At 71.6% G+C, this 113,674-nt stretch carries 106 protein-coding genes, 1 tRNA gene, 1 other RNA gene, 1 pseudogene and 1 riboswitch (1 of these 110 cut by a window edge); of the genes and pseudogenes, 70 read left to right on the plus strand and 39 right to left on the minus strand.

The window, feature by feature from the left end; genetic code table 11:
• Window positions 1–692 (plus strand): hypothetical protein (locus OU416_RS33025; protein ID WP_270930992.1); only part of this gene is annotated, 692 nt, incomplete at its 5' end.
• Between the two features lie 65 nt (window positions 693–757).
• On the opposite strand, the gene OU416_RS33030 is transcribed toward OU416_RS33025, so the two are convergent.
• A complete protein-coding gene (locus tag OU416_RS33030; protein WP_270930993.1) occupies window positions 758–1,996 on the minus strand; it encodes a hypothetical protein in 1,239 nt (412 codons plus the stop codon).
• Window positions 1,997–2,414: 418 nt separating this feature from the next.
• Here OU416_RS33030 and OU416_RS33035 point away from each other — a divergent pair, with 418 nt between their 5' ends.
• Entirely contained in the window at window positions 2,415–2,891 is a 477-nt protein-coding gene (locus OU416_RS33035; protein WP_372907236.1) for a DUF3145 domain-containing protein, read from the plus strand.
• Window positions 2,892–2,949: 58 nt separating this feature from the next.
• Complete coding sequence (locus tag OU416_RS33040) at window positions 2,950–3,531, plus strand: hypothetical protein (RefSeq protein WP_270930995.1); 582 nt, start codon at window positions 2,950–2,952, stop codon at window positions 3,529–3,531.
• 18 nt (window positions 3,532–3,549) lie between these two features.
• Here OU416_RS33040 and OU416_RS33045 read toward each other — a convergent pair.
• Window positions 3,550–4,470, minus strand: a pseudogene (locus OU416_RS33045) (AraC family transcriptional regulator); the annotation flags it as partial.
• A 151-nt stretch (window positions 4,471–4,621) separates the two neighbouring features.
• On the opposite strand from OU416_RS33045, the gene OU416_RS33050 reads away from it, so the two are divergent.
• Window positions 4,622–5,455 carry an NAD(P)H-binding protein gene (locus OU416_RS33050; RefSeq protein ID WP_270930997.1) on the plus strand — a complete coding sequence of 278 codons (834 nt, stop codon included), beginning with the start codon at window positions 4,622–4,624 and terminating at the stop codon, window positions 5,453–5,455.
• Window positions 5,456–5,631: 176 nt separating this feature from the next.
• Here OU416_RS33050 and OU416_RS33055 read toward each other — a convergent pair whose 3' ends face one another.
• The 5 genes from OU416_RS33055 to OU416_RS33075 all read right to left on the minus strand — a co-directional run bounded on the left by OU416_RS33055 (window position 5,632) and on the right by OU416_RS33075 (window position 10,470).
• On the minus strand, window positions 5,632–6,876 hold the full coding sequence (locus OU416_RS33055) for a beta-ketoacyl-[acyl-carrier-protein] synthase family protein (RefSeq protein ID WP_270930998.1): 1,245 nt from the start codon (window positions 6,874–6,876) through the stop codon (window positions 5,632–5,634).
• Window positions 6,873–7,112: an acyl carrier protein gene (locus OU416_RS33060; protein WP_093151868.1), complete on the minus strand. Its 240-nt coding sequence runs from the start codon at window positions 7,110–7,112 to the stop codon at window positions 6,873–6,875. Before OU416_RS33060 ends, OU416_RS33055 begins: the two co-directional genes overlap by 4 nt.
• 61 nt (window positions 7,113–7,173) lie before the next feature.
• Window positions 7,174–8,154 (minus strand): beta-ketoacyl-ACP synthase III, encoded by a 981-nt coding sequence (locus OU416_RS33065; RefSeq protein ID WP_270930999.1) that lies wholly within the window; start codon window positions 8,152–8,154, stop codon window positions 7,174–7,176.
• Window positions 8,151–9,071, minus strand: a complete 921-nt coding sequence (locus tag OU416_RS33070; RefSeq protein ID WP_270931000.1) for an ACP S-malonyltransferase — start codon at window positions 9,069–9,071, stop codon at window positions 8,151–8,153. The genes OU416_RS33065 and OU416_RS33070 overlap by 4 nt, the downstream gene beginning before the upstream one ends.
• 184 nt (window positions 9,072–9,255) lie before the next feature.
• Window positions 9,256–10,470 (minus strand): PucR family transcriptional regulator, encoded by a 1,215-nt coding sequence (locus tag OU416_RS33075; RefSeq protein ID WP_270931001.1) that lies wholly within the window; start codon window positions 10,468–10,470, stop codon window positions 9,256–9,258.
• Between the two features lie 219 nt (window positions 10,471–10,689).
• Here OU416_RS33075 and OU416_RS33080 point away from each other — a divergent pair, with 219 nt between their 5' ends.
• Together OU416_RS33080 and OU416_RS33085 are read left to right on the plus strand one after the other, a co-directional pair.
• The gene (locus OU416_RS33080; protein WP_270931002.1) at window positions 10,690–11,421 is read left to right on the plus strand and encodes a mechanosensitive ion channel family protein; all 732 of its coding nucleotides are present in this window, start codon (window positions 10,690–10,692) and stop codon (window positions 11,419–11,421) included.
• A 177-nt stretch (window positions 11,422–11,598) separates the two neighbouring features.
• Window positions 11,599–12,498 carry a peptidoglycan recognition protein family protein gene (locus OU416_RS33085; RefSeq protein WP_270931003.1) on the plus strand — a complete coding sequence of 300 codons (900 nt, stop codon included), beginning with the start codon at window positions 11,599–11,601 and terminating at the stop codon, window positions 12,496–12,498.
• Window positions 12,499–12,576: 78 nt separating this feature from the next.
• On the opposite strand, the gene OU416_RS33090 is transcribed toward OU416_RS33085, so the two are convergent.
• Both OU416_RS33090 and OU416_RS33095 read right to left on the minus strand, forming a co-directional pair.
• Window positions 12,577–12,813: a DUF3263 domain-containing protein gene (locus tag OU416_RS33090; protein WP_270931004.1), complete on the minus strand. Its 237-nt coding sequence runs from the start codon at window positions 12,811–12,813 to the stop codon at window positions 12,577–12,579.
• Window positions 12,814–12,924: 111 nt separating this feature from the next.
• Window positions 12,925–14,127 carry an MFS transporter gene (locus OU416_RS33095; RefSeq protein WP_270931005.1) on the minus strand — a complete coding sequence of 401 codons (1,203 nt, stop codon included), beginning with the start codon at window positions 14,125–14,127 and terminating at the stop codon, window positions 12,925–12,927.
• Between the two features lie 163 nt (window positions 14,128–14,290).
• Window positions 14,291–14,423: riboswitch (FMN riboswitch) on the plus strand.
• Between the two features lie 92 nt (window positions 14,424–14,515).
• On the opposite strand from OU416_RS33095, the gene OU416_RS33100 reads away from it, so the two are divergent.
• Complete coding sequence (locus tag OU416_RS33100) at window positions 14,516–15,163, plus strand: nicotinamide mononucleotide transporter family protein (RefSeq protein WP_270931006.1); 648 nt, start codon at window positions 14,516–14,518, stop codon at window positions 15,161–15,163.
• Between the two features lie 30 nt (window positions 15,164–15,193).
• Here the strand turns inward: OU416_RS33100 and OU416_RS33105 are convergent, their stop codons facing one another.
• Window positions 15,194–16,555, minus strand: coding sequence for an erythromycin esterase family protein (locus OU416_RS33105; protein ID WP_270931007.1), 1,362 nt, complete (start codon window positions 16,553–16,555; stop codon window positions 15,194–15,196).
• A 240-nt stretch (window positions 16,556–16,795) separates the two neighbouring features.
• Here OU416_RS33105 and OU416_RS33110 point away from each other — a divergent pair, with 240 nt between their 5' ends.
• Both OU416_RS33110 and OU416_RS33115 read left to right on the plus strand, forming a co-directional pair.
• Entirely contained in the window at window positions 16,796–18,073 is a 1,278-nt protein-coding gene (locus OU416_RS33110) for a M14 family metallopeptidase (protein WP_270931008.1), read from the plus strand.
• Between the two features lie 139 nt (window positions 18,074–18,212).
• Window positions 18,213–19,778 (plus strand): alkaline phosphatase D family protein, encoded by a 1,566-nt coding sequence (locus tag OU416_RS33115; RefSeq protein WP_270931009.1) that lies wholly within the window; start codon window positions 18,213–18,215, stop codon window positions 19,776–19,778.
• 139 nt (window positions 19,779–19,917) lie between these two features.
• Here OU416_RS33115 and aceE read toward each other — a convergent pair whose 3' ends face one another.
• Window positions 19,918–22,686, minus strand: a complete 2,769-nt coding sequence (gene aceE / locus OU416_RS33120; RefSeq protein WP_270931010.1) for a pyruvate dehydrogenase (acetyl-transferring), homodimeric type — start codon at window positions 22,684–22,686, stop codon at window positions 19,918–19,920.
• A gap of 294 nt (window positions 22,687–22,980) precedes the next feature.
• Between aceE and OU416_RS33125 the strand changes: the two genes are divergently transcribed.
• The 3 genes from OU416_RS33125 to OU416_RS33135 all read left to right on the plus strand — a co-directional run bounded on the left by OU416_RS33125 (window position 22,981) and on the right by OU416_RS33135 (window position 24,168).
• Window positions 22,981–23,415 (plus strand): DUF3052 domain-containing protein, encoded by a 435-nt coding sequence (locus tag OU416_RS33125; RefSeq protein WP_270931011.1) that lies wholly within the window; start codon window positions 22,981–22,983, stop codon window positions 23,413–23,415.
• 111 nt (window positions 23,416–23,526) lie between these two features.
• Window positions 23,527–23,991, plus strand: a complete 465-nt coding sequence (locus OU416_RS33130) for a peroxiredoxin (protein ID WP_270931012.1) — start codon at window positions 23,527–23,529, stop codon at window positions 23,989–23,991.
• A gap of 105 nt (window positions 23,992–24,096) precedes the next feature.
• A tRNA-Val gene (locus tag OU416_RS33135) sits at window positions 24,097–24,168 on the plus strand.
• Window positions 24,169–24,179: 11 nt separating this feature from the next.
• On the opposite strand, the gene OU416_RS33140 is transcribed toward OU416_RS33135, so the two are convergent.
• On the minus strand, window positions 24,180–24,899 hold the full coding sequence (locus OU416_RS33140; RefSeq protein WP_270931013.1) for a hypothetical protein: 720 nt from the start codon (window positions 24,897–24,899) through the stop codon (window positions 24,180–24,182).
• Window positions 24,900–24,987: 88 nt separating this feature from the next.
• On the opposite strand from OU416_RS33140, the gene OU416_RS33145 reads away from it, so the two are divergent.
• From OU416_RS33145 to vanX, 3 genes are read left to right on the plus strand one after another with little or no spacing between them, the layout of a single operon-like run.
• Window positions 24,988–25,998 (plus strand): D-isomer specific 2-hydroxyacid dehydrogenase family protein, encoded by a 1,011-nt coding sequence (locus OU416_RS33145; RefSeq protein ID WP_270931014.1) that lies wholly within the window; start codon window positions 24,988–24,990, stop codon window positions 25,996–25,998.
• Window positions 25,991–27,028, plus strand: a complete 1,038-nt coding sequence (gene vanA / locus OU416_RS33150; RefSeq protein WP_270931015.1) for a D-alanine--(R)-lactate ligase — start codon at window positions 25,991–25,993, stop codon at window positions 27,026–27,028. Before OU416_RS33145 ends, vanA begins: the two co-directional genes overlap by 8 nt.
• Window positions 27,025–27,633 (plus strand): D-Ala-D-Ala dipeptidase VanX, encoded by a 609-nt coding sequence (vanX, locus tag OU416_RS33155; protein WP_270931016.1) that lies wholly within the window; start codon window positions 27,025–27,027, stop codon window positions 27,631–27,633. Before vanA ends, vanX begins: the two co-directional genes overlap by 4 nt.
• Before the next feature lie 26 nt (window positions 27,634–27,659).
• On the opposite strand, the gene OU416_RS33160 is transcribed toward vanX, so the two are convergent.
• From OU416_RS33160 to OU416_RS33170, 3 genes are all read right to left on the minus strand, one after another.
• Window positions 27,660–28,796, minus strand: a complete 1,137-nt coding sequence (locus OU416_RS33160; RefSeq protein WP_270931017.1) for a sensor histidine kinase — start codon at window positions 28,794–28,796, stop codon at window positions 27,660–27,662.
• Complete coding sequence (locus tag OU416_RS33165; RefSeq protein WP_270931018.1) at window positions 28,789–29,475, minus strand: response regulator transcription factor; 687 nt, start codon at window positions 29,473–29,475, stop codon at window positions 28,789–28,791. Before OU416_RS33165 ends, OU416_RS33160 begins: the two co-directional genes overlap by 8 nt.
• A gap of 81 nt (window positions 29,476–29,556) precedes the next feature.
• Window positions 29,557–30,252, minus strand: coding sequence for a TetR/AcrR family transcriptional regulator C-terminal domain-containing protein (locus OU416_RS33170; protein WP_270931019.1), 696 nt, complete (start codon window positions 30,250–30,252; stop codon window positions 29,557–29,559).
• 49 nt (window positions 30,253–30,301) lie between these two features.
• Here OU416_RS33170 and OU416_RS33175 point away from each other — a divergent pair, with 49 nt between their 5' ends.
• Window positions 30,302–31,792, plus strand: a complete 1,491-nt coding sequence (locus tag OU416_RS33175; protein WP_270931020.1) for an MFS transporter — start codon at window positions 30,302–30,304, stop codon at window positions 31,790–31,792.
• 42 nt (window positions 31,793–31,834) lie between these two features.
• On the opposite strand, the gene OU416_RS33180 is transcribed toward OU416_RS33175, so the two are convergent.
• Window positions 31,835–32,482 carry a response regulator transcription factor gene (locus tag OU416_RS33180; protein ID WP_270931021.1) on the minus strand — a complete coding sequence of 216 codons (648 nt, stop codon included), beginning with the start codon at window positions 32,480–32,482 and terminating at the stop codon, window positions 31,835–31,837.
• Between the two features lie 8 nt (window positions 32,483–32,490).
• Entirely contained in the window at window positions 32,491–33,651 is a 1,161-nt protein-coding gene (locus OU416_RS33185) for a sensor histidine kinase (protein ID WP_270931022.1), read from the minus strand.
• Window positions 33,652–33,801: 150 nt separating this feature from the next.
• Here OU416_RS33185 and OU416_RS33190 point away from each other — a divergent pair, with 150 nt between their 5' ends.
• From OU416_RS33190 to OU416_RS33210, 5 genes are all read left to right on the plus strand, one after another.
• Window positions 33,802–34,149 carry a hypothetical protein gene (locus OU416_RS33190; protein WP_270931023.1) on the plus strand — a complete coding sequence of 116 codons (348 nt, stop codon included), beginning with the start codon at window positions 33,802–33,804 and terminating at the stop codon, window positions 34,147–34,149.
• Window positions 34,150–34,195: 46 nt separating this feature from the next.
• Window positions 34,196–35,713: an SDR family oxidoreductase gene (locus OU416_RS33195; protein WP_270931024.1), complete on the plus strand. Its 1,518-nt coding sequence runs from the start codon at window positions 34,196–34,198 to the stop codon at window positions 35,711–35,713.
• A gap of 7 nt (window positions 35,714–35,720) precedes the next feature.
• Window positions 35,721–36,044 carry a hypothetical protein gene (locus OU416_RS33200; protein ID WP_270931025.1) on the plus strand — a complete coding sequence of 108 codons (324 nt, stop codon included), beginning with the start codon at window positions 35,721–35,723 and terminating at the stop codon, window positions 36,042–36,044.
• A gap of 80 nt (window positions 36,045–36,124) precedes the next feature.
• Window positions 36,125–36,856, plus strand: a complete 732-nt coding sequence (locus tag OU416_RS33205; protein WP_270931026.1) for a Clp protease N-terminal domain-containing protein — start codon at window positions 36,125–36,127, stop codon at window positions 36,854–36,856.
• 65 nt (window positions 36,857–36,921) lie between these two features.
• A complete protein-coding gene (locus OU416_RS33210) occupies window positions 36,922–37,374 on the plus strand; it encodes a GreA/GreB family elongation factor (RefSeq protein ID WP_270931027.1) in 453 nt (150 codons plus the stop codon).
• Between the two features lie 114 nt (window positions 37,375–37,488).
• Here the strand turns inward: OU416_RS33210 and OU416_RS33215 are convergent, their stop codons facing one another.
• Both OU416_RS33215 and OU416_RS33220 read right to left on the minus strand, forming a co-directional pair.
• Window positions 37,489–37,959, minus strand: coding sequence for a YcxB family protein (locus OU416_RS33215; protein ID WP_270931028.1), 471 nt, complete (start codon window positions 37,957–37,959; stop codon window positions 37,489–37,491).
• Window positions 37,960–38,136: 177 nt separating this feature from the next.
• A complete protein-coding gene (locus tag OU416_RS33220; RefSeq protein ID WP_270931029.1) occupies window positions 38,137–41,562 on the minus strand; it encodes an indolepyruvate ferredoxin oxidoreductase family protein in 3,426 nt (1,141 codons plus the stop codon).
• A gap of 155 nt (window positions 41,563–41,717) precedes the next feature.
• Between OU416_RS33220 and OU416_RS33225 the strand changes: the two genes are divergently transcribed.
• The 5 genes from OU416_RS33225 to OU416_RS33245 all read left to right on the plus strand — a co-directional run bounded on the left by OU416_RS33225 (window position 41,718) and on the right by OU416_RS33245 (window position 45,140).
• Window positions 41,718–42,167 carry an Lrp/AsnC family transcriptional regulator gene (locus tag OU416_RS33225; protein ID WP_270931030.1) on the plus strand — a complete coding sequence of 150 codons (450 nt, stop codon included), beginning with the start codon at window positions 41,718–41,720 and terminating at the stop codon, window positions 42,165–42,167.
• 52 nt (window positions 42,168–42,219) lie between these two features.
• Window positions 42,220–42,549 (plus strand): hypothetical protein, encoded by a 330-nt coding sequence (locus OU416_RS33230; protein ID WP_270931031.1) that lies wholly within the window; start codon window positions 42,220–42,222, stop codon window positions 42,547–42,549.
• Window positions 42,550–42,582: 33 nt separating this feature from the next.
• On the plus strand, window positions 42,583–43,407 hold the full coding sequence (locus OU416_RS33235) for an arylamine N-acetyltransferase family protein (RefSeq protein ID WP_270931032.1): 825 nt from the start codon (window positions 42,583–42,585) through the stop codon (window positions 43,405–43,407).
• Between the two features lie 59 nt (window positions 43,408–43,466).
• Window positions 43,467–44,036 carry an NADPH-dependent FMN reductase gene (locus OU416_RS33240; protein WP_270931033.1) on the plus strand — a complete coding sequence of 190 codons (570 nt, stop codon included), beginning with the start codon at window positions 43,467–43,469 and terminating at the stop codon, window positions 44,034–44,036.
• 147 nt (window positions 44,037–44,183) lie between these two features.
• Window positions 44,184–45,140 carry a DUF3048 domain-containing protein gene (locus tag OU416_RS33245; protein WP_270931034.1) on the plus strand — a complete coding sequence of 319 codons (957 nt, stop codon included), beginning with the start codon at window positions 44,184–44,186 and terminating at the stop codon, window positions 45,138–45,140.
• A 49-nt stretch (window positions 45,141–45,189) separates the two neighbouring features.
• Here OU416_RS33245 and OU416_RS33250 read toward each other — a convergent pair whose 3' ends face one another.
• The gene (locus OU416_RS33250) at window positions 45,190–46,104 is read right to left on the minus strand and encodes an endonuclease/exonuclease/phosphatase family protein (RefSeq protein WP_270931035.1); all 915 of its coding nucleotides are present in this window, start codon (window positions 46,102–46,104) and stop codon (window positions 45,190–45,192) included.
• A gap of 158 nt (window positions 46,105–46,262) precedes the next feature.
• Here OU416_RS33250 and mshB point away from each other — a divergent pair, with 158 nt between their 5' ends.
• Complete coding sequence (gene mshB, locus OU416_RS33255) at window positions 46,263–47,087, plus strand: N-acetyl-1-D-myo-inositol-2-amino-2-deoxy-alpha-D-glucopyranoside deacetylase (protein WP_270931115.1); 825 nt, start codon at window positions 46,263–46,265, stop codon at window positions 47,085–47,087.
• 98 nt (window positions 47,088–47,185) lie between these two features.
• Window positions 47,186–47,743 (plus strand): AAA family ATPase, encoded by a 558-nt coding sequence (locus tag OU416_RS33260; RefSeq protein WP_270931036.1) that lies wholly within the window; start codon window positions 47,186–47,188, stop codon window positions 47,741–47,743.
• On the opposite strand, the gene OU416_RS33265 is transcribed toward OU416_RS33260, so the two are convergent.
• Window positions 47,734–48,435, minus strand: a complete 702-nt coding sequence (locus tag OU416_RS33265) for a maleylpyruvate isomerase family mycothiol-dependent enzyme (RefSeq protein WP_270931037.1) — start codon at window positions 48,433–48,435, stop codon at window positions 47,734–47,736. The two genes, OU416_RS33260 and OU416_RS33265, sit on opposite strands and share 10 nt — an antisense overlap.
• 244 nt (window positions 48,436–48,679) lie before the next feature.
• A complete protein-coding gene (locus tag OU416_RS33270; RefSeq protein WP_270931038.1) occupies window positions 48,680–49,378 on the minus strand; it encodes a GntR family transcriptional regulator in 699 nt (232 codons plus the stop codon).
• Window positions 49,379–49,654: 276 nt separating this feature from the next.
• On the opposite strand from OU416_RS33270, the gene OU416_RS33275 reads away from it, so the two are divergent.
• From OU416_RS33275 to OU416_RS33295, 5 genes are all read left to right on the plus strand, one after another.
• On the plus strand, window positions 49,655–50,875 hold the full coding sequence (locus OU416_RS33275) for an NRAMP family divalent metal transporter (RefSeq protein ID WP_270931039.1): 1,221 nt from the start codon (window positions 49,655–49,657) through the stop codon (window positions 50,873–50,875).
• Window positions 50,876–50,882: 7 nt separating this feature from the next.
• A complete protein-coding gene (locus OU416_RS33280; protein ID WP_270931040.1) occupies window positions 50,883–51,644 on the plus strand; it encodes a LamB/YcsF family protein in 762 nt (253 codons plus the stop codon).
• Complete coding sequence (locus OU416_RS33285) at window positions 51,644–52,255, plus strand: 5-oxoprolinase subunit B family protein (protein ID WP_270931041.1); 612 nt, start codon at window positions 51,644–51,646, stop codon at window positions 52,253–52,255. The genes OU416_RS33280 and OU416_RS33285 overlap by 1 nt, the downstream gene beginning before the upstream one ends.
• A complete protein-coding gene (locus OU416_RS33290; RefSeq protein ID WP_270931042.1) occupies window positions 52,252–53,106 on the plus strand; it encodes a 5-oxoprolinase subunit C family protein in 855 nt (284 codons plus the stop codon). Before OU416_RS33285 ends, OU416_RS33290 begins: the two co-directional genes overlap by 4 nt.
• 235 nt (window positions 53,107–53,341) lie before the next feature.
• Window positions 53,342–54,124: a putative hydro-lyase gene (locus tag OU416_RS33295; RefSeq protein ID WP_270931043.1), complete on the plus strand. Its 783-nt coding sequence runs from the start codon at window positions 53,342–53,344 to the stop codon at window positions 54,122–54,124.
• Between the two features lie 3 nt (window positions 54,125–54,127).
• Here OU416_RS33295 and OU416_RS33300 read toward each other — a convergent pair whose 3' ends face one another.
• Window positions 54,128–54,742: a MerR family transcriptional regulator gene (locus OU416_RS33300; RefSeq protein ID WP_270931044.1), complete on the minus strand. Its 615-nt coding sequence runs from the start codon at window positions 54,740–54,742 to the stop codon at window positions 54,128–54,130.
• Between the two features lie 108 nt (window positions 54,743–54,850).
• Here OU416_RS33300 and OU416_RS33305 point away from each other — a divergent pair, with 108 nt between their 5' ends.
• The 4 genes from OU416_RS33305 (at window position 54,851) to OU416_RS33320 (ending at window position 58,793) form a co-directional block, all read left to right on the plus strand.
• Window positions 54,851–55,306 (plus strand): DoxX family protein, encoded by a 456-nt coding sequence (locus OU416_RS33305; RefSeq protein ID WP_270931116.1) that lies wholly within the window; start codon window positions 54,851–54,853, stop codon window positions 55,304–55,306.
• Between the two features lie 152 nt (window positions 55,307–55,458).
• Entirely contained in the window at window positions 55,459–57,048 is a 1,590-nt protein-coding gene (locus OU416_RS33310) for an alpha/beta hydrolase (protein WP_372907233.1), read from the plus strand.
• Window positions 57,049–57,369: 321 nt separating this feature from the next.
• Complete coding sequence (locus OU416_RS33315; protein ID WP_270931046.1) at window positions 57,370–57,837, plus strand: hypothetical protein; 468 nt, start codon at window positions 57,370–57,372, stop codon at window positions 57,835–57,837.
• A 404-nt stretch (window positions 57,838–58,241) separates the two neighbouring features.
• Window positions 58,242–58,793: a TMEM165/GDT1 family protein gene (locus OU416_RS33320; RefSeq protein WP_270931047.1), complete on the plus strand. Its 552-nt coding sequence runs from the start codon at window positions 58,242–58,244 to the stop codon at window positions 58,791–58,793.
• Window positions 58,794–58,933: 140 nt separating this feature from the next.
• Here OU416_RS33320 and OU416_RS33325 read toward each other — a convergent pair whose 3' ends face one another.
• A complete protein-coding gene (locus OU416_RS33325; protein WP_270931048.1) occupies window positions 58,934–59,323 on the minus strand; it encodes a hypothetical protein in 390 nt (129 codons plus the stop codon).
• Window positions 59,324–59,582: 259 nt separating this feature from the next.
• On the opposite strand from OU416_RS33325, the gene OU416_RS33330 reads away from it, so the two are divergent.
• Window positions 59,583–60,329 carry an IclR family transcriptional regulator gene (locus OU416_RS33330; RefSeq protein ID WP_270931049.1) on the plus strand — a complete coding sequence of 249 codons (747 nt, stop codon included), beginning with the start codon at window positions 59,583–59,585 and terminating at the stop codon, window positions 60,327–60,329.
• 97 nt (window positions 60,330–60,426) lie between these two features.
• Window positions 60,427–61,482, plus strand: coding sequence for a saccharopine dehydrogenase family protein (locus OU416_RS33335; RefSeq protein WP_270931050.1), 1,056 nt, complete (start codon window positions 60,427–60,429; stop codon window positions 61,480–61,482).
• Window positions 61,483–61,687: 205 nt separating this feature from the next.
• Here OU416_RS33335 and OU416_RS33340 read toward each other — a convergent pair whose 3' ends face one another.
• The gene (locus tag OU416_RS33340; RefSeq protein ID WP_270931051.1) at window positions 61,688–62,239 is read right to left on the minus strand and encodes a VOC family protein; all 552 of its coding nucleotides are present in this window, start codon (window positions 62,237–62,239) and stop codon (window positions 61,688–61,690) included.
• 94 nt (window positions 62,240–62,333) lie between these two features.
• Here OU416_RS33340 and OU416_RS33345 point away from each other — a divergent pair, with 94 nt between their 5' ends.
• Window positions 62,334–62,822 carry a GNAT family N-acetyltransferase gene (locus tag OU416_RS33345; protein ID WP_270931052.1) on the plus strand — a complete coding sequence of 163 codons (489 nt, stop codon included), beginning with the start codon at window positions 62,334–62,336 and terminating at the stop codon, window positions 62,820–62,822.
• Here the strand turns inward: OU416_RS33345 and OU416_RS33350 are convergent.
• The 4 genes from OU416_RS33350 to OU416_RS33365 form a co-directional block, all read right to left on the minus strand.
• Window positions 62,803–64,089: a TIGR02679 family protein gene (locus OU416_RS33350; protein ID WP_270931053.1), complete on the minus strand. Its 1,287-nt coding sequence runs from the start codon at window positions 64,087–64,089 to the stop codon at window positions 62,803–62,805. The genes OU416_RS33345 and OU416_RS33350 overlap by 20 nt on opposite strands.
• Before the next feature lie 495 nt (window positions 64,090–64,584).
• Complete coding sequence (locus OU416_RS33355; protein WP_270931054.1) at window positions 64,585–68,682, minus strand: TIGR02680 family protein; 4,098 nt, start codon at window positions 68,680–68,682, stop codon at window positions 64,585–64,587.
• Window positions 68,679–69,884, minus strand: a complete 1,206-nt coding sequence (locus tag OU416_RS33360; protein WP_270931055.1) for a TIGR02678 family protein — start codon at window positions 69,882–69,884, stop codon at window positions 68,679–68,681. Before OU416_RS33360 ends, OU416_RS33355 begins: the two co-directional genes overlap by 4 nt.
• Entirely contained in the window at window positions 69,881–71,515 is a 1,635-nt protein-coding gene (locus tag OU416_RS33365) for a TIGR02677 family protein (RefSeq protein WP_270931056.1), read from the minus strand. Before OU416_RS33365 ends, OU416_RS33360 begins: the two co-directional genes overlap by 4 nt.
• Window positions 71,516–71,658: 143 nt before the next feature.
• Here OU416_RS33365 and OU416_RS33370 point away from each other — a divergent pair, with 143 nt between their 5' ends.
• A complete protein-coding gene (locus tag OU416_RS33370; RefSeq protein WP_270931057.1) occupies window positions 71,659–72,603 on the plus strand; it encodes a cobalamin biosynthesis protein in 945 nt (314 codons plus the stop codon).
• A 62-nt stretch (window positions 72,604–72,665) separates the two neighbouring features.
• Here OU416_RS33370 and OU416_RS33375 read toward each other — a convergent pair whose 3' ends face one another.
• The 4 genes from OU416_RS33375 to OU416_RS33390 form a co-directional block, all read right to left on the minus strand.
• Window positions 72,666–73,559 (minus strand): SURF1 family cytochrome oxidase biogenesis protein, encoded by an 894-nt coding sequence (locus OU416_RS33375; protein WP_270931058.1) that lies wholly within the window; start codon window positions 73,557–73,559, stop codon window positions 72,666–72,668.
• A 114-nt stretch (window positions 73,560–73,673) separates the two neighbouring features.
• Window positions 73,674–74,156, minus strand: a complete 483-nt coding sequence (locus OU416_RS33380) for a hypothetical protein (RefSeq protein ID WP_270931059.1) — start codon at window positions 74,154–74,156, stop codon at window positions 73,674–73,676.
• 122 nt (window positions 74,157–74,278) lie between these two features.
• Window positions 74,279–75,148, minus strand: coding sequence for a fructosamine kinase family protein (locus OU416_RS33385; protein ID WP_270931060.1), 870 nt, complete (start codon window positions 75,146–75,148; stop codon window positions 74,279–74,281).
• The gene (locus OU416_RS33390; protein WP_270931061.1) at window positions 75,145–75,603 is read right to left on the minus strand and encodes a low molecular weight protein-tyrosine-phosphatase; all 459 of its coding nucleotides are present in this window, start codon (window positions 75,601–75,603) and stop codon (window positions 75,145–75,147) included. Before OU416_RS33390 ends, OU416_RS33385 begins: the two co-directional genes overlap by 4 nt.
• A 301-nt stretch (window positions 75,604–75,904) precedes the next feature.
• On the opposite strand from OU416_RS33390, the gene OU416_RS33395 reads away from it, so the two are divergent.
• Window positions 75,905–76,462, plus strand: a complete 558-nt coding sequence (locus OU416_RS33395) for a DUF4232 domain-containing protein (protein WP_270931062.1) — start codon at window positions 75,905–75,907, stop codon at window positions 76,460–76,462.
• Window positions 76,463–76,541: 79 nt separating this feature from the next.
• Here the strand turns inward: OU416_RS33395 and OU416_RS33400 are convergent, their stop codons facing one another.
• Window positions 76,542–77,954 (minus strand): serine hydrolase domain-containing protein, encoded by a 1,413-nt coding sequence (locus OU416_RS33400; protein ID WP_270931063.1) that lies wholly within the window; start codon window positions 77,952–77,954, stop codon window positions 76,542–76,544.
• A gap of 110 nt (window positions 77,955–78,064) precedes the next feature.
• On the opposite strand from OU416_RS33400, the gene OU416_RS33405 reads away from it, so the two are divergent.
• From OU416_RS33405 to OU416_RS33430, 6 genes are all read left to right on the plus strand, one after another.
• Window positions 78,065–79,147, plus strand: a complete 1,083-nt coding sequence (locus OU416_RS33405; protein ID WP_270931064.1) for a sensor histidine kinase — start codon at window positions 78,065–78,067, stop codon at window positions 79,145–79,147.
• Window positions 79,140–79,805 (plus strand): response regulator, encoded by a 666-nt coding sequence (locus tag OU416_RS33410; RefSeq protein ID WP_270931065.1) that lies wholly within the window; start codon window positions 79,140–79,142, stop codon window positions 79,803–79,805. The genes OU416_RS33405 and OU416_RS33410 overlap by 8 nt, the downstream gene beginning before the upstream one ends.
• 183 nt (window positions 79,806–79,988) lie before the next feature.
• Window positions 79,989–81,038, plus strand: coding sequence for an Rv2231c family pyridoxal phosphate-dependent protein CobC (gene cobC / locus OU416_RS33415; protein WP_270931066.1), 1,050 nt, complete (start codon window positions 79,989–79,991; stop codon window positions 81,036–81,038).
• The gene (locus OU416_RS33420) at window positions 81,019–81,900 is read left to right on the plus strand and encodes a Nif3-like dinuclear metal center hexameric protein (protein ID WP_270931067.1); all 882 of its coding nucleotides are present in this window, start codon (window positions 81,019–81,021) and stop codon (window positions 81,898–81,900) included. The genes cobC and OU416_RS33420 overlap by 20 nt, the downstream gene beginning before the upstream one ends.
• Window positions 81,897–82,628, plus strand: a complete 732-nt coding sequence (locus OU416_RS33425; RefSeq protein WP_270931068.1) for a zinc ribbon domain-containing protein — start codon at window positions 81,897–81,899, stop codon at window positions 82,626–82,628. Before OU416_RS33420 ends, OU416_RS33425 begins: the two co-directional genes overlap by 4 nt.
• On the plus strand, window positions 82,625–83,719 hold the full coding sequence (locus OU416_RS33430; protein ID WP_270931069.1) for a bifunctional RNase H/acid phosphatase: 1,095 nt from the start codon (window positions 82,625–82,627) through the stop codon (window positions 83,717–83,719). Before OU416_RS33425 ends, OU416_RS33430 begins: the two co-directional genes overlap by 4 nt.
• 227 nt (window positions 83,720–83,946) lie before the next feature.
• Here the strand turns inward: OU416_RS33430 and OU416_RS33435 are convergent, their stop codons facing one another.
• Both OU416_RS33435 and OU416_RS33440 read right to left on the minus strand, forming a co-directional pair.
• A complete protein-coding gene (locus OU416_RS33435; RefSeq protein ID WP_270931070.1) occupies window positions 83,947–86,442 on the minus strand; it encodes an FtsX-like permease family protein in 2,496 nt (831 codons plus the stop codon).
• Window positions 86,412–87,158 (minus strand): ABC transporter ATP-binding protein, encoded by a 747-nt coding sequence (locus OU416_RS33440; RefSeq protein ID WP_372907234.1) that lies wholly within the window; start codon window positions 87,156–87,158, stop codon window positions 86,412–86,414. Before OU416_RS33440 ends, OU416_RS33435 begins: the two co-directional genes overlap by 31 nt.
• Window positions 87,159–87,230: 72 nt before the next feature.
• Between OU416_RS33440 and OU416_RS33445 the strand changes: the two genes are divergently transcribed.
• The 20 genes from OU416_RS33445 to OU416_RS33540 all read left to right on the plus strand — a co-directional run bounded on the left by OU416_RS33445 (window position 87,231) and on the right by OU416_RS33540 (window position 109,338).
• The gene (locus OU416_RS33445; protein ID WP_270931072.1) at window positions 87,231–87,881 is read left to right on the plus strand and encodes a TetR/AcrR family transcriptional regulator; all 651 of its coding nucleotides are present in this window, start codon (window positions 87,231–87,233) and stop codon (window positions 87,879–87,881) included.
• 164 nt (window positions 87,882–88,045) lie between these two features.
• Window positions 88,046–89,266: an ROK family transcriptional regulator gene (locus tag OU416_RS33450; RefSeq protein ID WP_270931073.1), complete on the plus strand. Its 1,221-nt coding sequence runs from the start codon at window positions 88,046–88,048 to the stop codon at window positions 89,264–89,266.
• A 46-nt stretch (window positions 89,267–89,312) separates the two neighbouring features.
• A complete protein-coding gene (locus OU416_RS33455) occupies window positions 89,313–90,647 on the plus strand; it encodes an extracellular solute-binding protein (protein ID WP_270931074.1) in 1,335 nt (444 codons plus the stop codon).
• Window positions 90,647–91,627 carry a carbohydrate ABC transporter permease gene (locus tag OU416_RS33460; RefSeq protein WP_270931075.1) on the plus strand — a complete coding sequence of 327 codons (981 nt, stop codon included), beginning with the start codon at window positions 90,647–90,649 and terminating at the stop codon, window positions 91,625–91,627. Before OU416_RS33455 ends, OU416_RS33460 begins: the two co-directional genes overlap by 1 nt.
• 81 nt (window positions 91,628–91,708) lie before the next feature.
• Entirely contained in the window at window positions 91,709–92,566 is an 858-nt protein-coding gene (locus tag OU416_RS33465) for a carbohydrate ABC transporter permease (RefSeq protein ID WP_270931076.1), read from the plus strand.
• A 2-nt stretch (window positions 92,567–92,568) separates the two neighbouring features.
• The gene (locus tag OU416_RS33470; protein ID WP_270931117.1) at window positions 92,569–93,825 is read left to right on the plus strand and encodes a 6-phospho-beta-glucosidase; all 1,257 of its coding nucleotides are present in this window, start codon (window positions 92,569–92,571) and stop codon (window positions 93,823–93,825) included.
• Window positions 93,822–94,793 (plus strand): N-acetylglucosamine kinase, encoded by a 972-nt coding sequence (locus tag OU416_RS33475; RefSeq protein WP_270931077.1) that lies wholly within the window; start codon window positions 93,822–93,824, stop codon window positions 94,791–94,793. Before OU416_RS33470 ends, OU416_RS33475 begins: the two co-directional genes overlap by 4 nt.
• 58 nt (window positions 94,794–94,851) lie before the next feature.
• Window positions 94,852–95,243: RNase P RNA component class A (gene rnpB, locus OU416_RS33480), an RNA gene on the plus strand.
• Window positions 95,244–95,639: 396 nt separating this feature from the next.
• Entirely contained in the window at window positions 95,640–97,847 is a 2,208-nt protein-coding gene (locus OU416_RS33485; RefSeq protein ID WP_270931078.1) for an ArnT family glycosyltransferase, read from the plus strand.
• Between the two features lie 562 nt (window positions 97,848–98,409).
• A complete protein-coding gene (locus tag OU416_RS33490) occupies window positions 98,410–98,706 on the plus strand; it encodes a hypothetical protein (protein ID WP_093151701.1) in 297 nt (98 codons plus the stop codon).
• 3 nt (window positions 98,707–98,709) lie between these two features.
• Window positions 98,710–99,267, plus strand: a complete 558-nt coding sequence (locus OU416_RS33495) for a hypothetical protein (RefSeq protein WP_270931079.1) — start codon at window positions 98,710–98,712, stop codon at window positions 99,265–99,267.
• Complete coding sequence (locus tag OU416_RS33500) at window positions 99,242–102,124, plus strand: ATP-binding protein (protein WP_270931080.1); 2,883 nt, start codon at window positions 99,242–99,244, stop codon at window positions 102,122–102,124. The genes OU416_RS33495 and OU416_RS33500 overlap by 26 nt, the downstream gene beginning before the upstream one ends.
• Entirely contained in the window at window positions 102,121–104,022 is a 1,902-nt protein-coding gene (locus tag OU416_RS33505; RefSeq protein ID WP_270931081.1) for a hypothetical protein, read from the plus strand. Before OU416_RS33500 ends, OU416_RS33505 begins: the two co-directional genes overlap by 4 nt.
• Before the next feature lie 63 nt (window positions 104,023–104,085).
• Window positions 104,086–104,661, plus strand: a complete 576-nt coding sequence (locus tag OU416_RS33510; RefSeq protein ID WP_270931082.1) for a hypothetical protein — start codon at window positions 104,086–104,088, stop codon at window positions 104,659–104,661.
• Between the two features lies 1 nt (window position 104,662).
• A complete protein-coding gene (locus tag OU416_RS33515; protein ID WP_270931083.1) occupies window positions 104,663–105,676 on the plus strand; it encodes a C40 family peptidase in 1,014 nt (337 codons plus the stop codon).
• A gap of 130 nt (window positions 105,677–105,806) precedes the next feature.
• Window positions 105,807–106,268 carry a hypothetical protein gene (locus OU416_RS33520; RefSeq protein WP_270931084.1) on the plus strand — a complete coding sequence of 154 codons (462 nt, stop codon included), beginning with the start codon at window positions 105,807–105,809 and terminating at the stop codon, window positions 106,266–106,268.
• Between the two features lie 117 nt (window positions 106,269–106,385).
• Window positions 106,386–106,574 carry a hypothetical protein gene (locus OU416_RS33525; RefSeq protein WP_093352006.1) on the plus strand — a complete coding sequence of 63 codons (189 nt, stop codon included), beginning with the start codon at window positions 106,386–106,388 and terminating at the stop codon, window positions 106,572–106,574.
• Between the two features lie 5 nt (window positions 106,575–106,579).
• Complete coding sequence (locus tag OU416_RS33530; protein ID WP_270931085.1) at window positions 106,580–108,013, plus strand: RNB domain-containing ribonuclease; 1,434 nt, start codon at window positions 106,580–106,582, stop codon at window positions 108,011–108,013.
• A gap of 79 nt (window positions 108,014–108,092) precedes the next feature.
• Window positions 108,093–108,758: an NADPH-dependent F420 reductase gene (gene npdG, locus OU416_RS33535; protein WP_270931086.1), complete on the plus strand. Its 666-nt coding sequence runs from the start codon at window positions 108,093–108,095 to the stop codon at window positions 108,756–108,758.
• A 193-nt stretch (window positions 108,759–108,951) separates the two neighbouring features.
• Window positions 108,952–109,338, plus strand: coding sequence for a DUF4326 domain-containing protein (locus OU416_RS33540; RefSeq protein ID WP_270931087.1), 387 nt, complete (start codon window positions 108,952–108,954; stop codon window positions 109,336–109,338).
• 58 nt (window positions 109,339–109,396) lie between these two features.
• Here the strand turns inward: OU416_RS33540 and OU416_RS33545 are convergent, their stop codons facing one another.
• Window positions 109,397–110,143 (minus strand): SDR family NAD(P)-dependent oxidoreductase, encoded by a 747-nt coding sequence (locus OU416_RS33545; RefSeq protein ID WP_270931088.1) that lies wholly within the window; start codon window positions 110,141–110,143, stop codon window positions 109,397–109,399.
• A gap of 204 nt (window positions 110,144–110,347) precedes the next feature.
• Between OU416_RS33545 and OU416_RS33550 the strand changes: the two genes are divergently transcribed.
• A complete protein-coding gene (locus OU416_RS33550) occupies window positions 110,348–111,325 on the plus strand; it encodes a glutathione S-transferase family protein (RefSeq protein ID WP_270931089.1) in 978 nt (325 codons plus the stop codon).
• On the opposite strand, the gene OU416_RS33555 is transcribed toward OU416_RS33550, so the two are convergent.
• Together OU416_RS33555 and panB are read right to left on the minus strand one after the other, a co-directional pair.
• A complete protein-coding gene (locus OU416_RS33555; protein ID WP_270931090.1) occupies window positions 111,322–112,203 on the minus strand; it encodes an NmrA family NAD(P)-binding protein in 882 nt (293 codons plus the stop codon). The two genes, OU416_RS33550 and OU416_RS33555, sit on opposite strands and share 4 nt — an antisense overlap.
• 87 nt (window positions 112,204–112,290) lie before the next feature.
• Complete coding sequence (gene panB / locus OU416_RS33560; protein WP_270931091.1) at window positions 112,291–113,145, minus strand: 3-methyl-2-oxobutanoate hydroxymethyltransferase; 855 nt, start codon at window positions 113,143–113,145, stop codon at window positions 112,291–112,293.
• 189 nt (window positions 113,146–113,334) lie between these two features.
• Here panB and OU416_RS33565 point away from each other — a divergent pair, with 189 nt between their 5' ends.
• Window positions 113,335–113,674, plus strand: partial view of an ester cyclase gene (locus OU416_RS33565; protein ID WP_270931092.1) — the 5' portion only. The gene runs 89 nt beyond the window's last position; only the first 340 of its 429 coding nucleotides appear in the window; it begins with the start codon at window positions 113,335–113,337; the stop codon falls past the right edge of the window.

Here is a 113,674-nt window from a genome sequence, read left to right on the forward strand (position 1 = left end):
CATCGGATCCGCCGCCGACATCGACGACAGGGGTGGACGTGCAAGCGCGACAACGAGAACTGGCGCGGTTGTACCGGGCAGCGCTGGACCGCCCCCGCTGGCAGCAGGTGCTGGCCTTCGCGGTGTCGCTGTGGGCGCTGGGCTGGATCCTCGGGCAGTTCCTGCTGCCGCGGAACAGGCCGAGCGCGCTGGACGTCCTCGGCCACTTCGCGACGCGGCTCGGCCTGACCACCGGCGAGTGGTCCGAACGCGTCTCGGAGGTGTGGCAGAGCGGTGGCGGCGGGCTGGCGGTGCTCGGCGGCCTGCTGTGGGCGGCGACCACCGAGCGCGGTCAGCTCCCCGCGCTGCTCGGCTGGATCGCGGTGATGATCGGCGCGGAGCGCCTCGGCTACCAACCCGCGATGCTGCTGGCCGTGACGACGATGGTGAGCTTCGTGGTCGTGCTGTGGCTGGCGGCGCTGACCAGCAGCCGGTTCGTCGACCGGCGAGCGGTCCTGCTGCCGCGCGACGTGCTGCGCGCCGGGGTGACGGCGGCCGCGCTGTCCGCGGTGGTGCCGCTGTTCGCCCCGGGATTCTTCCTGAACCGCCTGGGCAGGCCGTACATCACCAAACCGCCGCGCCGCGTCTTCCCCGCCGCGAACATCCCCGAGCAGGCAACCCCGGAACCGACCCGGGAACCAGAGCACCCCTGATCCGCCGCACCCGGGGTGGCGTCAATTTCGTACGAAATTGACGCCCCGCAAGGTGACGGTGCTGGTCAGGAGCGGGGGGCCAGGCGCAGGCCGCGTTCGGCCAGCGCGCGCAGCCCCACGTCGTCCGGGGTGGACGCGCGGTGCCGCCAGACGGTCTGGACGATCCGGACCTCGTTCCCGCTCTGCTGCACGACCTGGGCCGCGTCGTCGAAGCCGTCCGGTCCGCCCGGCCAGCCCCGGCCCTCGGCCACCAGGTCGGTGATCCCGCCGGTGCCCGCCGCGTCCGCCAGCTCCCGGAGTTCCCGGGCGGCCGGCTCGTCCGGCAGCTCGACGATCGCGATCGACACCGCGGCGGGCCTGCCGGACACCTGGGCCTCGAACACCGCGCGCGTCAAGTTCCGGCAGGGCCGCCGCTCGAACCAGCGCTGGACGTCGCCGAAGGAGTGCGGATCGCAGGTCTGCGCGCGGTCGGTCACCCGCTGCGCGAACTCCACGCCGTCGACCCGCTGGATCGGCGGCGCGGCAGGCGGGTCGGCGGCCGGGCTGTCCGCGGACAGCCAGGTGATCAGCGCGCCGCACAGCAGCACCAGCACCGCGGCGGCCGCGATCAGCCCGGTGCGGCGGGAGAACCGGCGGGCGGCCGAAGGCTCGGTGAACTTCGGGATCAGCATGGTGTCGGCCGTGGCCAGGTCGGTGACGGCCGATTCCGGGAAGCCCTCCTCGACCAGGTCCGCGGTGCTGAGCCGGCAGTCCTCGTCGAGCACCCGCAGCAGCTGCTGCGCGGGTTCGGCCGGGCAGGACCGCTCGTAGGTGGCCAGCTCGCGGGCGGCGGCGAGTATCGCGGTGGTGTTCGGCGAGACGACCCGGACCCCGCGGTGCAGGTCGGTCGTGGGCTGGGTGACCTGCCCGGCGTAGGGCCCGACGACCACGACGGCGGCGACCGGCAGCGGCTCCAGCCCGCGGGACTGCAGGCTGCGCGCCAGCGCCGCAGCGGACTCCAGGCCCTCCAGCCCCGGGTTGACCGCGCCCTCGGAGCGCACCATCGGCCAGCCGTCCACCGTCCACGGCGTCCGCAGCGGGGCTTCCACCTTCAGCGCCGGTTCCGGCAGGTCCACGCCGAGCACCACGACGACACCGCGCGGCAGCACGATCACCGCGTCCAGCGGGCGGGGAGCGCCCGGCGGGCGGCAGCCGAACACGGCGACACCGCCCAGCACCGACGGCCCGGGTCCCCACGCGGAGATGGCCGCCCGGATGTCGGCGCCGACCTCGGCCGGATCCGCACCGAGCCGCACCAGTCGCATGAGGACCTCCCGTTCCCGCAACCCGGTGAGCGCGCACCTGTTCGAGCCCTGACGTTAGTCGGGTCGTCCGGGGGTTGTGGCGGAGATCCAATATTCGTCCGATCGAGTGGTATCCGCCACTCGCTCGACGCGGTTGCGGTGCTGCTGTCGAGTGATGCCGGAACTCGCGACAACCCTCGGGATCTGCGATTTCGCCTGATCGGAGCAGTGGCCGCCGGTCGGCGGTCCGCAACCCGGGGCGTCGCGGGCCGGTGGCGAGAAGCGGAGTTCTGGTGGCGGAGCGCGCGACGGGCGATGCAGAATGGCGCCGCATCTGGTGATCGTCGTGCTCGCGAGGTCGTAGGGGAAGACGTCCCTCGTCGAACAGCGGAGGTCAGCAGTGAGCACCCGTGGCAGCGACCGTGGCCACACCGCTGGTGTGGTCTACGTCCACTCGTCGCCGTCTGCGGTCTGCCCGCACGTCGAGTGGGCGATTTCTGGCGCACTCGGCATCCGGACGGAACTCCGCTGGACGGCCCAACCGGCAGCCCCAGGGCAACTCCGCGCGGAGTGCAACTGGACAGGCGAGCCGGGTACCGGCGCACGCTTGGTCACCGCGCTCCGCGCGTGGCCGATGCTGCGCTTCGAAGTCACCGAGGACCCCAGTCCCGGGGAGGACGGGCAGCGTTTCTGCCACGCTCCCGGCCTGGGCCTGTGGCGTGCCTGCACCAGCGCCAACGGCGACATCGTCGTCAGCGAGGACCAGCTGCGCACCCTCGCGGCCAACGCCAGGGGACCGGAGGCGTTCGCGCACCGGGTGGACCAGCTGCTGGGCGCGGCGTGGGACGACGCCCTCGAACCGTTCCGCCGCGCCGGGGACGGCGCTCCGGTCACCTGGCTGCACCGCGTCGGCTGAGCCGCGGGCTGGCGGGAACCGGCCGTGGTGCTGATCGGGATGTGCGAAGCTTGGTGCCGTGCGTTCCTGGGTGAAGTGGGGTCTGCCGGTATCGGTCGTCGTGCTGCTGGCCGGTGCCGGAGGCGGCGCGGTGCTCGCCGACGGCCTCTACCGCGGGCCGACGCGGTCCGTCTCGACGACGAAGTTCGAGTCGACGGACGAAGTCGTGGCGATGAACAGCCCCGGCGGCGTGGCCTACACGCAGGGCGCTGCCCAGCACCCCGACCAGCAGTCGGTCATGCTGCTGCTGGACAACCACTTCCGGTCGATCAACGACCGCGACTACGACCTGTGGAAGTCCACAGTGGTCGAGAGCAAGTGGGACGAGCTGCCCGAGGCCAAGTGGCGGGACGCCTACGGGTCCACCACCGACCTCGACATGAAGGTGCACCGGATCGACCCCGGCCCGGACGGCTCGCTGCTGGCGATGCTGACCTTCAGGAGCCACCAGGACGTCGAGGCCGCGCCCCCGGACATGCCGTACCGGTGCCTGGAGTGGAACCTGGTGTACCCGATGGTCGTCATCGACTCGGGCCGGTCACTGCGCCTGGACACCAGCAAGCTGCCGAACAGCGCCCTGCGGGCCGCCTGCCAGGAGTGACTCCGGCTGGTCCTGCCGCCGGTACTCCTGCGGGCTGGAGCCGAAGCGCCGCTTGAAGGCGTTGCTGAGCGCGAACGCGCTGCCGTAGCCGACCTGGCGGGCGACCGAGCCGATCGTCGCGTCGGATTCCCGCAGCAGGTCGGCGGCCAGCGCCAGCCGCCAGGACGTCAGGTACGTCATCGGCGGTTCGCCGACCACGTCGGTGAACCGCCGCGCGAAGCCGGCGCGGGACAGCCCGCACCGCGCGGCCAGCCCGGCGACGGTCCACTGCTCGGCAGGGGTGTCGTGGATCAGCTGGAGCGCCTGGCCCACGACTTCGTCGCACTGCGCGCTGTACCAGGCCGGAGTGCGGTCGGGCGAGCCGGCGAACCAGGCCCGCAGCGCGGCGATGAGCAGCAGGTCGAGCAGCCGGTCCAGCACGGTCTCCTGGCCCGGTGCCTTCTTGCCGATCTCGGCGGCGAGCAGGTCGATCAGCGGCGCGTCGAGCGATTCGTGCCGGACCACCGCGAGCTCCGGCAGTTCGGTGAGCACTCGGTCGCTGACCTCGCCGACCACCTGGTACGTGCCGGTGAGCAGCGTCGTCGTCCCCGCGTGGCCGGTGCCCCAGGTGCGGACGCCGAGGTCGGAGAGCCCGTCGAGCGGCGTGCCGCTCGGGCTGGTGCAGCGCTGGCCCGGGTGGATCACGACCTGCCACGGGGTGCCCGGGTCGTCGGCGACGGTGTAGTGGCCCGGGCCGCGCACCACCGCGACGTCGCCGGGCGCCAGCAGCGCCGGTGCGCCGCCGTCCGGCAGCACCCAGGCCGATCCGCGCACCACGGCGATCAGGGTGAGCGGGGCGCGGTCCTGGATGCGCAGCGACCAGGGCGGTTCCAGGATCGAGCGGAGCAGGAATGCGCCGCGCGCCCGCGGTCCGTCCAGCAACCCGGCCAGAGTGTCCACGGCACGAGCCTATGCCGTGCCGGGCGGGTCGATCTGGGACTTCCGCGGAAATCGCGGGTGATCGAGACCAGGTGTCGATTCTGGACGATCGATTATGGGATGTGGCTTCTCGACTATGGGGAGTCCAGCCGAACTCGGCTTGACTAGTGGCATGTCAGCCAACGAACAGAAGCCAGTGCTCGTCCTCGGCGCTACCGGCCGGACCGGTCGCCGCGTCTTCGAACGCCTCTCGATCGCGGGGCGGCCGGTCCGGGCCGGATCCCGCTCGGCGACCCCGCCGTTCGACTGGACCGAGCCCGCCACCTGGCCGGCGGTGCTGGCGGGCATCGACGCGGTGTACCTGTCCTACCAGCCGGACCTGGCCGTTCCGGGCGCCGCCGAGGTGGTCCGGGAGTTCACCGAGCTCGCGGTGCGCAGCGGAGTCCGGCGGGTGGTGCTGCTGTCCGGCCGCGGCGAGCCGGGAGCGCAGCGGGCCGAGGCGGCGGTCCGGGAGTCCGGTGCCGAGTGGACCGTCGTGCGAGCGGCCTGGTTCCAGCAGAACTTCAGCGAGGACTTCCTGGTGGAAGCGGTGCGCGCGGGAGAGGTCGCGCTGCCGGTCGGCGCGGTGGGCGAGCCGTTCGTCGATGCCGACGACATCGCCGACGTCGCGGTGGCCGCGCTGACCGAGGAGGGGCACGCGGGGCAGGTGTACGAGGTGACCGGACCGCGGCTGCTCACCTTCGCCGAGGCCATCGGCGAGATCGCCGCCGCCACCGGCCGGGACATCGCGTTCGCGTCGATCGGTGCGGAGCGGTACCGGGCGGCGATGGCCGAGCACGGCGTGCCACCGGAGGTGGTGTCGATGGTGGAGCACCTGTTCACCGAGGTCCTCGACGGCCGCAACGCGCACCTGACCGACGGTGTCCGCCGCGCGCTCGGCCGGGAGCCCCGCGACTTCGCCGACTACGCCCGCCGCACCGCCCCGACCGGCGTCTGGAACGCCTGAACGAGGTTCGCCGGCCTGCGGTTTCAAAGGAAACTGCGATCTTGAGCTTCGGAGATTCACAGCTTCGGCTGTGATCGTGGGGAACACGGCGGGCGGGCGGCTGGGGGTGCCCGAGGCGCCGGTGAAAAGTGGAAAGCGGGCTGAGTCGTGCTCAGCCCGCTTTCCGGTGCCTGCGGTCAGGCCTTGGCGAAGGCGAGGGCCACGTTGTGCCCGCCGAAGCCGAAGGCGTTGTTGATCGCGGCGGTCTGCTCCACGTGCCGCGGCTTGTCGGCCACCACGTCGAGCTCGACCTTCGGGTCCAGCTTCTCCAGGTTCCGGGTCGCCGGGATGACGCCGTGCTTCAGGGAGAGGACCGTCACGATGCTCTCCACCGCACCGGCCCCGCCGACCAGGTGGCCGAGCGAGCCCTTCGGCGCGGTCACCACGGCGCCGTCACCGATGGCCTGGCGAACCGAGTTGGCCTCGCCGACGTCACCGACCACGGTCGAGGTCGCGTGCGCGTTGACGTGCCCGATGTCCGACGGCTCCAGGCCGCCGCTGAGCAGCGCCTTGCGCATCGCCCCGATCTGGCCGCGACCGTCCGGGTGGCTGCCGGTGATGTGGTAGGCGTCGGACGTGATGCCCGTGCCGGCCAACCGGGCGTAGATCCGCGCGCCGCGCGCCTTGGCGTGCTCCGCGCTCTCCAGCACGATCACCCCGGCGCCCTCGCCCATCACGAACCCGTCGCGGTCGACGTCGAACGGGCGCGATGCCCGCTCCGGGTCGTCGTTGCGGGTGCTCAAGGTCCGGGCCTGGGCGAAACCGGCGATGGTGATCGGGTGGATGCAGGCCTCCGCACCACCGGCCACCACGACGTCCGCGTGTCCCTGCTGGATCATCTCGAAGCCCTTGGCCAGGCCTTCGGCGCCCGACGCGCAGGCCGACGCGGGGGAGTGCACCCCGGCGCGGGCCCGCAGGTCCAGGCTGACCATCGCGGCCGGGCCGTTGGGCATCAGCATCGGCACGGTCAGCGGCGAGACCTTCCGCAGCCCCTGGGACTCCAGCAGGTCGTCCTGCTGCAGCAGGGTCAGCGGACCGCCGATGCCGGTGCCCAGCGCCACGCCGAGGCGGTCCGGGTCGACCGGCTCGGAGTCGTCGGACGGCAGCTCGTAACCGGCGTCCGCCCACGCTTCGCGGGCGGCGATGACGGCGATCGCCTCGCAGCGGTCCATCCGGCGCAGCTGCACGCGCGGCAGGACGTCGGCCGGTTCCACCGCCAGCGGCGCGCCGATCTTGGCGGGCAGCTCGAAGCGGTCGAGCCAGTCCGCCTCCAGGCGCTTGATGCCGGTGGCGCCGTTCAGCAGTCCGTCCCAGGTGGACGCGACGTCGCCGCCCAGCGGCGTCGTCGCGCCCAGCCCGGTGATGACGACTTCGGTCGTCATGCGTTCTTGGTGATGTAGTCCACCGCATCACCGACGGTCTTGAGGTTGGCCAGCTCGTCGTCCGGGATCTTCACGCCGAACTTGTCCTCGGCCTGCACGGCGATCTCGACCATGGACAGGGAGTCGATGTCGAGGTCGTCGACGAAGGACTTGTCGACGGTCACGTCGGCGGCGTCGACACCGGCGACCTCTTCGACGATCCCGGCCAGACCCTTGGTGATTTCCTCGTTGGACACGGTGTTCCTTCCTGGTTCTTGCTTGCTCACCGCGGGCGTGCGGCCCGCGGCAGTTCTGGGGTCAGGGGCAGACGGCGACCTGGGCGGAGTACGACAGCCCGGCCCCGAAGCCCACGAGCAGCATCACGTCACCGCTGGAGATCTCCCCGGCCGCCCGCATGTGGTCGATGGCCAGCGGGATGGACGCCGACGACGTGTTGCCGGAGTAGACGATGTCACGGGCGACCACGAGGTCGTCGCGCGCACCCTGGTTCTGCAGCTTGCGGGCGATCGCCTCCACGATCCGCAGGTTCGCCTGGTGCGGCACCAGGACGTCCACGTCGGACAGCTTCAGCCCGGCGGCCTCGACCGCGCGGGCCGCGACCGGGGCGATCTGGGTGGTCGCCCACCGGAAGACCGACTGGCCCTCCTGGTAGATGTACTTGCCGTCGCGCAGGTAGATGGTGTCGACCAGGTCGCCCGCGCTGCCCAGCACGGCGGGCCCGAGCTGGGGCTCCTCGGCCGGGCCGACGACCGCAGCACCCGCGCCGTCGGCGAAGATGATGCAGTTCCCGCGGTCCTCCCAGTCCAGCCACTCCTGGAACCGCTCGGAGCCGATGACCAGCACGTTCCGGGCCGAACCGGCGCGCACCGCGTCCGAGGCGACCGACAGCGCGTAGACGAACCCGGCGCAGGCCGCGTTGACGTCGAAGGCGCCCTGGGCCTTGATGCCGATCTGGTCGGAGACCTGGGCCGCGGCGTTCGGGATGCCGCCCGGCATGGTGCAGGTGGCCACGATCACCTGGTCGATGTCGGCGGGCGTCAGACCGGCGTCGGCCACCGCCTTGGAACCGGCCTCGACGGCCATGTTCACCACGGTCTGGTGCTCGTCGCCGAGCCTGCGGTGGATGATCCCGACGCGCTGGCGGATCCACTCGTCGTTGGTGTCGACGATCTTGGCCAGGTCGTCGTTGGTGACGATCCGGTTGCCCTGGGTGCTGCCGAAGCCGAGCAGCCGGGTGCCCGCCGGGGTGGCGTTCTGGGCGATGCGGGGCTTGGTCACTCGTCGCTCCCGAGCAGTTCGGCGACCTTGTCCAGGTCGGCGGGGGTCTTCAGAGCGACGGTCTTGACGCCCTTGACTTCGCGGCGCACCAGGCCGCTGAGGGTGCCCGCGGGCGGGAGTTCCACGACGGCATCGACACCGCGTTCGGCCAGCCCCGCCATGCAGCTGTCCCAGCGGACCGGGCTGGTCACCTGGGAGACCAGGCGGCGCACGATCTCGGCGGCGTCGGTGACCACCGCGCCGTCGGCGTTGGACAGCAGCGGCAGCTCGGCGTCGGTCGCGCTGATCTGCTCGGCGTGCTTGGCCAGGGCCTCCTGCGCGGGCGCCATGAAGCGGGTGTGGAAGGCGCCGGCGACCGGCAGCGGTCGGACGCGAGCACCGGCGGGCGGTTCCTCGGCGAGCTGCTCCAGCGCGATCAGCCGTCCGGCTGCGACGATCTGACCTGCGCCGTTGCGGTTGGCCGGGTCCAGGCCGAGGTGTTCCAGGTGGGCCACCACGTCGGCGGCGTCACCGCCGAGCACGGCGGACATGCCGGTGGGCTCCAGCGCGCACGCCGCGGCCATCTCCCGGCCGCGGACCGCGGCCAGCGCCACCGCGTCGTCGGCGTTCAGCGCACCCGCGACCGCCGCCGCGGCCAGCTCGCCGACGGAGTGCCCGGCGACCGGGGTGCCCGCGGGCACGGTCACGCGGCTGCGCAGCTCCTCGGCGGCGATCAGCGACAGCGCCACCACCAGCGGTTGGGTGACCGCGGTGTCCTTGATCTCCTCGGCGTCGGCGGTGGTGCCGAGGCGGAGCAGGTCAAGGCCGGTCAGCTCGGACCAGGCGCCGAGTCGCTCGGCGACACCGTCCAGTTCGAGCCACGGGTTGAACATCCCCGGGGCCTGCGACCCCTGTCCGGGAGCTAGAAGCGCGATCACCCTTGCTACTGAACACGCCGGGGTGCGATCGGAGTGATGCCGAGACGGACGAAGTCCAGCGTGCAAAGTTGTGGGGTGTCTACAAGCAGCTCTGGAGCCGAGCTGGGCGGAGGCACGAATCGTTGTCGGTCGTGTCCGATCAGTGAACAACGGTAAAGCCCTGGTACCAGGCACGACCGCCGTGTCACCAGAGGCCGCGCGCCTTGGCCAGCCTGCCGACCGCAAGACCCACTCGCAGCACGTGCGCGTCCCGCGCGTTGGACGGTGTGCGGCCCGTGAGTTCCGCCACCCTGCGCAGCCGGTAGCGGACGGTGTTGGGGTGCACGTAGAGCTGGCGCGCGCAGTTCTCCAGCACGCCGCCGACCTCCAGGTAGGTGTCGACGGTCTCCATCAGCGAGCCGCCGGCGTCCACCAGCGGCAGCACGATCCGCTCGACCAGCTGCCGCTCGGCCTCGGGGTCGCCGGCCAGCGCCCGTTCGGGCAGCAGGTCGCTCGCCGGGACCGGGCGGGGCGCGGTCGGCCAGGCCGCCACGGCGCGCAGCGCGGACATCGCGTCCGCCGCCGAGCGGTGCGCCTCGGCCAGGTTCGACACGGTCGGCCCGACGACCACCGGCCCCTCGTCGAAGGCCTCGGCCAGCCGCGTCACCGCCTCGTCGTCGGAGCGCTCCTCGCCGGAGCTGCCGAAGACGACCACCAGCCGGGTGCCCTGGACGCCGAGCAGGACCGGGCAGCCGAGCCGCGCCGCGCGGCTGCGCACCTGGTAGACGATGGTCGGCGGATCGTCGGACGGCGCGTTGCCGACCAGCACGGTCGCCTCCGAGGAGGGCTCCCAGCCCAGCGCCGCGGCGCGGGACAGCAGGGATTCCTCGGCGTCGCCGCGCACGATCCCGTCGACCACCAGCGCTTCCAGCCGCGCGTCCCACGCGCCGCGGGCCTCGGCAGCGGCCGCGTAGGAGGTCGCCGCGGCGAAGGCGATCTCGCGGGTGTAGCGCAGGATCGACTCGGTCAGCATGGTGCGTTCGTGCTGCTCGTCGGCCAGTTCCGGGAGCTGCTGCTCGAAGACGTCGATGGCGACCCGCACCAGTTCGAGGGTCTGCCGCAGGCTGACCCAGCGGGACAGGTCGCGCGGTGCGGCGCGGAAGGCCTCGGCGGTCAGCCGGATCGCCTCGGTCGGGTCCTGCAGCCAGGCCACGAAGTTGGCCACGCCGGTCTGGGTCACCAGCAGCACGCTGGCGCGCTGGTCGGCGGGCATCCGGCGGAACCACGGCAGCCGCTGCTCCATCGCGCTGACGCTGGCCCCGGCCAGCCCGCCCGAACCGCGTTCCAGGCGGCGGAGCGTGGCCGCGGAGATCGGCCGCCGCGCACTGCTGTCCCGCTCACCTGCGCGTTCGGTACTCATGCTGTCAGAATCGCACGCCGCCGATCAGCCCAGTGCGGCCACCGGTCGGCGGTGCGCGCGGGCTCACAGTTCCGCCGATGTTGACTCGGTGTGATTTGTCTTAATCCATTCGAGTAGCTAAATCGCCCGTTCGAGGCGGTCTTTCGGTTTGTCCCTCAGCCGAATAGCAGAAACGATCACCCATCAAACGCCGCCCTTAGGCTTTTCCGAGGTGAAATCGTGGATACCTTGCAAACGGGGTTGGCCCAGGCCTGGGCCAACATCGCCACATTCGTTCCCAAGCTCGTCATGTTCCTGGTCGTCCTGCTGATCGGCTGGCTGATCGCCAAGGCGGTGTCGAAGGCCATCCAGGTGGCCTTCGTGCGGCTCGGCTTCACCCGGCTGCTCAAGCGCGCCGGGCTGGCCGACATGGCGGCCAAGACCCAGGTCGACCTCGGCGGATTGCTGATCAAGGTCGTCTACTACTTCATCCTGCTGATCTTCCTGCAGCTCGCGCTCGGCGCGTTCGGCCCCAACCCGGTCAAGGACCTGATCGACCAGATCGTCCTGTTCCTGCCGCGCGTGCTGGTCGCGATCGTGCTGGTGCTGGTGGCCGCCGCGGTGGGCCGCGTGGTCGGCGACCTGGTGCGCGGCGCGCTCGGCGGCCGCCCGGTGGGCGGTGTGCTCGGCAAGATCACCTTCGGCTTCATCGTGGCCCTCGGCGTGATCGCCGCGCTGAACCAGATGGGCATCGCGCTCACCGTGACCACCCCGATCCTGATCACCGTGCTGGCCACCATCGGCGGCGTGGTCGTGGTGGGCGTCGGCGGCGGCCTGATCGGACCGATGCAGCAGCGCTGGGGCAAGTGGCTGACCGGGGTGGAGAAGCAGTTCAGCGCGCCCAACGGCACCAAGAACGGTGTGGAGCCGGCGGAGCCGGTCACCCCGAACACCGGAACCAGCGGGCTCTAGAAAACCCGGAGAGGCCGCTGAAATTCCGCTGAACGGTTCTCGCGCGGAACGAACCGGGAAAACTCATTCGATGGTCGAGGCTCACCCGTTGGGTGGGTCTCGACCATTTTCACGCACTTGGCCGTGGTCACCCGCATTCGATCGCGACACCATGAGGGAACGGATCAAGCCAGGAGAGTGATCAGGTTGGCATTGCCCCTCGTCTGGCTGGCGGACGCGTTGCGCGCGGTCGGGCTGACGGTGGTCGAAACCGATGGCTGGCGGGAGCGCACCGCCTCCTCGGGACCGCAGCCGGCACCGGTCGGCGTGCTCGAGCACCACACCGCCACGCCCGCGTCCTACGAGAACCCGGCGCCCAGCGTCCAGCTGTGCATCGACGGCCGCCCGGACCTCGCCGGTCCGCTCTGCCACGCGGTGATCGGCTTCGACGGGACGGTGCACATGATCGCCGCGGGTCGCGCGAACCACGCGGGCGAGGCGAAGGAGTCCGGCCCGAACCCGGGAGGCGACGGCAACACCCTCTACGTCGGCTTCGAGTGGGACTACCAGGGCGTGGACCAGGGGCCGAGCCCGGAGCAGTACTCGGCGGCGCTGAAGGCGACCCGTGCGGTGCTCGAGCACCTGGGCCGTCCGGCGGACGCCGCGCGCGGCCACAAGGAGACCAGCGTCACCGGCAAGATCGACCCCGGCCACGTGGACATGGACCGGTTCCGCGCCGATCTCGGGAACAAGGACCAGGAGGACCAGATGAACCCGGAACAGGACGCGATCCTGCGGCGGCTGGAGCACGAGCTGCTCGGCCCGCGCGGCCCGAACGGCGAGATCCAGGGCTGGCACACCGAGGTCGGGCCGCGCACCATCGTCGCGATGCTCGTCGACCTGGTGAACACCGTGATGGGCAAGGAGCAGGCGCCGGAGATCCCGCCGCAGGCCGGTGCGGGCGACCCGGAGGCGATCAAGAAGGCGTTCCAGGCGCTGCCACCGGACCAGGCGGCACCGCTGCTGGCGGAGCTGGTCCGCATCCAGCAGGACCGCCAGCTCACCCCGGAGCAGTACGCCGAGCGTCCTCAGGCGTAGCTGGCAGGAACCCGGAGCCCCGCGCAGTGTCGCGGGGCTCCGGTGCGCCCGGGCCTCGCGGCAGATGCGCTTCCAGCGTCAGGATTCGCGGGGCGCGCGGCGGCGGGTGGCGCGTTCGTCGCGGCGGTCCAGCAGGCGCTTGACCAGTGCAGGCTGCTGCTTCAGGGCCTCGGGTTCGTCCAGCAGGCGGTTCAGCCGCTGGTAGTAGCGGTTCGGGGAGAAGCCGAAGCGCTCCTGGATGACCCGTTCCTTGTTGCCCTGGTACTGCCAGTGCTCGAGCTCGAAGGCGAGGATCGCGTGATCGGTGTCGTTCATCCGGCGTCCCCCTCCTCGACGAGCTGCTGATCGAGTCTACCGGTGGGGGCACGCCTGTTCGATCGGCCGTCCGGAGGGTGTCGGTCACACCGGCGATTTCGCGCGAAACCGTCATCCGGTAGGCGTGGGATCGGGCGATTTCGCGCGAAATCGCCGTCGCCGCACCGCGAACAGGTGCCGGGTCAGCGCTGCCCCGGCGAGCAGCGCCACCAGCCCGGACACGCCTGGCCAGCCGAAGTGCGCGAAAGCTCGCACCCCGAGCCACGACCCGGCGCTGCCGCCGAGGAACGCGCAGGTCATGTAGGCCGTGTTGAGCCTGCTGCGGACCTCCGGGCGCAGCGCGTAGATCCGCACCTGGTTGGCGACCATGCCCGACTGCATCGCGACGTCGAGCAGCAGCGTGCCCAGCACGAGCGCCACCATCCCCGCGGTCCCGCCGGAGGTGCCGCCGAGGAGGACGGCGGCCGCGGCGATCGTGCCGATCAAGCACACCAGGTTGACGGCGTCCGGCCCCCGCCGATCGGCCTGGCGGCCGGCGATCGGGGTGCAGATCATCGTCGCCGCGCCGACCACCGCGAGCGCCCCGACGGCCGGCGCCCCGAGCCGGTAGGCCGGACCGGTGAGCAGCAGCGCCACTCCGGTCCAGACGGCGGTGAAACCGGCGAACACCAACGCCTGGTAGAAGCAGGAGCGGCGCAGCTCGGGCTCGGTGCGCAGCAGCCGCAGCGACTCGCCGAGCAACGCCGGATAGCGCTGCACCGACGGTGGTGCCGTGCGCGGCACCGCGAACGCCAGGACGCCTGCGATGATCAGGACGAGCACGGCGGCCACCAGGTACGGAGCCCGCCAGCCGAGCCAGTCGCCGAGCAGGCCGCCGAACGCGCGGGAGAGCAGCATCCCGCCGATCGATCCGCTCAGCAGCATCCCGATCACCGAGCCGCGCTGCTCCTCGCCGACGAGCCCGGCAGCCAGCGGGCTGACCAGCGGCGCGATCACGGTCGTGGTGCCGATCAAGGCGCTGGCCGCCACGAGCGGCGGGAGCCCGGGGGCTGCCGCCGCGGCCAGCAGACCCAGCCCGGTGGCGATGAGCAGGCCCGCGATCAGCGGCCGGTACGGCACCCGGTCGCCCAGCGGCACCAGCAGGAAGATCCCGACCGCGTAACCGAGCTGCACGGCGGTGGCGACCAGCGCCGCGGCATCGGGTGACACCTGCAGCCCGACCGCGACCAGCGGGCTGATCGCCTGCGGGAAGTAGATGTTCCCCACGCTGATACCGCAGGTCAGCGACAGCAGCAGGACGAGAGGGCGGCTCATCCCGCCCGCACGTGGTTCAGCAGATCCGGGCACCTGTGGAAGATCCGGCGCGCACCGGCGCTCGCGCAACCGGTTTCGCACCGGGCAGTGGTGTGATCCGACCCACGTCTGCTCCCGGGAACAGATCGACAGGCGCACGATGTTGCGCAGAACGAAGGAAGTCGTGCGCTCCGGGGCTCGGTGAAAATCCGAACCGGCGGTGAAAGTCCGCGAACCGGCGCCTCCGCAACGAGGTGTCGGCCGATCCGGTGGAATTCCGGTACCGACGGTGAAAGTCCGGATGAGAGGCAGCGCACGGGTGGTCGGGGCGGAGCTGTAACCACAGTCGGCTGTGCCCTCGCGCTGCCCGCGTACCCCGGTGTGCACGTCACCGGTGGGAGGAGCGGGCGTGCGGACAGTCGCGGAATGGTTGCTCGGCAACGGGATCACCGTGCTGGGCCAGCAGATCTCGTGGGCGGAACTCGTCGGGCAGCTGTGCGCCCTGGCCGTGGTCTTCCTCGCCCAGCGCAGAACCCTGGCGACCTGGCCGGTGCAGGTCTCGGCGACGGTGCTGCTGTTCGCCGTCTACGCCTCGGCGCACCTGGGCGGGCTGGCCGTCCGGCAGGTGATGATCCTGCTGATCTCCGTCTACGGCTGGTGGGCCTGGAGCCGCCGCAGCGATCCCGTCTACGGCGTCGTGGTGCGCAAGGCCACCGGCGTGGAGCGGCTCGCGCTGATCGGCGCGCTGGCCATCGGCACTTCCGCGTTCGCGCTGCTGCTGTCCGCGCTGGACGCCTCGTGGGCGCCGTGGCCGGACGCCTGGATCTTCGTCGGCACCCTGGTCGCGTTCTGGGCGCAGGGCCGCGGTCTGGTCGAGTTCTGGCTGGTGTGGCTGGCCGTGGACGCGGTCGGCGTGCCGCTGCAGATCGCCTCCGGACTCCACTTCAGCGCGGCGATCTACGTGGTGTTCGCGGCGCTGGTGATCCACGGCTGGTGGAGCTGGAACCGCACGGCGCGCGTGCAGCGGGTTCGGGAGGGCTTAGCGGTCAAGGCTTGACTCCTGGTGTTCGGCAGCGCGATCGCGCTGCTACGGCCGTGCCCGGCCGGCTTCCCGGATCTCCTGCAGGTGGACGAGAACGTCGTAGGCGCGGCCGAGCGCGATGTTCTCGAGCGGGACGGGGTACTGGGTGCCGATGTCGCGCGTGGGACGAGCGGTGTTCAGCCAGGTGCGCGCGGCTGCCGGGACGGTGCGGAGGTCGAGGTAGTAGTCCTGGCGGCGGACCCGGTGGAGGGTGTGCTCGTTCGTGCCGGGTTCGGCCGGGCCCGCGGTGAACGTCTTCCAGGCACCGTCGAGGGGTTCGTCGTTCGACAGGAAGGAGCCCTGGTGGAAGGTGAAGCCGATGGGGAGGTAGTCGCCGCCCATCAGGTCGCGCAGGAACGCCCCTTGCGTCTTGAGGTAGATGTCGGGGTTGCCCCCCGTGTACCCGACGTGGCCGTTGTGCCCCGACAGCAGGATCTTGCCGCCGGTGTGCCGCTGCCACCAGGCGGTGTTGTCGGCCATCACCTGGTCGCGGTAGAGGTGCGCGGCGGACAGCTCGGCCTCGTTGGTGAGGTCGGCGAACTCGAAGGCCAGGAACGTGGCCGTCTGGGAGACGGACCGGGCGTTCTGGACGGCGAGCTGGAATTCGGTCGGGTCCGCACCCCGGATGCTGCTGACCAGTTCCAGGGCTTGCAGCGCGTTGGCCGCGAGCAGCTGCCGTTCGCTGCGCGGTCTGCCCAGGTAGGCGAAGACGTCGTCGATCGGTCGCAGACCGGTGTAGAGCTCGTCGAGGCGGGCCAGTGATCGCGGGTGGGTTCGCTGCACGTAGCCGGTGATCCGGCTGAAGAAGTCGTCGCTCAGCGCGGGAGCGCCGATGTCGTCGCCGATGAACCGGAGCGGGCGGCCGGGGTGGCTGCGGTTGTGGTCGCGCATCCAGGCGATGAGGCTCACGAACTCCTCCCGGTGCCAGGGCGTGCCGGTCAGCGCTCGTTTCGCGATCGTGCGGGCGTCGCCCTCGCCGGTCTGGAGGTAGTCGTCGATCAGGAGTCCTGCGGACCAGCTCACCTCCAGGGCGAAGGTGGTGAACCCCTTCGTCTCGACGAGGTGGCGGAAAACCCGCTCCTTCATGGCGAAGAACTCGTGCGAGCCGTGGGTGGCCTCGCCGAGGCCGACCACCTTCGCATCGCCGATCATCGTTTCCAGAGGTCGCAGGTCGGCGGTGTCTGCGCCGGGCTCGGTCGAGCGCAGCGGGTGGGCCGCGTTCTTCAGCAGGGCGACCACGTCCGGCTCCTCCCGCCTCGCGCCTGCCGAGTTCGTGCAGGCGGTCACCGGTACGAGGACTGCTCCCGTCGCGATTCCCATCGCGGCCAGCAGTCCGCGGCGGCCGATGCGCTTCTCATCCCGAAACAAGGTGGCACTCCTCCAGATGACCAGTGGGCGATTCGCACGTTAAGGAGGCGCGATCGCGTAGCCGATGGTGCTGGCAGGCGTCTTGTCGGGGGTGCTGGCCGGATGGTGCTTCCGGCTGCGATGTGCCTTGCGAAGGCTGCCGTCATGCCCCAGCGCGTGCAGGCGCCGCTGTCAAGGCTTGACTCCTGGTGTTCGGCGATGATCTATACGCAGTGATCACAATCGCCGAAAGGGGTCGAAATGGGGCGTCTCGCGCGAAGCGCGGTGGTTCCGCTGGCGATCTGCGCTCTGCTGGCGGCGCCGGTGGCGTCCGCGCAGGAGCGGACCGCTGCACCGACGACGGGTTTCGAGCAGAGCGACGGCAGCCGGTGGACGACACCGGAGGAGGAGGCCGAGTTCCTGCGGGCCGTCGACGAGGCGAGCAGGAACGTCTCGATCGAGCAGATCGGCGCCAGCACGCAGGACCGCCCGCTGCGGCTGGTCCGCGTCGGTGCGCCGTCGGCCCGCACCAGCGTGCTGTTCACCTGCTCGCAGCACGGTGACGAGCCGTCCGGCCGCGAGGCCTGCCTCACCAGCATCCGCGACCTGGGCTTCTCCGAAGACCCGCAGGTGCGCCAGTTCCTGCGCACGACGAGCGTCCTGTTCGTGCCGAACGCCAACCCGGACGGCAACGTCGCCGACACGCGCGAGAACGCCGACGGCGTCGACATCAACCGCGACCACCTCGCGCTGAAGTCGCCGGAAGCGCGGGCCATCGCGCAGGCGCTGCGCGACGAGCAGCCCGACGTCGTGCACGACCTGCACGAGTACGGTGCGAAGCCGCCGTACTACGTGAAGGACTTCCTCGCGCTGTGGCCGCGCCACCTCAACACCGCCGAAGGCGTGCACGGGGAGTCGGAGCGGCTGTCCGAGGCGTACGTCCGGCCCGCGGTCGAGGACATCGGGTTCTCCACCGGCGTCTACGGCATCTGGACCGACCCGGAGACCGGTGAGCCGATCAAGCAGGTCGCCGGCGACGGGCAGGAGCGGATCCTGCGCAACACCACCGGCGTCAAGAACGCCATCGGCCTGCTGGTGGAGACCCGCGTCGACCCGCTGACCGAGGAGGAGCTGGCGGATCCGGCGGTGAACAACCACCGCCGCGTGGACTCCCAGCTCGCCGGGATCAGCGCCACGCTGCGGATGATGTCCGAGCGCCGCGACGAGATCGCGACCGCGACGACGCAGGCCCGGCTGGCGGGACTGCGCGACGAGGGGCCGATCTACTTCGGCGGCGCCGACAACGAACCGCCCGCGCCCGAGCAGGTCGACGAGAACCCGCCGTGCGCCTACCGCCTGACGGCCGACCAGTTCGGCGAGGTGCGCGACGAGCTCGACCTGCACGGCGTGCGCAGCGTCCCCGCTCCGGACGGCGGGCGCGTGGTCCCGATGCGCCAGGAGGCCCGCTCGCTGGTCGCCCTGCTGCTCGACTCCCGCGCCGAGTTCCGCCTCGCCGACGGGCAGCCCCTGTCCTGCTGAGCCGGTGCCGTGAGCGGCGGGCGCCGCCGCTCACGGCACCCGGACGGCACTGTTCATCCGGCGGCCATGCGCGAGCGCTCTGCCGTTCGGCCGCGCCGATCAAGATTGGTCCGACCACCACATCTCTGGGAGGACCCAAGTGCCCGGAAGTTCCCTGTCCCGCCGATCGGTGCTGATCGGCGGCGCCGTGCTCGCCGCCGCCGCTCCCGCCATCCCCGCCGCGGCTTCCGAACTCCGCGGCGTCGGCCGCCCGATGCGCCCCGGCCAGCTGTTCACGCTCGGCGTCGCATCCGGTGAGCCGCTGCCGCACGGCGTGGTGCTGTGGACCCGGCTGGCCCGCGACCCGCTGGCCGACAACGGCCTCGGCGGCATGCCGGACCAGGCGATCAACGTCCAGTGGGAAGTCGCGACGGACGAGCGGTTCAAGAACGTCGTGCAGCGCGGGAATGCCGAGGCGTCGCCGCGGTGGGCGCACAGCGTGCACGTCGAGGCCAACGGGCTGCGGCCGGGGACGGAGTACTTCTACCGGTTCCGCGCGCGGGGCGAGCTCTCGCCGGTCGGCCGCACCCGCACCGCCCCGGCGCCCGGCACGCTCGGCGCGCTGACCATGTGCTTCGCCTCGTGCGCGCACTACGGCGAGGGCTACTTCACCGCCTACCGGCGGATGGCCGAGGACGAGCCGGGCCTGATCCTGCACCTGGGCGACTACCAGTACGAGTACGCCGACAACCCGTCGAAGAACGTGCGCACGGTGGAGGGCCCCGAGACCGTCACGCTGGCCAACTACCGGCAGCGGCACGCCCAGTACAAGACCGACCCGGACCTGCAGCTGGCGCACGCCACCGCGCCGTGGCTCGTCGTCTTCGACGACCACGAGATCGAGAACAACTGGGCGGCCGAGACCCCGGAGGACAAGACCGAGACGCCGGGTCAGGCCTTCCTCCAGCGCCGTCGCGCCGCGTTCCAGGCCTACTACGAGAACATGCCGCTGCGGTGGGAGTCGATGCCGCAGGGCAACGGCATCCGGCTCTACCGGCGCCGCCAGTGGGGCTCGCTGGCGAACTTCCACATGCTCGACACCCGCCAGTACCGCGACGACCAGGCCTACGGCGACGGCAACAAGCCGGACGGCCCGGACCTGAAGGTCCCGGAGCGCACCATCACCGGCAAGGACCAGGAGGTGTGGCTGCTGGACGGGCTGCGCGAGTCGCGGGCGCGGTGGGACGTGCTCGGCCAGCAGGTCTGGTTCGCCCAGATGGACCACGACCCGGGCCCGGCGAAGATCCTGCCGATGGACGCCTGGGACGGCTACCAGGCCTCGCGCCAGCGGATCAAGGCCGGCTTCGACTCGACCCGCAACGTCGTGGTGCTCACCGGTGACGTGCACTCGCACTGGGCGGCCGACCTCAAGGACGACTTCGACGACTCCCGCTCGCGCACCGTCGCCGTGGAGCTGACCACCACCTCGGTCACCTCCGGTCGTGACGGCTCCGACACGAACGAGGGCGGCGACAAGCTCAAGGCCGCCAACGAGCACGTGCACTTCTACAGCGGCCGCCGCGGCTACGTGCGCACCCGGTTCACCCCGGACCAGGTCCGCGCCGACTACCGGGTGCTGCCCTACGTCTCGAAGCCCGACGCCCCGGCCACGACGGCGGCCAGCTTCATCACCCAGGACCGCGACCCCGGCCTCCACGCGGTCTGACCCGAGGCGAAGGGCACCTTTCACCAACCATGCAGGCGAAAGGTGCCCTTCACCTCGCCCTCATCGGGTGAGGGGCACACGGTGAAGGGCACCTTCAGGCAAGTTAGCTGCTAAAAGGTGCCCTTCACCGGTGGTCCGATCAGGCGAGGCCTGCGTCGGAGGTTTGGGGGCCCGCGGCTTGGACGTCGTCCAGGCGGTAGCGGCGGGTGGCCTCGACGACCTTGGACTTGTCGATCCGGCCGGAGCGGGCCAGGGCGGCGAGGGTTGCTACCGCGGTGGACTCCGCGTCGACCAGGAACACCCGCCGGGCGGCCGGGCGGGTGTCGGAGAAGCCGAAGCCGTCCGCGCCGAGGCTGACCATCTCGCCCGGCACCCACGGCCGGATCAGGTCCGGCACGGCGCGCATCCAGTCGCTGACCGCCACGACCGGGCCTTCGGCGTTCGCCAGCGCCCTCGTCACGTGCGGCACCTGCGGCTCCGCCTCCGGGTGCAGCAGGTTGTGCCGGTCGGCGGCCTCGGCCTCGCGCCGCAGCTGCGACCAGGACGTCGCCGACCACACGTCGGCCTGCACGCCCCAGTCCTCGGCGAGCATCTGCTGCGCCTTCAGCGCCAGCGGCATGCTCACGCCCGAGGTGAGGATCTGCGCCTTGGGCCCCGCTCCTCCCGGCGCCGCCTGGTAGCGGTACAGGCCGCGCAGCAGCGCGTCGACGTCGAGGTCGGACGGCTCGGCGGGCTGCTGGTAGGGCTCGTTGTAGATGGTCAGGTAGTAGAAGACGTTCTCGGCGTTCTCGCCGTACATCCGCCGCAGACCGTCCTTGACGATGTGCGCCACCTCGAAGGCCCAGGACGGGTCGTAGGCCACCACCGCGGGGTTCGTCGCGGCGAGCAGCTGGGAGTGCCCGTCGGCGTGCTGCAGGCCCTCACCGGTCAGCGTGGTGCGCCCGGCGGTCGCCCCGAGCACGAAACCGCGGGCCATCTGGTCGGCGGCGGCCCAGAAGCTGTCGCCGGTCCGCTGGAAGCCGAACATCGAGTAGAAGATGTAGATCGGGATCATCGGCTCGCCGTGCGTGGCGTAGCTGGTGCCCGCCGCGGTGAACGACGAGGTCGACCCGGCCTCGTTGATGCCCTCGTGCAGGATCTGCCCCTGCTCGCTCTCCCGGTAGGCCAGCATCAGCTGGTAGTCCACCGGCGTGTAGAGCTGGCCGAGCGGGTTGTAGATCTTCTGCGACGGGAACATCGAGTCCATGCCGAAGGTCCGCGCCTCGTCCGGGATGATCGGCACGATCCGCGGCCCGATCTCGGGATCCTTGGCGAGGTCCTTGAGCAGCCGGACGAACGCCATGGTGGTGGCGACCTCCTGCTTGCCGGAGCCCCGCTTGATCACGTCGTAGACCTTGTCGCCGGGCAGCACCAGCGGCTTGGCCTTGGCCCGCCGCTCCGGCAGGTAGCCGCCCAGCTTCCGGCGCCGGTCCTGCAGGTACTGGAGCTCCGGCGCCTCCTGGCCGGGGTGGTAGTACGGCGGCAGGTACGGGTCGAGCTGGTCGTCGGAGATCGGGATCCGCAGGCTGTCCCGGAACTGCTTCAGGTCGTCCAGGGTCAGCTTCTTCATCTGGTGGGTGGCGTTGCGGCCCTCGAAGTGCGGGCCGAGGCCGTAGCCCTTGATCGTCTTGGCCAGGATGACGGTCGGCTGGCCGTGGTGCTCGGTCGCAGCCTTGTACGCGGCGTAGATCTTGCGGTAGTCGTGCCCGCCGCGGCGCAGGCCCCAGATCTCGTCGTCGGAGAGGTGCTTGACCATCTCCTTGGTGCGCGGATCGCGGCCGAAGAAGTGCTCCCGGACGAACGCGCCGTCGTTGGCCTTGTAGGTCTGGTAGTCGCCGTCCGGGGTGGTGTTCATCAGGTTGACCAGCGCGCCGTCGCGGTCGGCGTGCAGCAGCGCGTCCCACTCGCGGCCCCAGATCACCTTGATCACGTTCCAGCCCGCGCCGCGGAAGAAGGCCTCCAGCTCCTGGATGATCTTGCCGTTGCCGCGCACCGGCCCGTCCAGCTGCTGCAAGTTGCAGTTGATCACGAACGTGAGGTTGTCCAGCCCGTCGTTGGCGGCGACCTGCAGCAGCCCGCGCGATTCGGGCTCGTTCATCTCACCGTCGCCGAGGAACGCCCACACCCGCTGCCTGCTGGTGTCCTTGATGCCGCGATCGTGCAGGTAGCGGTCGAACCGCGCCTGGTAGATGGCGTTCATCGGGCCCAGCCCCATGGAAACGGTGGGGAATTCCCAGAAGTCCGGCATCAGCCGCGGGTGCGGGTAGGACGGCAATCCGCCGCCCGGTCCCGCGTGCGAGTACTCCTGGCGGAACCCGTCGAGCTGATCGGCGGACAGCCGGCCCTCCAGGAACGCGCGGGCGTAGATGCCGGGGGAGGCGTGGCCCTGGATGTAGAGGTGATCGCCCCCGCCCGGGTGATCCTTGCCCCGGAAGAACCAGTTGAACCCGACCTCGTAGAGGCTGGCCGAGGAGGCGAACGACGAGATGTGGCCGCCCACGCCGACGCCCGGGCGCTGCGCCCGGTGCACCATCACCGCCGCGTTCCACCGCATCCAGGCGCGGTAGCGGCGCTCGGTCTCCTCGTCGCCGGGGAACCAGGGCTCCTGCTCGGTGGCGATGCTGTTGACGTAGTCCGTGCTGGTCAGCGACGGGATGCCGACACCGTTCTCCCGGGCGCGCTGCAGCAGCCGCAGCATCAGGTAGCGCGCGCGTTGCTGCCCGTGACCGGACAGCACCGAGTCGAAGGACTGCAGCCACTCCTCGGTCTCCTCCGGATCGATGTCCGGCAGGTAGGAGGCGAGACCGTCCCGGATGACCCGCACCCGCTGGGTGGGGACGGCACCGGCGTCGTTGTTGAGCGGGGACAAGTGGAACTCCTCGACTGCGTCGTGGCGGTGGCAGGGCGTTCGAACAGTGATGTCGAACACTGTCATCGTCCCCCATTTCGGCCACGGATGCGTGCACCGGCAGCGGCCGCGCCGCGGACCAGGCTGTTGGTGCGAGGTTTCCCGGTCTACAGTCATGGCCTGACCGCTGCTGCGGCGTGTCGTGCCGTCAGCAGTTGCGCCGAGGGCGGTCCGCAGTGTTCGCTATCGGCCATATCTGAAAGGTGTGCGGCGTCAGCTGGCGCCGCGCCGGTGCATTGGAGGAGTGAGCAAACCGTGGTCGCCGCGGGAGACGCCGGTAAAGGCGAAGCCGACGTCGCCGAGAGGCTCGACATCGAGCCCGAGATGGTTGTCCAGGAAATCGGCTGGGACGAGGATGTCGATGATGATGTCCGGGCCGCGATCGAGGAGCGTTGCGGGAGCGATCTGCTCGACGAAGATGCCGACGAAGTGGTCGATGTCGTGCTGCTGTGGTGGCGCGAAGACGACGGCGACCTGACGGACACGCTTCTCGACGTCATGACGCCGCTGTCCGACGAAGGGGTCATCTGGGTGCTGACCCCGAAGACCGGCCGGGACGGGTCCGTCGACCCAGCCGACATCAAGGAAGCAGCGGATACGGCGAACCTGGCCCAGACGGCCAACGCCGCCGTCAGCGACGGGTGGAAGGGCACCCGGTTGGCCCTGCGCTCGGCGAAGGCCAAGCGCTGACGGCCGAGGACGTCCAGCACGTGGGCACCGGTGGCTCCATCGGTGCCCGCGTTCGTCTGTTCGGTGTAGGTTCGGCGAGGACATGGTCACGTCGAACAGGAGGGTTCGCTCATGACGGTCGAGGTCGGTGCGCAGGCGCCGGACTTCACGCTGCCGGACTACAACAAGGAGTCGGTCTCGCTGGCCGACTTCCGCGGCAAGAAGAACGTCCTGCTGGTCTTCTACCCCTTCGCGTTCAGCGGGATCTGCCAGGGCGAGCTCTGCCAGGTCCGGGATGACCTCAGCGAGTTCCAGAACGACGACGTCCAGGTGATCGGCGTGTCGGTGGACTCCCCGTTCGCGCTGAAGGCGTGGGCGGACAAGGAGGGCTACACCTTCCCGCTGCTGTCGGACTTCTGGCCGCACGGCGAGGTCGCCAAGGCCTATGGTGTGTTCAACGAAGCGGCGGGCATGGCCAACCGCGGCACGTTCCTGATCGACACCGAGGGCAAGGTCCGCTTCGCCGAGGCGAACCAGCCGGGCGAGGCCCGCGACCAGGACGTCTGGAAGAAGGCCCTGGCCGAGCTCAAGGCCTGATCCGGCGAGCACCAGGTGGCCGACCGGGTGCCCGGTTCGCCCCGACGCGGAGGTAAGGTGTCGGCGGTGATCAACCGAGCCCCCGGCCCGGACGGCCACCACCCAGGGCGCATAGCTCAGCGGAAGAGCACTTGCCTTACAAGCAAGGGGTCGTAGGTTCGAACCCTACTGCGCCCACCGGGAGCGGCTCAGCGCCTGACGGCTGTGCCGAAGCCGTTGAACACGAGGGACATGGCCTCGGTCGGGTAGAAGCGCACAGCCGCCCGGTAGACCGGGTCCGAGGGATCCACGACCGTGAACACGCCGTTGCGGTAGCCGTCGACGACCACGACGTGCCCGCCTTCGTAGAAGGCGCTTCGCACGGACGCGAGGAAGAAGTCCACCTCCTCGCGCTCGAACGACGCACCGAGCTCGGCGACGTCGAGGTGCCGCAGCTCGGCATCCGCTCCGAACCGCTGGAACAGCGCGGAGGAGAACCTGTGGTCGTACCCGCCGGCCATCGTGAAGGCCGGGTTGAACCGCGATCGATCACCGCGCTCGACCCGGTCACCTGGGCGCGCGGCGAGCGCGTCGTCCGGGGCTTCGGCCGACTGCGCCATCCGCCGGACCGTCACGGCCAGCTCCTGGCCGTCGCTGAGGTAGCGGCGTCGCAGCACCTCGACATCGCCGTCCACGTGTTCGTCCAGGATGAATCGCGCGAACGGCGCCAACGACCCACCGGCCCGCCACCGGTCGTCGAGCAGCCCGTAGTGCGACAGCACGATCGCCGCGGACGCCGGGCCGCACATCCGCCTGGCCAGGTCCGGTTCGGAGAGGGTGCGGAATTGGCAGAAGAACGAACTCTCGCCGATTCGGGGTGAATGCACCCCGCCGGGCCACGTCCGCTCCTGCAGGAGCAATGCTGCCATGCTCCGGACGTTATCGGCGCCGGGATATCGTCGGCGTATCGAAAACCGCATACGCGGCGGCAACATCGCGTGCTCTTTGCTGGGAGGCATGACCGACAGCGAGCCTGCAGGAACGGCGGCGCGCCGCACCCGGCCGCCGGTGGGAATCACGGTGTACGGATGCGGGCAGGACGAGGCAGTTCTGTTCCGGGAGATGGCGTCTCGTTTCAACGTCGTGCCGACCATCGCGGAGGCTGCGGCAACCGAGGACAACGTCGAGCTCGCGCTCGGGAATCGATGCGTCAGCGTCGGTCACAAATCCCGAGTCGCGAACTCCGTCCTGCTGGCGCTCAGCGAAGCCGGAATAACCTACATCTCCACCAGGAGCGTCGGGCTCGACCACATCGACGTGCGATACGCGCAGAGCGTGGGCATTTCCGTCGAGAACGTCGCCTACTCGCCCGACAGCGTGGCCGATTACACGCTGATGCTGATGTTGATGGCGGTGCGGAACGCGAAGTCCACCGTCCGGCGTGCCGACGTCCACGACTACAGGTTGAACGAGGTGCGCGGGAAGGAGCTGCGCGACCTGGTGGTCGGGGTCGTCGGAACAGGGCGCATCGGCGCGGCGGTCGTGGACAGGCTGCGGGGTTTCGGTTGCCGGGTGCTGGCCCACGACCGTCGTCCCGAGATTTCCGCCGAGTACGTTTCGCTCGGTGAATTGCTGCGGAGGAGCGATGTCGTGACGCTCCACGCGCCGCTCAACGCGGACACGCACCACCTCCTCGATCGCCAGCGCTTCGAGCAGATGAAGCGCGGCGCGTTCGTCATCAATGCTGCACGCGGTTCGCTCCTCGATACCGAGGCGCTCGTTTCGGCGCTGGAAAGCGGCAGGTTGGGTGGCGCGGCGTTGGACGTGCTCGAAGGGGAGGAAGGAACGTTCTACGCCGATTGCCGAGGCAGGTCCGTGGCGAGCAAGGCGTTGCTGCGGCTGCAGGAGATGCCGAACGTGCTGGTGAGTCCGCACACCGCTTATTACACGGATCACGCCCTGCGCGACATCGTTGAGAATTCCATCAGAGGCTGTCTGAGATTTGCGAGCGGGAGTCGTCGTGGATAAGTTGAGAATCGGAATTCTGTTCGGCGGGAGCTGCGAAGAGCACCCCGTCTCCATCAAGTCCGTGCGAGAGGTCGCGAAGAACCTCGATGCCGACAAGTACGAACCGTTCTACATCGGGATCACGGAGGGCGGCGCTTGGCATCTCTGCGACGGGCCTGACGCGGATTGGGAGGAAGGCTCCCGCCCGGCCGTGCTGTCCCCGGACAGGAGCGTGCGCGGACTGGTCGTCCTGGACGAGGGGAAGTGCGAAACGATCGGATTGGACGTGGTGCTGCCCGTTCTGCACGGCAAGTTCGGCGAGGACGGTGCGATCCAGGGGTTGCTGGAGCTGTCCGGCATCCCCTACGTGGGCTGCGACGTCCAGAGTTCCGCGCTGTGCATGGACAAGTCCCTCACCTACACCGTCGCCAGGAGTGCGGGGATCGCCACGCCGGAATTCTGGGCCGTCGCGGAGGGCGAGGACGTCGATCCCGGGCGGTTCGCCTACCCCGTCTTCGTGAAGCCCGCTCGTTCGGGCTCGTCCTTCGGCGTCACCGAGGTGACCCGCGAGGAAGAGCTGGTCGATGCGGTGTCGACCGCGCGGCAGTACGACTCGAAGGTGTTGATCGAGGAGGCCGTCGCCGGCAGCGAGGTGGGATGCTCGATCTTGGGCAGCGGCGGGCACCTGATCGCAGGTGAGGTGGATCGAGTCGATCTGTCGCACGGCTTCTTCAGGATCCACCAGGAGAGCGAGCCGGAGAACGGTTCGGAGAACGCGACGTTCATCGTCCCGGCCGACATCCCGGCGGAGTCGCGCTCGCTCGTGCAGGAGACGGCCAAGGCCCTGTACCGCGCGCTGGGATGCAGCGGGCTGGCGCGGGTGGACATGTTCCTGGGGGAGGACGGCGCGGTGGTCCTCAACGAGGTCAACACCTTGCCCGGCCTGACCTCCTACAGCCGCTACCCGAGAATGATGGCGGCGGCCGGAATGCCGCTCTCCGAAGTGATCGACCAGGTCGTGTCGCTGGCATTGGCGGTGGATGCCCGGTGAACGGGGATTTCGTCTTCGTGGACGAGTTCGTGCCCGGAGTGCGCTGGGACGCCAAGTACGCCACCTCGGACAACTTCACCGGTGCGCCGGTGGACGGGTACCTGGCGAATCGAATCGTCGGCACGGCGGCCCTGTGCAACGCCCTGGAGCGGGCGCAGGAGAAGGCCGGAACCCTCGGTCTCGGCCTGCACCTGTGGGACGGCTATCGCCCGCAGCGCGCGGTGGACCGGTTCCTGCGCTGGTCGACCGAGCCGGAGGACGGCCGGACGAAGTCGCGGCACTACCCGAACATCCGCAGGTCGGAGATGGTCGAGAAGGGGTACGTGGCCGCCAGGTCGGGCCACAGCCGGGGCAGCGCCGTGGACTTGACGCTGTACCAGCTGACCACCGGTGAACTCTCCCCCATGGGTGGCGGTCACGACTTGATGGATCCCATCTCGCACCACGGCGCAGCAGGCATCACGCAGGTCGAGGCGGAGAACCGGCGGCTCCTCCGAGCTGTCATGGAGGACTGCGGTTTTCGGTCGTACGACCGCGAATGGTGGCACTACGCGCTGAAGGACGAACCCCACCCGGGCACCTACTTCGACTTCCCCATCGCCTGAGACCGCGGCCGCCGCTCCGGCGGGGCTCACCCGCCGGAGCGCGCGGCGGGCAGTCGCACCGTGGCGCGGAGCCCGCCGCCGTCCCGGGGGGTGAGGACGAGGGTTCCGTCGTGCGCTTCGGCGATGCTCTTGACGATCGCCAGTCCGAGGCCGACACCTGAGTGGTCGGTGCGCACGCGTTCGGTGCTGCGCTGAAACGGCTCGACGAGCGTGGAGACCACGTGCGGGGAGAGCTTCGCGCCGGTGTTCTCGACGGTGAGCACCGCGGTCTCGGCGTGCACGCTGGTCCTGATCCACACGGCGCCCTGCTCGGGCAGGTTGTGGACGATCGCGTTGTGCACGAGGTTCGTGGTCATCTGCAGCAGGAGCGCGTGGGAACCGAGCGCGGGGGTGAGGTCACCGGTGGTTTCGATGGTGAGGCCGCGGTTCTCCGCGAGGGGGAGGAGCGTTTCCGTGGCTTCTTCCGCGGCGAGGGACAGGTCGACGGGTTCCCGGGTGAAGGACCGCTGACCGGCGCGGCTGAGCAGGAGCAGGGCTTCGGTGAGGGCGATCGCCCGGGTGTTGACCAGGTGGAGGCGGTCGACGAGTTCGCCGGTGCCGCTGTTCTGGCGGGCCGCGTCGAGGAGCGTCTGCGTGATCGCCAGCGGGGTGCGCAGCTCGTGGGAGGCGTTGGCCGCGAACCGCTGCTGCTCGGAGACGTGCGCTTCGAGCTGGGCGAGCATGGCGTCGAAGGCGTCGGCGAGTTCGCGGAACTCGTCCTCGCGGCCCTCCAACCGGATCCGGTGGGAGAGCGATCCGTTCCCGGCCAGGCGGGTGGCGTGCGTGATGCGGGTCAGGGGCGCGAGCATCCGGCCGGCGAGGACCCAGCCGCCCAGGAGACCGAGCACCAGCAGGAACGCCAGCGCCAGGCCCGCCTTCGGGGCGAAGGCGCGCAGCAGGTCGGACTGGTTGGGCACGAAGAGCTCGGGCGGCCTGTCCGGTGCGAACCTCCCGGAGGCCTGGTCCGGGGCTTCCGCGACGGGCGGCAAGTAGATCACTTCGGGCACGTAGCGCAGCAGGTACACCCACACGACCGCGAGCAGCAAGGCTCCGGCGAGCATGATGAACCCGGCGTAGCTGAGGGTGAGCTTGAGGCGAACGCTCGGACCACGCCGCCTATCCACGCTCAGCTCCGGTGCCGGGTGCCGCGTCGATGCGGTAGCCGACCCCGGCGACGGTGGCGATGATCCACGGCTCGCCGAGTCGTTTGCGCAGTGCCGAGACGGTGATGCGCACGGCGTTGGTGAACGGATCGGCGTTCTCGTCCCAGGCCCGTTCCAGGAGCTCCTCGGCGCTCACGACGCCGCCTTCGGCGGAGACCAGGACCTCGAGCACGGCGAACTGCTTGCGGGTGAGCGCGACGTAGCGGCCATCGCGGTGGACCTCGCGGCGGAACGGGTCCAGGCGCAGGCCCGCGATCTCGCGCACCGGCGGCTTGTTGTTCGCGCGCCTGCGGTCGAGGGCTCTGAGCCTGAGCACGAGCTCCCGGAGGGCGAACGGTTTCGTGAGGTAGTCGTCGGCGCCGAGCTCGAACCCGGAGGCCTTGTCGTCGAGGCGGTCGGCGGCGGTGAGCATGAGGATCGGCATGCCGCTGCCCGAAGCGACGATGCGTTCGGCGATCTCGTCACCGGAGGGGCCTGGGACGTCCCGGTCGAGGACGGCGATGTCGTAGGTGTTGACGCGCAGCAGCTCCAGGGCGGTGTCGCCGTCACCGGCGATGTCGGCCGCGATCGCTGCCAGGCGGAGCCCGTCGCGGATGGCCTCTGCCATGTAGGGCTCGTCCTCGACGATCAGCACGCGCATGCTCGCGATGCTACGAGTCGGCGCATATCGCCGGCGTAGCGAAAACCGCGCGGGGCACCGGCTTCGCCGTCCGCCGCGTGGTCAGCGGTTCTTCGGGTCGAGGCCGGTGAGGAGGGTTCGGGCGGTGATCTCGAACTGCGAATCCCAGTCCCCGAGGTGGCATTCGAGGTGCTCGGCCAGGGTGGGGTAGCGGTCTCGCTCTGCTGCGATGCGCTGGTGGAGGGCGTTGCGGCTCGCGGATTCGGGCTGCCGGGCCCAGGCGGCTTGGGTTGAGGCCGTGGCGATGGCCAGGTTGGACACGGCTGCTGCTGCGGCCGCGAGTTCCTCGCCGTCGAGTCCGGCTTCGGCGAGCGCGGCGTAGACGATCTCGGATCGAGCCAGTGCGTTCGGCCCGGCCAGGGGGCGGGTGCTGGCCAGCGATGCCGCCCACGGGTGGCGCAGGAGCACGGTGCGGAGTTCGCGCATGTAGGTCAGCACGACGTCCTGCCAGCCCGTCGCACGGTTCTCGCGGGGGAGCGCGATCTCGGCGAAGACCTCGTCGAGCGCGAGGTCCAGGACGTCGCCCTTGGTGGCGACGTGCCAGTACAGGCTCGTGGCGTGCACATCGAGGTCGCCGGCGATCTTGCGCAGGCTCAGCCCTTCGGTCCCGTCGCGGTCGAGGCGGTCGACGGCGGCTCGGACGATGCGTTCCCGGTTCAGCGCCGGGGTTTTGCGGCGCTGCTGCGGTGCGCGGAACCACACCGCGCCCGGGGCGTCATCGTTGCGTCGCTCGACCATGATCCCACTCTATCGCCATGGAGATTGACCTACACTGTAGGTTGAATTCATGACTGTAGGAGAAGTGGGCGATACCGGGCTCGGCCGTCGGCGGTGGGTGGTGCTGGCAGCGGTCTGCGTCGCGCTCGCGGTGATCGTCGTCGACAACACGATCCTCAACGTCGCGATCCCGACCATCGAGGACGATCTGGCGGCGAGCACCGCCCAGCTGCAGGCGGTCGTCAACTCCTACGTCGTGGTCTTCGCCGGTCTCCTGGTCGTGGCCGGTCTGATCGCGGACCGGTGCGGCAGGCGGTCGGCGGTGCTCGTGGGCCTGGGAATCCTGGCCGCGTCCTCGGTGGCGGCGGCTTTCGCGTCCGCGGTGTGGTGGTTGATCGCAGCGCGCGCGGTGATGGGCGTCGGAGCGGCCCTGGTGATGCCGGGGACGCTGGCGATCCTCGTGCACGCGTTCGAGCCCGGCGAACGGGTCAAGGCGTTCGCGGTCTGGTCAGCGGTGGGATCGGCGGCGATGGCCGCCGGGCCGCTCGCCGGGGGGATGCTGGTCGAGGAGTGGGGCTGGCCGGGGATCTTCCTCATCAACGCGGTGCTGGCCGTCGTCGCGATCGTGCTGATCGCCTGGCTGGTCCCCGAGTCCCGCGACCGGCAGCACCGCACCATCGATCTGGTGGGGTCGGTGGCGCTCACCGCTGCGATGGGCTCGTTCGTCGCCGCCATCACCCTCGTGCCCGACCACGGGCTGGTCGCGCCGATCGTCCTCGGGGCCTTGGTCGTGGCTGCGATCTCCGCCGTCGCGTTCTGGATGCGCCAGCGGCCCGCCCGGGCTCCCATGATCGACATGAGCCTCTACCGGGACCGGCGGTTCGCCGGGGCGAGCGCTGCGGTCGCGGTCCTGGCCATCGGAACCGGCAGCGTGCTGTTCGTGCTGACGCAGCACCTCCAGCACGTCCTGGGCCGCTCCCCGCTGCAGGCAGGTCTCGCGATCGTGCCGCTGGCCCTCGGGGTGGTCGGGGCTTCGCCCATCGGCGTCCGGCTCCCCGGCCGCATCGGTCACCGCCGCTCGATCATCACCGGTTTCGCCGTCACCGCAGCGGGTTTCGCGGTCCTCGCGGCGCTCACCCCGACCAGCCCGTACGCGATCATCGCGGTGGGACTGCTCCTCGCCGGTGCCGGATCGGGGCTCGCGTCCCCGGCGGTCCACACCACGGTCCTCGGTGCCGTGCCACCAGATCGCGCGGGGCTGGGATCGGCGCTCAACGACACGCACCAGCAGTTGGGCATCGCTCTCGGTGTCGCCCTCATCGGCAGTGCCGTCGCGGCCGGATACCGGTTCTTCGCGTCTCCCGAGCTCGACGTCCACGCCGGATCATCGCTCGGCAGCACCCTCGGTCAGCTGGGGACCGAGCAGCACGACCTCGTCGATGCCGCCCGCTCGGCATTCACCCAGGCCCAGAGCGTCGCGATGCTCAACTGCGCCGCGTTCGCGGTCGTGGGCGCTGTCATCGCCTGGCGCGTCCTGGAACCAGACCACCGGGAGCCGTGACGATCCGCGCCGGGTGGCCGAGGCGGTCCCGGTCGGCCGGGTTCACGCGACGATGCCGTGCTCCCAGGCCCAGGCCGCGATCTCGACCCTGTTCCGCAGGTGGAGCTTGTCCTGGATCCTGCCGAGATGGGTCTTGATCGTGCTGAGGGCCAGCGACAGCTCGGCGGCCACCTCCTGGTTCGTGCGGCCGCGGGCCACCCGGACGACGACCTTGAGCTCCTGGTCGGACAGCTTCCGCTTCGCCGCTTCGTCCTCGGACGCCTTGGTGTTCAGCTGCTCCAGCAGGCGGACGGTGACCGACGGGGAGATCAGCGACTCGCCGTTCTTCGCGGCGCGCACGGCTTCGGTGAGCAGCCGCGCGCCGGAGTTCTTCACGACGAAACCGCTCGCGCCCGCCCGCAGTGCGGCGTAGACGTACTCGTCGATGTCGAAGGTGGTGACCACGACGATGTTCGTCGCGGCCGTGGCCGCGTCGCGCTTGAGCTGCTCGGTCGCCCGCAGGCCGTCGATCTTCGGCATCCGGACGTCCATCAGGCACACGTCGGGGCGCAGCCTGCGGACCACCTCGACGGCTTCCGCTCCGTCGGCCGCCTCGCCGATCACCGAGATGTCGTCCTGCGCGTCGAGGATCAGCTTGAACCCGGTCCGCACGAGTTCCTGATCGTCGGCGACCACCACGGTCACGGTCACGGCGCCCCTCATCGGATCGGAATCGACGCGCTCACCAGCCAGCCGCCGTTCTCCAGCGGCCCGCTGGAGAGTTCGCCGCCCAGCGCCGACACGCGTTCGGACAAACCGATCATCCCGTAACCGCTCGGCCGGAACTTGCCCAGCCCCGGCCGGGAACCGTCGTTGCGGACGTGCACGGCGAGCCGACCGCCGGAGGACTCGATCGCGACCTCGACGTCGGTCGTGGCACGTGCGTGCTTGCGGATGTTGGTCAGCCCTTCCTGCACGAGCCGCTCGACCGTCTTGACCACGTCGGACGGCCAGGCACCGGCGTCGATCCCGTCGGCGAGCCGCAACCGCACCGGGATGCCGGTCTGGGCGAACTGGTCGACCCGGCCGCGGATCACCTCCAGCGGGAGCTCCGCGCGGGCCGGTGCCGGTTCGGCGTCGGACTCGCGCAGCAGGCGCACCATCCGGCTCATCGCGGCCAAGCCGTCCTGACCGGTCCGCTCGATGTTGCCGAACAGCTCGCGACCCTTGTCCGGATCCTCGACCAGCTCGCCGGCTTGGGCCTGCACGATCATCGCGGTCACGTAGTGCGCCACGTCGTCGTGGAGATCGCGGGCGAGTTCGAGCTGTTCCGCCCGGCGGACCCGGTCCGCGGCGGCCAGTCGCGCGGCGTCCTCGGCGCGGAGCCGGAAGCCCCAGAGGACGAAGGCGATCGGCAGCACGACGAACCACAGCTCCAGGTCGTCGAACAACGGCCAGCTCGTCACATCGGGCAGCCGTCTCGGCAGGCAGGCGAGCGCCACCAGCAAGGGCAGCAGCGACGGCAGGAGCTGCCAGTAGCGCAGCCGCCGGCACAACGTGCGGACCACCAGCAGCAGGCTCAACGCCTCGACGAGACCCGGCGTCCGCTGGAGCACCATTTCCCCGACCAGGTAAGTGGTGATCCCGGACAGGAGCGCCGCGAGGACGCTCAGCCCGATCGCGAGCCCACCGCGCTCCCGGCGGCACAGCCGGTCGACCTGCCAGGCCAGCACGGCGATCACCAGCGCGTTGAGCGCCAGGACGCGCCCGGACGGGCCGTTCAGGTTGAAGACGGCGAGGTCGAACAGCGCGAGGAGGAGCAGGACGCCGCCGGTCAGCAGCTGCTGCGGTGCGAGCGGTACCCGCGGAACACGTGTCACGGGCACCGACGCTATCCGCGGCGAGGACGACCTCGTTCAGACTTTCGGTTGAACGGCGACCGGCATCACCGGTCGTTCGGCCGATCCTGCGACCACCCGGCCGGGCGCAAGATCGTCACGTCGGAACGCGCTGGAGGAGAGAGAAAGCCGATGAAGACGCTCAAGGCCGCGGGCCTGGCCACCGCCCTGACCACCGCCGCGCTGTCGCTGTCCGGCTGCGGCCTGTTCGGCGGCAGCTGGGACGTGAAGATGGAGGTCCGGGGCCAGGGCACCGCGCAGATCAGGGCGGAGTTCCCCGGCGAACGCGTCGAACCCCAGACACGGAGCCTGCCGTTCTCGGAGAGCCGGAACGTCGGCTTCGGCTTCATGACTCTCGACGTGGCGGACGCCCCGCCGGGGACGGTCTGCCGCCTGCTGATCGACGAGAAGGTGGTCGCGGAGAACCCGGTGGACGCCAGCGGCCGCTGCGGCGCCGAAGCCCACAACAAGGACGACTGACCCGTCGGCCGCGTGGCCGGGGGCGAAGTCGGGTAGCCGGGTGTGGATGAGCACTGGGGGAACGAGGTTGTGCCTGGTGGCCGGGGCTACCGGTTACGTGGGCGGGCGGCTCGTGCCGCGGTTGCTGGTCGGCGGGTACCGGGTGCGATGCCTGGTTCGGACGCCGGAGAAGCTCCGCGATGTTCCGTGGCGCGATCAGGTCGAGGTGGTGCGCGGGGACCTGTCCGACGAGGGCTCGGTGCGCACGGCGTGCGAAGGCGTGGACGTCCTGTACTTTCTCGTGCATTCCTTGCAGCAGAAGGGATTCGGCGATCTCGACCGGAGTGCGGCGGCCGTCGCGGGGTGGGCTGCTCGGCAGGCCGGGGTGTCGCGGATCGTGTACCTCGGCGGAGTGCATCCCGCCGGGAAGCTGTCGGAGCACCTGCGGTCGCGGGCCGAGGTGGGGGAGACGCTGCTGCGCAGCGGGGTGCCGACCGCTGTGCTGCAAGCCGCGGTGATCATCGGTTCCGGCTCGGCCAGCTTCGAGATGCTGCGGTACCTCACCGAGCGGTTGCCCGCGATGGTCACGCCGCGCTGGGTGAGCAACCGGGTCCAGCCGATCGCCGTGCGCGACGTGCTGCACTACCTGGTCGCGGCGGCCGACCTGCCCGCCGAGGTGAGCCGGACCTTCGACATCGGCGGCCCGGACGTCCTCACCTACGCGCAGATGATGCGCACCTACGCCGCGGTCGCCGGGTTGCCGCAGCGGGTGATGGTGCCGGTGCGGGCCCTGTCTCCGAAGCTCAGCTCGTTGTGGATCAACATCGTGACCCCGGTGCCGCGCAGCATCGGGGTGCCGCTCATCGAATCGCTGATCAACGAAGCCGTCTGCGCCGAGCACGACATCGACGACCACATCGCGCGCCCCGAGGGCGGCCTGACCCGCTTCCCGGACGCGGTCGCGCTGGCGTTGCGCAAGATCCGGCGCGGCGAAGTGGAGACGCGGTGGTCGGACGCGTCACCGGTGAGCGCCCCGTGGGAACCGTTGCCGTCCGACCCGGCGTGGTCCGGCGGCACGGTCTACCGGGATGTGCGCGAGCGCGTCACCACCGTGCCGCCGGAACCGGTCTGGCGCGTGGTGGAAGGCATCGGCGGCCGCCACGGCTGGTACTCGTTCCCGCTGGCCTGGGCGGTGCGCGGCTGGATCGACCGACTGCTGGGCGGAGTCGGACTCCGCCGCGGACGGCGCGACCCGCAGCGCCTGCGCACGGGCGACGCGCTGGACTGGTGGCGGGTCGAAGAGCTGGCGGACGGACGCTTCCTGCGCCTGCGGGCGGAGATGAAGGTGCCGGGCCGCGCCTGGCTGGAGCTGTCGGTCGAACCGGAGGACGGCGGCACCCGCTACCGGCAGCGAGCGGTGTTCATCCCGCGCGGACTGCTGGGACACCTGTACTGGTGGGCGGTAGTTCCCTTCCACGGCCTGGTCTTCGGTGGGATGACTCGGAGGATCGTCAACGCGGCCGGTGGAAAGCACATCGGGGTAGGACGAGCACCGCGACGTCGTGGCGGCGCACCTGCTGGATGATGTGCGCGTGGACATCGGCGGGCAGGACGAACTGGGTGCGGCAGCCGACGAGCTGGAGCGGCTCGCTGCCGCATCAACGCGCGGGGACTGGCGAGTGGGCGGTCTGCTGGCGACTCGCCCGGAGGTCATCGCCCACTTCGACGGTGGCGCGACCGAGCACGTCGCGGAGGCCAGGGCGGGCACCGCTCGCTGGATCGCCGCGCTGTCTCCTGCCCTGGCCCAGCCGCTGGCCGACTGGCTGCGGTCGGCATCCCGCGCCGACCAGCCGGATCCAGCGGCACTCGCGTTCGCCCGCGACCTGTGCCGCGCACTCGGCACCGCGAGGAGCTGATAGCACTGCTCCCGAGCGGATCGCCGCCTGATCGTCAACTTGGGGTTGACGATGGTGGATCGTCAACCTATGGTTGACGTATGGATGAGTTGAAGATTTCGGATCACGTTTCGCTGGACGAGTTGATCTCCGCCATCAAGAAGGTGCACGGGGACGCCCTTGAGCAGCTCTCGAGCGCTGTCGTCGCCGGGGAGCACCTCGGCGAGGTCGCCGATCACTTGATCGGGCACTTCGTCGACCAGGCCCGGCGGTCCGGGGCTTCCTGGACCGACATCGGCAAGAGCATGGGCGTCAGCAAGCAGGCCGCGCAGAAGCGGTTCGTGCCCAAGGGGCCGGGTGAGGTCTCCGACCTCGACCCTTCGCAGGGGTTCAGCCGGTTCACGCCGCGCGCCCGCAACATCGTGGTCGTGTCGCAGAAGGAGGCCCGGGACGCCGGGAACGCCGAGATCCGGCCTGAGCACCTGGTTCTCGGGCTGATCGGGGAGGCCGAAGGGCTGGGCGCCAAGGCCATCGTCGCGCAGGGCGTTTCGCTCGACGCCGTGCGGCAGGCCGCGGTCGAAGCGCTGCCCGCCGCCGTCGACGAGGTGCCGCACCTCGTTCCCTTCGACGCCGGGGCGAAGAAGGCGCTGGAGCTGACCTTCCGGGAAGCCCTGCGGCTCGGGCACAACTACATCGGCACCGAGCACGTCCTGCTCGCGCTGCTGGAGAACGAGGCCGGGGCCGGTGTGCTGTCCGGGCTCGGGATCGACAAGGCCGCCGTCGAGGAGAACGTCGCCGCCGCGCTCGCCGAGATCGTCGGCGAACAGGCCTGATCGAGTTGTGCTCCCGGGCACCGGCGTCGAGCATTCAGCTGCGGAAACTTCGGGGAGGAGCGGCGATGGGCGTTGCGGACCCGGCTGCCCGGGAGCGGTTGGCGGAGGAGATCCGCTCGTTGCGCGCGCGGCGGGAGCGGCTGGTGGACGAGCTGGTGCAGAGCTCGGGACCGGGCGACAGCGGCGATGCCTCGCAGGAGCTGCAGGGCGGGGACGAGGTCGCCGCCATCGACGAGCGCATCGCCGAGCTGGAGAAGCGGCGGGCCGGCCGGATCGACGTGCAGGGCGTGGCGCCGGGCACCGAGGTGGTGCTGCGGTTCTCCGACGGTTCGACGCAGACCTACAAGGTCGTGGCGATTCCCGAGGAGATCCTGATCGGGGAGGAGGACATCACGGTGACCTCCGACAGCCCGCTGGGCCTGGCGCTGGCGCACGGCAGCCAGGGCGAGACCGTCCGGTATCCGACGCCGGACGGGGCCGTCGAGGCCGAAGTGCTCAGCATCCGCCTGCCGAACTGATACGAGGGGCCGGGTTCCGCGGAACCCGGCCCCGTCAGGCGCTCGCGAAGGGCTCGGCGCATCGGCGTGGAAGGTCCCTCGCCGGGTCCGGATCCGCGTGGAGGTCTGGCGGGCCTACTTCGGGAGGTTTGCCGTGAAGGCGGTGAACTCCGCTCGTTGGGCCGGGGTCAGGGCTTGTTTCGGGATCGTCAGGGCCTGGGCTCTGCCGAACATCGCGTACCAGGCGTCCGGGGTTTCGATGACCTGGTTCAGGCCTTGCCAGCGGTAGCGGGTCTCGGCCAGGGGGTAGGTGATCTGGGCCCATTCGTCGGTCAAGGACAGGTGGTAGCCCTGTTTGATCACTTCGGACTGGAGGCGCACGCCCGAGGCCACCATGATCGGGACGACCGCGAACATCAGCGCCAGGCCGCCTGCGATGAAGCCGTATCCGGGGATCGACGTCGGGTCGACCGCGATGACCACGATGCCCAGGACGAGCAGGACCGCGCCCAGGACGCGGGAGGTCTTCATGTGGCGGTTGGCGAGGAAGCGCAGCGTGCGTCGGAGGCGCTCTTCGTCGTAGGGCACCGAGGTCGAGATCTGCATCAGTGGAGCCTAGGGGCGGTTCGGGTTCGGCAGTTCGAGTTCTGCTGAACTCAAAGGTGTTGCGACCGGGCGCATCCGCTGACCGCTCAGCGCTGTTCCGCGAAGTGGCTGAAACCGGCAGGTTTTCGGCGTCGAGGGGTGCCGGTCTCGGGTGGAACCGGCACCCCTCGACATCTGTCAGACCGCGGCGACCCGCTCGGGCGTCGGCGCCTTGAGCAGTTCGGACTGCTTCGCGCGGTAGGTCTCGACGTTGGCGAGCTTGATCTCCTCGTAGCCGCGGATCACGTCCGGCAGCTCCGCCAGCTCCAGCAGCGCCGGGTGGTCGGCGGCCACGGCGCGCTCGACGACGCCGCGGTACTGCTCGACCAGTTCGCGCTCCACGCGGCGGACCTTGGCGTAGCCGAACAGGTCCAGCCGGGTGCCGCGGACCTTGCGCATCGCGCGCAGCAGCCGGAACACCTGGCGGAACCACGGGCCGAGGCTGATCTTGCGATCCATGCCCAGCGCGCGCAGCACCGGCGGGTGCAGGCGGAAGGCGTAGCGGGAGCCCGGGCCGAACTGGGCCTCGATGTCGGCCTGCAGGCGCTCGTCGAGCGACAGGCGGGCGACCTCGTACTCGTCCTTGTAGGCCATCAGCTTGTAGAGGTTGCGGGCCACCGCCTCGGCCACCGCGTCCGAGCTCGACCGCCGCACCTTCTCGACGAACTCCGCGTAGTCGCGGGCGTAGGCCTCGTCCTGGTAGTCGACCAGGTCCGGGATCCGGATGTCGAGCAGCCGGGCCAGTTCCGAGCCCTCGTCGGCCTTCACCAGCGCCCGCACCCGCTGCGCGGCCGGGCCCGGCGCCGGCGGCTCCACCGGGGCCGGGGTGATCTCGGCCCGCAGCGCGTCCGGGTCGGCGATGGCCTGGCGGCCGCGGCGGAACGCCTGGACGTTGGCCGCCACCGCCGTGCCGTTCAGCTCGATCGCCTGCTCGATGCTCTCGGCGGACAGCTGCAGCGCGCCGCACTGGTAGGCCGCGCCGAGCTGGAGGATGTTGGCGAACTGGTCGTCGTCGAACAGCTCCTCGGCCAGGCCGCGCGCGTCCAGGTAGAACGCGCGGGAGGTGGCGTCGTCGAGGGCCGAGCGGATGCCGGACTGCTCGGGGAACGAGACCTCGGTGTCCACCACCATCCGGCCGGTCGGGACCTCGGTCGTGGACACCACCGCGGTCGTCCGCTCCGCGGCGGCCGCCGCCAGGTGCACCGGGTCGGCGGCCACCAGCAGGTCGCAGCCCAGGTAGAGGTCGCACTCGCCGGCGGCGAGCTTCGGCGCCTGCTCGACCGGTGCCGAGGTGATCTTGAGGTCGGAGACCACCGCGCCGCCCTTCTGCGCGAGGCCGATCTGGTCCAGGGTGCGCACCTGGCGGCCGTCGATCACCGCTGCCGTGGCCAGGATCTGCGTCACCGTGACCACGCCGGTGCCGCCGACGCCGGTGATGCGGACGGTGAAGTCGTCGTCGCCGCGCTCCGGTTCGGGCAGCTCGGAGGCCGTCAGCTCGCTGATCTCGCGGTGCTGCTTGCGGCCGCTGGGCACCACGGTCAGGAACGACGGGCAGTCCCCGGCCAGGCAGGAGTAGTCGACGTTGCAGGACGACTGGTGGATCTGGGTCTTGCGGCCGAACTCGGTGCCCACCGGCTGCACCGACAGGCAGTTGGACTTCGCGCCGCAGTCCCCGCAGCCCTCGCACACCCGCTCGTTGATCAGCACCTTCTCGGCCGGGGTCGGCTGCTTGCCGCGACGGCGCTTGCGGCGCTTCTCCGCCGCGCACTCCTGGTCGTGGATGAGCACCGTGACGCCCGGTACCTCGGCCAGTTCCGCTTGCGCGGCGAGGAGTTCGTCGCGGTGCCGGATCGTCACCCCGCGGGGCATCAGACCGCGCAACCGCTTCGGCGCGTCGCTGGTCACGATGACCTTCGAAACGCCTTCCAGCAGCAGGAGTTCGGCGATCTTGCCCACCGGCAGCGCGCCGACCGCGTCCTGCCCGCCGGTCATCGCCACCGCCGAGTTGTGCAGCAGCTTGTAGGTGATGTTCACGCCCGCCGCGACGGCGGCGCGCACCGCCAGGCTGCCGGAGTGGGTGAAGGTGCCGTCACCGATGTTCTGCACGAAGTGCTCGGTGCCGACGAACGGCGCCATGCCGATCCACTGGGTGCCCTCGCCGCCCATCTGCGTGATGCCGACGACGTCGCCGACCTGGTCGGGATCCATGAACAGCGCCATGGTGTGGCAGCCGATGCCCGCGCCGACCACGGTCCCGTCGGGCACCTTGGTCGAGGAGTTGTGCGGGCAGCCGGAGCAGAAGTACGGCGTGCGGGCCAGCAGCGGGACGGAGATCCGCTCGCGCCTGCGCCGCTGGCGCCAGGCGTCGACCTGCGGGACCTCGCCGTGCGCGGTCAGCCGGTCGGCCAGGCCGCGGGCGATGCGGTCCGGGTCGAGCTCGCCGAGCTCGGTGAACAGGGTGCGGCCGTCGGGCGTCTTCTTGCCGTGCACCTGCGGCGCGTCCGGGCTGCCGTAGAGGATCTCCTTGATCGCCTGCTCCAGGAACGACCGCTTCTCCTCGACCACCACGATCTCGGTCAGCCCCGCGGCGAACTCCCGGACGATGCCGGGCTCCAGCGGGTGGATCGCGCCGAGCTTGAGCAGCCGGATGCCGAAGTGGGCCAGGTCCTGCTCGTCCAGGCCGAGGGTGCGCAGCGCCTGGCGGAGGTCCAGGTAGGACTTGCCCGCGGCGACGATGCCGATCCGGTCTCCGGCCGTGGACCGGGTGATCCGGTTGACGTCGCTGCCCCGCAGGTACTCCAGCGCCAGCGGGATCCGGATGTTGTAGAGGCTGCTCTCCAGCCCGGCGAGCTCCGCGCCGAGCAGCCGGGCGCTGGGCCGGTGCGAGTAGGCCTCCGCGCGCATCTCGGGCGGGGTCCAGTCCGGGGTGACGGTCGCGGTCCCGGCCGAGTCGGCGACGTTGGCCACCACCTTCAGCGCCGACCACAGCCCGCTCGCCCGGGACAGCTCGACGGCGTGCCGCCCGAAGTCCAGCACGTCCTGGGAATCCGCCGGGAAGAACGTCGGGATGTGCAGGTCGGCCAGCGCGGCCTCGGAGGCGGCCGGAACCGTGGAGGACTTGGCGTTCGGGTCGTCTCCGACCAGTGCGACCGCGCCACCGCGCGGGTCGGCGCCCGCGAGGTTGGCGTGCCGCAGGGCGTCGCTGGCCCGGTCCAGGCCGGGAGCCTTGCCGTACCAGACGCCGAGCACGCCGTCCGGGTGCTGCGTGCCGAGGCGTCCGGTGAGCTGGCTGCCCAGCACGGAGGTGGCGCCCAGCTCCTCGTTCACGCCGGGCCGGTGCACCACGTCGTGCTCGCCGAGCAGCTTCGCGCGGCGGGCCAGCTCCAGGTCGAACCCGCCCAGCGGGGAGCCCTCGTAGCCGGAGACGAACGCCGCGGTGCTCGACCCGGCGCGCCGGTCCAGCCGGATCCGGTCGAACAGCACCCGCACCAGGGCCTGCACCCCCGTCACGTAGACCGTGCCCGCCTCCCGGAGGTAGCGGTCGTCCAGCGTGAACCCGGCCATGTCGAACTCCTTCTCCCGGCAGGCATCGTGATCGCCGACACTCCAACTCATATCGGTGTGGCGCACAACACCGCGACCCGAAACGGTGACGTCGACGCAAACTTCGGTCGCTGAAGCCCTTCCGCGCCGCTGAATTTTGCGTAATATCGCTGCGCATGGCCGATCAGACGCTCGATGCGACGGATCACGAGATCCTGGCGCTGCTGCGCGAGGACGCGCGCCGCACGCTGTCGGACATCGCCACCCGCGTGACCCTGTCCACAGCCGCGGTGAAGCGGCGCATCGACCGGTTGCAGGAACTGGGCGTGATCCTGGGCTACACCGTCCAGCTCGACCACGCCAAGCTCGGCTGGCCGGTGGAGGCCTTCATCGAGCTGCGCTTCCTGGGCACCAGCAACGTCGACGAGATCGTCCAGACCACCACGCGGATGCCGGAGGCGCAGGCGGTGTTCACCATCGCGGGCGACCCGGACGCGCTGGTCTGGATGCGGGTGCGGGACATGGCGCACCTGCAGCGCACCATCGACGAGATCCGCCGCAGCCACCGCGTGACCAGCACCAAGACCCTGATCGCCCTGGACTCCTGGCAACGCGGAGTCAGGTGAGCCGGGGATCTCCGGGAGGACAAACCGGTCCGGACCGGACATGCTGGACCGCATGCTCGGTGATCTGGAGTTGGCCGCGGTTCCGGCGCTGCTGCCCGCCGGGCCGCCCGGGGTGGAGATCCGGTTGGACGGGCTCGTCGTGGGCGAGCTGGAGCTGCGGGTCTGCCACGCCTGCGAGGTCGTCGTGCTCGAGCACGTTCGCATCGACCGGCGTTGCCGCCGCCGCGGGCTGGCCACCCTCGCCGTCGGCCTGCTGCGCGAATCCTGGCCGGACTACCGGTGGAGCTCGGGCCCGTTCGAGCCGACGACCGAGGCGCTCGGCTTCTGGCACTCCCTCGGCGGCATGCCCGCCGAACCCGACGAGTGCGAGCACCTGCGTTGACTTCCAGCGCACTCGAATTGCCAGGCTGAGCGCATGGCGAAGCACGCGAAGAACGAGTGGCAGGCGGAAGAGGTCGATCTCGAGGGCTACCTGGAGCGGATCGGGCACCCGGCGGTTCCCGGGCCGTCGGCGGCGGCGCTGCGCTCGCTGCACGAGGCGCACGTCCAGACCATCCCGTTCGAGAACATCGACGTGCTCCTGGGGCAGGGACCCGGGATCGAACTGGCCACCATCTACGACAAGCTCGTCCGCCGGCGGCGCGGCGGGTACTGCTTCGAGCACGGGCTGCTGTTCGCGGCGGTGCTGGAGAAGCTGGGCTTCGACGTCGAGCGGCGGATGGCGCGGGTCGAGCCCGACGGTTCCGGCTACCGGACGCACATGGTGCTGCGGGTCCGGGTCGAGGGCGCGGACTACCTGGCCGATGTGGGCTTCGGTGCCGGAGTGCTCTCGCCGATGCCGTTCGAGGACGGCGCGGTGGTGGACCAGGCGGGCTGGCCGCACCGGCTGGTCCGCAATGGTCCACTGTGGAACTTGGAGAAGGCGGGCGCGGACGGGTGGGAGGTGCTGCACGCCTCCGACGAGCTGCCGCAGCGGTTCACCGACTACGAGGTGGCGAACCACTACGTCGCTACCCACCCGCACTCGCCGTTCGTCGCCAAGCCGGTGGTGTACCGGCTGGCGCCCGGGGTGAGCCGGGGCCTGGTCGGCGACAAGCTCACCGTGGAGCGGGCCTCGGGCGAGCGGGAGGTGACCGAGGTGACGCCGGGCCGGCTCCGGGAGGTGTTGCGCGACCTGGGAGTGGAGCTGTCGGAGCAGGAGTTCGACGGGCTGCGGAGGACGTTCGGAGCCACGTCTTGACTTCAAGTAATGTCGAAGTTCCATGATGATCTGGAAGCCGATCACCATGGGAGGAAGAGATGACCGAGAACCGACTGCGCGTGGGCATCATCGTCGGCAGCACCCGGGAAGGGCGGTTCGCCAGGACCGTGGCCGACTGGTTCGCCGCGCAGGCCCGGCAGCACCCGGAGCTGGAGATCGACCTCATCGACCTGGCGGAGGTCGACCTGCCCGCGGTGATGCCCGCGTCGGAAACCCAGCAGCTGCGCGACTTCACGGCCCGGCTGGACGCCGCCGACGGCTTCGTGGTGGTCACCCCGGAGTACAACCACGGATATCCGGCGCCGCTGAAGGCCGCCATCGACCTGGGGCACGCGGAGTGGCAGACCAAGCCCGTCGGATTCGTCGGCTACGGCGGCATCTCCGGCGGGTTGCGGGCGGTGGAGCAGCTGCGGCAGGTCTTCGCCGAGCTGCACGCGGTGACCGTCCGCGACACGGTCAGCTTCCACCACGCCCACGGGCGCTTCGACGCGGACGGAAACCCGCACGACACCACCGGTCCGGCCGCGGCGGCGAAGGTGCTGCTGGACCAGCTCGTGTGGTGGGCGCGGGCGACCTCTGAGGCGCGCGACCGGCGTCCGTACAGCTGAGCAGTGCCGTGAGCGTTTCGGGGTGCCACAGCGCCCCGAAGCGCTCACGGAACTCTTGCCGGGGAAAGACGCCAGTCGGCCCCTTGTCGGCGCCGTTGCAGCGGGTGAAGCTACCCGGCAGCGGACCGCTCCGCAGGGGGAGGCGCGATGTGGTGGTTGCGCGTGTTCGGCACGTTGGTCGCCGTCGGGGCCGTGGTGCTCGGCGGGCTCGCGCTGCAACCGGCCGGCACGCGGACAGTGCCGATCGCGGTGCCGCCACCACCGCCCGAACCGCCACCACCAGCGCCGCCGCCCGTCGGGCCGCCAGTGCTCGCGGTGAAGGTGGACAACGCGCCACCGGCCCGCCCGCCGACCGGCATCGGCGCGGCCGACGTCGTGTACGTGGAGCCGGTGGAAGCCGGGATCAGCCGGTTGATCGCGGTTTTCGGCACCCGGCGACCACCGGTGGTCGGGCCGGTGCGCAGCGCGCGGCAGACGGACCTGCGGCTGCTGCCGCAGTTCGGCCGCCCCGCGCTGGCGTTCTCCGGCGCGGCACCGGAACTCCTGCCCGAGATCGGCCGGACGCCGGTGGTCAGCGCTCCGCCGGAGGCGGTGCCCGGCGCGTACTACCGCGGTCCGGGGCAGATGCCGCACAACCTCTACGTGCGTCCGTCCCGGTTGCCCGCGGGCGAAGGCTGGTCGCCGAACGCCGCGCCGACGTTCGGGCCGGTGCCCGGCGGCGGTGTCCCGACCAGCGGCGAGGAGGTCTCCTACCGGTCGGCGCTGGTGGGCTTCACCTGGTCACCGGCGGAGCAGCGGTGGCTGGTGTCGATGGACGGACGACCTTACGCGGCCGCCGACAGCGGACGTCTCATGCCGAGCACCGTTGTGCTGCAAGAGGTTCCGGTGTCGGACTCGCCGTTCCAGGACGTGGTGGGCAACGCCTCGCCGTTCGCGGAGACCGTGGGAACCGGTCGTGCCGTGGTGCTCCGCGACGGCTCGGCGTTCGAAGGCCGCTGGCACCGCCCGGCCCCGGAACTGGGCACCACCTACGCGGATCCGGCCGGGGAACCGATCCCCTTCGCCCCCGGCCAGATCTGGATCGTGCTCGTCCCGGCACCGTGAGCGGTCAATTTCGTACGAAATTGACGCCGCGCCCGGGCGCGGGTCGCGGTCAGACGAGGTCGACCAGGGCCTGGACCGGGAGGTGGTCGGACGGGAAGTGGCCGTCGCGGCGGAAGTCGTTGATCGCCGCCGCGCGCACCGCGACCCGGTCGTTGTGCAGGATCCAGTCGATGCGCTCCTTGCCCTCCACCGGCTCCTCGTATCCGCCGAAGGTGCCCCATGCCGGGGTGAGCCGCTGCTGCGCGGTCGTCCAGGTGTCGGCCAGCCCGCCCGAGGTGAGGATCCGGTAGGACTCCGAGTCGCCTGCCGGGGTGTTGAAGTCGCCGGTGAGCACCACCGGCAGGCCGGCGTCGAACCCGGCGATCCGCTCGCCCACCAGCTGCGCGCTGCGCTGCCGGGACGGCTCCGACTGGTGGTCGAAGTGCGTGTTGACGTGGACGAACTCGCGGTCGCTGCGGCGGTCGTGGAAGCGCACCCAGGTGACCATCCGGATCACGTTGTTGCCCCAGGACTTGGAGCCGATCACCGACGGCGTGCCGGAGAGCCAGAAGTGGTCGTAGTCCAGCGGTTCCAGGCGGCGCGTGTCGTAGTAGACCGACATGAACTCGCCGCGGCCACCGCCTTCGCGGCCCAGTCCGATCCAGTCGTAGAACGGCGGGAGGTCCTGCAGCACCTCCTTGACCTGGGTGTACAGCGCCTCCTGCACGCCCAGGACGGTGGGCTGCTCGGTGCCGAGCAGCTCGGCGAGGATCGGGCGGCGGGTGCGCCACGAGTCGGGGTCCGGCGGCGCGGCCTTGGTGTCGGTGCGGATGTTGAAGCTCATCACGTGCAGCTGCCGGCCCTTGGCCGGTCCGATCAGCGCCTCGCCTGCCGGTGCGGCCGCCGCCTGCCCGGTGCCGAGCGCGCCCGCGACCGCTGCGGCGCCTGCCAGGCCGAACACGCCCCGTCGGGATAGTCCAGACACGATGCCTCCTTCTTCTGCGCCCGGAGATCCTCACCCGGTGCGGCCCGGTGGTGGTTGGCCGATGGGCGAACATTGCCGGAACTTCCCCGCCGCTCGGGATTTTCCCACCCGGTGTCGGTGGGCGCGGTTAGGCTCGAAGCATGAATGATCGTCGTCTTCTGCTGGTGCACGCCCATCCCGATGACGAGGCCACCGCGACCGGCGCCACGATGGCCCGCTACAGCGCGGAAGGTGCCTCGGTCGCACTGGTGACCTGCACCAGCGGCGAGCTCGGCGAGGTCGTCACCGACGATCTCGCGCACCTGCGCGGCGACCAGGAGGCGCTGGGCGAGCACCGGCGCGGGGAGATCCGCGCGGCGCTGGCCGAGCTCGGCGAGATCCGGCACCACTGGCTGGGCGGGCCGGGCCGCTTCCGGGACAGCGGCATGGCGGGCGAGGACGGCAACGCCGCGCCCGGCGCGTTCGCCGCGGCCGACCCGGCCGAGGTCACCCGGGCCATGGTGGAGATCCTGCGCGCGGAGCGGCCGCACGTGGTGGTGACCTACGACGAGAACGGCGGCTACGGGCACCCGGACCACATCGCCGCGCACCGCGCGGTCATGACCTCCCTCGACCCGGCCGCCGACCCGGACTACGCGCCCGAGCTCGGCGAGGCGTGGCAGGTGCCGAAGGTGTACTGGACGACGCTGCCGCGCTCGATCCTCAAGCAGGTCGAGGAAGCCGGGGTGGAGGGCTTCGAGCCGTACACGGTGCCCGACGAGGAGCTGACCGCGATGGTCGACGGCCGCGACTTCCACGCGAACAAGATCGCCGCGCTGCGCGAGTACCGCAGCCAGGTCAACCTCGACGACGGGGAGTTCTTCGCGAAGCTGGTCCTGCGCCCGGAATTCGCCCTGGAGCACTACCTCCTGGTCCGCGGCGACCGAGGCCCGGGAACCGGCCCGAACAACTGGGAACCGGACCTCTTCGCCGGACTCGGCTGAGCAGTCGTGCCGCGGTGGTGGTGCCACCGCGGCACGAGGCGGCGGGTCGCGCGAAATCGCCGACCTGCCCGGAAGCGGAGATCTCTAGACTGCGCGGCATGCCGCGACTCATCCACCTCAACGGACCGCCCGGCATCGGGAAGTCGACGCTGGCGCGGCGCTACGCCGACGACCACGTCGGTGTGCTCAACCTCGACATCGACCAGCTGCGGGGGCTGATCGGCGGCTGGCGGGACCGGTTCGCGGAGACCGGCGAGATCGTCCGCCCGATCGCCCTGAGCATGGCGGCCACGCACCTCGGCGCCGGGCGCGACGTCGTGATGCCGCAGTTCTTGGGGCGGTTGAGCGAGATCGAGCGCTTCGAGGCCGTGGCGCGCGAGAACGGCGCCGAGTTCCGCGAGATCGTCCTGATGGACAGCAAGGAACGATCCGTCGAGCGCTTCGCGCGGCGCGGCGAGGACGACGACCTGCCGTGGCACGGGCAGGTCAAGGAGATCGTCGCCGAGCAGGGCGGGGCGTCCTTCCTCGGCGGGATGCACGACCGGCTCACCGAGGTGGTCCGGCTGCGGCCGGACGCGACCGTCCTCGCCAGCGAGGCCGGCGCGGTCCAGCGCACCTACGAAGCTCTGGTCGAGATCCTCGACGCTCAGTCCTGAGCGCTCGACCGCTGGCCCGGGATCGGGTGCGGCGGCCACGGGCCCAGCTCGGGCAGCGGACCGGCCGGGGTGCGCTGCGGGGTGCGGCCCGCGAGCCAGGCGGCGAGGTCGTGCGCACGGCCGCTGATCTCGGCGGGACCGGTCGACCAGGTGCCCGGGCCGTCGGTCTGCCGGAGCGCGAATCCCTCCGGGAGGCGGGGGAGCAGGAAGTCGATGGCGTGCGCGGAGAACTCCGGGTGCCACTGCTGCGGGCCGACGCCGACGTCCAGGTCCACCAGGTGGATCCAGATCTCGCGCCACCGCATCCGCACGATCCCGGCCAGGTCGCCGTTGCGGAACCGCACCGGACGGTCCCAGTCGGCGTCGGTCGCCTGCGACCAGACCGCCTCCAGCGCCGCGCTGTGCCGGTCGAGCCGGGCCCGGTGCTGCTCGGCGCTTCCTCCGGAGAGGCCCTCGATGATCGCGTCGCGCTCGGCCTGCCCGCCGTCGTAGGCGTCCACGAGCTCTCCGCGCAGCGCGTGCGCCGAGACCCGCGCGAATGCCCGCGCGTTGTCCGTCAGGTGCGCGAGCACGTGCCCGCGGCTCCAGCCGGGGAGCAGCGAAGGCGCGGCGACCTGCTCATCGGTCAGTGCGGAGATGGCCTCGCGGAGGTGCTGGTGCCCCTCGACGACGGCGTTCAGCGGAAGCCTCACGCACGGCGATCTTAGAGCTGTTGGTGGTTGTTCTGCGTGGGTGGTCGCTTGGCGGAACCTGAGAGGCTCCCTGGACTGCGGGTGCCCCTCCTGATGTATGACCGATACACGGCGGAGGGGCCGTCCTCGCCAGGAAGCCCCTCAGAACCCGCAGGTGGTCGACCTGCGTGCGTACTCAAAGCGGCTGGCGCCGCTTGCACAAGCGCGGACGGCTACGCCGACAGGTTCTTAGACCTGTCGGGGATCACTCCGGCGTGTAGCTGCGATAAGCGGCGACGAGCTGCGCCTCGGCGGCGTCGAAGTAGCCCTCCAGGCGGTCGGCGGCGTCCTGCACCCGCCCGCCGCTGATCAGGTCCGAGATCTCCCGGTGCGGCTTCAGGTACGGCTCGTGGAGCTCGCGCGGCCGGGACATCCGGTGGAACGCCAGCCGCAGTTCGGCCAGCAGCCGCCGCATCGTCTCGTTCACCCGCGGGCTCCCGGCCAGCGCCGCCAGCGCCTCGTGGAACCGCATGTTCGCGGTCCCCACGTCCCACCAGCGCTCCTCCGCGGCCGCGCGCTCGCCGTCGGTGACCGCCTGGTCCACCGCCGCCACCAGCTCCGCCGGAGCCTCGCCCGCCCGGCGCACCGCGCTGATCTCCAGCAACCGGCGGATCCGGTAGAGATCGATGACGTCCTCGTCGCTGAGCACCCGCACGAACACCCCGCGGTGGAACTCGTGCACCAGCAGCCGCTCGTGCACCAGCAGCCGGAAGGCCTCGCGCAGCGTGTTGCGCGACACCGCCAGCGCGCGGCCCGCGCTCTCCTCGGACAGCCGGGTGCCCGGTGCCAGCGCGCCGTCGATGACCCGCTGGCGCAGCAGGTCGGCGACCCGTTCGGCCGTGCTCGTGCGGTCGAGCAGCGACCGGTCGGCCGCCAGGAGGTCCGCCCACGGGTCCGCGGTCAAGCCAACTCCCAACACTTGCAGTTGATCTCGAGTGTAAGAGCCTGTCGGTGGTTGCGTTGCGCGCGTGGTCGCTCAGCGGAACCCGAGCGCTTCGCCGGGCCGCTGGTGACGAGCGCGGGCGGCTGCGCCGACAGGCTGTAACGAGAAAGTTCCACGGAGGGTATTGCAGGATTGTTCAACAATTCTCTATGTTGACCCGAACCGCCTGCCAGTGCGGTCCCCAAGTCGACGTTCCCGTCACCGGCCACCCGTCGGTGCGCAGCTGATCGGAGTGCCATGGCTGAGACGACCACGGCCGAGAAGGGATCTTCGGCCGCCAAGCGCCGCACCCTGCTCGGCGCGGTGTTCCTGATGGCCACCAGCGCGATCGGACCCGGCTTCATCACCCAGACCACCGAGTTCACCGTCCAGCTCGGCGCCGCGTTCGCCTTCGCGATCCTGGTGTCGATCCTGGTCGACATCGCCGTGCAGCTGAACGTCTGGCGGGTCATCGGCGTCTCCGGCATGCGGGCGCAGGACCTGGGCAACAAGGTGGTGCCCGGCCTCGGCTACGTGATGGCCGCGCTGGTCGTCTTCGGCGGGCTGGTGTTCAACGTCGGCAACATCGCGGGCACCTCGCTCGGCCTGGACGCGCTCGTGGGCCTGGACGCCAAGATCGGCGGCACGCTCTCGGCGGTCATCGCCATCGGCATCTTCCTGAGCAAGAAGGCCGGCGTGGCCATGGACCGCATCGTCGTGGTCCTCGGCGTGGTGATGATCCTGCTGACCGCCTTCGTCGCGTTCTCCTCCGCGCCGCCCGTCGGCCAGGCGCTGGTGCAGGCGGTGTGGCCCAGCGAGGTCGACTTCCTGGCCATCACCACGCTCATCGGCGGCACCGTCGGCGGCTACATCACCTACGCGGGCGCGCACCGGCTGGTCGACGCCGGGGTGACCGGCCCCGAGCGGATCGTCGACGTCAGCCGCAGCTCGGTCGTCTCGCTGCTGGTGACCGGCGTGATGCGGCTGGTGCTGTTCCTCGCGATCCTCGGCGTCGTCGCCGGTGGCGTGGCGCTGACCTCGGCCAACCCGACCGCCGAGGCGTTCCAGCACGTCGCGGGCGAGTTCGGCATGCGGCTGTTCGGCATGATCCTCTGGGCGGCCAGCATCACCTCGGTCGTCGGCGCCGCCTACACCTCGGTGTCGTTCCTGGTGACGTTCTCGCCGAAGCTGGAGCGGTCCCGGAACTGGCTCGTGGTGGGCTTCGTGGCGATCTCCGCCGTGGTGTTCCTGCTGCTCGACAAGGCCCCGACCACGCTGCTGGTGCTGGCGGGCGCGCTCAACGGGCTGATCCTGCCGGTGGGCTTCGGGGTGCTGATGTTCGTCGCAGCCAAGCGCCGCGACCTGCTCGGGGGATACCGCTACCCGCGGTGGTTGCTGATCGTGGGTGTGGTCGCCTGGCTGCTGACCGTGTACCTGGGATACAACGCGCTCGGCGGCATCGCCGCGCTGTGGAAGTGAGGTGGGCATGGACCTCAACTCGGACCTCGCGGAGGGCTTCGGCCGCTGGGAGCTCAGCGATGACGAGGCGCTGCTGCGCATCGTGACCAGCGCGAACGTCGCCTGCGGCTACCACGCCGGGGACGCCACGGTGATCCGCGACGCCGTCGAGCAGGCCGCCAAGCAGGGCGTCGTGGTCGGCGCGCAGGTGAGCTACCGCGACCTGGCCGGGTTCGGGCGGCGGTTCATCGACGTGCCGCCGCGCGAGCTGGCCAACGACGTGATCTACCAGATCGGCGCGCTGGCCGGGTTCGCCCGCATCGCCGGGACCGAGGTCGCCTACGTCAAGCCGCACGGCGCGCTCTACAACGCGATCGTGCACCACGCCGAGCAGGCGGCCGCCGTCGTCGAGGCGGTGCGCGCCTACGACCCGTCGCTGGCGGTGCTCGGGCTGCCGGGCTCGCAGTGGCTGGAGCAGGCCGAGCGCGCGGGGCTGCGGGTGTTCCGCGAGGCCTTCGCCGACCGCGCTTACACCCCGGAGGGCACGCTGGTGTCGCGGCGCGAGCCCGGCGCCGTGCTGCACGACCCCGAGCTGATCGCGCAGCGCTGCCTGCGATTGGCGGCCGGGGAGCCGATCGAGGCCGTCGACGGTTCGCGGATCCGCGTCGAGGCCGACTCGATCTGCGTGCACGGCGACAGCCCCGGCGCGGTGGCCATCGCCGAAGCCGTGCGGGACCAGCTGGTCGCCGGCGGGGTCGAACTGCAGCCGTTCGCCGCGCGAGGGCTGTGATGCGGTTCCTGCGGTGCGCTGATTCGGGCTTGCTCATCGAGCTGGCCGACCTCGAAGCCGTGCAGGCGCTCTACGCCGCGCTCGCCGAGGCGCCGCCCGAAGGAGTCACGGATCTGGTCCCGGCGGCGCGGACGTTGCTGCTGCACCTGGATCCGCTGCGCGCCGACGTCGCCGCGATCGAGGCGGCGGTGCGCACCGTCGAGCCGCGCGGGACCGCCGGCGGTGACGGTGCTCTGGTGGAGGTCCCGGTCGTCTACGACGGCGCGGACCTCGCGGAGGTGGCGGAGTTGACCGGGCTCACCGAGCGCGAGGTGGTGCACCGGCACACGAGTGCGGTGTGGACGGTCGCATTCGGCGGTTTCGCACCGGGATTCGGCTACCTCGCCGGTGGCCCGCCGGAGCTCGCGGTGCCGCGGCGGGCCGAGTCGCGGACCAAGGTGCCGCCGGGTTCGGTCGGCCTCGCCGGTGCGTTCAGCGGCATCTACCCGCGCGAATCGCCCGGCGGCTGGCAGCTGATCGGGCGCACCGATCTCGAGATCTGGCGGGTGGACCGCACTCCGCCCGCACTGCTGCGCCCGGGCGTGCGGGTGCGCTTCCAGGAGGTCCGATGAGCTGCTTGCAGGTGCTCGCCACCGGGCCGCTCGCGACGGTCCAGGACCTGGGGCGCCCGGGGCTGGCGGGGATCGGGGTCGGCACCTCGGGCGCGGCCGACGGCGGCGCGTTCCGGCTGGCCAACCGGTTGGTGGGCAACGACGAGGGCGCGGCGGCGATCGAGGTCACCTTCGGCGGGCTCGAAGTGCGCGCGACCCGGGACCTGACCGCCGCGGTGACGGGTGCGCCGTGTCCGGTCACCGTGGACGGTCGTGGTGCCGCGGTGAACTCGGTGCTGCGCATTCCCGCTGGTGCGGTCGTGCGGCTGGGGATGCCCGATCGCGGCCTGCGCAGCTATCTCGCCGTGCGCGGCGGTGTCGCCGTCGAGCCGGTGCTCGGTTCGAGGGCCACCGACGTGCTGGCAGGCCTGGGGCCGGAACCGCTGGCGCCGGGCGCGGAGCTGCCGGTGGGGCCGCCGCCGCCGCGATTCCCGCAGGTGGACCTGGCGCCGGTGGCGGCGTGCGAGGCCGGTGAGATCACGCTGCGCGTGACGTTCGGGCCGCGGCAGGACTGGTTCACCGAGGACGCGCTGACCGCGCTGGTCGGCAGCTCCTACGAGGTCACCTCGGACAGCAACCGGGTCGGCATGCGGTTGGCCGGCCCGGCGCTGGAGCGCTGCCGCACCGATGAGCTGCCCAGCGAGGGCATGGTGGCCGGCGCGCTGCAGGTGCCGCCCTCGGCCCGGCCGACGCTGTTCCTGGCCGACCACCCGGTCACCGGCGGCTACCCGGTGATCGCCGTGGTAGTCGCCGCAGACCTGGACAAGGCCGCCCAAGCCCGGCCGGGCCAGCGAATCCGCTTCCACCGCTGAGATTCGGTTGGTGGTTGTTTTGCGTGGCGGTGCGGTTGGCGGAACCTGAGTGCTTCCCTGGACTGCGGGTGCCCCTCCTGATGTATGCCCAATACACGGCGGAGGGGCCGTCCTCGCCAGGAAACCACTCAGAACCCGCAGCGGTGCAAGCTGCGTGCGTACTCAAAGCGGCTGACGCCGCTTGTACAGGCGTGGACGGCTACGCCGACAGTGCTGATAGACGAGGAGTTCCGCGATGACCGAACCTCAGGAGATGACCCCGGAGCAGGCCCGCGCCGCGTTCCGCGCCGGGCTGCGCGTGCCGACCTCGGGCTACAGCGCGGGGTGGACCCAGGCCAACCTGATCGCGCTGCCGCGCGAGTTCGCCTACGACTTCCTGCTGTTCGCGCAGCGCAATCCGCGCTCCTGCCCGGTGCTCGACGTGACCGAGCCCGGTGAGACCAGCGCCGGGATCTTCGCGGGCGACCTGCGCACCGATCTGCCCGCCTACACCGTCTACCGGGACGGCGAGCTGGTCGAGGAGCGCACCGAGGTCGTCGACCTGTGGCGGGACGACCTGGTGTCGTTCCTGGTGGGGTGCAGCTTCACCTTCGAGGCCGCGCTGCTGGAGGCGGAGGTCCCGGTGCGCCACATCGAGGCGGGCAGCAACGTGCCGATGTACCGGACGAACCGCGAGTGCCGCCCGGCGGGCAGGCTGTCCGGGCCGATGGTGGTGTCGATGCGCCCGGTCCCGGCCGAACTCGTCCCCGCCGCTGTCCGCGTCACCTCCCGCTACCCGTCCGTGCACGGTGCTCCGGTGCACGTCGGAGCGCCGGAAGCGCTGGGCATCGCCGACGTCGACCGGCCCGACTTCGGGGACGCGGTGGAGATCCGCCCCGGCGAGATCCCGGTGTTCTGGGCCTGCGGGGTGACTCCGCAGGCAGCGGTGATGCGGTCCAAGCCGCCGTTCGCCATCGGCCACGCGCCGGGCCACATGGCCATCACCGACAGCCGCGACAGCCGCTACCTGGTTCCGTAGCGGTCACGACCCGTCGCCGTAGCGGCGAGCCGAGGCGTCCGCCTGCGCCAGGCGGCGCAGCGCGAGCAGCAGCGGCTCGACCAGCACCGTGCCCAGGACCAGGTAGCGCACCGCGGTTTCCTTCGACTCCACCGGGACTCCGGAGACCTCGCCCTCGGCGAGCTCGCGCATCGCTCGCGCATAGGTGAGCACGGCGTCCTCGGACAGCGGGAAGTCGGCCGCTTCGAGGGCGTCGAGCGCTGCGGCCAGTTGCCGGACGGCTTGCCGGTCAGCGCTCTGCACCCGCCAGCCGAGCCGTTCCAGCACCGCTTCCGCCGCGCCGGTGTCCACCTCGTCGTCGACCGCCGGGCCCAGCGACCGGTGCGCGGCGCCGAGCAGGTCGTGCATGGTCTCCGGCGGGTCGTCCAGCTGCGCCAGCACTTCGCGGGCGGCCGCGACGCTGAGCCCGCCGACGCCGATGAGCGCGCGCACCAGCCGCAGCCGCGCCACGTGGCTCTCGTCGTACTGCGCCTGGGTCGCCGAGGTCAGCCGGCCTTCGTGGAGCAGTCCTTCCCGCAGGTAGTACTTGATCGTCGCCACCGCGACGCCGCTGGTGCGGCCGAGTTCGGAGATGCGCACGCCGTCGACTCCTTGAATTGGATAGTGCCACTTTCTTATATTGGATAGCGTTGCTCTCCAATATACCGGTGCGGCCGGACCCGGCCGCCGCTGAAGGGACTCGTGCGCGTGGAACCGCTCATCACCCTCGTCGTCGTGACCGCTGTGCTGCTGGTGGCCGGAGCCGCCGGAGTCCGCAAGCTGCGCCCCTGGCCGGTGGCCGTCCGCGGCGGGCTGGCGGCCATGTTCGTGCTGACCGGCGTCGTGCACTTCGTGCACATGCGGGAGGAGCTGATCGCGATGGTCCCGCCCGCGCTGCCCGCGCCGGGACTGCTCGTGACCATCACCGGGGTGCTCGAACTGCTCGGCGCGGCGGGCTTGCTGCTGCGGAAGACCGCGCCGTGGGCCGCCGCGGGGCTCGCCGCGCTGCTGGTGGTGATGTTCCCCGCGAACGTCCACAAAGCTCTGACCGCCCCGGCCGACATCACGGATGCGCTGCTGCCCCGCACCTCGATGCAAATCGTCTTCCTGGCCGCGGCGGTCTCGATCGTCGTGCACCACGTGCGGCGGACCGAGGTGCGCTGAGCGTCCGATTTGGACCGCGGAATCGCGCTGGTGGAACCGGGATTCGGCCGAATACCGCGTTCCGGGTCCGCCGGGATTCGTGCATTCTGCGGTGTGGCGGCGGCCGTTCCGCCTGTTGACTCCGGTGCGGAGTTGACCCGTGGAACGAGGAGGTGCTCGTGGGGGCGCATTCGGGCCGATTACGCAAAGCACTGGCCGTGGCGGCGAGCGCGCTGGTGGCGGGCACCGGGTTGGTGGCATCCGCCTCGGCCCAACCGGCCGCCGAGCCGGTCTCCTGGGAGAAGTGCGATCCGGCGGACCTGAGCGGGGTCCCGATCACCCAGCGGCACCTCTTCCGGTGCGCCACCTACCCGGTGCCGATCGACCACGACGACCCGAGCAAGGGCACCGTCGAGCTGGCGATGATGCGGCGCGCGGCGACCAGTCCGGACCAGCGCATCGGATCGCTCTTCCTGAACCCGGGCGGCCCCGGCGGCAGCGGCTACAACCGGCCGACGACGGCGGTCGACCGCTTCGACCCGGCGGTGCTGGAGCGCTTCGACATCATCGGCTTCGACCCGCGCGGGGTGAACAACAGCGATCCGCTGCGCTGCTTCAAGTCCGCGAAGCAGGCCGAGGAGGTGCTGGGCCGGATCTCGTCGGTGCCGGTCACCGACGAGCAGATCAGCACCACCATGGACGCCTACCAGGAGTACGGCGAGTCCTGCGCGAAGAACGCCGGTGAGCTGCTGCGGCACATGTCCACCGAGGACGTCGCGCGGGACCTGGACCTGATGCGGCAGGGCGTCGGCGACGACCGGCTCAACTACGTCGGCTTCTCCTACGGCACCCTGCTGGGCGCGACCTACGTCAACCTGTTCCCGGAGCGCAGCCGCGCGATCGTGCTCGACGGCAACGTCGATCCCGCGCTGCGGACCTCCGACGGCGTCCAGTACGACCGCGAGCGCGCGCAGGGCTTCGAGCTCGCGCTGGACGGATTCCTGAAGCGCTGCGCCGAGAACCCGGGCAAGTGCGCCTTCGGCGATGGCGACCCGCGGGCGAAGTTCGACGAGATCCGCGATCACCTGCGCGAAGAGCCGATCACCATGCCCGACGGCACGGAGATCACCCTCGACCAGTTCACCGACAGCACCGGAAGCGCGCTGTACAACCCGGAGAAGTTCCGGCAGCTCGCCACCGACCTGCAGTCGCTGCACCGCCAGCTGAACCCGAAGCCCGGGCTGGTCCCGGAACTGCTCACGGTGCTCAACGTGCCGACCGGGCTCGGCAGGCTCGACGCGGCACCCGACGCCGAATCCAGCTACGTCGACGACAGCTACTTCGCGGTGAACTGCACGGACAAGCCGATGCCCGCCGAACCCGAGCGGGTGGCGGAGATCGCGGCGCGGTGGGAGGCGGAATCGCCGACCTTCGGCCGCTCGCAGGCGTTCAGCGACCTGGCCGGCTGCGCGACCTGGCCGGAGACCACCGCTGACGTGCACCGCGGCCCGTGGGCGCACCAGGCGGAGAACCCGGTCCTGCTGTTCGGCAACAGCTACGACCCGGCGACCCGCTACGAGTTCTCCCGCCGGATGGAGCAGCAGCTGGGCAACGCCCGCCTGGTCACCGTCGAGGCCCACGGCCACTGCATCCTGGGCGGTCGCAGCTCCTGCGCGGACACGATCGCGGCGAACTACCTGATCGACCTGGAAGTCCCGGAACCGGGCTTCGTCTGCCAACCCGACGAGCAGCCGTTCAGCTGAGCGGTGGCGCGGAGCCCTGAAGCGAAAAGATCCCCCGTCCGAGGAGAAGGGCGGGGGATCTTTCTCGTTGGGGTCGACGCGCCGGTCGCCTCTGCGGCGAGTGGCGCGACGCGGCTCCAGCCGAACGGTATTCCGCGACGGCGATAGTTGAGGCCCGGGGGACACGGGCGCATCGACCAGCCTGTTCAACGGGCGGGCGGGTGGTGGTGTTCCTGGTGCGGCTGTGAGCCGTCCCTCACTCGATCGAGAACCCGTCCCGACATGCGACGGTTCGATGCTTGACTCCCGGGAATCCGCTGTGCTTGGCCTTAGCTTCGGAGCATGGATTTCCACGACGAGATTCGAATCGGACAGCACACCTACGGAGTCAAGGCCAGGGGCGAGCCCGCGGGCGAGGGCCAGCCGGCCGGTGTGGCGGTGGAGTTCACCGGCGCGGACGCGGACGGCCGCGTGGTGGCGGAGGGCACCCTGCTGATCGCCGTCGACGGGCTGGGCGATGCCGGTGCCTTCCTGATCCGGACCCTGGACGGCCTCGCCGCGCTGCACGCACCGTGGTCGAACGGTCGCGGGCGCAGCCGACCACGGCCGCCGAACGCGGGACGCGCGTGGACCGACTCCGACGGCGAACTGCTGCGGGAGCGGTGGCTGAGCGCGCTCGGCGACTCGGCTGGACGGCTGGCCGGGGAGCTCGCCGAAGAGCTCGGCCGCACCCGCGCCGCGGTGCGCGCCCAGCTGCCCAGGCTGGGGTGCGACCCGGACCTGCCGGGGCGGGCGCTCGGGCGGTCCTGACGTCGGCGCAGGTCGCGACCGCTCCTGCTGAATTCCGAACGCCGGTGGTTCGCAATTCGGGAAATGCGTGGTTGGTTCGGCGAAATTCCTGTTCTCGGCGTGCCGAAAACTCCATTTGGAGAATCGGAATGATGGAATGGGTCGCGGCGTTCGGATTGGGCTTTGGATATTTCGCGGAAAGGAGGTAATGTTCCGGATCGGAGAAGGGGAGTAGTCCGCAATCCCGCGGTCGACATGCTGGTGCCCGTTCGGTGCGCACCCGGTCGCGGAGCCTTGGATCAGAGGTGGGCGAGACCTTCGGAACCGGCAATGGCATGCCGGGCCGAAGATGCTGCGCGCCTTCGTCCTGGCTGTGATCGAAGAGGTGGGTGTTCATCGTGCTGGGCAGTCTTGCGCTGAGTTCCGTGGCGATCTTCGTGGCGGAGCTCGGGGACAAATCCCAATTGATGGCGATGACCTTCGCGACCCGCTACCGCGCGTGGCAGGTGCTGCTCGGCATCACCATCGCCACCACCGTGGTGCACGCGGTTTCCGTCGCGCTGGGCTTCGGGATGGGCGAACTGCTGCCGACCGAGTGGATCGCGCTGATCGCGGGAGTGGCGTTCCTGGGCTTCGCCGCGTGGACGCTGCGCGGTGACCGCCTGACCGAGGAGGAGAAGCGAAAGGCCTCCCGGCGCGCGGGTTCGGCGGTGCTGGTGGTGACGGTCGCCTTCTTCCTGGCGGAGCTCGGCGACAAGACGATGCTGGCCACGGTCACGCTCGCCACCCACCACGACTGGCTCGGCACCTGGATCGGCTCGACGATCGGCATGGTGGTGGCCGACGCGCTGGCCATCGGCATCGGCCTGCTGCTCGGAAAGCACCTGCCGGAGCGGCTGATCCGCTACGGAGCGGCGGCGCTGTTCGCCATCTTCGGAACCTGGCTCGTCGTCGACGCGGCGCTCGCCCTCCTCTGACCGGAGCGAGAACAACGCCCCCGGCAGCAGCATGCGCCGCAGGCGAGCAATTCACCTGCGGCGCATGCACCGGCGCGGATTTCAGGCAGCGCCCGGGATTCCGCTGTCCGCACCGTTGCGCGAAATCCGCCGCTGGGAAGTCAGCACTTCTCGAACGTCGTTGAGGAAGAGCGGTAGGTGGCTCCGGTGGAGCTGACGGTTTCCGTGTAGACCTCGACGGTGGCGCCGGTGTTGCACGGGGCCTTAGCCGTCAGGTTGATCTCGGTGCCGCTCTGCGCCAGCTCGCCGATCACCTTGGGCGTGGCGTCCTTCTGGGCCACCACGATTCGGACGTTGACCGTCGCGGTGTTCAGGCAGCCGGTGCGCCCGCCGTTGGCGACCAGCGTGTTGCCCTCGCGCGTCGGTTGGTAGGCGAAGAGCGCGCACGCCGGGGCTTGCTCGGGGGTGGCGGCGATCGCCGGGACCGCGGGCGCGATCGCGAACGCGGTGAGCGCGGCCGCAATGCTGAACAGGACGGGTGAACGTCGCATTCCGATGCCTTCTTTCCGTCTGCCGGATTGCCGTCAGTGGGCATCGGGAGTCGATCACCCGGCGTGATAGCTGTCAATTCGGGGCCGAGTGGGGGGAAGTTTTTCACCCGACCGAGTAAGGCTTTTCGGCGTGTCGTCCGGGCCTGCATTCCGCGCAATTCCCACGGCTCCAGTAAATATGAATCGAGATCACGTCTCGGTGGTTGTGCAATATGTGCAATACGTCTGTTAATCTTGCAGTCCGGCTGAGGGGGTGGGGATGTCCAAGACGGTCGCCAAGGCGGTCCACGTGCTCGAATCCCTCGCCGCGGCGCCCAAGACGATCGCCGAGCTGGCGCGGGAGCTGGGCGTGCACAGCTCGTCCGCGCTGCGCATGGTGCAGCCGCTGGCCGACGGCGGGCTGATCGCCCGCGGGCCGGACAACCGGTACCGGCTCGGGCTGCGGCTGGTGGAACTCGGCCAGCAGGTGCTCGACGAGATGGACCTGCGGGTCCTCGCCCGGCCGCACCTGATCGCGCTCGCCGATGCGACCCGCGCGACGGTGCACCTGGCCCAGCTGGTGGACGACCAGATCGTCTACGTGGACAAGATCGAGGGCGCGGCGACGATCCGCACCTGGTCGCGCATCGGGCGAGCGGTGCCGCTGCACACCGCAGCCGCCAGCAAGGTGATCCTGGCCGCGCTACCGGCACCGCACTGCGACCGGCTGCTGGCCGCGCACACCTTCACCCGCTTCACCGAGCGCACCATCACCGATCCGGCCGAGTTCCGCGAGCACCTCGCGACGGTCGCCCGCCTCGGCTACGCGACCGATCAGGCCGAGTTCGAGCCCCTGGTGCACTGCATCGGCGTCGCGATCCCGGACGCGACCGGACAGCTGGGCGCGGCGATCTCGCTGACCACCGTCCGGGCCTCGGCCGACCAACCGGCGGCGGACAAGCCGCTGCACCGGATGCGGGAGGCCGCGAACGCGATCGCCGCCGCGCTCGGCCGCCCGCTGCGATGACGCCCGCCAGGGTGATCGACGAAACTCCCGGCAACCCGTGACCCCGCTGAACGGTGTTCGTTAGCAGGATGTTCGGCGCTACCCGGAGAGGATCGCGATGACCTGGATGATCTACGGCGCGAGCGGCTACACCGGGAGGCTGGTCGCCGACCTGGCGGTCGATCGCGGGGAACGCCCGGTGCTGGCCGGTCGTGACCCGGCGAAGGTCGCCGCGGTGGCCGCCCCGCGCGGACTGCCCCACCGGACCTTCGACCTCTCCGATCCTGAAGCGGTGGACGCCGGTCTGGAGGGCGTGGACGTCGTCGCGCACTGCGCCGGTCCGTTCTCCGCGACCTCGGCGGCGATGGTCGACGGCTGCCTCCGCAACGGCGTGCACTACCTGGACATCACCGGCGAGATCGACGTGTTCGAGGCGGTGTTCGCGCGGCACGAGCAGGCCCGCGGCGCCGGTTCGGTGCTGCTGCCCGGTGCCGGTTTCGACGTGGTGCCGACCGATTGCCTGGCCGCGATGGTCGCCGCCGAGCTGCCCACCGCGACCCACCTCGACCTCGCGTTCCAGGCCAGCGGCGGGATCAGCGGGGGCACGCTGAAGAGCGCGCTGGAGGGCGCGGCGCTGGGCGGTCGGGCCCGCATCGACGGCGAAGTGCGAGTGGTGCCGATGGGCTGGCGGCGACGCGAGGTGCCCTTCCCGTCCGGCCCGCGGCGGGTCACCTCGCTGCCCTGGGGCGACGTGAGCACGGCTTACCGCAGCACCGGGATCGGCAACATCACCACCTTCGCCCACCTGCCGGGCCTGGACCGGGCGGGCGCGCGGTCCAGCCGGCTGTCCCAAGCGCTGATGCGCACGCACGTGGTGCAGCGGCTGGGCAAAGCGGCGATCGGCGCCGTCGTGCGCGGCCCTGGCCTCACCGCCCGCTCGCGCAGCTGGGTCGAGGTGTACGCCGAGGCCACCGACGACTCCGGGCGCAGCGTCTCCGCGGCCCTGATCGGCCCGGACACCTACGACCTCACGGCCGACTCGGTCCTGCGCGCGGTCAACGCCCTGCAGTCCGAACCGCCGGAACCGGGCGCCCACACGCCGTCCACGGCCTTCGGCGCGGACTTCGTCCGCCGCCTCCACGGAATCCGCATCATCGAACCGGCCCGCCGCTGACCGGCCCGTCACCCGGAGCGCGGTCAATTTCGCGAGAAATTGACCATCACCCGGGTGAACGTCAATTTCTCGCGAAATTGACACCGGGCCCTGCGGTGGGGCTTGGGCGGAGGACTTCTGCTGGTGTGGGTCGTGAGTGCTTTGTGGTGTTAGGGCACCGGAAAGTGCTCACGGGGTCGGCGCTGGTCCAGGACGCCGGTGGACCTCACCGCGGGAGGAGGCGGAGGCGGCCTTCGGGGCCGGATTCCGCGGCGAGGAACTCCAGGTGGGGGCCTTCTCCGGAGGCCGGCTGCAGGGCGGCGAACTCGGCGCTGTCGGTGGTGAGGTCCATGCCCGTGGTCTCGGCCCAGCCGCGGGCCAGCGCGCGCGGGTCGGGGGTGTCGACCACGACCGCGGCGACCGGGCCGGTGCGCTCGTAGATCTTGCGGGGTTCGAGCACGCAGAGCTCGTTGCCCTCGACGTCGGCCATCACCACCCAGGGCACGTCGCTGCTCTGGTCGATGTCGGCGAAGCGGGCACCGGCGTTGAACAGCCGCTCGACGAGCTTGGTCTGATCGTCGTGCGACTCGCTGCGCAGATCCAGGTGCACGCCGTTCTTGGCGGTCTTCGCCACCGCGCCCGGCACGAAGCGCAGTTCGACGCCCGCGCCCGCCGGGTGCACCGCGGATCCGTCGAGGTTCCAGCCGAGCACGTCGGCCCACCACTGCGCGAGCCGCTGCGGCTCCCGCGCCGAGAACTCCACGACGACCGGTGTCATGGCCGAAAGCTACCGCAGATCACGGACTGGAACTCGTCGTGCGGCGGCGGAAAAGGACTGGCGCCCGGACATCCCCGCGGGTGAAGCTGCTGCCATGCGGATTCGTGAAGCGCGCCTCGACGACTGGCCGGCCATCTGGCCGTTCATGCGGGACATCGCGATGGCGGGGGAGACGTTCTCCTGGGACCGGGACATCTCGGAGGAACGGGCCCGCGAGCGGTGGTTCCCGGCGCTGCCCGGCCGCTCGGTGGTGGCGGTCGACGACGACGGCACGGTGCTCGGCACCGCGGTGTCCGGGCCGAACCACGAGGGCCCGGCCAGTCATGTGGCGAGCGCGAGCTTCATGGTCGACGCGGCGCACGCCGGGCGCGGTGTCGGGCGTGCGCTGGGGCGTCACGTGCTGGACCAGGCGCGGGCCGACGGCTTCCGCGCCATGCAGTTCAACGCCGTGGTGGAGACCAACACCAGGGCGGTCGCGCTGTGGCGGTCGCTGGGCATGGAGATCGTCGCGACGCTCCCGCAGGCCTTCCACCACCCGGTGCACGGCTACGTCGGCCTGCACGTCATGTACCAGTTGCTTTGAGCCCGGCGCGGAGGTCGGCGAGCAGGCCCGGCAGCACGACCTCCTCCTCGACGGCGCGGGCCGCGGTGGACATCAGCTCGGCCAGCTCCGGATCCCACGGCGTCTCCAGCGGCGCGCCGACGAGGTTCGGCAGGTCGGTGCGGTCCGCGGCCGCGTGGTCGAGCGCCTCGCGGTAGTCACCGGCCGACATCCGCCAGGGCCGGGCGCGGTGGTGCTCCCAGAGGGACCGGGTGATGCCGATGCCCGCCCAGTCGAAGTCGCCGTGGTGGTGCAGGGTCGCGCCGTCGGCGGTGAGCCGGTCGAGCAGGGCCAGCGCGACCGTCGTCGGGTGGCCCGACACGCACACCACCGGGTGCTCGATGCGTTCCTCCGCGGCGGATTCCAGCACGCGCGGGTTCTCGCACACCGCGACGGCGGTCCCGGGCTCGACGAGCCGGGCCGGAGCGGTGCGCAGGTCGAGGTGGGTCAGGTGCGTCGGCAGGCCGATCGCGGACCGCCGCCGTGCACCGTCCGACCAGGAATCGTCGCCGACGAGTGGCAAAGCCCAGGTCAGCACGGTAGCGGACACCGCGTCGAGGGTGACGCCGCAGCGCTCCCACAGCGCCCGGCGCTCCCGCTCGTTGCCCGGCGACTCGACTCCGTGCGCCAGCGCAGCAGCCTTGAGCACGACCCGGCTCAAGGCCGTGCCGTTGTCGAGCTGGTGCGCACCGCCGACACGAGCGGCGAGTTCACCGCGCGAAGTCCAGGTCTCGGGCGCCCGATCCAGCGCGAGCGCGGACAGGACTCCGGCCGCGCGTCGCGCAATGGTGGGCAGTTCATCGGCTGCCACGCGTCCGTACTGGTAGATCCACTGCATCCACGGCGCGGCCCACCCGGCTTCCGCGAGGCCGTGTTCCGCCAAGGCCGCGCGCAGCGGCTCGATCGTCCGCTCCCGCTGCTCATCCCGGGAGCTCGCCTCGCGCTGGACCACCGGTCGCTCGTGCAGGATCTCCAGGACTTCCGCCAGCCCCAGGCCGAACCGGCTCCCGCGCACCGAATCGTCCAATTTGGACACATTGATCCGCGTTCCCAGCCCCATCATCGGGCGCCCGTACACCTCGCCGACGAGCCGCTGCGCCTCAGCATCGGGCAGCTCCAGCCGGAAGGTCGCCGGTGGCTTGGGCGATTCCAGCGCTTCTCGCGCCTGCTCCCACAACCCGCGCAACGCCTCAACGCCCCACACCGCGCGAACGTCGTCCACGACTCCCACCGCAACCTCCCAGCTCACCAGTCCTCCCGGAAACATGATGGTCGAGAGCCGCCCAAGACCTACCAGGGGGTTTAGGCCGACGCGGCGCACCTCTACTCCCACCGGTGATAGCGGGATGACGTTGAGGTGGTGACGGGGCCGGTTGGGGGCGTGGCCGGGTTCGGGTTCGAAGCGGTGGGTGGTCGCCTTGAGGGTGCCCGTGTCACCACCCCAGGTTCCGCCGAACGATCGCGCACCACGCTCTCGGGGCGACGCTGGCTAGGGCCGGGACCCGTGTCACCACTGTTCATGTGGTGGTGACGTCCGGCGATTTTGCCTGAAACTGGCGTCCCAGCCCGGCCGCATCCTGCGTCGAGACGCGGCCAGTTTCAGGCAAAATCGCCCCCGCGCACGACGCAACCACCTACCGCAGTGCACTCAATCCGGCCCCGCACCCCACCGGCTCCGTCACCACCTCGCCCCAGCCGCTCTATCGCCACCGAACCACCAGGTCCCGCCCCGGACGCGTCCCGGTCACCCGTCCGCCCGGTGCAGCGCGGTGCCGGTCCAGGTCGTGTGCGTGCAGGCGATCCCGTGGCCGCTGCGGGGGCGGAGGACGTCGTAGATGTGCATCTTCGGGATCTTCGGCGAGACGCCCCAGCCGCTGGGCCAGGTGATCAGCCAGTCCATGTCCAGGTCCACCAGCAGGCCGAGCATCCGCGCGATCGTCGGGTCGTCCAGTCGCTCGAACGCTTCGTCCAGCAGCACCAGCCGCAGCGGGCCGCGGCCGTCCGAGGACACGCTGACCGCGTCGTAGAACGCCGCCGCGGCCGCGAACAGCGTCACGTAGGAGATCAGGCGCGTTTCGCCGGAGGAGAGCTGGCGCAGCCGCCGCACCCGCGGTTTGCCGTCCGGGCCGGTGTCGCGGACCCGCACGGTGAACGCGAACCACGAGCGGTAGTCCAGCGCGCGGGCCAGGATCTCCGCGTAGCCGCCCGAGGTGCTGTCCCGCTCGGCCTCGATGAGGTCGGTGAACACCCGGCGCAGCAACGCGTCCTGGTCGTCGCTGCGGTCGGCGAACGGGGTGCGCACCAGGTCGATGGCCTGCTTGATGTCCTCGCCCAGCGCGGCCGACGGCTGCCAGTCCAGCTGGACGTGCACGCCCTGGCTGGAGCGGGCACCGTCGAGCACCTCGTTCATCCGCTTGCACAGGTCCTCGGCGATGGACATCTGCCCGCGCAGGCGTTCGGCGAGGTCGCGGATCAGGTAGTCGGCGAAGATCGACTGGTAGCGCTCGTTGAGGTAGCCGCGCTGCTCGCCGAGCCGTTCGCCGACCCGCCGCGCCGCCTCGGCCACCGGCTGCGGTCCTTCTTCACCGGTGACCGTCACGGTCAGCAGGCCGTGCTGGTCGGCGGCGGTGATGTCGTAGTTGCCGCTCAGCGAGTGCTGCAGCGTCTGCAGCCGGTTGAGCACGGTGGCCTCCGACGATCCGCGCCGCTCGGCCTCGGTGAGCAGCGCGGCGGCTTCGTCGAGCTCGCCGGGCAGCTCCTCGCCGACCTCGGCGGCCGACCACAGGCCGGGGATGCGCAGCGCCTGCTGGAAGGTCTCGGTCGCCGAGGACGCGTCGTGCTCGCGGCCCGGCAGCTGGGACTGCTTGTTCTCCAGCTGGGTTTCCAGCCGCGCCGCGGCCTCGCGCAGCGAGCTGATCCGCTCCCGCGCCTGCGGCAGCTGCTTGCGCAGGTCGGCGCGCTCGCGCTCGAACGCGCTCACCTTGTCGGAGATCTCCTGCGCCTCGCCACCGACCGCCGAGGTCAGCTCGGCCAGCCCGGTCGCCTGCTCGGCGTAGGCGGCGCAGCGCTGCTCGGCCTGGGACTCGGCCTCCATCCGGTCGGCGATGGCGACGTCGTGGTGCAGCGAGATCTCCTGCAGGTCGGCCAGCGTCGGCAGGCAGCGCGAGTCGATCGCCTCGCACAGCGCGTCGATCCCGCCGCGGGCGTCGATGGCGGCCCGGTGCGCCGCGTCGAGCGCCCGGGTGTCGGCGGGCAGATCCGCCTCACCGGCCGAGCGCACCAGTTCGGCGTGCGCGGCCTGCCAGCGCTGGTCGGCGCTCTCGTGCTGCTCGCGCAGCTGCACCACCTTCTGCTCGCTGTCGGCCGCGGCCTCGATCGCGGTGGTCAGCTTCGCGTGCGCGGTCAGCAGATCGCCGTCGTCCGGGTAGGACTCCAGGTGCTGCTCCAGCTCCGCCGCGTGCTCGGACGCCTCGTGGTGGCGCCGCTCGGCTTCGCCGACCTCGGCGCGCAGCCGGGAGAGGTCCTCCTCCAGCTCCGCGATGCGCCGTGCGCGGGCCGCTTCGCGGGCGCCCGCTCCGACGTACTCCGCGGCGCTCTTTCGCCACGCGCCGGAGAGCACCCCGGCGCGCCAGCTCCCGTCGGTGGACACCGAAAGCCCTGCGCTGCCGTCGGTCGACACCGCGGCCAGCAGGTCGGCGACCCGCTCCGGCGGCACCGGGCAGTCGGTCACGGCGGCGGGGGAGAGCAGGTCCGCGAGCGCGGCACCGCTGCCCGGATCCGCGGGTTCGGCGAGCAGGTCGGCCAGTCCGGGAACCGCGCCGTCGGCGGTGACCCACGCGTTGAGCAGGCCGCTGGACTGCAGCGCCGCTTCCAGCCCCGCCCGCTCGCCTGCGGTCAGGGACGGCTGGAAGTCGACCAGCTCGTAGAAGGCGCGGCCCTGCTCCGGGTTCCGCTCGGCCTCGGCCCAAGCGGGGCGGCCCGGGGTCTGCTCGTGACCGGCGCGGAGCTCGGCCAGCTCCTGCTCGCGGGTGCGGGAATCCACGCGCAGCTCGGTGATCTCCTGCTCGACGGCGGAGACCTGGCGGCGCGCTTCGTGCAGCTGCGGCCGCGCCCAGCGCCGCGCCTGCTCGCGGGCACCCCGCGTCGCGGTGCGGTTCTCGGCGAGTTCGTCGGCGGCGGGCGGTTCCGGCGCCGGGTCCTCCACTGCGGAGGGCCATTCGGTCGCCCACTTCTGCGCCCGCTCGACCCACACCGCCGCGGCGTCGGCGAGCTCCTGCTGCGCCTGGTTGCGCCGCCCGGCGGCTTCGGTCGCGGTCAGCTGCGCCTGCCGGGCCAGTCGTTGCAGCTCGGCGACCTTGTTCTGCTCGGCGTCGAGCTCCACGGCCTGCTGGTGCAGCGCGAGGGTCAGCGCCGAGCGCTGTCGTGCGGTGGCGGCCAGCTGCTGCGAATCCGCCACCACAGCGCGGAATTCCGCGGCGATCGCCTCGGCGTCCAGCTGCGGTGCGACGGCGCGCTGCACCTCCTGCGCGACGGCATCCGGTTCCGGCGAGATCCGCACCTCGGCCTGCTCGGCGCGCAGCTCCGCGACCGGGACCACCGGCGGTCGCCGCACCAGCGACCCGTCCAGCCCCGCGGTCGACAGCTGCTGCGCCGCCCGCTGCGCCGCCTGACCGGCGGCCTCGGTGTCACCGGAGAGCCGCCGCAGCACGCCCACGACCGATTCCGCCGAGCGGTGCTCCTGCGCGCGGTGCTTGGCGGCGGTGTCCAGCGCGGAAACCGCCGAACTGCGAGCGCTTTCCACCAGCTGCTCGCGGTCGCGCAGGTTCTGCAGCTCGGAGTAGGCCGGGTGGGAGCGCAGGGCGTCGATGCTGGATTCCAGCTCGGCCTCGCGCTGCTCCAGCTCGGCGATCGTCCGCTCCGCGGTCTCCCGGTCCTGCTGCTTGCCGCCGACCTGCTTCTCCAGACCGGCCAGCTCCTTGCGCAGCGCGCGGAGCCGCTGCTGGGCGGTGCGCATCGCTTCGGCCCGGTCGCGCAGCGCGCCGAACGCGTAGCCGGAGTAGGTCGACAGGAACGCGGTGAGCGCCTTGTCCGCGCCGGTCAGCCGGACGATGTTCTCCCGGATCGACTCCAGGTCGTCGAACGAGGTGGCCAGCCGCTCGATCAGCGCGGCGTCCAGCGGCGGCAGCGCGTCGGAGAGGATCTGCTCCAGCTGCCCCTCCAGCACCTTCAGCCCGACGTCGGGGTTGCGCAGCGTGCGCTGCAGGTGCAGCAGGTCGCCGTAGCGGGCGGCGGGCACGCCGTAGACGGTGGCCGCGACCTTGGCGCGGAAGGCCTGGTCGTCGAGCACGCAGTCGGCGCCGAGCAGGTCGCGCAGCTGCGCCGAACCCAGCGGCACCCGGTCCGCGCCGACCAGGTAGAGGTTGATGCCGACGCGGCGGCTGGTGATGAACCGCCACGAGTCGCTGATCGACTGCGAGGTCTTGGACGCCTTCACGCCGACGCCGCAGGTGAGGAATTCCTCGTGGCCGTCGGCGGTTTCGCGGCGCAGCTCGATCCAGGCGTAGCCGATCCGGTTCGGCCCGCCCGGGTACTCGTCGAGCATCAGCCGCCGGATGCTGACCGTGTCGAAGCCCTTGGAACCCAGCTGCCGCAGGTCGCCGTCCAGGCACAGCGGCAGCAGCAGCTCCAGGGTGCGGGACTTGCCGGAGCCGTTGGTGCCCTGGAAGATCGCCCGCCCGCCGTCGAGGTCGAAGGTCGTCTCGGCGTACTGCCAGATGTTGACGATCCCGCCGCGGTGCAGCCGCCAGCGGTTCGCCCCGGGCCCGGTGCTCTCGTCGCTCACCGCTGTTCCCCCTGCTTCTCGTCGATCTCGTCGAACAAGGACCAGCCCGCCGGCTCGGGGGCGGGTGGTTCCGGTTCCCGGTTGGGTGCCGGGGTGGCGTCCGGTTGCGGCAGCCAGCGGTGCGCGGCCGGGCTGAGCAGCCAGCTCCCGCCCGCGTCCTGCAGCAGACCGAGCCTGCGCAGCAGCGCCACCACCGAGTGCACCAGCTCCTGGTGGTCCTCGGTGGCCTGCCGGGACCACGCGGCAGGGTAGGCCTCGACCAGCTCCTGGCACACGTCGGTGAGGTCCTGCCAGGTCACCGGGTGCTTGCCCGCGGCGTCCGCGGCAGCGCGGTCGAGCAGCTCGGGCAGCGCCAGCAGCGCGATGCGGGCCACCGTTCCCGGCCCCGGGAACGCCACGTCGCTGAGGTAGTCCTCCGGGTCGCAGACCACCACGCCCTCCGCGCGGCACTCGCTGACCAGCCCGAAGAACCGCTCCAGGCGGCGGGATTCGGCGGTCACGTGCTCGCGCAGCCAGCCGGACTGCTCGGCCGGGAGGTCGCTGTAGAGCACGACCGGGTCCTCGACCAGCCGCCGCCGCACCGCGTGCTCCAGGTTGCGCGGCCCGGCCGCGCTGGCCAGCTCGATCAGCTGCTCGGGGCTCTCGGCCTCGGCCAGCGGCCCGGCGACGAGCTGTCCGAGCAGGTCGGTGTCGATGGTGATCAGCGCTTCGGCGGACGATTCGGCGGTCACCGATCCCTCGGTCTCGGTGATCACGCCCAGCGCCACCAGCTGCCGCAGCGCGGCGGTCAGCGCGCGCCGGTCCGCCGGGTCGTCGACGACCGCGATCTCGGCCTCGGCCGCGGCGGCGCGGACATCGCTGACCAGCCGGGACAGCAGGACCTGGCGGCCGATGCCGGTCAACGCGGCCAGCGTCAGCGCCAGGTAGGCGTAGCCGCGCGGGCTCAGCGCCGCCTCGCCGCGGGTGGTGTCCTCGCCGGCGCCCGACTTGTACAGCCGGGCGAAGCGGCGCTCCACCACCAGCCGGTAGCCCAGCAGCGAGGAGAACACCTCTTGGAGCACCACGCGCTGCCGGTAGATCATCGGCAGCAGGTCGCCGTCCGGGCCACCGGCGCGCAGCAGCGGGCGGCGCAGCAGCACCCGGGCGCAGCGGACGACGTTCGCCGCGTCGATGTCGGGCAGCTCGTCGAAGGTCGTGGTCATCGGGCGGCCCCCTGCTCCTGCGGGATCGCGCCGTCCCCGCTGAGTTCCAGCACCGTGTCGCGCAACGTCAGCCGTCCCGCTGCGCTGGCGATCTCGGTGTCCTGACCTGCCTCCGGCCGCACGGTGACGCGCAGGCGGTGCACCGGGTCGAGCGCGGTGCCCGCCTCGTCGGAGCCCTCGCGCTGGGCCATCGCCAAGGTCAGCAGCTCGCACAGCACGCCGAGGGCATCGGGGGACAGCTCCTGCTCGGCCAGCCGCGGTCCGGCCGCGGCGAGCTCGGCGACGGCCGCGCTGCGCTTCTGGTCGGCCTCGCGGGCCTGGGCAAGCAGGGTTTCCTCGGTCATCGGGTCGTCGAGCACCCGCGAGGTCCGGCCGCGGGCGCCGCGATCGCCGCGGCTGCGCACGCTGACCGTGACGTCGAGCACCGGGCCGTCGCGCCAGGACACCTTGTCGTTGTCGGTGTCGTAGTCCGGCGCGGGCTGCAGGTGGCGGGCCGAGTGCAGGCCGAACGCGGCCGAGTGCAGCTGGTGCGCGCCTGCCTCGTCGGCGCCGTCGAACCACTTCGCCAGCTTCAGCAGCTCACCGCGGCGGCCGGGCACCAGCCCACCGCCGGAGGTGGCCCGCTTCACGCTGGCCAGCAGCGAGCCGATCGCCCGCGCGGTGGCCTCCCGCAGCGCGGCGACCTGGCTGGGGCGGCCCGGGGAGTCCACGAACCAGTCGGTGAGCTCCTGCCAGTCCGCCGCGGTCCGGCCGCGCGCCCGCTCCACGTCGGTGCCCAGCTGGTCGGCCGGGCCGAGCAGGCGCAGCAGCTCGCCGCGCACCCCGGCCAGGCCCGCCAGCGAACCGGCGATGGTCTCGGTGTGCCGCAGCACGTCCTCCACCACCATCTGGATGTACTCGACCAGCAGGTTGCGGAACCCGGAGATCTCCTCCGGGGCCAGCTGGTGGCGGGTCACCACCTGGCCCAGGTAGGCGTAGAAGTCGCGGACCGTGGCGGCCAGCTCCGCGTGCTGCAGGAACACCGTGGTGACCTGCTCGGCGAGCCGCTCCCTGGCCTGCCGCGCGGCCTTCGCCCGCGGATCGCGGACCTCGGCGGCCAGCGCCTCGGACAGCGCGCTGCCGATCCCGGCCAGCCCGCGGTCGATGGCGGGCAGCAGCTCGCGGGACACCTCGCGCGCGCCCTCCGGCACCCGCAGCAGCGCGTCGACGTCCCGCTGCACGCGAACCGCGAGCTTGCTGACCTGGTAGCGCACGCTGCCGTGCTGGAACTCGGCGATGCTCGACGCGATCGTCTCGCGGCGGCCCACCACCAGGTTGCCCCACTTCACCAGCCGCTTGAGCCGGTCGATGACGGTGTCCACATCGGACTCGCCGGGCGCCACCCCGCCCTCCCGCTCGGCGGCCGCCAGCGCCGCGCCCACCTCGCCGGCGGACAGGTCCGCCAGCAGCGTCGAGGTGAACAGCCGCATGATCGCCAGGTAGGTGCGGTGCTCGGGTGCCTGCAGGTAGGCGAACAGCTGCAGGCGCTGCCCGTCGTCGCGGGTCTGGTCGGGCGCGGGCGCGGGCACGTCCGCCGCGGTTCCCGCGACGCCCGCGCGCAGCACATCAGCTTCGTGGTCCGGGGCCGTCACGGTCCGCCACGATATCCGGTGGGGCGGACACGGCCGGTCACCTGGCATGCGGTGACCGGCCGCGGCCGCCCCGGGGGTAGCGTTTCGGGACGGCTTCGGGCGCGGGGGAGGCCCCGGCTGGACGATCTGGAGGAGCAGCACCGGTGAGCGCGGGACGGGCGGTCGGACTCTTACTCGGCGTGGCTGCGGACGCGGCCCTCGGTGATCCGAAGCGCGGGCATCCGGTCGCGGCCTTCGGCAAGATCGCGCAGTCCGCGGAGCGGCTGCTGCACCGCGACCAGAAGCCGGCCGGGGTCGTCTACACCGGGGTGCTGGTCGGCGGCGCGGTCGGGCTGGGCGTGCTCGCGCAGCGGTGGACCAAGCGCAGCCCGGTGCTGGAAGCGGCCGCGACCGGCCTGGTGACCTGGGTGGTGCTCGGCGGATCGTCGCTGGCCGACGAGGGCACCGCGATGGCCCGGCTGCTGGACGCGGGCGAGATCGAGGCGGCCCGCGAGCGGCTGCGCAACCTGTGCGGCCGCGACTCGGCGGTGCTCGACGGCCAGGGCCTGGCCCGCGCCACCGTCGAATCGGTGGCGGAGAACACCTCCGACGCCGTGGTCGCCCCGCTGGTCTGGGGCGCCGTCGCGGGCATCCCCGGACTGCTCGCCTACCGCGCGGCGAACACGCTGGACGCCATGGTCGGCCACCGCTCGCCCCGCTACGCCAACTTCGGCTGGGCCTCCGCGCGCCTGGACGACCTGCTCAACCTGGTGCCCTCGCGGCTGGCGGCGGTGCTGACCTCGGCGTGCGCGCCGGTGGTCGGCGGCTCGGCGAAGGGTGCGTGGCGCACCTGGCGCCGCGACGCCTCGGCGCACCCGAGCCCGAACGCCGGGCAGATCGAAGCGGCCTTCGCCGGAGCGCTCCAGATCCGCCTCGGCGGCCGGACGGTGTACGGCCACGTCGTCGAGCAGCGCCCGGTCCTCGGCGAGGGCCGCACGGCCGACGCGGGCGACGTGACCAGGAGCGTCGAGCTGTCCCGGGTGATCGGCACGGCCACGGGCGTTCTCACCGCGGCCTGCGCCCTGACCCGGGCCCTCCGCCGCCGCTGAAATCGCCTCAGTCACGACAAGAGGGCCGCAGCTTCCTCAGGAGCTGCGGCCCTCTTGCGAGATCAGGCTCTGCTGGTCGGTTCCGCGTCCGCGGTCTCCCGGCGTTCGGCTTCCTCGCGTTCGCGGCGCTCGTCCTCGGCGATCGCTTCCGCCACCGACATCTTCTTGCGGCGGGGCTGCGGCTCGGACTTCGAGCCCTCCGCTTCCGCTTCGCGCCAGGCCGGGCGGGCGCCGGGGCGCAGCTCCGAGTAGATGAGGTAGCCGATCGCGATGACGGCCATGATGCCGAACGCGATCCACTGCAGCGCGTAGGAGAAGTACGGACCGGACTCCAGGCGCGGCAGCGGCAGCGCGCCGAGCACGCCGGGCTGCCCCTCGTTGAGCGCGAAGTAGCCGGGCTGCAGGGCGATGCCGGTGCCCTGCGAGATGGTCCCGGCGTTGACCGCGTACGCCCAGCGGTGCCCGTCGTGCTCGAACAGCGGGCGCTGCTTGCTGTCGTTCTCGTCGGTGCGGACGCGCGCGGTGAGCGTGACCTCGCCGCTCGGCGGTGCGTCGTAGGCCGGGGCCCGCGTGCCGTTCACCGGCCGGATGTAACCGCGGTTGACCAGCACGGTCGTGCCGTCGGCCAGCCGGAACGGGGTCAGCACCTCGAAGGCGGGCTCGCCGAGCACGGTGCGCTGCCAGCCCAGCGTCTCGCCTTCGGGCAGGTACTGGCCGCGCAGCAGCACCTGCGCCCACTCGGTGCGCGCATCGGGCGCTTGGCCTGCGGGCAGCACCTCGCCGAGCGGGCGCGGTGGCGTGTGGAAGGACTCGGAGATCGCGTTGTTGCGGGCCTGCGCCTCATCGCTGCGGCTGAACTGCCAGGGTGCCAGCAGGGTGAAGCACAGCGTGGTGAAGACCGCGACCAGCGCGATCAAGCCGAGCCAACCGGGTCGCAGCAAGAACTTCAGACGCACCCCACTACGGTAGCTCAGCTGCCCTGACCTGCGGTTTTCGGATGCTCCCGGACGCCGGCCCACGACGCGTCTTAGCAGGTCAGCTCCCGTGGCGAAGTGCGCTGTTGGTCCGGATCAGGGCTGGTAGCGGGCGGCGATCTTGGTGATCCGGCCGCTGTCGTCGAACCAGATCTTGGCCGACTGGGGGTTCTGCTGGGTGAAGTCGGCCGCGCTGATCGGCACCACGCCCAGTCCTTCGTCGTCGACCTGGGGCTCGGCGGTCGGCGTGCCACCGGCGAACGGGCTGAACAGCTGGGCCTCCGGGGACAGCGGTGCCGTCAGGGTGGGGCCACCTGCGTGGATCGGGCGCGGCGCTCCTCCGGTGGAGTCGTCCCACTTGCCCTCCGCGTAGGAGACCGTGAAGCCTCCGTCGTTCTCGATGAACTCCACGTCGACGGCGATGTCGAGGGCCTCCTCGCCGGTCTGGACGCTGGCGACGCCTGCCGCGGTGCCGGGCGAGACCGACTGCTCGGCCAGCGAGGCGCACCCGCTGACCACCAGCGCGGCGGCCAGCAGCCCGCCGGGGATCAGCACGGCCAAGCGGTTCGTCTTGCGCATTCTGCTCTCCTACCACCGGGTTGTTCCGACTCTTTGCCCATGAAGACGCCCGGGGACTGCCGGGGTTGTCAGCGGTCGGCCCGGCCGCCCGAACGGGCAACGCGGATGCCCGCAGGGGCAGATCAGCCGGAGCGGAGGGCGGAGCGGGCAGCGCTGACGGCGCTGTCGGCGTAGCCGGTGCCGAAGAGGACCGCGTGCACCAGGAGCGGGAACAGCTGGTGGAGGGCGATGCGATCGCGCCAGCCCTCGGCGAGGGGACGGGCTTCCTCGTAGGCGGCCACGATGCGGTCCAGGTGGGGGCAGCCGAACAGGTGCAGCATCGCGAGATCGGTCTCGCGGTGACCGCCGTGCGCCGCCGGGTCGATCAGCCAGGCCCGCCGCTCGCCCCAGTGCACGTTGCCGCTCCAGAGGTCGCCGTGCAGCCGGGCGGGCGGCTCGGCCGGACCGGCCAGCCGGTCGATGTCCGCGCACACCTGCGAGATCACCGAGCCATCGGCGGCGTCCAGCACGCCGGAGTCCACGGCCTTCCGCAGGTAGGGCTCGATCCGGTGCGCCGCGTAGAACGAGGGCCAGTCCGGTGCGGGTTCGTTGCGCATCGGGGCGAGGCCGATCCAGGCGTCGGCCGGGCCGTCCGGTGGCGCGGCACCGAACGCCGGTGCCCCGGTCGCGTGCAGCCCAGCGAGGCCTCGCCCGAGCTGTTCGGCCGCTGCCGCGGTGGGCGCGGCTTCGGCGACGTGCTCGGTGACCAGCCAGTGCTCGGTGTGCCCGAGCACCTCGGGCACCGCGACCGCGCCCGGTTCGGCGAGCCAGCGCAGGGAAGCGGCTTCGGCGGCGATCGCGCCCGGCATCGACTCCGGCGCGGTCTTGGCGAACACCACCGCGCCGTCGTCGAGCGACACCGCGAACACCGCCGCGGTGTCCCCGCCGCTGAGCCGCCGCACGTCGACCGGGGTGCGACCGGTGATGGCGGCCACCGCCGAGCGGGCCGTCACAGCCGCTCGCGGACCCAGTCGAGCAGCCCCGGCGTCGCGGCCTCGACCATGGCCAGCACGTCGTCGAAGCCGTTCACACCGCCGTAGTACGGGTCGGGCACTTCGGCGCCGTCCTCGGCTCCCGCGTCGAAGGAGCGCATCAGGCGCACCTTGGACGGGTCGTCGGCGAGGCGGCGCACCGCGCTCAGGTGCCCGGCGTCCATCGCCACCAGCAGATCGGCGTCCAGGTGGTGGTCGTCGATCTGCGCGGCGACGTGCTCGGTCGGGTAGCCGTTGTCCGCGAGGACCTTCGCGGTCCGGGGATCGGCCGGCTCGCCGACGTGCCACGGCCCGGTCCCGGCGCTGGAGACCTCGACCTGCCCGTCGAGTCCGGCCCGGCGCAGTTGCTCCCGGAACACCAGCGCGGCCATCGGGGACCGGCAGATGTTGCCGGTGCAGATGAAGGAGATGTGCACGTGCGGAAACTCCGATCAGCGCGATTGGGTGATGCAACCGTTTCTATCAGGCACTACGTCGCTCGTGAGTGCTCGTTGACTCTCGCCCCGTACTCGGCCTGGTGATCTTTGAGCGCCCAGAGCAGCGGAGCCACCGCGTCCATGTCGGACGGCTCAGAACGCGGTGGCCGGGAGTTCGCTGGCGAGGATCACGCAGCGGGTGAGGTCGAGCAGGCACTCGTGAGCAACCCGAATCGGCTTCGGGCGTCTTGCGGGGAGAAGCAGGCGGGAGCACCGGCTCCCGCGAGGAGAGGAGCAGGACATGCTGCGGACCACCCTGGGGGCGCTGGCTCTGGCGGGCACGGCGTTGACGATGACGGCGTGCGGAGCCGCCCAGGCGGGCCAGTCGGCGCTCGGCGTGCAGTCGGCCGTCGGGAACGACGCCGCCGAGGTCGACACCCCGCGTTGCGGCACCGGCGATGTGAAAGCCAAGTTCGGCGGGGTCCTCGACGACGGCTCCGGCCAGCTGCACATCCAGCTGGAGTACACCAACATCTCCGATCACGAGTGCATCCTGCGCGGCGCGCCGGGCGTCGATCTCACCGGCCCGGTCGACCCCGTGCACGGACCCACCTATTCGGTGCCGCGGATCGACGACGGGGATCCCGGATACCTGCTGACGGCCGGCGAGCGGGGCATCGCGGATCTGACGGTGCTCCCGGACCGCAGCCCGGAAGCGTGGCGGCCGACGGAGCTGATCACCATTCCGCCGGGCCAGGAGGACCCGCTGCGGATCCCGTGGTCGCACGACTTCGGCGTGGTGCGCCAGGACGGCGCCACCCACCCGGGCACCTACGTGCACAACTTCAAGCCGTTCTGATCGGGCGAGCGGACCGTTCGCGCCACCTGGCCGTTCGGTCCGCTCCCCTGCTGCGACAGGACTCTCAGACGGCAGCAGCTCAGGTATGTGCGCGGGGACGGCCAGCCCTGGTCCTGGCGAGCCCGGTCAACCGCGCGACGAGCACCACGACACCGCCGAGAGCGGCGGTGGCCAGCAGCGCGGTGAACGTGGGGTAGAGGTAGGGCACCTGGATCAGCGCGACGTCTCGGCCGCGGTAGAGGGCGCCGACGATCCGGTGGATCGATGCGCACAGCACGGCCGGGACCAGCAGCGGCAGCAAGCGCAGCACGGTGCTGGGGCACCCGGTTCGGCTGTCCGCCCACCGACGTGCCCGCACCGCACCGCGAACGGCCAGCAGCGCAACGCCGATGGCCAGCCCGAGCAGCACGGCGTCGATGGCGGGCAGCGCGCCGCTCGGCGGCCGCACCGGCTCGCCGGTCACCAAGGCGATGAGCTCGTCGGCGAGCGCGGCGGCGTCGCCGTGGGCCAGCCCGGTGTTGGCCATCACCGCGATCCCGTACCCGGAATCCGGGAGCAACGCCTGGTAGGCGGTCGAGGTGAACAGGTCGCCGCTGTGCGAGATCACCCGCTCACCGGACGCGGTGGTGCCGACCGACCAGCCGAGCGCGTAGGACCCGGACGCCGGTGACGGGGTGTGCGTCTCGGTGATCGCCGCCTCCGAGGCGATCCGGCCTGGGTTGTTCTGCGCGATCAGCCAGGCCGCCATGTCGTGCGCGGAGCTGAGCACTCCGCCCGAGCCGCCGCCGAACGCCGGTGGTTCGGGCACGGCGATGGCGCCGCCGAGGACCATCAGGTGGCCGCGTGCGCTCGGCGGCAGCTCGTCGGCGGTGTCGATGGCGCGGCTGTCGGCCATGCCCAGCGGCTCGAACACGTGCCGCTGGAGGTAGTCGTCGAAGGGCAGGCCGCTGACGACCTCGACCAGTCGGGCGGCGACCTGGTAGTTCGGGTTGTGGTACTCCCAGCGCTCGCCCGGCTCCGCGACCAGCGTCGCCGATCGCATGCTCGCCACCGCCTCCGCCAGCGAGCCCGGCTGCGGCCGGGTGAAGGGATGGACCGTCGAATCCGACAGGCCGGAGGTCTGGTCGAGCAGCTGGCGCACCGTGATGCGGTCGGCGCGCGGATCGGCGAGCCGGAACTCGGGCAGGTGGGCGCGCACCGGCCCGTCGAGCTCCACCCGGCCGGATTCCGCGAGCTGGAGCACGGCCAGCGCGGTGAAGGACTTGCTGACCGAGGCCACGGCCATCGGCGTGCGCTCGGTGATCGGCTCCCCGTCGGGAGTCCGGCCGTAGCCCGCCGTGCGCAGCACCTCGGTGCCGCGGGTGACGGTGACGGCGGCGCCGGGCAGGCCGGTGCTGCGGAGGTACTCCTCGACGGTGGCGTCGATGTCGGCCGGTGCGGGTGGGAGCGGTGCGGCGAGGGCGAGCGCGGCTAGGAGCGTTCGGAAGATCACGCGCCGAGTCTTCGCCGGAACACCGTGCGTCCACATCGGACCGCGGGGTGAAGGCCGGGATCGGACCGTGGTCCGATGTCGGGCCGGTCTCGGCTGGATATCGTGCCGTGGTGAGCAGAATCCGGCAGACCGCGTTGGACGCCTCGGTGGCGGTCGTGCTGGTCGTCGTCGAGGGCGTGCGCACGCCCGGCGTGCTCGGGTGGATCTCGGCCGCCGTGCTCTGCGCGCCGCTGCTGGTCCGCCGACGTTGGCCGAACGCGGTTCTCGCATCGGTCGTGGTGCTGGGTGCCGGGGCCGTCGTCGCCGGGGTCACCGGCGAGGTCGCCGCGCTGGTGATCGCGTTCGCCGTCTACCCGGCGGCGACCGTCTCGGCGCTGGTGGGCTCGCTGGCCGGGATCGCCGCTGCCGGGCTGCTGGTGCTCGCGATCCCGGGTCTCCCGCTGGTCGCGCCGCAGGCCGGGGTGGAGTCGTTCGAGACCTCACCGCTCACCGTGTTCGCCTTCAACGCAGTGCTGATCAGCGGCTCGTGGGCGCTCGGCCGCTTGGTGCGGTCGCGGCGCGAGCAGGCCGCGCAGCTCGTCGCGCTGCGGGAGCGGCAGGCCGCGACCGAGGAGCGGCTGCGCATCGCCAGGGACGTCCACGACGTCGTCGGGCACAGCCTCGGCGTGATCGCGATGAAGGCCGCGGTCGCCAACCACCTGGTGGACAGCCACCCGGCGGCGGGGCGCGAGGCGCTGGGCGCGATCGAGCGGGTCAGCCGGGAGGCGCTCGACGAGATCAGGGCGGTCCTGGGTGCGCTGCGCGATCGACCGGAGGAAGCCGAGTTCGACCGCCTGGTGGCCGATGTCCGGTCGGCCGGTGTGGACGTCCTGCTCGACCGGGCGGACCTGTCGGCGGTGCCGCTGGACGTGCGGGGCTCGGCGCACCGCATCGCGCAGGAAGCGCTGACCAACGTGCTCCGCCACGCCGGTGCGACCCGCTGCTCGCTCAGCCTGGCGGTGCTGCCCGGTGCGCTGACCGTGTCCGTCGTCGACGACGGGACCGGGGGCGGATCAGCGACACCCGGCCACGGCCTGCGCGGCATGCGGGAACGGGTCGCGCTGCACGGCGGGACGATCACCGCTGGTCCGGAACCCGGCGGCGGGTTCGCGGTGCGCGCCCGGCTGCCGTTCGCGGAGGCTTCCGATGCCTGACCCGATCCGCGTGGTGCTGGCCGACGACGAGGCCCTGCTGCGCAGCACGCTCCGCCTGCTGATCGACGCCACCCCGGGAATGGCCGTGGTGGCGGAGGCGGCCACCGGTGCCGCCGCCGTGCGGGAGGCGGCGGCCGCCGAACCCGACCTCGTCCTGATGGACGTGCGGATGCCGGAGCTGGACGGCATCACCGCCACGGCGCGGATCACCGCGCGCTCGCCCGCGCCCCGCGTGCTGGTCCTCACCACGTTCGACCTCGACGACTACGTCTACCGAGCGCTGCACGCCGGAGCCAGCGGCTTCCTGCTCAAGGACGTCCCGCCCGCCCAGCTGCTTGACGCGATGCGCGTGGTCGCAGCGGGGGAGGCGCTGCTAGCCCCGAGCGCGACACGCCGACTCATCGCGGAGTACACGCGCGTGTCGGCAGCGGCCCGCGCCGTGCCGCGCCGGGAACTCGACGTGCTCACGCCGCGCGAGCGGGAAGTCCTGGCGCTGATCACGCGCGGCTTGTCGAACACCGAGATCGAGCAGTCCCTGCACCTGACCCGGAGCACGGTCAAGACCCACATCGGCCGCCTGATGACCAAACTCGCGGCCCGCGACCGCGCCCAACTGGTGATCGCGGGCTACGAGTCCGGCCTGGCCGATCGCGTCTGAGCTGTGGTGGGCACCTGGAGGCGTTCCGCTTCCACTGTTCAGTGCCCGTGAGTGTTTTGGGGTGTCCCAGCGCCCCGAAACGCTCACGGGCCGCCACCAGCGGAAACCGGCGCAGGCGCTGAGCGCGGACGCGCGCGGCTCGCCCTCGGCGGGGGAGATTTCGTCCTGGTTAGACTTCCGTCGATGAGCAGCGGGCACGATCGGGATTTGTTGCGCCACCACGGCGATGTGGACGCCGAGAACGGACTGCTCGACTTCGCGGTCAACGTCCGGCTGGACCGCCCGCCGGCGTGGCTGCGCCAGCGCCTCGCGGCGGCGCTGGACGGCCTGGGCCGCTACCCGTCGGCCGCCGACGACCTCGCCGCTCGCGCGGCTGCCGCCGCCCGCCACGGCCGCGACGCCGACGACGTGCTGCTGCTCGCGGGCGCCGCCGAGGGCTTCGCGCTCCTGCCGTCGCTGCGCCCCCGCTCGGCCGCGCTCGTGCACCCGTCGTTCACCGAGCCGGAGCTCGCGCTGCGCACCGCCGGTGTCGAGGTCACCCGGGTCCAGCTGGAACCGGCCGACGGCTACCGGCTGGACGCCGACGCCGTGCCGGAGCAGGCCGACATGGTGGTGCTGGGCAACCCCACCAACCCGACGTCCGTGCTGCACCCGGCGGCGGAGATCAAGCGGCTGCTGCGGCCGGGCCGGATCGTGGTCGTCGACGAGGCGTTCAGCGACACCGTGCCCGGCGAGCCGGAGTCGCTGGCGGGCTGCCGGGAGCCGGGGCTGCTGGTGCTGCGCAGCCTGACGAAGATGTGGGCGCTGCCCGGCTTGCGCGCGGGTTACGCGCTCGGTGCGCCGGAGCTGCTCGCCGAGCTCGGCCGGACCCGCCCGCACTGGCCGGTCAACTCGCTGGTGCTGGAGGCGGTCGTCGCCTGCTGCGAGCCGTCCGCGCTGGCCGAGTCGGAGCGGGCCGCGGCGGAGTTCGAGGAGCACCGGGCCGGGCTGGTGGCCGAGCTGGCCGCGATCCCGGGGCTGCACGTCGCCCTGCCCGCGCGGGCGCCGTTCCTGCTGCTGCGGGTGGACGGCGGCGAGCAGGTCCGGGCGGAGCTGCGGGCGCGGGGAGTGGCCGTCCGGCGAGGCGACACCTTCCCCGGTCTGGGCGTTGACCACATCCGGGTCGCGGTGCGCGATCCGGAGCAGAACGCCTTGCTGGTCAAGGCTTTTCGCGATGTTCTGGGATGGGGGTGAACCGGTGACGGTTCGCATTCGGGACGTGATCGAAGCGCTGGAGGCGGCCTACCCGGCTGACCTGGCCGAGGGCTGGGACGCCGTCGGGCTGGCCTGCGGCGATCCGGAGGCGGTGGTGCAGCGGGTGCTGTTCTGCGTCGACCCGGTCGAGGCCACTGTGGACGAAGCGGTGGACTTCGGTGCGCAGCTGCTGGTTTCGCACCACCCGCTGATGCTGCGCGGCGTGCACGGAGTGCCCGCCGACGAGCCCAAGGGCCGCATCGTGCACCGGCTGATCCGCGCGGGCATCGGCCTCTACACCGCGCACACCAACGCCGACAGCGCGGTGCAGGGCGTGTCGGACGCGCTGGCCGAGGCGATCGGCCTGACCGTGACCCGCCCGCTGGCGCCGCACGCCGAAGGCGCGCCCACCGGGCTGGGCCGCATCGGCGAGCTGCCCGAGCCCGAGCCGTTCCGCGACTTCGTCGCGCGGGTGGCGCACAACCTGCCGACCACGGCCTGGGGCGTGCGCGGGGCCGGCGATCCGGAGCGCCCGATCCGCACCGTGGCGGTGTGCGGCGGCGCGGGCGACTCGTACCTGGCCACCGCCGCGGCGGCCGGCGTCGACGCCTACGTGACCGCTGACCTGCGGCACCACCCGGCCGGCGAGCACATCGCGCGCGCCGACGTGCCGGGCACCGAGGTGCCCGCGCTGGTGGACGTGGCGCACTGGGCCAGCGAGTGGCCGTGGTGCCAGCAGGCCGCGGACATCGTGGCCGCCGCGCTGCCGGATACAGTCGAAGTCCTCGTTTCCACCCGCCGAACCGATCCGTGGACGCTCCACGCCGGTGCGGCATCAGACCCAGGGAGGGCGCTGGCGTGAAAGCCGACCCCGCCGTGCAACGACGGCTGCTCGATCTCGCCGACGCGGATGCGGAGCTCAACCGCGTCCAGCACCGTCGGCGGTCGCTGCCCGAGCTGGACCAGATCGGCGACGCCGAGCGCGAGGTGCGGGCCAAGCGCGACGAGCTGGTGGTGGCCGAGACCGCGTTCAGCGACCTCGACCGCGAGGTCAAGCGGCTGGAGAACGAGGTCGAGCAGGTGCGCAAGCGGGAGCAGCGCGACCGCGACCTGATGGCCGCTGGTGCCTCGGCCAAGCAGCTGGAGGACCTGGAGCACGAGCTGCAGACCCTGGCCCGCCGCCAGGGCGTCCTGGAGGACGAGCAGCTGGAGGTCATGGAGCAGCGCGAAGCGCTGGAGACCAACGTCACCAAGTCCCGCGACGCGCTGACCGAGGCCGAGGAGAAGCTCAGCGAGGTGCAGGAGCGCCGCGACGAAGCCCTCTCCGGGCTCGAGTCCTCCGAGGCCCGGCTCCAGCGCGACCGCGACCTGATCACCAAGGCGCTGCCGGATGACCTCGTCGCGCTCTACGACCGCATCCGGTCGCGGGGCGGCGTCGCGGCCGGGCTGCTGCAGGGCGCTCGGTGCGGTGCGTGCCGGATCGAGCTGGACCGCACGGCGCTGAACGAGGTGCGCGAGGCGGCCGCCGACGACGTCGTCCGCTGCGAGGAGTGCGGCGCGATCCTGGTGCGCACCGGGGAGAACCGGTGAGCTCGGCGGTCCTCGTCGAGGCCGACGGGGGTTCGCGCGGCAACCCCGGCCCCGCCGGCTGCGGGGCCGTGGTGCGCGACGCCGGGACCGGTGCGGTGCTGGCGGAGCGCTCGATCGGGCTCGGTGTCACGACCAACAACGTCGCCGAGTACCAGGGGCTGATCGCCGGGCTGCGGGCGGCCGCCGAGCTGGGAGCCGTCGAGGTCGCGGTGCGGATGGACTCCAAGCTGGTCGTCGAGCAGATGGCGGGCCGCTGGAAGGTCAAGCACGCGAACCTGCAGCCGCTGGCCGCCGAGGCGCGCGGCCTGGTCGACGGGTTCGACCGGGTGAGCTTCGAGTGGATCCCGCGGGCGGCGAACGCGCACGCGGACCGGCTGGCCAACGAGGCGATGGACGAGCAGGCGGGCGGGAACGAGCAGAGCGCCCGCATCCGGCCGTCCGGTTGGCTCGGCGCCAACGGCACGCCCACGAAGATGCTGCTGCTCAGGCACGGCCAGACCCCGCTGTCGGTGGAGCGGCGCTACTCCGGTCGCGGCGATGTCGCGCTGACCGAGCTGGGCGAGCGGCAGGTGCGCGCGGCGGGCGAGCGGCTCGCCGCGATGGACGGGGTGATCACCCCGGACGGCGTCGCTCCGGTGATCGCCTCGCCGCTGACCCGCACGCGGCAGACCGCGCAGGCGGTGGTCGACGCGACCGGCGGCGAGCTGCACTTCCACGACGGCCTGCTGGAGACCGACTTCGGCGACTGGGAGGGCCTGTCCTTCCAGGAGGCCGCCGACCAGTTCCCGAACCTGCACGGCGAGTGGCTCGGCGACCCGAGCGTCGTGCCGCCGGGTGGCGAGAGCCTCGACGCGGTCTACCGGCGGGTCACCGCCGCCCGCGACGACCTGGTGGCGCGCTACGCAGGCCGGACGATCATCGTGGTCAGCCACGTGACGCCGATCAAGGCGCTGCTGCGCCTGGGCCTGGGCGTGGGCCCCGAGATGTTCTACAGCCTCCACCTGGACCTGGCGTCGCTGTCCATCGTGGAGTTCTACCCGGACGGCAACTCCTCGGTCCGCCTGGTCAACGACATCTCCCACTGGCAGTGACCCGCGGGTAGGGCTCCGGAAAGTCCGGCCGAGCTGGTGCGGGGCGGGCAGTTTTGCCCAAAGCTGCCCACCCCGCCGCACCCGGAACGCGCGGTCAGTTGTAGGCAAAACCGACGCAGGCCCCGCTCAAGGCGACTTTGCCGGAGTCCTGCCCCCACCCGGCGAAGAGCACGAAATGACGCTGGAGCAACGGGACCGATCGATCGCGCTCGGGTGCGGCGCGACCGTCATGATCGGGTGCGGGTGCGCAATGCCGCGCCGACCGGCAGCACGGTGCCGATCATGGCGAGCAGGGTGGACACGGCCGTCACGGCGATGACCGCGGGGTAGGGCACCACGATCGGTGCGGTGCCGAAGAGTTGCAGCAGCGCGCCCCACAACCCGGCCAGGTTGACCGCGGTCGCGGTGAACGCCAGCACTACGCCGATGCCTGCCACCAGCAGTGCCTCGGCGAGGAAGAACCGCACGACCTGGCCCGGCGTCGCGCCGACCTGGCGGAGCACCGACAGGTCCCGCCGCCGGTCGGCGGTCGCCATGAGCAGCGTGTTGAGGATGGCGATGAAGCAGAACAGCATGATGATCACGGCGGTGGCGCGCTGCCGCACCTCGGTGAGGTGTCGCGCGTAGGCGGTTTCCGAGGCGGCCAGCTCATCGGCGGTGCGGAACCCGGCGCCGGTGCCTGCGACCGCGGCGCGGATCGCGGTGGTGGCGGCGTCCCTGTCGGCGCCCGGTTCGAGGGAGATGTAGGCGCGCCGGGCGAGTCCGTCCCTGGCGAACGCGGCGGTCCCGGCGAACCTCGGTGGCAGGTAGGCGACGTCCTCGCCGGGCCGCGCCCGGTACGTCGCCGCCACCCGGAGCTCCACCTGCTGACCGTCGGCCATCAGCACCGGCACCGTCGAGCCGGCCGGCACGCCCCACAGGTCCGCGACGACCATGCTGCCGCTGTCCAGGTCGTCCAGGGATCCGCCGGTCACGGTCAGGTCCACGGTGTGCCGCAGCGCGGCGGGATCAACGACCAACCCGTCGTTCTCGTCGACCCGATCCTCATCCCTGGTGTAGATCGTCGTGAGCAGCGGGGCCGCGATCCGCACCCCGTCGATGCGCGCGACCCGATCCACGACCTCCTGGCTGATACCTGGGGTGCCCTCCGGCGCGAGCGCGAACTCGGCGCGGATCCGGTTGTGCAGCCCGCTGTCGCGCGCCGCGCCGAGCGAGTCGGTCGCGGCCAGCAGCGAGAACGTCAACCCGACGGTGAGCAGGATCGGCGCGGCGGTCGCCGCGCTGCGCCTGCGGGAGGTCAGCACGCTCTGCTCGACCAGCACGGCGGTCGGCCCGGTGGATCGGCGAAACGGCCGCACGAGCACCTTGGCCAGTGGCCTGACGGCCAGCGGCGCGAGTGCGGCGGCGGCGAACACCGGCACGAGGAGGGACAGCACGTAGGTCGTCGGTGACAGCACGGTCGAGGGCTCCGCGGTGGCGATCCACACCGTCCACCCGATCCCGCACAACAGCCCGGCCACCCCGGCCAGCCGCCGCGCCGGTGTCACCCGCGTGTCGTCGGCCGCCGCCTCGTGCAGAGCCTCGATCGGCCGGACGCGCCCGGCGCGTCGGACCGCGAGCATCGCCCCGCCGAGGGCGACCAGCAGCCCCAACGAGAACGCGCCGGCCAGTGGGGCCAGCACCGTCCAGTGCGTCGATGGCTCCACCTCGAACCACGGCGGCGAGATCCCCATGTCGATGAGCAGATCGGCGAGCAACTGCGCGCCGACGAGACCGAGCGCCGCGCCCGCCGTCGAAGCGACCGCGCCGACGAGCAGAGCTTCGCCGCGCACCATCGCGCGAACCTGCTCGCCGGTGGCGCCGATCGCGCGCAGCAGCGCGATCTCGCGACGGCGCTGGATCACGGTGAAGGCGAACGTCGAGGCCACCACGAAGATCGCGGTGATGCCTGCGACGCTGGCCATCACCGGGACCAGCGTGATCGTGTTGTCCAGGGCCTCGCGGTCGCGAGCTTCGCTGGCGTCGGCGCGATGGCGGTCCTGCCCGGTGAGAACCTCGGCGCCGGAACCGACGACGGCGCGCAGCCGGTCCAGCGGCCCGAATGCCACCAGTGCGTCGACGCGTGGCGACAGCCTGGCCGCCTCCGCTTCGGTGAAGAACACGGCGTCCTCCCAGCCGACCGGGTCGACGGTGCCGCTGACCCGGTACTCGCCGATCCCGTTGGCCGTCAGCACGGTCACGACGTCGCCGGTGCGCGCGCCACCGGCGACGACGATCTCGCCGTCGGCTGCCGGTGGCGCGCCGTCAGTGAGCTGGTAGCCGCCGAAACGGGCGACCGGCCAGGGATGCCCGACACCCGCTGCCGAGCCGCCGAGCGGCTGGGCGTAGAACTCCCGGTCCACCACGGTCTCCCCGGTGGCGGCCACGTTCCCGTGGAGTTCCGGCGAGATCCCCCGCGCCTCGGCCAGCGAGCGCACCCCGAGATCGTGGCGCGTCGGATCCCAAGCCGGGTCGGCGGGCAGCACGACCGCGGGCGCCTCGGCGAAGCGCTCCACGGGCCGATCCGGCAGGTCCAGCATCGTCATCAGCACCAGTCCCATGGCCGCGAGCTGCGCAACCCCGAGCACCAGCGCGACCGCGGAGCCGAGGAACGACACCCAGCGCGCCCGCAACGTCTGCATCGCCACGCGGATCATCGCGGCACCGCCAGAGCGGTCAGCCACGCGGCGACATCGGCGGGGTTGGGCCGGTGCAGCTCACCGGCAAGCCTGCCGTCGGCGAGGAACACGACCCGGTCCGCACAGGACGCCACGTTCGGGTCGTGGGTCACCAGCACGACGGTGGCCGCCCGATCGGCGATTCCGCGCAGCAGGTCCATCACCTCGCGGCCGGTGGCGAGATCGAGCGCACCGGTCGGCTCGTCGGCGAACAGCACCGCCGGGCCGGTCACCAGCGCGCGGGCGATGGCGACCCGCTGCTGCTGACCACCGGAGAGCTGACCCGGCCGACGACCTGCCTTGTCGTCCAGCCCGACCTGCGCCAGCGCCCACCGCACGACCCGCGGGTCCGGCCGTCGCCCGGCGAGCCGCACTGGCAACGTCACGTTCTGCTCGGCGGTCAGCGACGGCACCAGGTTGAACGCTTGGAAGACGAACCCGGTCGAAGTCCGCCGCAGCCGGGTGCGGCCCGTCTCGGTCAGCCCCGCGACGTCGGTCCCGTCGAGGATCACCCGACCCGACGTCGGCCCGTCCAGTGCGGCCGCGCACTGCAACAGCGTCGACTTGCCCGAGCCGGACGGGCCCATGATCGCGGTGAAGCTCCCGCGGGGGAAGGCCAGGTGCACGTCCGACAACGCGGTCACCGCACTGTCCCCCGAACCGTAGGTCTTGGTGAGCGACTCCAGCCGCACCGCGTCATCCATCGAGCCTCCCGAGCTCATTGTGGACAGCGTCCACATTTACGGTGCGGTAGGCTACCCACAAAAGTGGATGCTGTCCACATCCGGAGGGTCATGAGTTCTCGAACTGGTCGCACGTCCGATGCGCCGCGCAGGGCGACCTACCGGCACGGCGACCTGCGCAACTCGCTCGTCGGGGCGGGGCTTGAACTGGCCGCTGCCGGCGGGCCGGACGCGGTCGTCCTGCGTGAGGTGACCCGGCAGGTCGGCGTGGTGCCCAATGCCGCCTACCGGCATTTCGCCGACCGCCGCGCGTTGCTCAGCGCGGTGTCCCAAGCGGCACTGGCTCGGCTGGCCGCCGCCATGGAGGCCGGGCTGGCCGCCGCAGAACCGGCCGGCGATCCCGCGGCATCGGCGCGCACCCGATTGCGCGCGCTCACCACCGGCTACCTGAGCTTCGCCAAGGCGCAGCCCGGACTGTTCCGGACGGCGTTCGTCACCACCGATATGGATGACACCGGCGGCGAAGCCGCGGCGGGCCCGGGCGGCCGCACCGCCTTCCAGCTGCTGAGCGACCAGTTGGACGACCTCGTCGAGTCGGGTGCCGTGCCTGCCGAGCGGCGCCCCGGCGCCGAGTACTTCGTCTGGTCGGCCGTGCACGGTCTGGCCGTGCTGCTCAACGACGGCCCACTGCGCGGGCTTCGCCCGGCAGAGGCGCAGGACGCATCCGACCGCCTGCTGGACGCGATCGAACGCGGAATCTGAGCCGATCACCTCAGTGGAGATCAGACGTCTGATTTCCGTTGGAATCGCGGCTGTCCCCACCTCGCTGCCGCTGGGGCGCTGTTCTGGTGCAGACCATTGACATGTGTGAGGTGGGTTACTAGCGTCCCTGAAACCGTATGGGAAGTTAACGGATAGGGGTGCCGGTGGTTCGGGAGGCGAGCGGATCGCGGGACGGCAGCCCGCGGTTGCTGCGGGAGATCAACGATCGGGCCGCGATCGAGGCGATGCTGCGCAGCGGCGCGCTCACCCGGGCCGAGCTCGAAGCCGCCATCGGGCTCTCCAAACCGGCGACCGTCTCGCTGCTGGCGCGGCTGGAGAAGGCCGGCATGGTGCGGCGCGGCGAGCTGCGCGGCGGCAATCGCGGCCCGGCCGCCCAGATGTGGTCGGTCAACGGCGATCTCGCGCACGTCGCGGGCGTCAGCCTGGTGCCCGACCAGGTCGACGTGGTGATCGCCGACATCACCGGCGCGGTCCGCGTCGAGCACCGCAGCCCCCTGCCCTCCGGCGACGGTGCGCCCGAGGCCTTCGCCGAAGCGGTGGTCGAGGCCGCCGGCCGGATCGGCCTGCGCACCGATCAGCTGGCCAAGGTCGTCGTCGGTGCGCAGGGCGGGGTGGACCCGGCCACCGGGCACCTCGGTTTCGCCCCGCACCTGCCCGGCTGGGAGGGCTTCGACGTGCCCGGCAGGCTGCGCGAAGCGCTGGGCACCGACGTCCTCGTCGACAACGACGTCAACCTCGTCGCGCTGGTGGAGATGACCACCGGCCGCGCCCGCGACGTGCGGGACTTCGTCCTCGTCTGGCTCGGCGACGGGCTCGGCGCCGCGGTGGTGATCGACCGCGTGCTGCACCGCGGCGCGACCGGCGGCGCCGGCGAGATCGACTGGCTCCGGGCGCCCGACCGGGCGCGCCAGGACACCGGTGTCGACCGGACCGGCGCCCGCCTGGGGCAGCTCCTCAGCTACCGCTCGATCAACAAGCTCGCCAGGGCGCACGGGATCAAGGCCCGCAACGCCGTCGCCGCCGTGCAGGCGGCGCGCGCCGGCGGGGCCGACGGGCAGGCGTTCCTGACCGACGTCGCGCGGCGGATCGCCACCGGCGTCGCCGGGGTGGTCAGCGTCCTGGATCCCGAACTGGTGCTGCTGACCGCCGAGATCGCGCAGGTCGGCGGCCCGGAGCTCACCGGCCTGGTGACCGCGGAGCTGCACCGCCTGGTGGTGCCGCGGACCCCGGTCGAGCTCGCGCGGTGCACCGATGACGCGGTGCGCGCCGGTGCGCTGCAAGTCGCTCTCGGGCTGGCCCGGGAACAGGTCTTCGGGCTGCCCGCCACCGCGGTGGGGGTTCGGCCCGTCCCGCACGAGGAGTAGTTCCGGCCGGGTGCGGGTGTCCAGCAAGGCACTGAGGAGGAGCGCGATGAGATCGAGGTTCCACGTCAGAGGTGGTCTGTTAGCCCTCGCGACGGCGGGGTTGGTGGCGACGTCCTGCACCGCGGGGTCCACAGCGGACGGTCCGCAGCCCGCGCCGGGCCCGGACGAGCAGGTCACCATCACCGTGTCCAGCCAGTTCACCGATCGCGAGCTGGACGTGCTCAACCGGGTGCTCGACGGCTTCGAGGCCAAGCACCCCAACATCACCATCAACAGCCAGGGCAACCAGGACGACGACAAGATCACCCAGGCCATCCGCGGCGGCAACCCGCCGGACGTGGCGATCTCGGCGGAGACGATCAACCTCGGCCAGTTCTGCTCCAGCGGCGCCTGGCAGGACCTCGGTCCCTACGTGCAGCGCGACCAGGTCGACATGAACCAGATCGTCGAGGTCGCCCAGGAGTACACCGAGTTCGAGGGCAAGCGCTGCGCGATGCCGCTGCTGGCCGACGTCTACGGCCTGTACTACAACGCCGACGCCTTCGCCCGCGCGGGCATCACCGCGCCGCCGAAGACGATGTCCGAGCTCACCGACATGGCCAAGCGCCTCACCGAGTTCAACCCGGACGGCTCGATCAAGGTGGCCGGCTTCCTCCCGGTGCTGGGCTCGCAGGCCAACCACCCGTGGAACTGGGCGCCGCACTTCGGCGCCGAGTGGATGGACGAGCAGGGCAAGTCCGCGCTGGGCAAGGGCACGGCCTGGCAGGAGATGTTCCGCTGGCAGAAGGAGCTCGTCGACTTCTACGGCTGGGACAAGCTGGTGCAGTTCACCTCCGGGCTGGGCCAGCAGTACTCCGCCGACAACGCCTTCCAGCGCGGCAAGATCGCGATGATGATCGACGGCGAGTACCGCACCGGCTTCATCGACCAGTACGCGCCGGAGCTGCGCTACGGCACCGCGCCCTTCCCGGTCGCCGACAGCAAGCCCGAGCTCTACGGGACCGGGTTCGTCACCGGCACCATCATCGGCATCCCGCGCGGCGCGGAGAACGCGGGCGCGGCCTGGGAGCTCGTCCGCTACCTGACCACCGACACCAACGCGCTGGTCGAGCTGGGCAACGGGCTCAAGAACGTGCCGACCACCAAGGAAGCGCTGCACGACCCGCGGGTGGAGCGCAGCGAGCAGTACCAGACCTTCCTCGACTTGTTCGACAACCCGCAGCTGGTGCCCAGCCCGCCGAGCCCGAACGGCAGCGCCTACATGAAGTCCACTGAGGACTTCTCGGTGAAGTGGCAGAGCGGTCAGGTCGGCGACCTGGGTGCCGCGCTGCGGGATCTGGACGCCCAGATCGACGCGGCCAAGGCGCTCGGCGGCAACTGATGACCGCGACGCTGGAGAGGACGGAGCCGGGGCGCACCGCCCCGGCCCGCTCCCGCAGAGCGCGCCGCAAGCGCCTGCAGGTGATCGCCTTCATGTCGCCGTGGATCATCGGGTTCAGCCTGTTCTTCGCGTACCCGCTGCTGGCCACCGGCTACTTCTCGTTCACCAGCTACGACCTGCTCAGCCCGCCCGACTGGGTCGGCCTGCGCAACTACGCGTACCTGCTGTTCGGCGACCCGGTGGTGCGCATCGCGGCGGCGAACACGGTGTGGCTGGTCCTGGTCCTCACGGTGCTGCGCGTGGTGTTCGCCCTCGGGGTGGCCGCGGTGATCGCCCGGCTGCGCCGCGGCGTCGGCCTGGTCCGCACGCTGTGCTACCTGCCCGCGCTGGCCCCGCCGGTCGCCGCCACGCTCGCGTTCACCTTCCTGTTCAACCCCGGCACCGGGCCGGTGAACGGGCTGCTGCGGATGCTGGGCATCGACGGGCCGCTGTGGTTCAACGACCCGGCGTGGGCGAAACCGGCGCTGACCCTGCTGACGCTGTGGGGCTGCGGCGAGCTGATGATCATCATGCTGGCCGCGCTGCTGGACGTCCCGCAGGAGCTGCACGAGGCGGCCTCGCTCGACGGCGCAGGCCCGATCGGCCGCTTCTGGCACGTCACGCTGCCCTCGATCGCGCCGGTGCTGCTGTTCGGTGTGGTCAACTCGATCATCTTCTCGCTGCAGTACTTCACGCAGGCGCTGGTGGCCGGGGCGGTGGCCTCCGGGCAGGCCGAGGTGGTCGGCAGCAGCAAGATCGTGGGCTTCCCGGACAACGCCACGCTGACCTTCCCGGCCTGGCTCTACCAGCAGGGATTCCACTACTACAACATGGGCTACGCCGCGACGATGGCCGTCGTGCTGTTCGTCTTCTCGCTCGGGTTCACCGCCCTGCTGATCCGCCGGATGCGCGGCGGCACCAACGCTGAGGAGGTGGGCTGAGTGTCCGGCCACAACTCGAACGGCGCCACGGCGACCCGGATCCGGGACGGCGCGGGCGATTTCACGCGAAATCGTCCTCCGGTGGGCGTGAACCATGCCGATTTCCTGCGAAATCGGCGCAACCAGCGGCTGCACTGGATCGCGGTGCACAGCCTCGGCCTGGCGCTCGGCGTGATGTTCCTGATGCCGCTGGTGTTCGTCTTCCTCACCGCGGTGATGTCCGACGAGCAGGCGCTGACCGCGAACCTGTGGCCGCAGGAGTGGCACTGGGAGAACTTCGCGAAGGTCTTCACCGAGGCGCCGATGCTGCGCTTCCTGCTCAACAGCCTGCTGTACTCGACGCTGGCCACCGCGTTCATGCTGGTCTCCAGCATCCCGGTGGCCTACGCGCTGGCCAAGCTGCGCTGGCGCGGCCGCGGTGTGTCGTTCATGCTGGTGATCGCGGCGATGATGCTGCCGCCGCAGGTCACCGCGGTGCCGCTGTACATCCTGTGGGCCCGCTTCGAGCTGACCGGCACGCTGTGGCCGCTGATCATCCCGCACCTGTTCGGCGACGCCTTCAGCATCTTCCTGCTGCGGCAGTTCTTCCTCACCATCCCGCGGTCCTACGTGGACGCGGCCAAGGTGGACGGCTGCTCGGAGTTCACCGCGATGCTGCGGATCGTGCTGCCGATGGCCCGGCCGGGCATCGCGGCCGCGGCGATGTTCTGCTTCCTCTACACCTGGAACGACTTCTTCGGCCCGCTGCTCTACGCCGGGGAGAACCAGCAGTCCTGGACGCTGTCCATCGGGCTGGCCTCGTTCCGCGGCATGCACCGGGTGGAGTGGAACCTGACGATGGCCGCCACGGTCCTGGTCATGCTGCCGGTCATCGTGCTCTTCCTGTTCGCCCAACGCGCTTTCGTCCGCGGCATCACCTTCACCGGAGTCAAGGGGTGACCATGAAACTGACGGTGGTGGGCGGTGGCTCCACCTACACGCCCGAGCTGATCGACGGACTGGCCCGGCGCCGCGAACCGGCGATCGAGGAGATCGTGCTCGTCGACCCGGACGCCGAGCGGCTGGACGTGGTGGCCGACTTCTGCCGCAGGCTGCTGCGGGAGGCCGGGCACCCGGCGCAGCTGCGCACCACGCCCGACGTGGTCGAGGCGGCGACCGGGGCGGCGGCGGTCCTGCTGCAGCTGCGCGTCGGCGGCCAGCAGGCCAGGTACGGCGACGAGACGTTCCCGCTGGAGTGCGGCTGCGTCGGCCAGGAGACCACCGGCGCGGGCGGGCTGGCCAAGGCCCTGCGCACGGTGCCCGTGGTGCTCGACATCGCCGAGCACGTGCGAGCGGTCGCGCCGGAGGCGTGGATCGTCAACTTCACCAACCCGGTCGGCATCGTGACCCGCGCACTGCTCGCCGAAGGGCACCGCGCGGTGGGGCTGTGCAACGTCGCGATCACCTTCAGCCGCTGGATCGCGCAGCTGCTCGACGTCACCCCGGACGCGGTCCGGCTGGAGCACACCGGGCTCAACCACCTCACCTGGGTGCGCGGTGTGCACGTCGACGGCCGCGACGTCCTGCCGGACCTGCTCGGCGAGCACGCCGGGGCGATGTCCGAGCACATCGGACTGCCGCCCGCGCTGTTCCGGCGGCTGGGCGCGGTGCCGTCGTACTACCTGAAGTACTTCTACGCGCACGACGAAGTGGTCGCCCAGCAGCGGACCGCACCGCCCCGGGCGACGGTGGTCGCCGACGTGGAGCGCGATCTGCTCAAGCGCTACGCCGACCCGTCGCTGACCGTCAAACCGGAGGAGCTGTCCAAGCGCGGCGGTGCGTACTACTCGGAGGCCGCGGTGCAGCTCGTGCACTCGCTGACCTCCGGCGGCCCGGCCGAGGAGCACGTGGTGAACGTCCGCAACGACGGCGCGCTGCCGTTCCTGCCGGACGACATGGTGGTCGAGACGAACTCCACCGTGGACAGCGGTGGTGCCGCGGCGCTCCCGGTGCGGCCGGTGGAACCCGCGCTGGCCGGGCTGATCGGCCACGTCGCGGGCTACGAGCAGCTGGCGCTGGACGCGGCGCTGCGCGGCGGCCGCGACCGGGTGGCCCACGCGCTGCTCGCGCACCCGCTGATCGGCCAGCACGCGATCGCCGACCAGCTGGCCGACGAGCTCGTGCGGCGCAACGCCCAGTTCCTGCCGTGGGCCCGATGAAGCCCGCGGTGCTGGCCATCGACGGCGGCAACAGCAAGACCGACGTCCTGCTCGTCGCCGACGACGGCTCGGTGCTGGCTTCGGTGCGCGGGCCCGGAGCGTCTCCGCAGCACGTGGGCGTGCAGCGCTGCATGGAAGCCCTCGCCGAGCTCGCGGCCAAGGCCGCGGCGCAGGCCGGGCTCCCGGCAGGCCCACCGTTCGCCCGGCACACGGCGGCCTGCCTGGCCGGGGCGGACCTGCCGCGCGAGGAGGAGGACCTGCGCCGCGCGATGGCCGAGCTCGGCTGGTCGGACACGCTGTCGGTGGACAACGACACCTTCGCGCTGCTGCGCGCCGGGACCGACGACGGCGTCGGCGTGGCCGTGGTGTGCGGAGCGGGCATCAACAGCGTCGGCGTCGCCGCCGACGGCCGCGTCTCCCGCTTCCCGGCGATCGGCCGGATCTCCGGGGACTGGGGCGGCGGGGCCTTCCTCGGCCAGGAAGCGCTGTGGTGGGCGGTGCGGGCCGAAGACGGTCGCGGCGCACCCACCGAACTGCTGCCCGCCGTCGTGGCCCACTTCGGGACGCGCAGCGCGGCTGAAGTGGTCGAGGCGCTGCACTTCGGCGAACTCGACCACGACGTGCTGCACCAGCTGTGCCCGCTGCTGTTCGACGTCGCCGAGGCCGGCGACGCGATCGCCACCGAACTCGTCGACCGCCAGGCCGAGGAGATCGGGCTGCTGGCCTCGGTGTCGCTGCGCCGACTGGGCCTCCTCGACGCGCCGACGGTGGTCCTCGGCGGCGGAGTGCTGGCCGGAGCCGGACGGCGGCTGCTCCCCGACATCCACCGCCGGTGCGCGAAAGTCGCCCCGGAGGTGGAGGTCCGCCTGGTCGAATCGCCTCCGGTGATCGGAGCCGGACTGCTCGGCCTGGACCGCATCGGCGCCGGCCGGGCCGCGCTGGACAACCTCCGCCGGAGCGCGGGCTGACCTGGAGCGTGCCGGGGCCGGGCCCCGGCACGCACTGTTCTAAACTCGGTGGTGCGGATGAGTCGGCTGGGTGACTGCGGCGGGGGAGACCTCGTCGAGGAAAGTCCGGACTCCACAGGGCGGGGTGGTTGCTAACGGCAACCCGGGGCGACCCGCGGGACAGTGCCACAGAGAGCAGACCGCCCGGCGGACACCGCCGGGTAAGGGTGAAACGGTGGTGTAAGAGACCACCAGCACCCCGGGTGACCGGGGTGGCTAGGTAAACCCCACCCGGAGCAAGGCCAAGAGGACGCCCCAGGGCGTCTGCGCGGACGATCGAGGGCGGCCCGCCCGAGTCCGCGGGTAGGCCGCACGAGCCTGTCGGCGACGGCAGGCCGAGATGGATGGTCACCGAAGGGACCAGCCGCAAGGCTCCCGGAACAGAATCCGGCTTACAGGCCGGCTCATCCGCGTTCACCCACCGGTGTCCCGGCTGCTGGTGCTCAGCCGCGGGAGCCGCCGCTCCCGGCCCGGTGGTGCATCGTTCGGCGTCGCCGTCCTCTTGGGCCCGCATCGGTGAGCGGCTGGCGATTATGTCCGAGATTGGTGACCCTGCGTTCGATGTGCAACTCGGACGGGTTAATCTCGGTCTGCGTGGGATGGGCGTTTTGTGGGGGGTTTCCCGCGCGGATGCGGAGGGTGACGGCGTTGGGTTCTTGACATCGGATGATCGATGGAGGACGACCACGTCGTCCGCACCGGACCTGCCACGCCGCACCGGTACTCCGCCGCCAGCAGGCGCCACCACTCCTTACTTTCCGCGCGCGGTCGCAGCGCGCGCTGGCACACCTCTTCCGGAGAACGAGCATGACGAGATTCGCGGCGCCCAGCGCCGGGGAGCACGACGAGATCCCGGCCGGGTCGGCCGGCGGGACCAGCACCGGTCCGCAGCCGGCCGGACACCCGTTCCGGGACGCCACCGCATGGCTGATCGGCGGGCTCTCATTACTGGTCAGCGTGCTGTTCCTGGTGGTGAACCTGGCCTACAACCAGTGGAACTTCATCCCGCCGGTCGACGACGCCTACATCCACCTGCAGTACGCGCGCCAGATCGGCACCGGGCACTTCCTGCAGTACAACACCGGTGACCCGATCAGCACCGGCGCGAGCAGCCTGCTCTACGTGCTGATCCTCGGCGGCGCCTACGCGCTGGGCGTGACGGGTTCGGCCTTCCTGCCGTTCGCGATGCTCTTCGGCGTGCTGTGCCTGGCGCTGACCGCCGCGCTGACCTACCGCCTCGGCACCCGGCTCGCCGGTCGCGGCGTCGGCATCAGCGCCGGTCTGCTGGTCGCGCTGAGCGGCCCGCTGGCCTGGGGCGCCACCAGCGGCATGGAGATCGCGTTCGTCGCCTTCCTGCTCGTCGCGATGCTGCTGGTGTTCACCGGTGAGCGCGCCGAGAACCGCTTCCGGTGGACGCCCGTGGTCGCGGTGGCCGCGGCGCTGACCCGGACCGAGCTGCTGCTGTTCGCCGCCGTGCTGAGCGTGGCGATGGTCTGGCACATCGTGGCGCACGCGCGCGGCACCAAGGCCCCGTGGCTGCGCGTGCTCGGCCGGATCCTGTGGATCGGCCTGCCCGGGTACGCGGCGGTGGCGCAGTTCGCCTTCTACCGGATCGTGACCGGTTCGGCGGAGCAGAACGGCGTGCTGGCCAAGTCGCTGCTGCACATGCCCGCGGTGTACCCGCTGGAGGTCGCGGACAAGGCGCTGACCAACCTGCGCATCTTCCTGACCGCGTTCACCGGGCTGACCACCTACGACTACGTCTTCCCCGGTGCGCTGCTGCTCGCGGTCCTCGGCGTGGTCGGGCTGTTCCGCCGCGCCCCGCAGTGGCGCGGGCTGTCGCTGGCCGTCGGCATCGGCGTGGTGCTGGTGCTGGCGTCGGTGTCCACGCTGGAGTTCGCCGACGTCCACCACATGCGCTACGTGCAGCCGCTGCTGCCGGTCCTGCTGCTGTTCGCCGTCATCGGGATCCACTCCGCGGCGCAGCTGTTCCCGACCGGGCGGCGCTCGGTGCTGATCGGCGGTGTCGTGGTGGCGCTGCTGTTCAGCGCTTCCCAGCTGCCCGCCTGGAGCCTGCGGCAGTCCCAGCAGGCCGCGGGCATCCGGGACCAGCAGGTCACCATCAGCAACTGGATCAAGGGGCACCTGCCGCAGGACGCCGTGGTCGCGGTCAACGACGTCGGCGCGCCCGCCTACTTCTCCGAGCGCTACATCGTCGACCTGATCGGCCTGGCCACCACCGGCTTCGCCACCCCGAACCTGCACGGTCCCGGCAGCCTCTACGAGGAGCTGAAGCACCTCCCGCAGGACCGCAGGCCGGACTACTTCGTCATCTTCAACTCGTGGAGCGTGCACGGCCTCGGCGAGGGCGGCCTGTTCGGCCGCGAGCTGATCACCTTCGAGCTGAAGTCGCCGCGGTTCTCCTACCTCACGCCCAGCGGCGGGTCCGCCTGCCAGGCGGCGCGCTTCTGCGACAAGGTGACCGTCTACGAAGCCGAGTGGGACGCGCTGGGCTCCGGCGACCTGCCGGTGCAGCAGCCCGCCGGGCAGATCCGCGACCACCTCAACGTCGCCGACCTGCGCGACGAGGAGCGGCACGACTACCAGGTCGTGCCCGCCCACCAGGGCTTCCAGCCGCGCACCCACCTGCGCACCATCACCGGCCCGGACGGCGGCGACGTGGTGGACAGCGGCAGGCACGTCGTCGGCGGCGAGTCCTTCACCTTCGAGAACCTGGTGCCGAACCAGGAGCTGACGATCGTCGGGCGCATCGACGCGACCGAACCGGCGGCGGGCGAGCCGACCGGCTCCCGCGCGGTCCAGGTCCGGGCGAACGGCGAAGTGGTGGGCACCTGGGAGTTCGAGGCCGACCCGCGCGGCTGGGCGGAGACCACCTTCACCATCCCGGCGGAACTGGTCACCGAGCCGACGCTGACCGTCGAACTCGGCCCGTTGCAGGAATTCCTCGGCCCCTACCCGGACTACGCCGCCTACTCCTACTGGGCCGTCCAGTGAGTCTCTGAGCTGCGAAGATCCCGTTCCGAACGCCCCGGCCACCGGTCGGGGCGTTCGGCTTCCCGGGTCCGGGCAGGTGGATCGTCCACTGTGCACTCACGGGTCGCTCGGACGGTGGCCCTGCTCGTCGGTCGCTGTGCACGGGCCGCTACGCTGAGGCAGCGCGTCTAGATCACTTCAGCCCGATCCCGCTCCGCGACTTCACATTCGCGTGATCCGGTCGGGTGCATCATGACGCGATGTGCGGAAATCCACTGGATGACCGAGTCGTGCACGATGCGTAACGAAGGGGTTCGCAAGCGGGTGAACAGCCACGAGATGTCAGGCGGGAACCGTCCTGGTGAGCGCGTTTTTCCCGATGGTGGGCCGAAAGCGGCATCCCCGAACGGCCTATTCGCGGCGTGACGGCACCCGGTCGGCACCACGGTCTCCCGCCACTCCCGAAATCGCAACCACTACTTCTGGTGACCATGTCATGTTCTACTCGTACCTGCGCGCCGGATCACCACCGGCGCGCTGAGGTACCGGCCCGACGACACTCCGCGCACTCAGGGGTAAAGAGATGATCGCCACGTCGCTGGACACACTGGCGCAACTGGACGTACTGGCGCAACAACCGGGACAGCTGGGCACCGGCGGCATTCAGGGCTGGATCCTCGAGAACCTGCTCCCGCTGCTGCTGCTGACCGTCGCGATCCTGCTGCTGTGGCTGGGTGGCGGGAAGGGCGACAACGCCGGAGTCATGCGGCGCGTCGGCGGTGTCATCGTCGCGCTGGCGATCATCGGTCTCGCCGTCACCACCAACGCCGGGGTCAACATCGGGACGTTCATCGCCGGCCTGTTCAGCTCCGGGGGCTGACCAGTGCGAATACGCACCGACGACGAGATCTACCGGGTCGACGCGGTCTGGCTCGGACCACCGCGGGCCACCTTCCCGTGGCGCGCGCGCTACGTCGCCTGGGGCGTGGGCATCGTGGTGTTCCTGATCGTGCTCGGGGTGGAACGCCGGATGAACATCGGCTTCGGCTTCTTCTCCACCGCCTGGGCGGTGGTCATCACGGTCGTGCTCACCCGGATCATCTGCGCGAAGATCGGTCACGAGCGGCCGCTCGGCGCGGTGATGACGATGTGGCTGCGCGAGCTCACCGCTCCCCGGGCGAAGAACTCCGGCGCGGGCGGTGCGGCCAGCGCGGCGCGGATCAGGGTGCAGGCCCAGCGGCCCCGCCCGAAGCCGAAGTCCGCTGGTCGGCGCAAGGCGCCGAAGCAGCAGGCCCAGCGCGGCCGACCCCAGCAGCAGCGGCAGCAGCCGCCTCCGCAGCGGCCCGTCCGGTCCGGGAAACCGGCGGCCCGCAGCACGGTCCCCAGCAGGCGAGCGCGTAGCAAGGAGGTTCGCGGTGTTCGGTCGCCGGCGAGGCCGTGAGCGCAACACGCAACAGGTCCCGGGTCCCCGCGGTTCGAACGGCAAGGTCCGCAGTCCCAAGGGGAATCCCGGCAAACGCGGCCGCACACCGGGTGACGAGCAGTCGATCCCGACCTACACGCCGTCCATCGCGGCGCGGTCCATCGACGGTCACCTGCTGCGCACCGGCCAGGACGTGTTCGCCTGGTACCGGCTCTCCCCGCAGCGCTGGTCGTTCCGCTCGGACTCCCAGCGCCAGGACCTGATCGCCGCGATCGCCGGCCAGTACGCCGAACTGCAGGGCCGCTGGATGCACCTGCGGGTGACCAACCGGCCCTACCCGATCCGGATGTGGGCCGAGGCGCACGTGCACAACGCGCGCAACCCCGTCCCGGACACCCCCGGCGCGCTGACCTTCGACGACTACATGGTCGGCGAGCAGCAGCAGCTGATGGGCCGGTCGATGGCGGAGAAGGAGGTCTACCTGGGCGTCCAGGTGCAGACCCGCAACGTCGTGGACCGAGCCGTGGAGCGCGCCGCGCCGCTGCTGCGCAAGGTGTTCCCGGAAGCGGTGGACGCCGAGCTCATCGCGCTGGACAGCGAGATCGAGCACCTCGACCAGGTCATCGGCTCGGCCGGGCTCGACGGCCGCCCGGTGACCGCCGAGGAGATCTCCTGGCTGATGCACCGCTCGTGCTCGCTCGGCCTGCCCGCGCCGCGCAACATGCCCGCGGTGCCCGGCGCCCCGTGGGAACCCGAGGACCTCGCGTCGTTCACCGACGCCTCCGACATGCACCAGGACCCGTACGCGCCGACGGTCACCGTCCGCGGCCGCACCGGGTCCAACGCGGGCATCGTCCGGCACCTCGCGGTGCTCACCGTCGGGCAGACCCACGGCCTGCAGATCCCCGAGATCGACGACCCGTGGATGCAGCACTCCGACCGGATGCCCGCGCCGGTGGAGTGGTCCGCGCGGATCTACGTGCGGCGCCCGGAGGACGTCGGCGGCGAGCTGCAGCGCCAGATGAACAAGGTGCGCTCGCAGGTCCGGCACTACACCGAGGAGCACGGCCTGGAGCCGCCGACCTCGCTGGCCCGGCAGGCCAACCGGGTGCTGGAGGTCGACGACGAGATGACCTCCGGGTTCACCGCGCTGGCCACCAGGGTCAAGTCCTGGTGGCGGCTGTCGGTGTCCGGGCCCACCGAGCGCGACGCGCTGCGCCTGGCCCAGCAGGTCCTCGACCTGTACAAGCCGAAGATCGCCATCGAGCACCCCGAAGCGCAGTACGCGCTGGCCCGCGAGTTCATCCCGGGCGAGCCGCTGGCCAACAGCGCCTACCTGCGCCGCGGTTCGGTGGTGTGGGCGGCATCGGCCGTCCCGCAGGCCACCGCGGAGGTCGGCGACCGGCGCGGCATCCTGCTCGGCGAGACCTGCACCGCCACCCGGCGCCCGGTCGCCTGGGACCCGTGGATGGCCCAGGAGGTCCGCGACGCCTCCGGTCTGACGGCCATCGTCGCCGGTCTCGGTGGCGGGAAGTCGTTCCTCGGCGGCGGCACCGTCTACAAGACGTTGCGCTCCGGGGCGCACTGGACGCTGCTGGACCCCTCGGGGCCGCTGGCCGCGCTGTGCGAACTGCCCGAACTGCGGCCCTACGCGCGGCCGATCAACCTGCTCAACGCCCAGCCCGGCATCCTCAACCCGTACCGGGTGGTCGCCGAGCCGGAGCTGGAGCACTTCGTCGACGAGGACGACCCGGAGCGCAGCTGGCGGCGCGAGCGCGCGCTGGCCGCCGCCACCCGTCGTCGCCTGGTGCTCGACGTGCTGACCGGGCTGCTGCCCTACGAGGTGGCCCGGCTGCCGCAGACCCGGATCGTGCTGCTGCGCGCGGTCCGCGCGGTCGGCGGTCGCCCCGACGCGCACCCGGGCATGGTCTTCGAGGCGCTGCGCCGCGACGCCAGCGAGCACCACGAGCACGCCGTCGTGGTGGCCGACTTCCTGGACGAGATCCGGGAGCGGATGTCGCTGCTGATCCCGGAGATCAACGCCGACCCGTACTCCGAGCGCCGCGAGGACCGGCTCACCGTGCTGACCATGGCGGGCCTGGCGCTGCCCAAGGACGGCGTCGGGCGCGAGCACTGGACCGACGCCGAAGCGCTCGGCGTGGAGATGCTCAACCTCGCCGCCTGGCTGACCCAGCGGTCGATCTACGAGCGGCCCAAGAACGAGCGCAAGGGCGTGTGGATCGACGAGGCGTTCTTCCTCTCCGAGGTGCCGACCGGTCGCGTGCTGATGAACCGGTTCGCCCGCGACTCCCGGAAGTGGAACGTCCGCGTCCTGCTGTCCAGCCAGATCCCGGCCGACTTCCTGCGCATCCAGGGCTTCGTGTCGCTGCTGGACTCGGTGTTCATCGGGCGCCTGGACGACGAGCACGCGCAGGCCGACGCGCTGCGGCTGCTCAAGGTGCCGGTCGGCGCCGGCTACGAGCAGGTGGTGGCCGCTCTCGGCCGCCGGCCCGGCCCGGCCCGCAACAGCACCGAGCGCGACCGCTCGCCGCGGCAGTTCATCTTCGGCGACGGTGCGGGCGGCGTGGAGAAGATCCGCATCGACTTCTCCGGACCGCACCTGGAGCACCTGCGCAACGCGCTGGACACCACGCCGGCCGCCGACGAGGACGTGGAACCGCGCGCGCTGCAACCGGCGGCCGGGGCCAACTCCGACTCCGCCGCGCCCGCGCTCCGGCCGGCCGCGGACTACCAGGAAGATCTCGACGAGACCTTCGACGAATTCGAGCTCGAAACCGTCGGCATCGGATATGGCGATGACGGCAGCGACCGCTCGACCCCCGGGGGCGAGCGGGGTGGGGAAGACGCCCGGTGATCGCGTTGCTGGCGGTCGCGCTGGCCGCGGTGATCGTGGTGGTGCTGCGGCGCCGCCGCAAGGGACGTGACCGGGCGAAGCGCGGCGCGTTCGCGCTGGTCGCCGGGCTGCTCGCACTCCAGGCGCTGATCGGTGCCCCGGCCTTCGGCCAGCCGTTCAACTGCAAGGAAGCACCGAACCCCGAACGCCCCGGCTCCGGCATGGTCGGCGCGCTGGACCCTGCGCCGATCGGTGTCGGTGTCCCGGGTAGTGCCTACGACGAGGTTGGCTACGCCGGGCTGGTCTGGCACACCTATGACCTGGGCTGCGGCCCGCAGGGTGTGACAAACCCGAACGCCACGGTCGACACGTGGGTGGGCAACGAGCTGTTCAACGTCGCCAAGGTTCTGGTCGGCGCCACGAACGGTCTGCACTACGCGCTGCTCGACGGCGATCTCATGAATCCGCTGGACGAAATGATCGCCACCGGCACCGTGGCGCTCTACGACAGCGTGTTCACACCCTGGTTCGGCCTGGTCGCGCTGGTGCTGGCGATCGTGCTGTTCCGCTACATCTGGACCGGTGACCTGGCGTCCATCGGCAAGCGGGGGATGTGGGCGCTGGCCGGGCTCTGGTTCGCTTCCGCGACCTACCTGACCCCGCTGGTGTACACGCACGCCCTCGACGACGTCCTGATCACCGGGACGTCGGCGGTGCAGGCTGGATTCCTGGAAGAGGTGGGCGTTGACGAGGCCAATGCACTGCCGACGTTGCTGCACGACCAGGTCGTCTACCGCAACTGGCTGAGCGGCGAGTTCGGTACCCCCGACTCACCGCAGGCCAAGGAACTCGGTCGTGACTTGCTTCGCGCCCAGTCGTGGACCAAGCAGGAGGCCAAAGACGGTGCCGATGCGGGTTCGACGGAGCCGAAGAAGCAGGCCTTTCAAGACGTCGCGGGCAAGCTCAGCGGTTCCAGCGCCTACGGCTACTTCCAGGGTGTGGACGGCAGCCGCGTCGGTGCCGGAATGCTGGCCACCGTGCAAGCCTTCGCCTACGCGTCGTTCCAGCTGCTGGCCAAAGCCACCATCCTGCTCGCTCAGGTACTGCTCCGGGTGCTGATTCTCGCCGGGCCGCTGATCGGCTTGGTCGCACTGCTCTACCACCAGGTCCTGCGCACCATTGGCCGAGTCGCCGGGGCGGCGGTGCTGAACGTGGTGATGGTGGCCGCCATGGCCGGGTTGCACACGCTGATCCTGACCTGGATCTTCGACCCGGCGCGCGGATTCGCCCCGCTGGTCCAGATCCTGCTGGCGTCGCTGGTGACCGCGGTGTTCCTGATGGTGGCCAAGCCGGTCCGGCGGATCGGGCAGATGGTCCAGCTGTCGGTCGGCACCGTCGGCCGCGCGGTGCCGCGCGCACCGCAGGGCATCTTCTCCCGGTTCCGGCGCGGGCGGTCGCAGGACGACGAGACGGGCAACTTCTGGGATCGCGCGCGGGGCATGGATCCCGACGCCGAGTACACCGAGGACTCGCGCGAACGGTGGCGCGCCCGGCCCGAAGCCCAGCACCCTTCGACGGTCGCGGCCACCGCGCAGCGGCTGGACCGCGGGGCGCCCGCGGTGGCGGCAGGCGCCGCTGCCGCGCTGCCCGTGGCGGCGACGCCGCGACGGCCGGGCGGCATGCCCGCGCTGCCGGAAGCGCGCAGCACCAGCCGGGTCGTGGACACCAACCCGGTGGCGGACGCCAAGTGGGACGGCGTCGACGAGGACCCGGTGCTGATCCCGTCGCGCACGGCCGGCTCCCCGATCCCCGGACCGGAGCCCGCAACTCCGCGGCGAGCGGAGATGGAGGTCGTGGCGGGACGCCCGGTCTACGTGGTCTACCGCCCGTCCAGAGGCCTCGAGGTGGCCGATGGTTGAGGGCATGATCATGCGGGCGGCTGAGCGCCGCCGGGCCGAGGACAGCCGGAAGAAGGGGGCCTGATGCCGATCCGGACGCACCGCGGGCGAGCTGCGGTGTACCGCAGGTTGTGGGGCTGGCCGCTGCGCTCGCCCAAGCACCTGGCCGCGGCGGTGGTCGCGCTCGCCGCGGTGGCGACGCTGGTCGGTTTCGTGCTCCCCGAACCGCCGCCGAGCCAGAACTTGGCCGAACCGGCCACCACCGAACCGCCCGCGCACTCCGCGGTCGTCCCGAGCCCGACCAAGGCCCCGCCGACCATCTCGGTGCCCGCGGACCCGCCCGCGCAGACCGCGCCCGATCCCGCCGGCGTGGCGGTGGTCGAGGAGTGGGGCAAGGCGTGGGTGGACCACCCGGTCGGCGCGGACCGCCAGCAGTGGCTGGCCAAGCTGCGGCCCTACACCACCGACGAGTTCATCACCGAGATGGCCTCGGTGGACCCCGCGAACGCGGGCAACGTGATCACCGGCGCGGCGACCGCGGTCAGCTCGACCGAGGGCGCGATGCAGGTGAGCCTGCCCACCGACATCGGCGTGCTCCAGGTGACCGTGACCAAGACCAGGTTCGGTTGGCGAGTGGCCCAGTACGACAAGGAAGGCTGACATGCGGAAGCTCGTGGTTGCGTTCGTCGTGCTCGCGGGTTTCGCAGGTCTGATCGGCGTCGGCGCGGTGACCATGCTGCTGTCCGGCGGCGGTGGCCGCGCGGGCTGGTCCAGCTGCAGCTCCAACCTCGGGCCGTGGGGCGACGGTGCCGAGCAGGGGCAGCGCGATGCCGCGAAGCTGTCGGGCGAGTCGATCGGCATCGTGCAGCGCATCATCGAGATCGGCCAGCAGCGCGATCTGCCGCCGCGCGCCTGGCAGATCGCGATCCAGGCGGGCAAGACCGAGTCGAACCTGGCCAACCTCTTCCACGGCGACCGGGACTCGCTGGGCATCTTCCAGATGCGGCCCTCCATGGGCTGGGGAACCGTGCAGCAGGTCACCGACGTGGACTACCAGATCAACAAGTTCTACGACGTGCTCCTCGAGGTCCCGGGCTGGGAGGAGATGCGCCCCGGCACCGCCGCCCAGAAGGTGGAGCGCTCGGCCTTCCCGCTGCGCTACCACAAGTGGGAGCCGATGGCCGCGCACCTGGTGAGCGCGGAGGGCGACGTCAGCGGCATCACCGCCTGCGACGAGCTGCCGAGCGCGAGCGTGCTGGGCGGGCAGGCCCTCCAGTACGCGCACGCGCAGCTGGGCAAGCCGTACGTGTGGGGCGCGGCCGGGCCGGACACCTTCGACTGCTCGGGCCTGACCCAGCAGGCGTGGAAGGCCGCCGGGGTGGAGATCCCGAAGTACTCGCAGACGCAGTACTTCCAGGGCGGCGTGCACGTGCCGCTGAACCAGGCGCAGCCCGGTGACCTGGTCTTCTGGGGCAGCGGGCGGGACCCGAAGGGCATCCACCACGTGGCGCTGTACCTGGGTGACGAGAAGGTGCTGCACGCCCCGCAGCCCGGCGAGTCCGTCGAGATCGAGACGCTGTGGGACGGCGGCGAGCTGCTGCCGATGGTGGTCCGGCCGGCCGCCGACACGCCCCCGCAGGAGGCTGCCGTTCCTGCCGCGGGTGGCGAAGGTTAGGTAAGAATGGCGGGGGCCTGCTGACGTTGAGAACGCGCGGTTCGGCCGGGTCCCGCAGCGGAACCGAGGATCCGGCGAAGTGGGTGGACCGCTCACCCGCGTCCGCGCGAGTTCTCGGAAAGGGTGCACGATGTTCACGCCAGACCCGATTCCGCGGCCATCCGGTCCGCCCGCGTCGAGCACGCCGCTCGGCGACTACCTCGCGCACCGGCGGCTGCCGGGCGTGGATCCCGGTTACGCGGTGCTGCCGCGTTCGCTGGCCGAGGCCATGCCGCTGCCGTGGCAGCAGCAGATGAGCAACCTGCTCGCCGAGTTCCACCAGGCCTTCGGGCACCTGCAGTGGCCGGTCTACCGGGTCGTGCCGTCCCGCTACGAGCGGCTGGTGGACCTCGACGACGACCAGCTCGCCGAGGTCGGGTGCACGGTGGAGGTCGGCGACGACGGCGAGCTGGAGTACCGGATGCGCGACGGGCGCCGGGTCGACAACCCGGAGTCCCAGCAGGTGCTGGTGTCCTGCCTGGACCCGATCCCGCGGCAGACCCCGGGCGGACCGCAGCCGACCCCGGCCGCTCCGCCACCGCCTGCCTGGTGAGGCGTCCAGCCCGGTCGGTACCCGCGCAGAACGAGCGGGTCCGCCGCCATTCGGACATCCCGGTCTAGTACGTGCGCGGTGCGTGACAGCCGCGCGCAGTCGTGCGAGGCTCGGTGCATGCCCCGCGGAAGGTGGTACTTCTGTCTGAAGCACCGGCAGGTCGAGCCGAAGGCCGGCTGCCGCGCCGCTGAGCGCTTGGGGCCCTACCCGGACCAGGAGACCGCGGCTCGCGCGCTGGAGATAGCCGCGGAGCGCACCAAGGCGGCCGACGAGGCCGACGTGCGCTGGGAAGAAGACGAGGACTGAGCCTCGTGGCGGCGGCGGTGGGTCCAGCAGGTGGTACCGGAGTCGCCGCTGCCGCGCAGGACTTCTCGGCGATCCGCACCGAACTGGGGCTGCCCGCCGACTACCCGCCCGCCGCGCTGGCCGAGGTCGAGCGGACCGTGGCGCAGCCGGTGCCCACCGGTTGCCGGTCGGACGCCACCGATCTGCCGCTGGTCACCGTCGATCCGCCCGGGGCCAAGGACCTCGACCAGGCGGTGCTGGTCCGGCGGCGCCGCCGCGGCTACCGGATCCACTACGCGATCGCCGACGTCGCGGCGTTCGTTGTCCCCGGCGGCGCGCTGGACGCGGAGTCCCGCCGCCGCGGTCAGACCCTCTACCTGCCCGACGGCAACGTCCCGCTGCACCCGACGCGGCTGTCCGAAGACGCCGCGAGCCTGTTACCGGGGCAGGTGCGAGCGGCCGTGCTGTGGACCATCGACCTGGACCCGGACGGGCTGCCGGTGCGCGTGGACGTCCGCCGCGCGCTGGTGCGCTCGGTGGCGCAGCTGGACTACGACGGCGTGCAGCGGTCGCTTGAGCTGGGCATCCCGCACCCGTCGATCGCGCTGCTGCCCGACGTCGGCCGGTTGCGCCGGGAGCAGGCGATGCGGCGCGGTGCGATCGAGCTCGGCCTGCCCGAGCAGCAGGTGGAGTCCGACGGAGCGGGCGGCTGGCGGCTGGTGCTGCGGCCGCGGCTGGTGGTCGAGGCGTGGAACGCGGAGATCTCGCTGCTGACCGGGATGTGCGCGGCGGAGATGATGCTCTCCGCCGGGATCGGGGTGCTGCGCACGGTGCCGGACCCGGAGCCGGAGACGGTCGCCGGGCTGCGCCGCTCGGCGACCCGGCTCGGCGTGGCGTGGCCGGTGGACCTCCCGCCCGCGGTGGCGCTGGCCGAGATGGACCCGATCCGGCCCGAATCGCTCGCCGTGCACGTGGCGGCGACGCGGCTGCTGCGCGGAGCCGGCTACACCGCCTTCGGCGACGGCGCGCCCGCGAAGGCCAACCACGCGGGCATCGGTGCGTCGTACGCGCACGTCACGGCTCCGCTGCGGCGCCTGGTCGACCGCTACAGCGCCGAGGTGTGCCTGGCGGTGGCCGAGGACCGGCCGGTGCCCGGGTGGGTGCTGGAGGCGTTGGCGCAGCTGCCCTCGGCGATGGGCAGCTCCGACCGGATCGCGGGCCAGGTGGAACGGGCCTGCATCGCCCAAGCGCAGGCGTGGTCGCTGGTCTCGCGGGTCGGCGAGGAGTTCCCGGCCACCGTGCTGCGCGCCTCGAACGGGGTGGCGGGCGAGGTGTTCGTGGCTGCTCCGCCGGTCATCGCCCGCTGCACCGGCGACGGGCTCGGCGAGGGCCAGCAGGTCCGGGTGCGACTGGTGGTGGCCGATCCCTCGCGCCGCGAGGTCGCGTTCGAAGTGGCCTGACGCACACCCCGTGGCGGATTCCCCCGCGCCGGTCGATCGTTGACGCCAGAGGAGTCGACGTCGACGAAAGGGGCCAGTGGTGGCTGAGGTGCGCGAGATGACCATCGGAGTCCTGGGCGGAACCGGGGCGCAGGGCCGCGGACTGGCGATCAGGTGGGCGCAGGCGGGGCTGAAGGTCGTCATCGGCTCGCGCAGCGCCGACCGCGCCGAGCAGGCGGCGAAGGAGATCGTCGAGGTCGCCGGCGGCGACGTCACCGGGCAGGACAACGCGGGCTGCGCGGCGGCGGCCGACATCGTGCTGGCTGCGGTGCCCTGGGAGGGGCACGCGGAGCTGCTGAAGTCCCTGCAACCGCAGCTGGCGGGCAAGATCGTGGTCGACTGCGTGAACCCGCTGGGCTTCGACAAGAAGGGCCCGTACGCGCTGCCGGTGCCGGAGGGCAGCGCGGCGCAGCAGGCCGAGCAGCTGCTGCCGGACTCGCGGGTGACCGCCGCGTTCCACCACGTCTCGGCGGTGGCGCTGGCGGACCTGAGCGTCGACCACGTCGACCTGGACGTCCTCGTGCTCGGCGACGACCGCGAGGCCACCGACGTGGTCCGCGCCCTGGCGGACGTGATCCCCGGCGTGCGCGGCGTCTACGGCGGCCGCCTGCGCAACGCCCACCAGGTGGAAGCGCTGACCGCGAACCTCATCGCGATCAACCGCCGCTACAAGGCCCACGCGGGCCTGCGCATCACCGACATCTGAGCAGCTCCGAACACCCGGGGCCCTCGAACTCACGACCCGCGGCCACCGCACCTCGCGGGGCGTCAATTTCGTACGAAATTGACCGTCACCCGGGTGAACGTCAATTTCGCGCGAAATTGACGCCTCCCCGGGTGACGGGCGTTGTTGTCGGGGGGTCGGTGCGGCGGCACCCTGGGCGGCGGAGGTGGTGGCGGTGCTGCCGGAGGAAGCGAGCTGCTGGAGCGACGACGAGCGGGAGCGGGCCGACGCCCTGCTGGACGGCCACGCCGTCGTGGTCAACGTCCGCAAGGGCGGCCCGCACAAGCACCTGGTGCCGTGGCTGGAGGAGTCCGGCCTGCTGACCTACGTGGGGCACTCCGGGCCGCGGCACTCCTGGCCGGAGTCGGAGTTCGCCAGCCCGTTCCTCAAGGAGGCCAAGGTCGACCGCGAGGCCATGGTCCACCACTACGAGCAGTGGCTCGACGAGCAGCCGAACCTGCTGGCCAAGCTCCGCGACGGCGAGCTCTCCGGCCGGGCCCTGGGCTGCTGGTGCGCCCCGAAGCCCTGCCACGCCGACGTCCTCGCCAAGCGCGCCGGCTGAGCGGCGCGTCAATTTCGCACGAAATTGACCATCCGCATCGCGACGGAGCTGTGCGCGGTCACATCTCGGCGCGGCGGCCGCCGTCGACCGTCCAGGCCGCTCCGGTGACGTAGGAGGCCTTGGGCGAGAGCAGGAAGACCGCGACGGCGGCGAGCTCGGCCGGGTCGCCGGAGCGGCGCAGCGCCGCGGCCTGCACGGCGGCTTCGTGCGCCTTCGGGTCGCCCGCCGCGATCGTGCGGGCGCGTTCGGTGTCGAAGCGCCCGGGCAGCAGGGCGTTGACCCGGACGCCTCGCGGGCCGACCTCGGTGGCCAGGTCCTTGACGAAGCCCTGGGTGGCGGGTCGCGCGACGTTCGAGCTGGCCAGCCCGGTCAGCGGTTCCGCACCCGAGGTGGAGGTCAGGACGACGACGGAGCCGCCGTCGCCGAGCTCGGCGGCGACCTCGCGGGCCATCCGGATCGGCGCGATGGTGGCGATCTCCAGGCCGCGGCGCAGCGTGTCGTCGTCCAGCCCGCTCGGCATCCCGGCGGGCGGACCGCCGTGGCTGACGAACAACCCGTCCAACCGCCCGAACTGCTCCCGCGCGTGGTCGATCAGCCGCCGCGGCGAGGTGGGGTCGGTGAGATCCGCGGCGAGCCCGCGCGCCCGGTCGCCGAGCTCGGCGACGGCATCGGCGGTGTTCGCCGCGGACGAGGACGAGACGACGACGTGCGCTCCTTCGTCGACCAGCGCCCGAGCGGTGGCGAAGCCGAGGCCCTTGCTGGCGCCGGTGACGATGAAGCACCGCCCGGAGAGATCCAGATCCATGCCCGGAACCCTAAGCCGCCCAACGATCTCCCAAAACCCCGGACTCCGCACCAGGCCACGGCTTCCTGCTGCGATTTCAAGGGAAATCGGACGTCCGATTTCCCTTGAAATCGCGTTCGGTCACCCGGACGCCGCGGTGGTCCAGGTGGTGGGACGCCGGGATTCCGGCTGATTTCCGGGGCTTCGCGGGCCTAGGGTGGCGGCATGGCCGAGGCGCAGTTCGGGGCGGAGACGTCGCAGCGCGGCGAGTGGGTGCGGCAGGCGAACCGGTTCACCGACCGGATCACCGCGGACGGTTCCTCCGGGTGGCCGGTGGAGCCGGACCGGTACCGGCTGGTGGTGAGCCTGGCCTGCCCGTGGGCGCACCGGTCGGTGATCGTGCGCCGGTTGCTGGGGTTGGAGGACGTGCTGTCGCTGGGCGTCGTGGACCCGGTCCGCGACGAGCGGGGCTGGCGGTTCTCCCTGGACCCGGACGGCCGCGACCCGGTGACCGGGATCGCCTACCTCTCCGAGGCGTACCTGGCCGCCGATCCCGGCTTCACCGGCCGGTACACGGTCCCGGCGATCCTGGACGTCGCCGAGCGCAGGGTCGTCACCAACGACTACCCGCAGATCACCCTGGACCTGTCCGCGGAGTGGGCCGAGCACCACCGCGAAGGCGCCCCGCAGCTCTACCCGGAGTCCCTGCGCGCGGAGATCGACGAGGTCAACGCCCTGGTGTACCGCGACGTCAACAACGGCGTGTACCGCTGCGGTTTCGCCACCTCGCAGCAGGCCTACGAGGAGGCCTTCGAGCGGCTCTTCGCCCGCCTGGACCGGCTCTCCGAGCGGTTGGCCGGGCAGCGCTACCTGGTCGGTGACGCGATCACCGAGGCCGACGTCCGGCTGTTCACCACGCTGGTCCGCTTCGACGCCGTCTACCACGGGCACTTCAAGTGCAACCGGCAGAAGCTGACGGAGCTGCCGGTGCTGTGGGCCTACGCCCGGGACCTGTTCCAGACCCCGGGTTTCGGCGACACGGTGGACTTCGACCACATCAAGCGGCACTACTACGCCACCCACCACCAGATCAACCCGACGGGGATCGTCCCGCTCGGCCCGGACCCGTCCGCCTGGCACACCCCGCACGACCGGGAATCCCTGGGCGGCAGGCCCTTCGGCGCGGGATCGCCGCCGGTCTAGAGCGCGGGGCGGAGCCACGCGTGCGCCCAGGCCGCGAGCGTGGTCGGTGTCGTGGTGACGATGCTGCGCACGTCTTCGGGGACGAAGTCCTCGCGCTGGCCGACGGACATCCCGACGATGCCCTCGACCTGGCCGCTGCTCAAACCGGCCGATCGCAGGGCGGCGCGGAATTCGTCGTCGGAGATCCGCTCGGCGCGTACCTCGCGTCCCACCGATCGGCTCAAGATCTCGGCCACCTGCGCGAACGTCAGGTCCTCGGGGCCGTGCACGGCCTGCACGCCGCATCCGGACCAGTTGGTCGCGAGCAGCCTCGCGGCCGCGATCTCGCCGATGTCGCGGGGATCGACCCAGGGCATCGCGTAGTCGAGGGGCCACGGGGTGCGGAGCACGCCCTCGCGCAGGTCTTGGAGGTCCATGAACAGGTTGGTGAAGAAGTAGCCGCAGCGCAGGTGCAGCACGCCGGCCCCGGTGGCGTTCAGCAGTTCTTCCGTCCTGGCCAGGCCGTCGATCTCTCCGACGCCGTGGCGCTTCTCCGCGCCGATGCTGCTGAGGAACACCGTGCGGCTGATGCCGTTCTCCCGCACCGCCCGCGCCGCGTTGGCGCCCATGCGGGCATAACCGGCGGCCGGGTCGTCGTCCGGCGTGGGCGGGTCCACCCAGAAGAGGCAATCGGCGCCTCGCGTCGCGCGGAGGACGGTGTCCGCGTCGCCTTGATCGCCCGGCACGACGTCGACCAGGTCGCGAGTCGCCGCGTCGAGCTTGTCGGGTGTCCGCATCAGCAGCGTGGGGCGCACGCCCGCTTGCAGGAGCAGCCGCACGACCCGGGAGCCCACGTGACCGGTGGGCGTGGTGACGACGATCTTGTGCTCGTTCTCCATGACCGGGACGCTACGAGCAGTCGCGGCCGGATCCTGACCGCAAATGGGAACGTGCGGGGGCTTCCGGCCGGAAGCCCCCGCACCACCTCAGTGGAAGGAGTGTTCCGCCGCGGGGAAGGCGTGGCCGCGGACGTCTTCGGCGAAGCGGGTGGCCGCGTCGGCGAGGATGCCGCCCACGTCGGCGTAGCGCTTGACGAAGCGCGCCGTGCGACCGGTGTTCATGCCCGACATGTCGGTCCACACCAGCACCTGCGCGTCGCAGTCCGGGCCGGCGCCGATGCCGACCGTCGGGATGCGCAGCTCGGCGGTGACGTGCTTGGCCGCCTCCGCCGTCACCATCTCCAGCACCACGGCGAACGCACCGGCCTCCTGCACGGCCAGCGCGTCGGCCAGCAGTTCTTCAGCCGCGTCGCCGCGGCCCTGCACCCGGTACCCGCCGAGACCGTGCTCGCTCTGCGGGGTGAAGCCGATGTGCGCCATCACCGGGATGCCCGCCGAGACCAGCGCCTCGATCTGCGGGGCGTAGCGCCGCCCGCCCTCCAGCTTGACCGCGTGCGCGCGGCCTTCCTTCATGAACCGCGTCGCGGTGGCCAGCGCCTGCTCCGGAGAGGCCTGGTAGGAGCCGAACGGCAGGTCGGCGACCACCAGCGCGCGCTCGGCGGAGCGGGTCACGGCGCGGACCAGCGGCAGCAGTTCGTCCACGGTCACCGGCAGCGAGGACTCGTAGCCGTAGACGTTGTTGGCCGCCGAGTCGCCGACCAGCAGCACCGGGATCCCGGCCTGGTCGAAGATCCGCGCGGTGTACATGTCGTAGGAGGTGAGCATCGGCCAGGCCTCGCCGCGCTCCTTCAGCTGCTGCAGGTGGTGGATGCGCACCCGCCGCTTGGCGGGGGTCGAGCCGTACGGTGCAGCCGTTTCGCCCTGATTCTGGGCAGCAGTCATCGTTGACCGTCCTGTTCCCTCGAGGCCTGCTCAGCAGGTCCCCGGGTCGTCGTGGAAGGTTGCACCTGAAAGCGTCGCACGCCCCGGCGGCTGCGCCGATACCTCGCGGGGCAACGTCACATCGGGAGGCTTTCGCCCCTGGCCCGCCGGTCGGTGCGGGCGGAGCATGCGGGGCGGGAGGGATCTGCGATGCGCAACCAGGACACCCACCGCAAGCTGCACGAGCTGTTCAACGAGCGGCAGCTCGACGAGATGGACCACCACGTCGGTGTCGAGTTCGCCTACATCGACCACCCGCGGCGCGGCACCATGCACACGCTGGCCCAGTTCAAGGAGTGGCTGGGGGAGTGGATCGGCGCGTTCTCGGACGCGCGCGCGATCGGCGCGTCCTACGTCGACGGCCCCGGCTTCTCGGTGGCCTACTTCCACGGCCGCGGGACGAACGACGGCAGGCTCGGCGGGCGCGCGCCGACCGGGCGCCAGATGGACATGGCGTTCTGCGAGACGCTGCGCTACGACGAGCACGGCC

The organism is Saccharopolyspora indica, from assembly GCF_027853965.1.
Classification (GTDB): Bacteria; Actinomycetota; Actinomycetes; order Mycobacteriales; family Pseudonocardiaceae; genus Saccharopolyspora; species Saccharopolyspora indica.

Excerpts from the sequence above, each read along its gene's own strand:
- OU416_RS33030 (WP_270930993.1), bottom strand. The coding sequence starts at position 1,996 with ATGCGACTGGTGCGGCTCGGTGCGGATCCGGCCGAGGTCGGCGCCGAC.
- OU416_RS33050 (WP_270930997.1), top strand. The coding sequence starts at position 4,622 with ATGTCAGCCAACGAACAGAAGCCAGTGCTCGTCCTCGGCGCTACCGGC.
- OU416_RS33055 (WP_270930998.1), bottom strand. The coding sequence starts at position 6,876 with ATGACGACCGAAGTCGTCATCACCGGGCTGGGCGCGACGACGCCGCTG.
- OU416_RS33075 (WP_270931001.1), bottom strand. The coding sequence starts at position 10,470 with ATGAGTACCGAACGCGCAGGTGAGCGGGACAGCAGTGCGCGGCGGCCG.
- OU416_RS33090 (WP_270931004.1), bottom strand. The coding sequence starts at position 12,813 with ATGAACGACACCGATCACGCGATCCTCGCCTTCGAGCTCGAGCACTGG.
- OU416_RS33095 (WP_270931005.1), bottom strand. The coding sequence starts at position 14,127 with ATGAGCCGCCCTCTCGTCCTGCTGCTGTCGCTGACCTGCGGTATCAGC.
- OU416_RS33110 (WP_270931008.1), top strand. The coding sequence starts at position 16,796 with ATGGGGCGTCTCGCGCGAAGCGCGGTGGTTCCGCTGGCGATCTGCGCT.
- OU416_RS33130 (WP_270931012.1), top strand. The coding sequence starts at position 23,527 with ATGACGGTCGAGGTCGGTGCGCAGGCGCCGGACTTCACGCTGCCGGAC.
- OU416_RS33140 (WP_270931013.1), bottom strand. The coding sequence starts at position 24,899 with ATGGCAGCATTGCTCCTGCAGGAGCGGACGTGGCCCGGCGGGGTGCAT.
- OU416_RS33145 (WP_270931014.1), top strand. The coding sequence starts at position 24,988 with ATGACCGACAGCGAGCCTGCAGGAACGGCGGCGCGCCGCACCCGGCCG.
- OU416_RS33165 (WP_270931018.1), bottom strand. The coding sequence starts at position 29,475 with ATGCGCGTGCTGATCGTCGAGGACGAGCCCTACATGGCAGAGGCCATC.
- OU416_RS33170 (WP_270931019.1), bottom strand. The coding sequence starts at position 30,252 with ATGGTCGAGCGACGCAACGATGACGCCCCGGGCGCGGTGTGGTTCCGC.
- OU416_RS33175 (WP_270931020.1), top strand. The coding sequence starts at position 30,302 with ATGACTGTAGGAGAAGTGGGCGATACCGGGCTCGGCCGTCGGCGGTGG.
- OU416_RS33190 (WP_270931023.1), top strand. The coding sequence starts at position 33,802 with ATGAAGACGCTCAAGGCCGCGGGCCTGGCCACCGCCCTGACCACCGCC.
- OU416_RS33195 (WP_270931024.1), top strand. The coding sequence starts at position 34,196 with ATGAGCACTGGGGGAACGAGGTTGTGCCTGGTGGCCGGGGCTACCGGT.
- OU416_RS33205 (WP_270931026.1), top strand. The coding sequence starts at position 36,125 with ATGGATGAGTTGAAGATTTCGGATCACGTTTCGCTGGACGAGTTGATC.
- OU416_RS33210 (WP_270931027.1), top strand. The coding sequence starts at position 36,922 with ATGGGCGTTGCGGACCCGGCTGCCCGGGAGCGGTTGGCGGAGGAGATC.
- OU416_RS33215 (WP_270931028.1), bottom strand. The coding sequence starts at position 37,959 with ATGCAGATCTCGACCTCGGTGCCCTACGACGAAGAGCGCCTCCGACGC.
- OU416_RS33220 (WP_270931029.1), bottom strand. The coding sequence starts at position 41,562 with ATGGCCGGGTTCACGCTGGACGACCGCTACCTCCGGGAGGCGGGCACG.
- OU416_RS33225 (WP_270931030.1), top strand. The coding sequence starts at position 41,718 with ATGGCCGATCAGACGCTCGATGCGACGGATCACGAGATCCTGGCGCTG.
- OU416_RS33230 (WP_270931031.1), top strand. The coding sequence starts at position 42,220 with ATGCTCGGTGATCTGGAGTTGGCCGCGGTTCCGGCGCTGCTGCCCGCC.
- OU416_RS33235 (WP_270931032.1), top strand. The coding sequence starts at position 42,583 with ATGGCGAAGCACGCGAAGAACGAGTGGCAGGCGGAAGAGGTCGATCTC.
- OU416_RS33240 (WP_270931033.1), top strand. The coding sequence starts at position 43,467 with ATGACCGAGAACCGACTGCGCGTGGGCATCATCGTCGGCAGCACCCGG.
- OU416_RS33245 (WP_270931034.1), top strand. The coding sequence starts at position 44,184 with ATGTGGTGGTTGCGCGTGTTCGGCACGTTGGTCGCCGTCGGGGCCGTG.
- OU416_RS33260 (WP_270931036.1), top strand. The coding sequence starts at position 47,186 with ATGCCGCGACTCATCCACCTCAACGGACCGCCCGGCATCGGGAAGTCG.
- OU416_RS33275 (WP_270931039.1), top strand. The coding sequence starts at position 49,655 with ATGGCTGAGACGACCACGGCCGAGAAGGGATCTTCGGCCGCCAAGCGC.
- OU416_RS33280 (WP_270931040.1), top strand. The coding sequence starts at position 50,883 with ATGGACCTCAACTCGGACCTCGCGGAGGGCTTCGGCCGCTGGGAGCTC.
- OU416_RS33285 (WP_270931041.1), top strand. The coding sequence starts at position 51,644 with ATGCGGTTCCTGCGGTGCGCTGATTCGGGCTTGCTCATCGAGCTGGCC.
- OU416_RS33290 (WP_270931042.1), top strand. The coding sequence starts at position 52,252 with ATGAGCTGCTTGCAGGTGCTCGCCACCGGGCCGCTCGCGACGGTCCAG.
- OU416_RS33295 (WP_270931043.1), top strand. The coding sequence starts at position 53,342 with ATGACCGAACCTCAGGAGATGACCCCGGAGCAGGCCCGCGCCGCGTTC.
- OU416_RS33315 (WP_270931046.1), top strand. The coding sequence starts at position 57,370 with ATGGATTTCCACGACGAGATTCGAATCGGACAGCACACCTACGGAGTC.
- OU416_RS33325 (WP_270931048.1), bottom strand. The coding sequence starts at position 59,323 with ATGCGACGTTCACCCGTCCTGTTCAGCATTGCGGCCGCGCTCACCGCG.
- OU416_RS33330 (WP_270931049.1), top strand. The coding sequence starts at position 59,583 with ATGTCCAAGACGGTCGCCAAGGCGGTCCACGTGCTCGAATCCCTCGCC.
- OU416_RS33335 (WP_270931050.1), top strand. The coding sequence starts at position 60,427 with ATGACCTGGATGATCTACGGCGCGAGCGGCTACACCGGGAGGCTGGTC.
- OU416_RS33340 (WP_270931051.1), bottom strand. The coding sequence starts at position 62,239 with ATGACACCGGTCGTCGTGGAGTTCTCGGCGCGGGAGCCGCAGCGGCTC.
- OU416_RS33345 (WP_270931052.1), top strand. The coding sequence starts at position 62,334 with ATGCGGATTCGTGAAGCGCGCCTCGACGACTGGCCGGCCATCTGGCCG.
- OU416_RS33360 (WP_270931055.1), bottom strand. The coding sequence starts at position 69,884 with ATGACCACGACCTTCGACGAGCTGCCCGACATCGACGCGGCGAACGTC.
- OU416_RS33380 (WP_270931059.1), bottom strand. The coding sequence starts at position 74,156 with ATGCGCAAGACGAACCGCTTGGCCGTGCTGATCCCCGGCGGGCTGCTG.
- OU416_RS33395 (WP_270931062.1), top strand. The coding sequence starts at position 75,905 with ATGCTGCGGACCACCCTGGGGGCGCTGGCTCTGGCGGGCACGGCGTTG.
- OU416_RS33410 (WP_270931065.1), top strand. The coding sequence starts at position 79,140 with ATGCCTGACCCGATCCGCGTGGTGCTGGCCGACGACGAGGCCCTGCTG.
- cobC (WP_270931066.1), top strand. The coding sequence starts at position 79,989 with ATGAGCAGCGGGCACGATCGGGATTTGTTGCGCCACCACGGCGATGTG.
- OU416_RS33420 (WP_270931067.1), top strand. The coding sequence starts at position 81,019 with ATGTTCTGGGATGGGGGTGAACCGGTGACGGTTCGCATTCGGGACGTG.
- OU416_RS33440 (WP_372907234.1), bottom strand. The coding sequence starts at position 87,158 with ATGAGCTCGGGAGGCTCGATGGATGACGCGGTGCGGCTGGAGTCGCTC.
- OU416_RS33445 (WP_270931072.1), top strand. The coding sequence starts at position 87,231 with ATGAGTTCTCGAACTGGTCGCACGTCCGATGCGCCGCGCAGGGCGACC.
- OU416_RS33455 (WP_270931074.1), top strand. The coding sequence starts at position 89,313 with ATGAGATCGAGGTTCCACGTCAGAGGTGGTCTGTTAGCCCTCGCGACG.
- OU416_RS33460 (WP_270931075.1), top strand. The coding sequence starts at position 90,647 with ATGACCGCGACGCTGGAGAGGACGGAGCCGGGGCGCACCGCCCCGGCC.
- OU416_RS33470 (WP_270931117.1), top strand. The coding sequence starts at position 92,569 with ATGAAACTGACGGTGGTGGGCGGTGGCTCCACCTACACGCCCGAGCTG.
- OU416_RS33475 (WP_270931077.1), top strand. The coding sequence starts at position 93,822 with ATGAAGCCCGCGGTGCTGGCCATCGACGGCGGCAACAGCAAGACCGAC.
- OU416_RS33485 (WP_270931078.1), top strand. The coding sequence starts at position 95,640 with ATGACGAGATTCGCGGCGCCCAGCGCCGGGGAGCACGACGAGATCCCG.
- OU416_RS33490 (WP_093151701.1), top strand. The coding sequence starts at position 98,410 with ATGATCGCCACGTCGCTGGACACACTGGCGCAACTGGACGTACTGGCG.
- OU416_RS33510 (WP_270931082.1), top strand. The coding sequence starts at position 104,086 with ATGCCGATCCGGACGCACCGCGGGCGAGCTGCGGTGTACCGCAGGTTG.
- OU416_RS33515 (WP_270931083.1), top strand. The coding sequence starts at position 104,663 with ATGCGGAAGCTCGTGGTTGCGTTCGTCGTGCTCGCGGGTTTCGCAGGT.
- OU416_RS33520 (WP_270931084.1), top strand. The coding sequence starts at position 105,807 with ATGTTCACGCCAGACCCGATTCCGCGGCCATCCGGTCCGCCCGCGTCG.
- OU416_RS33525 (WP_093352006.1), top strand. The coding sequence starts at position 106,386 with ATGCCCCGCGGAAGGTGGTACTTCTGTCTGAAGCACCGGCAGGTCGAG.
- OU416_RS33545 (WP_270931088.1), bottom strand. The coding sequence starts at position 110,143 with ATGGATCTGGATCTCTCCGGGCGGTGCTTCATCGTCACCGGCGCCAGC.
- OU416_RS33550 (WP_270931089.1), top strand. The coding sequence starts at position 110,348 with ATGGCCGAGGCGCAGTTCGGGGCGGAGACGTCGCAGCGCGGCGAGTGG.
- OU416_RS33555 (WP_270931090.1), bottom strand. The coding sequence starts at position 112,203 with ATGGAGAACGAGCACAAGATCGTCGTCACCACGCCCACCGGTCACGTG.
- panB (WP_270931091.1), bottom strand. The coding sequence starts at position 113,145 with ATGACTGCTGCCCAGAATCAGGGCGAAACGGCTGCACCGTACGGCTCG.